This is a genomic window from Mesorhizobium sp. LCM 4577 (assembly GCF_001854795.2).
Classification (GTDB): Bacteria; Pseudomonadota; Alphaproteobacteria; order Rhizobiales; family Rhizobiaceae; genus Mesorhizobium; species Mesorhizobium plurifarium.
In genome coordinates, this window is record NZ_MDDU01000001.1 from 56340 (window position 1) to 170370 (window position 114031).

Here is a 114031-nt window from a genome sequence, read left to right on the forward strand (position 1 = left end):
TATAGCCGCCGCCGACGACCGCGAGCTTCTTCGGCACTTCGCCGAGCGCCAGCGCCTCGGTCGACGAGATCACCGGGCCGCCGAAAGGCAGGAACGGCAGCTCGACTGGCGCCGAGCCGGTGGCGATCACCACCGTTTCGGCACGGATCACTTGCGTGCCGGTCTCGGTTTCGACCTCGACCGTCTTGCCGTCCCGGAAGGTTGCCCAGCCCTGCACGGTCTTGACCTTGGCTTTTTTCAGCAGCCCGGCAACACCGCTGTTGAGCCGGCTAACGATACTGTCCTTCCAGGCGACGGTTTTCGCGAGTTCCAGGGTCGGCGCGGCGACCTTGATGCCGAGCGGATCCTTGCCACCGGCGATATGCGCGATCTTCTCGAATTCCTCCGCCGCATGGATCAGCGCCTTGGACGGAATGCAGCCGACATTGAGGCACGTGCCGCCCGGCTTTCCGGCCTCGACGATCACCGTGTCGACGCCGAGCTGTCCGGCACGGATGGCGCAGACATAACCACCCGGCCCGGCGCCGATGACGAGCAGCTTGCAGGAGATTTCTTTCATGACGTGACCCTTCGATCCGAGGAAACGTTCCGTCGAGATCCTTCGCGCCCCCCTCTGTCCTGCCGGACATCTCCCCCACGAGGGGGGAGATTAGAAGCTTCGGCGCCTCGCTCATTCCGGGAGCGCTGGTGATTGGCGAAAGCCGGCGTGACGGCCAATCTCCCCCCTTGTGGGGGAGATGCCTGGCAAGGCAGAGGGGGGCGCTGTCCCGCCGACATCTCCATCGTCACGCCCCCTCTAATCCACAAAGATCAGCGCCGGCGTCTCCAGCAGCGCCTTGATCCGCTGCACGAACACCGCCGCATCCCAGCCGTCGATGACGCGGTGGTCGAAGCTGGACGACAGGTTCATCATCTTGCGCGGGATGAACTGCGTGCCGTCCCACACCGGCCGCACCATGATCTTGTTGACGCCGACGATCGCCACTTCCGGATAGTTGATGACCGGCGTGGTCGCCACGCCGCCCATGGCGCCGAGCGAGGTGATGGTGATGGTCGAGCCGGAAAGCTCCTCGCGGCTCGCCGTGCCGGCCTTGGCGGCGTCGGCCAGCCGGTTGACTTCCACAGCACTATCCCACAGGTCGCGCGCCTCGGCATGTTTAACCACCGGCACCACCAGCCCGTTGGGCGTCTGCGCGGCGATACCGATATGGATGCCCTCATGCTGGTGGATGATGCYGGCCTCGTCATCGAACAGCGCGTTGAGGTTGGGCTGCTCGGCGATCGCCTTGACCATCGCCCGCATCAGGAAGGGCAGCAGCGTCAGCTTCGGGCGATCTCCACGCTTGTCCTTGTTCAGCGTCGCGCGCAATTCCTCCAATGAAGTGACGTCGATCTCCTCGACATAGGTGATGTGCGGAATGCGCGCCTTCGCCAACGACATCTTTTCGGCGATCTTGCGCCTGAGCCCCACGACCTTGATGTCCTCGACACCGTCCTTCCGGGCAAGCCCGGTGGCGCGGGTAAGCTGCGGTCCGCGCGCGACGAACGCGTCGATGTCCTCATGGCTGATGCGACCGGCCGGGCCGCTGCCCGGCACCTGGCGCAGGTCGATGCCGGCTTCCTTCGCCCGCAAGCGGACGGCGGGCGAGGCCAGCGGCTTCTCGCCTTCCGCGCGCGGCGCGCCGGAGACGGAGGCGGGGCGCGCGGCCTGCGGCGCGGCGGCTGGCGAAACCTTAGCCGGCGGATCGGCTGGCTTTGGTGCGGGCTTCGGCGTGCTCGGCTGAGCTTCCGCTTTCGGCCCGGCCGACTTGGCGGTAGCCTCGGCCTTCGGCGCGTCGCCGCCACCCGCTTTCACATTGCCTTCGCCGGCCACCTTCAGCCGCACGATCGGCGAGCCGATCGCCACCGTGTCGCCGATCTCGGCGCCGAGCCAAAGGATCTCGCCGTCGACCGGCGACGGGATCTCGACGGTCGCCTTGTCGGTCATGACGGCGGCGAGAACCGTGTCCTCGCGCACGAGGTCACCGACCTTGACATGCCATTCGACGAGCTCGGCCTCGGCGACGCCTTCGCCGACATCGGGAAGCTTGATGACGTGTTCGCCCATCTCAGGCCTCCCCCTCTAAGCTTCCAATGTCTCGATAAGCGCGCGCCCGACCCGCGCCGGGCCGGGGAAATAGTCCCACTCCTGCGCATGCGGGTAGGGCGTGTCCCAGCCGGCGACCCGTGCCACCGGCGCTTCCAGATGGTAGAAGCAGTTCTCCTGCACCAGCGAAACCAGCTCGGCGCCGAAGCCGGAGGTCAGCGTCGCCTCATGCACGACGACGCAGCGGCCGGTCTTCCTCACCGAGGCGACGATCGTGTCGAGGTCGAGCGGCAGAAGCGTCCTGAGATCGATCACCTCGGCGTCGATGCCGGTCTCCTCGGCCGCGGCCTGCGCCACATAGACCATCGTGCCGTAGGCGAGCACGGTGACCGCCGATCCCGGCCGGCGGATCGCCGCCTTGCCGACCGGGATCGTGTAATGGCCATCGGCGACCTCGCCGAGCTCATGCTTCGACCAAGGCGTCACCGGCTTGTCGTGGTGGCCGTCGAATGGGCCGTTATAGAGCCGCTTCGGCTCGAGGAAGATGACCGGGTCCGGATCCTCGATCGCCGCGATCAGCAGCCCCTTGGCGTCATACGGATTGGAGGGCACGATCACCTTCAGGCCGGAGACATGGGTGAACAGCGCTTCGGGGCTCTGGCTGTGCGTCTGGCCGCCGAAAATGCCGCCGCCGGTCGGCATGCGCACCACGATCGGGCAGGTGAAGTCGCCGTTCGAGCGGTAACGCAACCGCGCCGCCTCGGACACGATCTGGTCGTAGGCCGGATAAACATAGTCGGCAAACTGCACCTCGACACRGGGTTTCAACCCGTAGGCTGCCATGCCGATGGCCGAACCGACGATGCCGGATTCGCTGATCGGCGCATCGAAGCAGCGGCTCTTGCCGTATTTGGCCTGCAGGCCTTGCGTGGCGCGGAAGACGCCGCCGAAGAACCCGACATCCTCGCCATAGACGATGACGCGTTCGTCGCGCCCCATCGACACGTCCATGGCGTCGCGGATGGCCTCGATCATGGTACGCCTGGGCATGGTCAGACCCCCGCCTGCTGGCGCTGGCGCCTGAGATGCGGCGGCATCTCGGCATAGACACCCTCGAACATGTCGCGGGTCGACGGCTTGCCGCCGGCATGCAGCGTGCCGTGGCTCTCGGCCTCCTTCTGCGCGGCGATCACTGTCTCGAGGATCTCGGCCTCCGCCTGGGTGTGGCGATCCTCGGACCAGGCGCCTTTCTGGATAAGATGGTTCTTCAGCCGGATGACCGGATCGCCGAGCGGCCAGGCATCCGATTCGGCTTTCGGCCGGTAGGCGGACGGATCGTCGGACGTCGAATGCGCGCCGACGCGGTAGGTGACATATTCGACCAGCGTCGGCCCCAGATTCCGGCGCGCCCGCTCGACCGCCCATTTCGCCACCGCATGGACGGCGAGATAGTCGTTGCCGTCGACGCGCAGCGAGGGAATGCCGAAGCCGAGCCCGCGCGCGGCGAACGTGCCGGAGCCGCCGCGCGCGATGCCCTGGAAGGTCGAGATCGCCCACTGGTTGTTGACGACGTTGAGCACGACAGGCGCCTTGTAGGTCGAGGCGAAGACCAGCGCCGCATGAAAATCGGACTCCGCCGTCGAGCCGTCGCCGATCCAGGCCGCGGCGATACGCGAATCGTTGGAGATCGCCGAGGCCATGGCCCAGCCGACCGCCTGGATGTATTGCGTCGCCAGATTGCCCGAGATCGAGAAGAAGCCGTGCTCCTTCGAGGAATACATGACCGGCAGCTGCCGGCCCTTCAGCGGATCGGCCTCGTTGGAATAGATCTGGTTCATCATCGAGACCATGGGATAGCCGTCGGCGATCAGCAGACCTGCCTGTCGATAGGTCGGGAAGTTCATGTCGCCGGGCTTGAGCGCCTTGCGGAAAGCGCAGCTCACCGCCTCTTCGCCCAGATGCTGCATGTAGAAGGAGGTCTTGCCCTGGCGCTGCGCCATCTGCATGCGCGCGTCGAAGGTCCTGAGCGTCATCATGTGGCGCAGGCCTTCGAGCAGTTCCTGGTCGCTGAGCAGCCCCGCCCACGGCCCGACGGCTTCGCCGGCGCGGTTCAGCACGCGGATGATGGAGAAGGCCATGTCGCGGATGCCGCGCGGATCGACGTCGATCTCCGGCCGCGGCACCGAGCCGGCCTTGGGAATGGTCACATTGGAGAAGTCGGGCGTGCCGCCGGGCCGCACCTCGGGCTCGGGCACATGGAACCGCAACATTCCAGCATCGGCCATGAGCTCACATCCTCCAATGTTGCCGGTGCGATAGTGGCATATCCGCGCCGCCAGACCAGTGCGATTTCACCAGGCCTCGGCACGGCGTTCCTCCCCGGCCGCCGGCCTCGGCCAGCCGATGCGGCGCGCAGGCTCAAGATGCAGATATGGCGACGAAATTTCTTGTCGATGTTTTTGCCCGGCGCGCAATTTGGCGGAAGTTTGCGGGGCGGTTGGAGCCAGAAAAGTAATGGCGAGGTTGGGGGCCGGGCACGGCCTCTCCTTCTCCCCTTGACGCTGGCGCCGCTTCTCCGTTCACTCCGCCCCCAAGCCATGCTAACCCACCGCGCATGGCACAGAAGAAAGGATACGAGGTCGATTCGTGGCTGGCGAGGCCCGATCCCTCCATGGCGATCGTCCTGCTTTACGGCCCGGACCGCGGCCTTGTCGCCGAGCGGGCGAAAGCCTTCGCCGCGAAAACCGGGCTGCCGCTCGACGACCCCTTCTCGGTGGTCAAGCTCGACGGCGCCGAAGTCGACCGCGACGCGGGGCGGCTGCTCGACGAGGCGCGCACCGTGCCGATGTTTTCCGACCGGCGGCTGCTTTGGGTGCGCAACGCCAGCGGCCAGAAGGCGCTGGCCGACGACATCAAGGCGCTGACCGCCGAGCCTGCCCGCGACGCCATCATCCTCATCGAGGCGGGCGACCTGAAGAAAGGCACGGGCCTCAGAGCCATCGTCGAGGCCGCCGGCAACGCCGTCGCCTTGCCCTGCTATGCGGATGAAGCCCGCGACCTCGATACGGTGATCGACGACGAATTGCGCAAGGCCGGCATGTCGATGACGCTGGACGCCCGCCAGGCGCTGCGCCGCAATCTCGGCGGCGATCGTCTCGCCTCGCGCGGCGAGATCGAGAAGCTGGTGCTCTATGCGCATGGCAAGAAGGAAATCGACGTCGACGACGTCAACGCGCTGTCCGGCGATGTCTCCGGCGCTTCCTTCGACGCCGCGGTCGACGCCATGCTGGACGGCAGGGTCGGCGATTTCGACATCGCCTTCAACCGCCACTGCCAGTCCGGCGGTCATCCCTTCCTGGTGCTGTCCTCGGCGATGCGGCAATTGCAGGCGATCCAGGTGATGCGCGGCCAGATGGAGAGCGGCGGCCGCAACGCCGCCTCGGTCGTCGCTGGCGCCCGCCCGCCGGTCTTCTTCTCGCGCCGCAAGCTGGTGGAAAAGACGCTGGAGCGCTGGAACGTCGAGGCGCTTGGCCGCGCGCTCGGCCGGCTGCAGACGGCGGTGCTGCAAACGCGCAAGCGGCCGGACCTGTCGGAAGCGCTGGCACGGCAGGCGCTGCTCGGCATTGCGATCGAGAGCGCGAGGCTGGGGCAGCGCGGCTGATCTCCTTCGTGGGTAGGCTGCGCCCTATCCTCCCGCCCCAGAGCCGCCTTCCCGCTCAGTTCATCATCATCGCGTCCGTCGCCTGGAAGGTCGGCAGGGCTTGCGGAAAGACCAACACCGCTGCGCCGTAAAGAAGCAGGGCGACGCCCGACACCTTCGCGATCAGCTCTCCATAGGGAAAAGTCTTCTCCGCAAAGACCAGCAGCGTGACCGCCGCCATTGCGGCGATGTTCATGATCCCGAGCGGGAAAAGCGCCAGGAACAGAAGCCAGCAGCAGCCTAGGCAAAAGAGCCCATGCTGCAGGCCCATGCGCACCGCGCCCAACTGACCATCGCGCCATGAGGTCAGGATGAAGCCGATCGGCGTGCGGCATTTGGCGAGACACAGGTCTTTCAACGGCGAGAGCTGATAGGCGCCGGCTGCCATCAGCAGCGCGCCGCCGATGCGCGCGGCCGTCGCCGCGGACAGTCCCACATGCCCGGCAAGCATCTCCGCGCCCGCCGCGGCGGCAAAGGCTAGAACGCCCGTCGCCGTCCAAACCAGCATGTAGCCGGCCACGAACACCCAGGTCGAGACAAAGGCCTGGCCGCGGCCCCGTTTGCCGCTCTGGACCTGGTGAAAGGTCAGGATCATGGGCGCGGCCGCCGGAAACATCATGGCAATCATCATGATCAACCAGACGGCAAGAAACAGCGCGGCCGTCATGCCCATGGTGGGCGAGACCATGCGCATGYCGGCGTCCATGCCGGTCTGCTGCCGGACGAGCAAGGCCCACGCCGCCGCCGCCGCGGCGATCAGCAGCGCAAGGATGATGTTTCGCTGCAGCGTCAGCATCGGCAAGCCCGTTCCGACCAGAGCAATTCCAGGAAAAGTGTGAGCGGTTTTCCGTCAGGAATTGCGTCAAAACAAAGAGATAGAGCGGTTCGCCGTTTCCGTGAAACGGTGAAACGCTCTAGGCAGGGCAAGCGCTATTGCTGGCCGGACCAGTTGATCGGCGCGTAATGCCCGTTGCGGCGGGAATTGTCCCAACTCATGCCGTGATCACTGAAGGTGCTGCCTTGCGCCCCCATCGCCATACCCAACCAGTCGGGATTGACGGGATGTCCGGAGGCCACCCACATCTCGCCGTCCTCGCGCATGGTCGGCAGCGGTTCGACCGCCAGCCGCGCCACGCCCTCAATGGCCGCCGACCGCTTCTTGCCGTCGACCCGGTAGTCGATCGGCACCTTCTTCGCTCCGAGGTTGGTGCTGATCATCGGCGCGAAGGCAGCCATCGGACCACCCGCGGCGCCGGTGAAGATGGCGCCCAGCGCTTCCGTCTGGCGGTCATCGGCCCGTCCATCGATATAGGCGGCGGCCGTCCAATTGCCTTCCGCCATCGGCCCCGGCGTGTGGGCGACCATCGCGACGTTGAGCCCATCCAAGCGAACGTCGCCGAAATTGCCCTTGTCGATATGAAAGACCAGGCCGACGTCGCAAACGCCTTTGGTCGGCTTCGATGTCAGCTGCGCGTTGGTGGACAGCAGGCAAGGACACACGACATCGCAGCTACAATTTTCGAAATAGCTTCCGGACAATTGCCAGCTGACTGCCATTTACACCTCCCGTTGTATCAGGCGGGTCGGGCATATCGCTTTGGCGAGCGGTGCCGTTTCACGATGTCGGAACGGCCGATAGCCCTCATCGCGACGGATCGGCACGCCAGGGCATGATTTAAGTTCGAGCTAATATAGGGTACGCCGTTGCCTCGGACTGTCAAGCCGCAGGCGCCGGCGTCAAGGGATTGCTCGGGCCCAGATGGTGACGTCGGCGATTGGCGAATGCAGGGGTGCCGGCCGGCTGGCAAGCCAGAGGAGCGCTGTCCCGCCAGCCTCTGCCCTGCCGGGCATCTCCCCCCAAGGGGGAGATTGGCCGTCACTACCGCCTTCGCCAATCATCTCCGAAATGGAAAAGGGCCGGCGTACCGCCAGCCCTTCCTTGTCTATCACCGATATATCAGGCGTATCCAGCTTAAGCCAAAACCTCAGCTACAGCCAAATACAGTTACGCCGCAGCCGCCTACCGCTCGCCCTTCAGCCGCCGGCAGAGCTCGTCGAGCTGCTCGAGCGAGCGGTAGTCGACGCGGAGCGTGCCGCCCTTGGCCTTGTGCTCGATGCTGACGATCATGCCGAGCGTGTCGGTCATCAGCTTCTCCAGCGCCAGCGTGTCGGGGTCCTTCTCCGGCGCGCTCGCGGCGGACTTCGCCTTGGCCGGCGTCGGACCGGCGGGCGTCTGCGCCAGCGCTTCGGCCTGGCGCACCGAAAGCCCCTCCTTGACGATGCGCTTGGCAAGCCCGGCCGGATCCTCGGCGGTGACCAGCGTGCGGGCATGGCCGGCCGACAGGTCGCCATCGACCAGCATCGAATGGATGACGGGCGGCAGCTTCAGCAGGCGCAACGTGTTGGCGACATGGCTGCGGCTCTTGCCGATCACCTGGCCGAGATCGGCCTGGGTGTAGCCATGCTCGTCGATCAGCTGCTGGTATCCCTGCGCCTCCTCGACCGGATTGAGGTCGGCGCGCTGCACGTTCTCGATGATCGCCAGTTCCAGCGCGGTGCGGTCGTTGACGTCGCGCACGATCAGCGGGATCTCGGTAAGACCCGCGCGCTGCGCCGCCCGCCAACGCCGCTCGCCGGCGATGATCTCGTAGCGGCCCGGCTGCGAAGGCGAGGGGCGCGCCACGACCGGCTGCACCACGCCATGCTCGCGGATCGACTGGGCAAGGTCGGTGAGTTCGGCATCGCCGAAATGCCGGCGCGGGTTCTTCGGGTTCGGGCTGACGAATTCGATCGGCACCTTGCCGTCCGCCGCCACCACCGCGCTCGGCTTTTCCGGCGCCGCCGGACGGTCGATTTCGCCGATCAGCGCCGCGAGGCCACGGCCCAGTCTTTTTCTTGATTGGTCTTCGCTCATTATACTATCCAGATCGTTTCGGAATCGAATTGGCTGATTAACCAAAGCCGGCGGGTGCCGACGCTCAGGCGGCGCGCAGCTTGCGCTCGCGGCGGATCACCTCGGAGGCGAGCTGCAGATAGGCCTGGCTGCCCGAGCATTTCAGGTCATAGAGGATCGCCGGCTTGCCGTAGGACGGCGCCTCGGAAACCCGCACGTTGCGCGGGATGATCGTCTCGTAGACCTTGTCGCCCATATGGGTGCGCACATCCTGCACCACCTGATTGGCGAGGTTGTTGCGCCCGTCATACATGGTGAGCACGATGCCCTGGATGGTGAGGTCCGGATTGATCGTATGGCGCACCTGCTCGACCGTCTCCAGCAACTGGCTGAGGCCTTCCAGCGCGAAGAACTCGCATTGCAGCGGCACAAGAACGGAATCGGCTGCCGCCATTGAATTCAAAGTCAAAAGGTTGAGCGAGGGCGGGCAGTCGATCAGCACATAGCCGAACGGCGCTGACCGCTCGGCCGCGGCGCGCAGCGCATTGCGCAGCTTGAGCACACGGTCGGGCGCGGAAGCGATCTCCATCTCGATGCCAAGCAGGTCGAGCGTCGAGGGAATGATCGATAGGCCCGGCACCGCGGTCGGCACTGCGGCCGCCTCCAACTCCAATTCGCCTGTCAAGACATCGTATGACGAGGTGGTGCGGTCCTTGCGGTCGATGCCGAGCCCGGTGCTGGCATTGCCCTGCGGATCGAGATCGACGATCAGCACGCGCTCGCCGATCGCGGCCAGCGCCGTGGCCAGATTGATGGCCGTCGTCGTCTTGCCGACGCCGCCTTTCTGGTTGGCGACGGTGATGATACGCGGTGCTGTGCTCATGGGCCTATGCCAGTAATTCATTGCTGTTTCGCCGGGCGCAAATCGGTGATTTCAAGGATGACGCCATGTGGGTCGGTCATGCTCGAATATTCTACCAGATCGAAGGCCCAGCGGTGAGTGCTTTCTTCCACCTCGGCCCGGTAATCCCGGCCTTTGTGGAAAAGCGCGCGCGCCCCTTTGGTGAGCCAGGGCGCGGCCAGGTCAAGCAGGTCCGGCAGCGCCGCCAGCGCCCGCGCCGTGACGATTTCCGCTGTGGAAACAAGCGCATAACTGTCGTCTATGCGCTTGGCCAGAAYGCGCGCAGGCAGGTTGAATTGGCCGATCACCGACTGCAGGAATGACGCCTTCTTGCGGTTGCTTTCGACGAGGTCGATCGAGGCGCCGGAACGCTCGGCCAGCAGGAAGCCAAGCACCAGTCCGGGAAACCCGCCGCCCGAACCGAGGTCGACCCATCGTGTCGCGGCGGGCGCGAGCCGCGCGAGCTGGGCGCTGTCCAGGATATGGCGGCGCCAGACGTCGTCCAGCGTCGACGGCGCCGCCAGATTGATGCTGCGATTCCATTTCAGGAACAGCTGTTCGAAGGCTTGCAGGCGCTCGAATGTTTCACGTGAAACCGGACCCGCTGCTTTTTGCAGGTCCGCCCAGGCCTCGGCACTCACGCCACAGACCTTCGCGCGGCGAGCTCGGCATTGCGGACATGCGCGACGATGATCGCAAGCGCCGCCGGCGTCATGCCTTCCATCCGCTGCGCATCGGCGATCGAGCGCGGCTGGCGCGTCTTCATCTTCTGCTTCAGCTCGTTTGAAAGTCCCGGCACATCGGAGAAGTCGATTGTCTCCGGGATGAGCCGCGACTCCTCATGCCGGATCTGCGCGACGTCGGCCTGCTGGCGGTCAAGGTAAACCGAATATTTCGCTTCCGTTTCGAGACGCTCGGCCGTCTTGGCGTCGAGCGCGGCGAAGCGCGGCTCGACGCGAGTGAGCCAGGCCATGTCGACGCCCGGATGCGCCAAGAGCTCATAGGCCGAGCGCCGCACGCCGTCCCGGTTGATCTCCAGCCCGAAGCGCGCCGCCTCGTTCGGCGTCCAGGTGACCGACTTGGCCAAGGCGCGCGCCTCGTCGAGCTTCCGCGCCATCCCGCCAAAGCGCTGCAGCCGCTCCGACGACGCGATGCCGAGCTTGTCAGCCAGCGGCGTCAGCCGCTCGTCGGCATTGTCGGCGCGCAGCGAAAGCCTGAACTCGGCGCGCGAGGTGAACATGCGATAGGGCTCGGCGATGCCACGGCTGGTGAGGTCATCGACCATCACGCCGATATAGGCTGCGGTGCGGCTGAGCACGACCGGCTCGCCCGCTGAGGCTTTCCGCGCGGCGTTGATGCCGGCGAGCAGGCCTTGCGCTCCGGCCTCTTCATAGCCCGTCGTGCCGTTGATCTGCCCGGCCAGGAACAGGCCGGCGACACGCTTCGTCTCCAGCGTCGTCTTCAGCTCGCGCGGATCGACATGGTCGTATTCGATCGCGTAGCCCGGCTGCAGCATGGTCGCCTTTTCGAGCCCGGGAATGGTCTTCAGGATCTCGAGCTGCACATCCTCCGGCAGCGAGGTCGAGATGCCGTTCGGATAGACGGTGTCGTCATCGAGCCCTTCCGGCTCGAGGAAGATCTGGTGGCCCTCGCGGTCGCCGAACTTGACGATCTTGTCCTCGATCGACGGACAATAGCGCGGCCCGACCCCTTCGATCGAGCCGGAATACATGGCCGAACGGCCGAGATTGGCGCGGATGATCTCATGCGTCGCCGGCATGGTCCGCGTGATGCCGCAATGGATCTGCGGATTGGCGATTGCGTCGGTCATCAGCGAGAACGGCACCGGATCCTCGTCGGCCGCTTGAGCATCCAGCGAGACCCAATCGATGGTACGGCCGTCGAGGCGAGGGGGTGTTCCGGTCTTCAGGCGCCCAAGCTGAAAACCCGCGCGCCCCATCGTCGCCGACAGGCCCATGCTTGCCTGCTCGTTCATGCGGCCGGCGACGATCTTCTTTTCGCCGATATGAATCAGGCCCCGCAGGAAGGTGCCGGTGGTCAGCACCACGGCGCCACAGGCAAGACGACGATTGCCCGATATCTGAACGGCTGCGATCCGTCCGTCCGCGATTTCAAAGTCGAGAACCTCGCCTTCGATCACGTCGAGATTGTTCTGCTGCCGAATCGCTTCCTGCATGGCCAAGCGATAGAGCTTGCGGTCGGCCTGGGTGCGCGGGCCGCGCACGGCCGGACCCTTGCGGCGGTTGAGCAGGCGGAACTGGATACCGGCGGCGTCGGCGATGCGGCCCATCAGCCCGTCCATGGCATCGATCTCGCGCACGAGATGGCCCTTGCCGAGCCCGCCGATCGCCGGGTTGCAGGACATGACGCCGATCGTGTCGAAGCGCAACGTCACCAGCGCGGTCCTGGCGCCGGCGCGCGCGGCCGCACTTGCCGCCTCGCAGCCGGCATGGCCGCCGCCCACCACCACCACGTCATAGTGATCGGTCATTTTCCAAGAATCCACTTTCAGAGATGCGTTGACACATGTCCCCGACGGCGGCCCGTGTCAAGGAGAGGGTGGACCTCGTTTCACGTGAAACAATGAATGGCGGCCAGCCAACACATCTTTGAAGCGCTGGCGGGACAACGCCGCCGCGTTCGGATGAATCCAGTCAGCCGTTGTTTCACGTGAATCATCGGGCGCTCGCTACCGCCCGCATTGTTTCACGTGAATCACTTCCCAATGCAGAACTGCGAGAAGATGACGTCGAGCAGATCCTCGACATCGACCGCGCCGACGATGCGGCCAAGGCGCTCGGCGGCCAGCCGCAGCTCCTCGGCGCGCAACTCCTGGCCTTGCCCCGACAACGCCGCCCTCAGGAAATCCGTCGCCTCCCTGAGCAGCTCGACATGGCGCAGCCTGGACGGCAGGACATCGCCCGCACCGCCAACCGCAGCGGTTGCGCGGTCCCCGATCTCGGTCAGCAAGCGGTCCAGACCACTGCCGTCCTTGGATGAGATCACCAGGTCGTAACTGCCGGCGCCGGCATCGGCGATATCCGACTTCGTTCCGATTCTCAGCAGCGGAACCCCGCTTGGGACGCCACCGACCGAAACCGGGTCGGCCATATCTTCCAGCAGCAGGACCAGATCCGTCACCTCCGCTTTGGCGCGCGCCCGCTCGATCCCAATCGACTCCACCTTGCCCGCGGCGTCGCGCAGCCCGGCCGTATCGACAAGCCGCACCTTCAGCCCCTTGAGGTCCATGACGACCTCGAGCAGATCGCGCGTCGTGCCCGGCTCGTCGGTGACGATCGCCGCCTCGCGCCGCGCCAAGGCGTTGAACAGGCTGGACTTGCCCGCATTCGGCGCGCCGAGGATCACCACTTCGAAACCGTCCCGGATGATCTCCGCGGCCTTGAACCCTTCGATGTGCCGTTCGATCTCGCCGATCATCGCCGACACGTCCGACCAGACCGCCTCCGAAACGGAGCCCGGTACATCTTCTTCGTCGGCGAAGTCGATCTCCGCCTCGATCATGGCGCGGGCATGGATCAGCCGACGGCGCCAACTTGAGTAGAGTTCGCTCTGCGCGCCTTCGGCGTTGTGCACCGCGAAACGGCGCTGCGCCTCCGTCTCCGCATTGACCAGATCGGCCAGCGCTTCCGTCTCGACCAGATCCAGCCTGCCGTTGAGAAAGGCGCGCCGGGTGAATTCCCCGGGCTCGGCGTGCCTGACACCTTCAAAGCTGGTGATCGTCTCCAGCATCTTGGCAGCGACCGCGCGGCTGCCATGGACCTGGAACTCGGCGACGTCCTCGCCAGTGAAACTGCCGGGACCCGGAAAGAACAGCACAAGCCCGTGGTCGATGGTCGAGCCCTCCGCCGCCCTGAGCGCCCGCAAATTGGTAAACCGATCCTTAACCGGTCCGGCAATCGTTTCGACCACGAATCGAGTCATCGGACCGGAAACGCGGATGACCGCGATGCCGGCGGGCAGGCGGCCGCTGGAAAGCGCTGCGATCGAATCCTTCGAAGCCATTGGCGAAATCATTTGCCGGACCTGCCGAACCGCCTAGATTAGAAGATAGAGCATGTCGGCCGCTTCACATCTTTCGGCACCATGCTCCAGCCTTTGCCCCATCAAACCCGAATGCAGAGCCGCCCATCGTGACCTTGCCCGCGCGAAACCTGCTTGCCGAAGAGGCCAGCCCCTATCTGCGGCAGCACAGCGACAATCCAGTCCATTGGCGCGGCTGGTCGCCGGCAGCCCTTGCCGAAGCGAAGGAGCTGGGCCGGCCAATCCTGCTCTCCATCGGCTACGCCGCTTGTCACTGGTGCCATGTCATGGCGCATGAAAGCTTCGAGAACGACGCCGTGGCGGCCGTCATGAACCGGCTCTACGTGAATATCAAGGTCGATCGCGAGGAACGGCCGGACATCGACCAGATCTACATGGCCGCGCTCCACGCCATGGGCGAGCAGGGCGGCTGGCCGCTGACCATGTTCCTGACGCCCGACGGCAAGCCCTTCTGGGGCGGCACATACTTTCCAGGCGAGGCGCGTTACGGGCGGCCGGGCTTCATCCAGGTGCTGGAGGCTGTCGACAAGGCCTGGCGCGAAAAGCAGCAAAGCCTCGCCGAAAGCGCCGACGGGTTGACCGCCCATGTCGAACAGCGCCTGGCTGGCRCAAAAGGCAGGGCGGGGCTCGATCGTGACACGCTCGCCGATCTCGCCGGGCGCATCGACGGCATGATCGACCGCGACCTCGGCGGGCTGAAGGGCGCGCCGAAGTTCCCCAACGCGCCCTTCATGCATACGCTCTGGCTGTCCTGGCTGCGCGACGGCCAAGCCGCACATCGCGACGCGGTGCTCATCAGCCTCGAAAAAATGCTCGCCGGCGGCATTTACGATCACGTCGGCGGCGGCCTCAGCCGCTATTCGACCGATGCCGAATGGCTGGTGCCGCATTTCGAGAAGATGCTTTACGACAACGCCCAGCTCATCCGCCTGTGCAACTGGGCCTATGCCGCGACCGGCAACGACTTGTTCCGGGTGCGAATCGAAGAAACCGTGGACTGGCTGCTGCGCGAGATGCGGGTCGAAGGCGGCGCCTTCGCCGCCAGCCTCGACGCCGACAGCGACGGCGAGGAAGGGCTCTTTTACACGTGGAGCCGGGACGAGGTCGAAACCGCGCTCGGCGACGCCGCGTCGACTTTCTTCCGGTATTTCGAGCTGGCCGCCCCGCATGGCTGGGAAGGCAAGCCGATCATCCGCCAGAACGAGGCGCAGCAAAGCCAGGGCATTGCCGACTATGGTCAGCTCGCGCCACTGAAAGCGAAGCTGCTCGCTGTCCGCGAACAACGGGTGAGGCCCGGCCGCGACGGCAAGGCGCTCACCGACTGGAACGGCTTGATGATCGCGGCGCTCGCCGAAGCGGGCCGCTCCTTCGAGCGGCCCGACTGGATCGAGGCCGCGGCCAAGGCTTTCGGCCATATCGTCGAGGCGAGCCAGGATGGCCGCCTGCCGCATTCCATGCTCGGCCCGAAGAAACTCTTCCCGGCCTTGTCCAGCGACTATGCCGCCATGACCAACGCAGCGATCGCGCTGTTCGAAGCGACCGGCGATCCCGCCTATTCCGATCGCGCCAGGCACTTCATCGCCGAGCTCGACCGCTGGCACCTGGACGCGGACAAGACCGGCTACTGGCTGACGGCATCGGACAGCGGCGATGTGCCGATCCGCATCCGCGGCGACGTGGATGAGGCGATCCCCTCAGCCACCAGCCAGATCGTCGAGGCGCTGGTTCGGCTGTCCTCGCTCACCGGCGACCTCGATCTCTGGGACAAGGCGTGGACAACCGCCGAACATGCCATGGGCCGCGCCGCGCAACAGGCCTACGGCCAGGCCGGCATCGTCAACGCCTGCGCGCTAGCGCTCGAGCCGTTGAAGCTCGTCATCATAGACAAGCCAGAGTCCCCAAGTCTTGTTCCGGTTGCGAATCGGAATCCGGACCCGCGCCGGGTTGACATCGTCGTGCCGATCGGTACGGAAGCGAATCGACCTTTGTTGCCCGGCGGCGTGCTGCCGCCGACGGACAAGCCGGGCGCCTGGTTCTGCAGCGGACAGGTCTGTCTGCCGGTGGTGACGGATGCGGAGGCGTTGGAGAAGTTGCTGCGGCGATAGCGCCTTCCCTTCTCCCCTTGTGGGAGAAGGTGGATCGGCGCGAAGCGCCGAGACGGATGAGGGGTGTTCCAGCGGAGTGAGACGTCGGCTTTCCCTGGAGCACCCCTCATCCGTCGCCTTCGGCGACACCTTCTCCCACAAGGGGAGAAGGGGAAGCGCCCCTCCAATCACGTATTCATCGAATCGAAGAAGTCGGCGTTGGTCTTGGTCTGCTTGAGCTTGTCGATGAGGAACTCGATCGCATCGGTCGTGCCCATCGGCGCGAGGATGCGGCGCAGCACGAAGATCTTCTGCAGGTCCGCGCGCGGCACAAGCAGGTCCTCCTTGCGGGTGYCGGACTTGAGGATGTCCATCGCCGGGTAGATGCGCTTATCGGCCACCTTGCGGTCGAGCTGGATTTCGCAGTTGCCGGTGCCCTTGAACTCTTCGAAGATGACTTCGTCCATGYGGCTGCCGGTATCGATCAGCGCGGTCGCGATGATGGTCAACGAACCGCCTTCCTCGATGTTGCGGGCGGCGCCGAAGAAGCGCTTCGGGCGCTGCAGCGCGTTGGCGTCGACACCGCCCGTCAGCACCTTGCCCGATGACGGCACGACGGTGTTGTAGGCGCGGCCGAGACGGGTGATCGAATCCAGAAGGATGACCACGTCGCGGCCATGCTCGACCAGGCGCTTGGCCTTCTCGATCACCATTTCGGCGACCTGCACGTGGCGCGCCGCCGGCTCATCGAAGGTCGAGGAGATCACCTCGCCCTTCACCGAGCGCTGCATGTCGGTCACTTCCTCGGGACGCTCGTCGATCAGAAGCACGATCAGGTAGCATTCCGGATGGTTGGCGGTGATCGAATGGGCGATGTTCTGCATCAGCACCGTCTTGCCGGTGCGCGGCTGCGCGTTGATCAGCGCGCGCTGGCCCTTGCCGATCGGCGCGACCAGGTCGATTACGCGCGGCGAGATGTCCTTCGAGGTCGAATTGTCGACCTCCATCTTCAGCCGCTTGGTCGGGTAGAGCGGCGTCAGATTGTCGAAGTGGATCTTGTGCCTTATTTTTTCGGGATCGTCGAAATTGATGGTGTTGACCTTGAGCAGCGCGAAATAGCGCTCGCCCTCTTTCGGGCTGCGGATCGGTCCTTCAACCGTATCGCCGGTCTTGAGCGAAAAGCGCCTGATCTGCGACGGCGAGATATAGATGTCGTCGGGACCCGGCAGGTAGTTGGCGTTGGCCGAGCGCAGGAAACCGAAACCGTCCTGCAGCACCTCGACGACGCCGTCGCCGATGATCTCGATATCCTGGGCCGCGAGCTTCTTCAGGATCGCGAACATCAGCTCCTGCTTGCGCATCACGCTGGCGTTCTCGACCTCGAGCGATTCGGCATAGGCGATCAGCTCTGGGGGCTTCTTGTTCTTGAACTCTGCGAGTTTCATTTCTTGCATTAGATAGACTCTGGGTAGGCTTTGGGGAGAAAAATCGGCTGAATACGACAAATGCCGGGCGCGGCCGAAAGCGAGTAAAAGGGGCGGCGCATGACGGGAAGGAAGACCCGTCTTTTATCGTCGGTCGCCTGAAAGAGCAAGCCGCCTTTTGCGGATCCTGGCGGGTCGGGAGAAGCTGAAGCGCGGTCCCAAACCGGAGGTCAGCGAAAGCAAACGGAGACCGGTTCCCGGAGAAGACCACGCCCCCAGTCTAGAACGGCTTCACGATGACCAGGATGACGATGACGATCATCAACAATGTGGGGATCTCGTTGACGATCCGCCAGTGCCTCGCCGGTTTTTCGTTCTTGTCCTCGGCGAATTTCCTGACCGCGGCGGCGAGATAGCCGTGCAGGCCCGACAGGACGAGCACAAGCGCGATCTTGGCGTGCAGCCAGCCGCCCTCGAAATGGAAGATCTTCCAGGCCATCCAAAGCCCGAACACCCAGGTCACGATCATCGCCGGATTGATGATGCCCCTGAGCAGCCTTCGCTCCATCACCTTGAAGGTCTCGGACTGCACCGAGCCTTTCTCGGCATCGGCGTGATAGACGAAGAGCCTGGGCAGATAGAGCATGCCGGCCATCCAGGCGATAACCGCGATCACATGGATCGCCTTGGCCCAGGGATAAAAACCCTCGCCGGCGGCGAAATAGAGAAGCGCCGTCAGCACGACGAGCACGGCAATGCCGATCACCATGCGCTTCATCGCCTGGCCGGTGCTGTTTTCATTGCTCATCGATGGCTCCTCACCATTTTGACCATCGCCTCGACATGCGCCACCGGCGTTTCCGGCGTGATGCCGTGCCCGAGATTGAAGATCAGCGGCCCGCCACCCAAAGTCCTCAGGATCGCGTCGACGCCGTCGGCCAGCGCCTTGCCGCCGGCGACCAGGCGCAGCGGATCGAGATTGCCTTGCACCGCGCCGTCACGCTGCAAGTCCTTCGCCATCGACAGCGGCACGGTCCAGTCAAGACCGAGGCCGGCAATGCCGGTCTTTTTCCTGTAGTCACGATAGCGCTCGCCGGCGCCTTTCGGGAATCCGATCACCGGCACATTTGGGTGGACCGCCTTCACCTGCCGCACGATCTCGGCCACCGGCTCGACGCAGAAAGCCTCGAAAGACGGCTCGTCCAGCACACCCGACCAGGAATCGAAAATCTGCACCGCATCGGCGCCGGCCTCGATCTGGCGGATCAGATAGGCAGCCGAATGATCGGCCAGTGTCTTCAGAAGCCGTGCGAAGGCCTCGGGCTCGCGATAGGCGAAAAGCCGGGCAGGGCCCTGGTCGGGCGTGCCGTGTCCGGCGATCATATAGGTCGCCACCGTCCAGGGCGCGCCGCAGAAGCCGAGCAGCGTCGTCTCGCCGGGCAGTTTCACGCGCAACCGGCGCACGGTCTCGTAGACCGGTTCGAGATTCACGTGAAACATATCGCCGTTCAGCGCCGGAATCTCGGCCGCCGAAATCGGCTTCAGGACCGGTCCGCGGCCCTCTTCGAAACGGACATCCCGGCCAAGGGCATTGGGCACGACGAGAATGTCGGAAAACAGGATCGAGGCATCGAAGCCGAAGCGTTCGATCGGCTGCAGCGTCACCTCGACGGCAAGGTCCGGATCATAGCAGAGATCGAGGAAGGATCCCGCCCGCTTCCTTGTCTCGCGATATTCCGGAAGATAGCGGCCTGCCTGGCGCATCATCCAGAGCGGCGGCGGTGAAACCGTCTCGCCCTTGAGGACGTTGAGCACGATCCGTTTCCCAGCCATCCAGCGCTGCCCTCTCTACAGCGCCGCGCGTCCTTAGGCGCGCAAAGGACGCTGTAGCGCTTTCATTTAGCGCATGATCCTTTCCGAACCTCCGGTTCGGGGTCATGCGCGCCCTCTTAAATCAAATATCTATTTTAAAAGAGTCTTCTGATTCTAAGAGTCTGTTGGTTGTGATGATTGCGACCTGTCCAGCCTGCGGCCTAAAAAGGCCAGTCAGCATATTGTCGCGTACTCGCTTTCGCAATTTGGAGGGTTCTGGGGACGAAGCGGATTCAGGCTTTGGAGTCAAAAGCTTGGGCTTTCCGTTCCAAACGCCGTGTTGTGGATGAAACCGGCCAAGAAAAGTTGATCCCCGGTTTTGTCCCCAGCGCCGCGACAAAGCCTACAGCGGGTCGAATTGTGGACAAGCGGCCATCTGATACAGTCGCTTTCCTACCCAAGGCCGGACCATCCAGCCTTGTCCACAATTGCCCACAGCCTGGACCCATCCCCTGTGAACAAACCTCAGAGCTTCTTCCATTTGCATCTGATCTCGGATGCCACCGGTGAAACCCTGCTGGCGGCCGGCCGCGCGGCGTCCGCGCAATACAAGGACGCGCGCGCCATCGAGCATATCTATCCGCTGATCCGCACCGAGAAGCAGATCGCCAAGGTCTTCGAGGACATCGAGGAGGAGCCCGGCATCATCCTCTATACGGTCGTCGACCAGAAGCTGGCGCGCTCGATCGACGAGCGCTGCGCGGCCATGGGGCTGCCCTGCGTCTCGGTGCTGGAACCGGTGCTTGCCGTCTTCCAGTCCTATCTCGGCACGCCGGCCGGCCGCCGTGTCGGCGCCCAGCACGTGCTCGACGCCGAATATTTCCGCCGCATCGATGCGCTGAACTTCACCATGGAGCATGATGACGGCCAGCTGCCGGCCAATATGGACGATGCCGATATCGTGCTGATCGGCATCTCGCGCACTTCGAAGACGCCGACCTCGATCTATCTCGCCAATCGCGGCATCAAGACCGCCAACATCCCGATCGTGCTCGGCGTGCCGCTGCCCGAAAGCCTGATTGCCGCCAAGACGCCCTTGGTCGTCGGTCTCGTCGCCACGGCTGAGCGCATCTCGCATGTGAGGCAGAACCGCATCCTCGGCAACAGCGCCGCCTTCGTGCCGACCGACTATGTCGACCGCGCCGCCATCAACGAGGAACTCGCCTATGCCCGCCAGCTCTGCACGAAACACGGCTGGCCGATGATCGATGTCAGCCGCCGCTCCATCGAGGAAACGGCCGCGGCCATCGTTGCCCTGCGGGGAAAGACGCGCTAGGGGCAAGCGATAGAAGTGAGCACTCCGTCCAGCACCCCTCATCCGACCGAGCTTCGCTCGGCCACCTTCTCCACAAGGGGAGAAGGGAAGTCCTGCGCCGCCGCAGCAAATCGGCACCTGGTAGTATTTGCAGGACGCCGGCGCCACGCTCCACCTTCTCCCCTTGTGGGAGAAGGTGGAGCGGCGCGACAGCGCCGAGACGGATGAGGGGTGCTGGACGGATCGCAACCGTTGGATGAACCATCATGCCCGAAAAGATCATCCTCGCCTCCGGCAGCCCATTCCGAAAAACCATGCTCGTCAATGCCGGCCTCGACATCGAGGCGGTGCCGGCCGATGTCGACGAGCGCGCGCTCGAGGCTCCGCTGAAGGACAGCGGCGCCTCGCCGGAGGACGTCGCCTCGATCCTGGCCGAGGCCAAGGCGACCGAGGTCAGCGAGCGGAGGCCCGGCGCGCTGGTGCTCGGCTGCGACCAGACCCTGTCGCTGGGCGACGAGATCTTCCACAAGCCCGCCGACATGGAAAGCGCGCGGAGGCATCTCCTGGCTTTGTCCGGCAAGACGCATCAATTGAACAGCGCCGCCGTGCTCTGCCGCGACGGCGCGGTGCTGTGGCGCCATGTCGGCGTCGTGAGCCTCACCATGCGCAAGCTCGATCCCGCCTTCATCGGCCGGCATCTGGCCCGCGTCGGCGCCAAGGCGTTGGGGAGTGTCGGCGCCTATCAGATCGAGGGCGAAGGCATCCAGCTGTTCGAGAAGATCGAGGGCGATTATTTCACCATCGTCGGCCTGCCGCTCCTGGCGGTGCTGAAGGAGCTGCGCGACCTGGGAGCCATCGATGGCTGAGAAACGAGCCTTTGTGACCGGACATCCGATCGCCCATTCGCGCTCGCCGAAGATCCACGGCTATTGGCTCAAGCAATACGGCATCGATGGCAGCTATGAAGCGATCGACGTCGCGCCGGCGGATTTTGCCGCTTTCCTCAAATCTCTCGGGAAGGACGGCTATCGCGGCGGCAATGTCACCATCCCGCACAAGGAGGCGGCGTTCGCCGGCGTCGCCCGCCGCGATCGCGCGGCCGATGAAATCGGCGCCGTCAACACGCTGTGGTTCGAGGATGGTCTCCTCTGGGGCGGCAATACGGACGGTTACGGCTTCGCCGCCAATCTCGATCAATATGCGCCGGGCTGGGCGGTCAATGGCCCGGCCGTGGTTCTGGGCGCCGGCGGCGCCTCCCGCGCGGTCATCCACGCGCTCAAGGAGCGTGACGTCAAGGACATCCGCATCGTCAACCGGACGCTGTCGAGAGCCGAGGAGCTCAGCCGCCACTTCGGCCCCTGCGTTTCGGCGCATGGTGCGGGCGCGGTCGGCGAGCTGCTCGGCGATGCCGGCCTGCTTATCAACACCACGGCGCTCGGCATGCATGGCGATGCGACGCTGTCGGCCGATCCGGGAGGCTTGCCGGACCACGCCATCGTCACCGACATCGTCTATGTGCCGCTGGAGACCCCTTTGCTTGCCGCCGCCAGGGCGCGCGGCCTGAAGACGGTAGACGGTCTCGGCATGCTGCTGCATCAGGCGGTGCCAGGCTTCGAGCGCTGGTTCGGCCGCAAGCCTGATGTCACGCCCGAGCTGCGAAGCATCATCGTCGCCGACATCGAGGGCCATCGATGATCGTGCTCGGCCTCACCGGATCGATCGGCATGGGCAAATCGGCCACGGCGAAAATGTTCGCCGAGGCCGGCGTGCCGGTGCATGATTCGGACGAGACGGTGCATCGCCTTTATTCCGGCAAGGCGGCGCCACTGGTCGAGGCGGCTTTCCCGGGCACGACCGAGGCAGGCGTGGTCGACCGCGTGAAGCTGGCGGGCCAAGTGCTCGCCGATCCGGCCGCGCTGAAGAAGCTCGAGGCGATCATACATCCGCTGGTGCGCGCCGACGCCGATGCTTTTTTGGAAAAACACCGCGCCGCCGGCGCGCCGCTCGCCCTGCTCGACATCCCACTGCTGTTCGAGACCGGCGGCCGCAACCGCGTCGACAAGGTCGTGGTCGTCACCGCCTCGCCCGAAATCCAGCGCGAGCGTGTGCTGGCGAGGCCGGGCATGAGCGAGGAGAAGTTTTTATCGATCCTCGCCAAGCAGGTGCCCGACGCCGAAAAGCGCCGCCAGGCCGATTTCATCATCGACACCGGCCATGGCTTCGAGGCGGCGCGGAAAGCGGTTGGGGCCGTCATCGGCGAATTGACGGGGGATAAGTCCGGTCGGCATGGTTCCTGACGTTAGCTGGCAGCACTCCCCATTGCCATTTTGTTCTGGTTTGTGATTCTGCTCCCAGGAGCGGATTGATTCGAATGCGTGAGATCATCTTCGATACGGAAACCACCGGCCTCGATTTGCGCGAAGACCGCATCATCGAGCTCGGCGGCGTCGAACTGGTCAACCGCTTTCCGACCGGCCGCACCTTCCACAAATTTATCAATCCGCAAGGCCGCGCCATCCATGCCGAGGCGCAGGCCGTGCACGGCATCAGCGCCGCCGATCTGGTCGGCAAGCCGACCTTCGCCGAGATCGTCGATGAATGGCTGGACTTCACCGACGGCGCCAAGCTGATCGCGCACAACGCCACCTTCGACCTCGGCTTCCTCAATCTCGAATACAGCCGGCTCGGCCATCCATCCATCGATCCCGGCCGCATCATCGACACGCTGGCGCTGGCGCGCCGCAAGCACCCGATGGGCCCGAACTCGCTCGACGCGCTCTGCCGGCGCTACGGCATCGACAACACCCGTCGCACCAAGCACGGCGCGCTGCTCGACTCCGAATTGCTGGCCGAGGTCTATATCGAGCTCATCGGCGGCAAGCAGGCGGCGCTGGTTCTGGAAACCGTGGCGGTGCAGATGAATGGCGCAGGCGAGGTGGCCGATATCGACATTTCGATCGGCGCCCGGCCCATCGCCCTGCCGCCGCGCCTCACCGAGGCGGACCGCGCGGCGCATGCCGGGCTGGTTTCGACGCTGGGTGAGAAGGCGCTGTGGCTCAAGGTGGCGGTGGGGTGAGCGGCTAGCCGCGCAGGTAGCGATCCTTCGCGCCCCCCTCTGCCCTGCCGGGCATCTCCCCCACAAGGGGGGAGATCGATGTCACGCCGGCTTTCGTCAATCTCAAACGTTGCAGGATGGCCGGCGCGCCGAAGCTGCTAATCTCCCCCCTTGTGGGGGAGATGGCCGGCAGGCCAGAGGGGGGCGCTGTCCCGCCGGCATCTCCAACAAAAAAGCCCGGCGCGAAGCCGGGCCCTTGATGGCTGTGGCGATGGATCTCAGCTCACCTGAACCTTGCTCGCCGCGGCCTGGTCCTCGGCAATCCTCTGCTGGAACATCTGCGCGAAGTCGATCGGGTCGAGCATCAGCGGCGGGAAGCCGCCATTGCGGGTGGCGTCGGCGATGATCTGGCGGGCGAAGGGGAACAAGAGCCGCGGGCACTCGATGAAGAGCAGCGGCAGCATGTGCTCCTGCGGGAAGCCCGAGATGGCGAAGACGCCGCCATAGACGAGCTCGACATTGAACAGCACTTCCTGGTCGAAGGAAGCCTTGGCGTTCAGCGTCAGGTTGACGTCGAACTGCTTGTCCGAGAGCGGGTTGGCGTTGACGTTGACATTGATGGCGATGCCGGGCGCCTTGTCGCGGCCGCGCAGCGAATTCGGCGCGCCGGGGCTTTCGAAGGAAAGATCCTTCACATATTGCGCAAGCACATTGAGCGAGGGCTGGTTCTGGGTGCCGTTTCCGTTGGCGGCGCCGGTCGCGGCGTCATCGTTGCTGGCCATGAGCCTTGGTCCTTTTGCCTGGGCAGCATTGCTGACCGGATTGAAATCGCGGGTTCGCTACCATGGCCTGCCGGACAAAACAAGTTTGCCGCCTCTGTTCGGCGGCAGGCCTTGCTGCAAGTTTTTCCGTTCATTTGCGTGAATCAGCGCAAACGCCGGGGATTGGTTGAAGCCGCCCTCCCAACCTCGTCATTCTATGGCGGAGCAAGGAGCGAAGCGACGCGGCGCAGACCATAGAAGCCATGCCGTGACTTCGAAGAGTTGCTGCGGTGCAGAATTCTGCTCCGTTGCACGCCTTGGCGAAGGCAACGGCATGGATTCCAGGGTCTTCGCGACGGAGCTTCGCTCCTTGCTCCGCCCTGGAATGACGATCGCTATGGGCGCTTCGGCCAATCTCCAAGACATGCCGCCTGCCAACGCAAACAGAGCCGGCCGGTCAAAATCCTGGATCGGGACTAGTCGTTCTTCAGCCGCCGCCACGGTGAATTGTGGTCCGGCCGGTTCGGATAATCGTCGCGCGAATAGTCGCTGTCGTCGAGATCGATGACGGTGTCGCGCCGGCGGGCCGAAAAGCCGCTCGAGAAGCTGGTTGCCATGACGATGCGGTTCTTGAGCAGGCGCCAGGCGAAGTCGCGCACCGGCGGCAGCAACAGAAGAATGGCGAAGATGTCGGTGATGAAGCCCGGGATGATGAGCAGGATCGCCGCCAGCACGATCATCGCGCCATGCGCGAGCTGGCGGCTGGGATCGCGCCCGGCATCCATCTCCGTGCGCACCCGCGTCATGACGCCGAAACCCTGGTGCCGAAGCAGCAGGCTGCCGGCGACGCTGGACAGGAGCACCAGCCCGACCGTCGCCAAGGCGCCGATTTCGCGGCCGACCACGACGAAGCCGGCGATCTCCAGCAGCGGCAGCAGGAGCAGGAACAACGGGATGAAGGAAATGCGCAAAGTCTCGACCGATCGCTTTCTTCTTTTGCGGCGCCCGCGGACAATCGCCGCTGGCCTTGGCGCCTTTAGATAGGTATGGCTGCCTTTGATTTGAATGATAGCGCCTGCCGTTCTATATGCTTTAGGTGTTGAACGCTATGCGACCGCGGTCCCCGAGGGGTTACGCCGGTCCGGCAAGGACAGGGTTCGAGTTGGCGGAAAATATGGGTTTCTTCGACTTCGGCACGATTTTCTTTTTGATTGCGGCGGTTGTGATCTTTTTCCAGCTGCGCAACGTGCTCGGACGTCGCACCGGGAACGAGCGCCCGCCCTTCGATCCCTACTCCGCCAGCCGCGCGCGCGAGGCCGACGCGGCGCAGAAGCCCGAAAACGTCGTGTCGCTGCCGCGCAAGCGCGCGCCGGGCGAACCCGCGGCTGAGACCTATGCCGAGATCGACGCCTTCGCCAAGCCGGACACCGATCTGAACAAAGGCCTGCGCACGATCAAGGACAACGATGCGTCCTTCGATCCCAAGACCTTCGTCGACGGCGCCAAGATGGCCTATGAGATGATCGTCATGGCCTATGCCGACGGCGACCGCAAGACGCTGAAGAATCTCCTGTCGCGCGAAGTCTATGACGGCTTCGTCGCCGCGATCGGCGAACGCGAGGCGAAGTCGGAGAAGATCCAGTCCTCCTTCGTCGGCATCGACAAGGCCGACATCGTCGCCGCGGAGATGAAGGGCTCGGAAGCGCATATCACGCTGCGCGTCGTCTCCGAGCTGATCTCGGCGACTCGCGACAAGGCCGGCGCCGTCATCGACGGCGATCCGGAGACGGTGGCCGAGGTCAAGGATGTCTGGACCTTCGCCCGCGACACCCGCTCGCGCGACCCGAACTGGAAGCTCGTCGCCACCGAAGAAGAAGACTAGATCCAGGCGGCGGGGCCCCAGTCGTGCCGCTCTCTCCCATTTTCAGCGAAAAATCTTTTGATGACCTGCCGGGCTGGAGCGAGGATGACCATGCTGCGGCCTTTGCCGCGTTCCGCCGCTCCGCCTTCCACGCCCCGGTAAAGCCCTATCGCACCGGATCGCTCGGCGTCGACTTCAACGCCTTTGTCGAGGCCTATGCCGAGGCGCGCGCCGTTTCGGCGCCGAATCGGTCGCAAGCGCGGTCCTTCTTCGAACGGCATTTCGTGCCGATGCTGGTGAGGGGCGAAAACGGCTCGGGTCTCGTCACCGGCTTCTACGAGCCGGAGGTCGAGGCCTCGCCGGTCAGGACCGGGCGGTTCACCGTGCCGTTGCTGTCCCGCCCCGCCGACCTGATCGACATCGACGACGGCAACCGGCCGGCCGGCATGGATGCCTATCTGGCCTTCGCCCGCCGGACGGATGAGGGTCCGGTCGAATATTTCGACCGCGGCGAAATCGAGCGCGGCGCGCTTGCCGGCCAAAACCTCGAAATCGCCTGGCTCGCGGGGAAGGTCGACGCCTTCTTCGTCCATGTGCAGGGCGCGGCGCGTCTGAAGATGACCGACGGCAGGCTCGCCCGCGTCACCTATGCCGCGAAATCGGGCCAGCGCTTCACCGGTCCGGGCAAGATCCTGAGCGAGCTCGGCGAAATCCCGCTGGAAAAGGTGACGATGCAGTCGATCCGCGCCTGGTTCAAGGCGCATCCCGACCGGGTCGACGAGATCCTCTGGCAGAACCGCTCCTACATCTTCTTCCGCGAAGCCGCGGTCGACGATGCGGCGCTCGGGCCGATCGCCGCGGCCAAGGTGCCGCTGACGCCGGGCCGCTCGGTCGCGATCGACCGCCTGCTGCACACTTTCGGCACGCCCTTCTATATCGACGCGCCGACGCTCACCGCCTTCGACCAGAAACCGTTCCGGCGGCTGATGATCGCGCAGGACACCGGCTCGGCCATCACCGGACCGGCCCGCGGCGACCTTTTCGCCGGCTCCGGCGACGCTGCCGGCGAGATCGCCGGCGTGGTCCGCAACGCCGCCGATTTCTATGCGCTGGTGCCGCGCGCGCTTCTCAAAGGAGCGACCCGGTGAGCCGCCGCGACGACCATCTCAGCGACGATGACCGCATCCTGTGGAATCTGGTGGCGCGCTCGGCCCGGCCGCTGAAAGGCAAGACCGCCGTCGAGATTCCCGACATCGTCGAGCCGAAACCGGAGCCGTCGCGACCTGCCGCCAATGGCGTTCCGGCAGCTGCCGTTAAGCCGAAGACGCCGCATGTGGCGCATTCGCTCGACGACCAGACGCTGCACAAGCTGAAGAAAGGCCGCCTGCCGATCGAAGGCCGCGTCGACCTGCACGGCATGACGCAGGACGAGGCCTATTCGCTGCTGCTCACCTTCCTCAACCGCGCGCATGCCGGCGGCATCCGCTATGTGCTGATCATCACCGGCAAGGGGTCGTCCTCGGGCGGCGACGGCATCCTGCGCCGCGCCGTGCCGGCCTGGCTGTCGACGCCGGCCTTCCGCCATCTCGTCTCCAGCCACGATCACGCCGCGCGCAACCATGGCGGCTCGGGCGCGCTCTATGTCCGGCTGCGGCGGATACGCTCATGACACCGTTCGGCGAAAGGCTCAGGGCATTGCGCGCCGAACGCGGCGTCAGCCAGAAGGCGATGGCCGAGGCCATCGGCGTCAGCGCCGCCTATCTTTCGGCGCTCGAGCATGGCCGCCGCGGCGCGCCGACCTGGACGCTGATCCAGAAGATCATCGGCTATTTCAACATCATCTGGGACGATGCCGAGGATCTTGCCCGGCTCGCCGAAAGCTCGCATCCCAGGGTCAGGATCGACACGTCCGGTCTGTCGCCGGCGGCGACCGAGCTGGCCAACCTTCTGGCCGAAAGCATCGAGAAGCTGGACGAGGCGGAGTTGCGCCGCCTCAGCACGTCGATCCGCACGGCACTCGGCCGTCCTCTATAATCCCGGCCTCAGGCGCAAGCGGATCGCGATTGTCCGCAGGCTGGTTCGACTCCATCTGAACTCTTGAGATCAGGGCTTGCCGGCGCCTTTGGTGCTGCCGCCATTGGGGCTGCCCCGGCCGCCATTGTCGTGATCGCCGCCGCGACCGTGCCCGCCGATGCAACTCGCGTCGCCGGCGCCACAGCAATGGCCACTCCACAGATCATTGAGGTTTTTCTGGGCGCAGCTTTTGACGGTCTCGTCCGCCAGGGCCGATCCGGTCAGGGCCGACACCGCGACGGCGGCAAGTAGGATGTTGCGCAGGAAAGCAGTCATTGAGGTCTCCATGGTTGGGYTTGCCATTCACGGCTATGTGTCGCCGGCTGAACGGAATCGGTTCATGGAGCCGCCTGAAAATTTTCGGAGGCGGTTACGGGCTTTTTGTTGTCATCGGCCTTTGCAATGTGCGGCTACGACAGCTCGGTCGTCATTCCAGGGCGGAGCAAGGAGCGAAGCGACGCGCGCAGACCCTGGAATCCATGCCGCTACGCCAACGCTTTGCAACGGTTACAGAATTCTGCACCGTTGCACTCTACGGTAAGGGTCACGGCATGGATACTCGGGTCAAGCCCGAGTATGACGACGTCACGTAGGGATTCGGCCAATCTCCAAGGTTGGCGTCTTCAGCCACGGGGCCTTTTCGCCCCACGTCGAAACCGGCCCGGCATGCGCCGCGCGGTCCGCTTCGCCACCCACCGCGGAGGGAGGTAGAGCGCTCGTGAAGAAAGCAGGGCGCCCAGCTCCGCCTACTGCACCGATCCGACCAGCACCGCCTGGCCGTCGCGGATCGAGACCCAGCGTCCGGTGTTGTCGATCGCCTGGCGCTTGAGGAAGCGGTAGCCGGTCGCGTCCCAGGCTTTGACCTTGTCGGTCAAATTGTCGAGGACGTAGTCGCCCTTGTCGGTGCGCACCGTCAGCACCGAATGGCCTTCGCCATCGGGCTTGCGCACGACGGTGATCAGAAGATCGGCCAGCGACATGCCCAAGCGATAGAGCTGGCGCCGCTTCTCCAGCACGTAGTCCTCGCAATCGCCATAGCCGTCGTCCGGATAGGCCCAGACTTCATCCTTGCCATAGTGATCGAGATCGCTCATCGGCTTGACGGCGGCGTTGACCTTGGCGGTCACGGTGATCAGCCGGCGCCACAAACCATCCGTCATCTTGGCCGGCTCGAGATCGGCCGGATGTATGTTGCATTCGTTCGGACGCGATTTGCAGAAATCATAATGGCCGATCGGCTGCGACGTCAGGCCGCCCGTGGCCATCGCGCCCGCCGCCCAGGCCGGCACCGCCCAGTGCGCAGAGATCGCCAGTCCTGCGACTGCGCACAAACGCAGAATCCGCGTCATCGCTGAGGAAGTCATCGCCCCCGCCCTGTTCTTTATTAACGAAACGTTAAAGGCGATATACAGTCCGTGTCAATTAGAGACGACGGTTCGTTTGACGGCATGGTTACCTGGACGATCCCGTAGCGGCACTTTCGCAACAGAGGCACCGGCGCAACACCAGCGGCCGCCGTCTAGCGGCGGAACGGAAGTCCGCTCCGGCACGGTCCGCCGCAATCAGCTTTTTGCTGAACGGACCAGCTTCGGTTTTGTCGCCACCCGCTGCTGGCGGCCATAGCTGGAAATGAAGTCGACGATGCGCGGCACGATTTCCGAGCGGAAGCGCGAGCCGTTGAAGACGCCGTAATGGCCGACGGCCGGCTGCATGTAGTGCGCGTGTCTGTCGGCCGGGATGTTGACGCAAAGGTCATGCGCGGCCTGGGTCTGGCCGAGGCCGGAAATGTCGTCGTTCTCGCCCTCGATGGTCAGCAGCGCGACGTTGCGGATCGCTTTCGGCTCGACCGGCTCGCCGCGATGCGTCATCTCGCCCTTCGGCAGAGCGTGGCGCACGAACACGGTGTCGACCGTCTGCAGGTAGAACTCCGCCGTCAGGTCCATCACCGCCAGATACTCGTCATAGAAGTCGCGGTGCTTCTCGGCGCTGTCGCCGTCATGCTTCACAAGGTGCATGAAGAAATCCTTGTGGGCGATGATGTGGCGGTCGAGATTCATGCTCATGAAGCCCGAAAGCTGCAGGAAGCCCGGATAGACCTCGCGGCCGAAGCCCGGCACCGGCCACGGCGCCTGCATGATGACATTGTCGCGGAACCAGTCGATGCCCTTCTCCTCGGCCAGGAGATTGACAGCGGTCGGGTTGCGGCGGGTGTCGACCGGGCCGCCCATCAGCGTCATGGTCGAGGGCACGAAAGGATCGCCGCGCTTCTCCATCACCGCCACCGCCGCCAGCACCGGCACCGAAGGCTGGCACACGGCCATCACATGCGTGTCGGGGCCAAGCGTGTGGAACATCTCGATGACATAGTCGATATAGTCGTCGAGATCGAAGCTGCCTTGCGAGACCGGCACCATGCGGGCGTCGACCCAGTCGGTGATGTGCACGTCGGCATGCGGCAGCATCGCCTCGACCRTGCCGCGCAGCAGCGTCGCGTAATGGCCCGACATCGGCGCCACGATCAAAAGCTTCGGGTCGGGCTTGCGGCCGGTGGGCAGCGCGCGCTCGAAACGGATCAGATTGCAGAAGGGCTTCGACCAGACCGTCTTTTCCGTGACGGCGACGCTCTTCCAGTCGACCACGGTCTTGTCCAGGCCGAATTGCGGCTTGCCGTAGCGACGTGTGGTGCGCTCGAAGAGCTCGGCGGTCGCAGCCACCGAGYGGCCGAAGGGGGTGTGGGAAATCGGATTGAGCGGATTGGAGTAGAAGAGCCGCACCGCGTCGGCATAAAGGCGCGCGGGCTGCAGCGCCGCATGGTTCATTTCGTAGAGCTGGTAGAACATCGCGAACCCCGCTGCCGGCCGACGACCAAAGGGACGACGGACAGCGCCGAGCCTTGAATGTCTCCCGGCGAGGTTAACAAGATATTGTTGCGATGCAATACGTCATTTTGTCTGACGAATGCTTCTTTGGTTCAACCTGTTGGAAATCGGGCTTGAGCGGGCGAGCCGGCTCACTGTGCGCTGCCGAAATGTGAAGGATATGTGTCCGGCCCTCATGCCGGACACCGGCCACGATCCGGAACCCTGAGGCTCGCCTTGGATCGTGGTGCGACAAACAGAAGGCTTAGACGCGCGCCATGCAGACGGCGGTGTGGCCGGAACCGATGAAACCCAGCTGGCTGGCGGCGCCGCGGGAGAGATCCAGCATGCGTCCCCTCACGAACGGGCCGCGATCGTTGATGCGAACGACGACGCTGCGGCCGTTGTTCTTGTTGGTGACCCTGAGCTTGGTGCCGAAGGGCAAGGAGCGATGGGCGGCGGTCAGTGCCGAGGGGTTCATGCGTTCCCCTGAGGCGGTTCTGGAATGCAGCGCATACCAGGAAGCGCGGCCGCACTGCGCGGCGGCCGAGGAGGCGGACGATGCGCCTGCCATCAGGCCAGCCGCGATCGTTACCGCGACAAGCGCGGTCCGGTTGGTTTTCTTCATGCTTTGGGGGTGGCTCCGTTGATCGAGTAGCCCCGCCTAAGTGCCGAATGAGGCGGGAAATGCGGCAACCTTCTGGCGGTTCCATGGCGGTGGCACACGTTTGGAGTCGCCGCGAAACAGTTTGTCATGATATTTCTGGAGCCGGAGAGGCGTATTCTTGATGAATATCGGACCGGCATCCGGGACGTTCCGGGCAAGATCGGTCCTCAAGATTTGCAGTACAGGGGAACCGAACTATTTCGATTCCTCAGCGTCTTTTGTTGCGTCCCTGTCGCCGTTCAGGATCGACTTTTGGAGAGGGTCCAGCCGATGCGATTGATCAGGTTTGTGCTGGCGCTGATTATACTGGGGTTGGGCGCGCTGTGGTCGCTGCAGGGCCTTGGCCTTGTCGGCGGCAGCTTCATGACCGGCCAGACGCGATGGCTCTATATCGGCCTCCTCACCATGCTGGTCGGCGTGCTCGGGCTACGCTGGGCGAACCGCTCGCGCATCGGACCTTGCGCGTGTGATTTGGATTGCCGGCCGGCGCCGCGCTCAGCCGCGGCTGAACAGGCGGTCCAGGATGGCGCCTTCGATCTGGGCAAGCTCCGCCGAACCGTGCCGGCGGGGCCGGGCCACCGGCACGGCAAGATCGAGAGCGATCTTGCCGGCGCCGATCACCACGACGCGGTCGGCGAGCGCGACGGCTTCGCCGACATCATGCGTCACCAGCACGGCGGTGAACTTCTGGTCGAGCCATATGCGCTCCAGAAGCTGCTGCATCTCGATGCGGGTCAGCGCGTCCAGCGCGCCGAGCGGCTCGTCCAGCGCCAGGATCTGCGGCTGGCCGACCAGCGCGCGGGCAAGCGCCACGCGCTGCTTTTGACCGCCCGACAGCACCGATGGCCATTCGCCGGCGCGGTCGGCGAGCCCGACCTCGTCCAGCATGGCAAGCGCCCGCTGCCTGGCCTCGGCGCCGCTGGCAATGCCGGTCAGCCCGATCTCGACATTCTTCACCACGCTCATCCAGGGCAGCAAGCGTGGTTCCTGGAACATGAAGCGCGTGCGGCCGTGGCCTTCCTCGTCGGTGCCGAGGGTCAGCGAGCCGCTGCTCGGGCGGTCGAGCCCGGCCAGCAGCCGAAGCAGCGTGCTCTTGCCGCAGCCGCTCTTGCCGATGACGGCCAGGAATTGTCCGGCCCGCACGTCGAGGCTGATGCCGTCGAGCACGATCTTGTCGCCGAAACGTTTCCCCACCTCCTTGAACGCGAAGGCCCGGCGGCCCTCGACCGAGCCGATCGTGCGCGCATGCGCGGGCGTCGCGATGAGGGAACGTGCGGTGAGGGTAGCGGCCGGCATCTTGTTTTCATCCTTTCTGGAAGGCGGGATGCCAGCCGAGCGACAGGCGTTCGAGCAGGCGGGCCAGGCTGTCGGCGAGCTTGCCGAGCAGCGCGTAGATCAGGATCGACAGCACCACGACATCGATCAGAAGGAACTCGCGCGCCTGCATGGCCATGTAGCCGAGGCCGGAACTGGCCGAGATCGTCTCGGCGACGATCAGCGTCAGCCACATGATGCCGAGCGCATAGCGCAGGCCGACGAAGATCGAGGGCAGTGCGCCGGGCAGGATCACGCGGAAGAACAAGGCGCGCCGGTCCAGCCCATAGACCCGGCCCATCTCGACCAGCTGCGGATCGACGCCCTGGATGCCGAGCAGCGTGTTGACATAGATCGGGAAGAACACGCCGAGCGCCACCAGGAAGAGTTTTGCTTCCTCGTCGATGCCGAACCACAATATCACCAGCGGGATCAGCGCCAGATGCGGGATGTTGCGGATCATCTGCAGCGTCGTGTCGGTGAGGCCGCGGCTGAGCTGCGACAATCCGTTGGCGAGGCCGAGCGCGAAGCCGATCGAGCCGCCTATGGCGAAGCCCGACAATGCGCGCAAAGTGGAGACGCCGATGTTGCGGATCAGCTCGCCCGACAAGGTCAGCCGCCAGAAGGCTTCGGCCACCGCGCTCGGCGCCGGCAGCACGTTGGCGGGGATCAGGCCGGCGCGCGAGGCAGCTTCCCAGCCGGCGATGATTGCCGCCGGCAGCAGCCAGCCTGCCGCGCCGTTGCGGGCAAGGCGCACAGCCAGGCTCATGACGCCGCCTGCAGGCGGCCGGCGCCGTGGAAGCCGACCGTGAATTCGTTGGCGATGTCCTTGTGCGCCCGCTGCCGCTGCGTGCCGAGGCCGAGCCGCGGGAACAGGAGCTCGGCGACCCGGTAGGCTTCCTCGAGATGCGGGTAGCCGGAGCCGATGATGGTGTCGATGCCGATCGCCTGGTATTCGCCGATGCGCTCGACGATCTGCTCCGGCGTGCCGACCAGCGCCGTGCCGGCGCCGCCGCGCACCAGGCCGACGCCGGCCCAAAGGTTCGGCGAGACGACCAGCCGGTCGCGCCGGCCGCCATGYAGCTCGGCCATGCGCCGCTGCCCGACCGAATCCATCTCCTTGAGGAAACGCGCCTGCGCGTTCTCGATCTGCGCGTCGGTGACATGGCTGATCAGCCGCTCGGCGGCGCGCCAGGCCTCGTCCTCGGTCTCGCGCACGATGAAATGCAGCCTGATGCCGAAGCGCAGCTTGCGGCCGCGTCGCGCCGCCTTCTCACGTGCCGAGGCGATCTTTGCGGCGACCTGCGCCGGCGGCTCGCCCCAGGTGAGATACATGTCGACGAGGTCGGCGGCGAGCTCCTGGCCGGCGTCGGAGGAGCCGCCGAAATAGAGCGGCGGCCGCTCCTGCAGCGGCAACAGGTCGAGGCGGCCGTTCTCGACGCGGTAATATCTGCCGTCGAAATTCACCCGCTCGCCGGAGACCAGGCCGCGCCAGATGGCGAGGAATTCCTGCGCCTGCGCGTAGCGCTCGTCATGCGGCAGGAACACGCCGTCGCCGGCAAGCTCGGTCGGATTGCCGCCGACCACGACATTGAGCAGCAGGCGTCCGTTGCTCAGCCGGTCGAGCGCCGCGGTCTGCCGCGCCGCGAAGGTCGGCAGCGTCACGCCGGGTCTCAGCGCGACCAGGAATTTCAGCCTTTCGGTCAGCGTCGCGAGGCCCGTGGCGGTGATCCAGGAATCCTCGCAGTTCTGCCCGGTGGGCAACAGCACGCCGGGGAAACCCAGCCTGTCGACCGCCTGCGCGATCTCCTTGAAGTAGCCGAACTCGGGCGGACGCTGCTGCTTCTCGGTGCCGAGGTAGGAACCGTCGCCATGCGTGGGGATGAACCAGAAGAAATCGAGCGGGCTTGGTGATGCGGTCATGGCTGACACCCGGGCAAAGACAGTCGAAAACAAGGGCAGCGCCGGGACGTTCGCCGCCCGGCGCCGTGGAAGGAAATCAGTTGCCAGGCGCGGTCCAGACGGCGTCGGATATCCGCACCGCTTTCGGGATCAGCCCAAGCTTGAAGAAGCGGTCGGCCGTCGCCTGCTGGCCGGCGACGATCTCGTCGGTGATCGGATAGATGCCGAACTTGGTGCGGTTGGCGGCGATCGTCTGCGCGTCGAGAGGCACGCCGGTCACCTCATGCAGCGCCTCGGCCACCTTGTCGCGGTTCTGGTCGGCCCATTTGGCCGCGTCGCCGAGCGCGCCGATCGTCGTCGAGACGAAATCCGGATGCGCCTTGGCGAAATCCTTGTTGGCGAGGAAATAGGTGTTGACCTTGAGCACGTCGCTGGAGCGGGCAAGCACGCGCGGCTGATAGCGGGTCTCGGCGATGGCGAAGAACGGATCCCATACCGCCCAGGCGTCGATCTGGTCGCTGGCGAAGGCGGCGGCCGCGTCGGCCGGGCTGAGATAGACCGGCGTGACCTGGTCGAACGCGATGCCGGTTTTTTCCAGCGCCGCGACCAGCAGGTTATGCGCGCTGGTGCCCTTGCCGACGCCGATGCGCTTGCCCTTGAGATCGGCCAGCGACTGGATCGGCGAGGCCGGCTTGACGAAGATCGCCTCGCCGTCGCCATTCGACGGCAGCGCCGCCGCATAGACGATGTTGGCGCCGGCCGACTGGCCGAAGATCGGCGGCGCGTCGCCGGTCCAGCCGACATCGATGGCGCCGACATTCAAGGCTTCCACCAGCGGCGGGCCGGCGGTGAACTCGACCCATTTCACCGTGACGCCCTTGTCGGCCAGCGCCTTTTCGATGATCTGCTGCTGCCTGGCGATCACCGGCAGGCCGGTCTTCTGGTAGCCGATGTTGAAGGCCTTGAGCTCTTGCGCCGCGGCGCCCAAGGACGTCGTCCCAAAGGATGCGGCAAAGGCCGCCGCTGCCAGCAGGCCGYCGCCAAAAGCGCGTCTCGTCAGATTGAACATGACCCTCTCCTTCGATGGCCGGGGCTGCCGGGCCGTTGGGAATGAGGTCAGGCTAGGTAAATCTATAAAGTTAGTAGAGGAACGATCTTGCGAGTTCGGCAAGTTTGATGGAATTATTTTCTGCGCGCAGCCTCCTTTCATCATCCACGGTCGGAGCAAGGAGCGAAGCGACGCGCGTAGACCCGAGGATCCATGCCGTGACTTCGAGGCGCCGTGGCGGTGCAGGCATTTGCACTGCTGCGCCAGCGGTTGCATCTCTTTTTTGGACCGCAGCAATCTTCGGCGGGTGTAACGGAATGGATTCTAGGGTCTGCGCGCGATGACGACCCGCTCACTGCGACCAGTACTGCCAGGCCCAGTAGAAACTCTCGTCGCGCGGCGGCAGGCGATCGCGTTCGCCTGCAAACGACACTGGGGTCGGCGATTTCGCTTCGTCCTGCGGCGGCCGGTCGTCTCTTCGCTCCTTGTCGCTCGGCGGCAGACGCAACAGCCAAGCGCCGACATGCGCAAACAGCACCGCGGTGGAATGGGTCACAAGTCCTACTCCTTCGCTTTCGTTCATTCCCGCCCCGCCCAGGGAACCAGCACGCGCTCGATCCGGCGGATGATGAATTCGAGGGCAAAGGCGATGATCGCAATCACCAGGATGCCCATCACCACCACGTCGGTGACCAGGAACTGCGCCGCCGACTGGATCATGAAGCCGAGCCCACGCGTCGCCGCCACCAGCTCGGCCGCCACCAGCGTCGACCAGCCGGCGCCGAGCGCGATGCGCAGGCCGGTGAGGATCGACGGCAGCGCGCTGGGCAGGACCACATGACGGATGACTTGCGCGCGCGTTGCGCCGAGCGAGCGCGCCGCGTCGACGCGCTCGCGTGACACGCCGCGCACCCCGGCGGCCGTCGACAGCGCCACCGGCGCCAGCATGGCGATGGCGATCACCAGGATCTTCGACGGCTCGCCTATGCCGAACCAGATGATGATCAGCGGCAGATAGGCGAGCGGCGGGATCGGCCGCAGGAACTCGAGCAGCGGATCGAACACGCCGCGCCCGATCCGGCTGATGCCGATGGCGAGGCCGACCGGGACGCCGACGAGGATGGCCGCGATCAGCGCGGCGAACACGCGCCAGAGCGACGCGAGGATGTGCTGGAGCAGCGTCGCGTCGACGAACCCATCGCGGGCGACGACGACGAACTTGGCCCAGACCGCGGCGGGCGAGGGCAGGAAGACCGGCGATACCAGCTGCAGCGAAGCCGCCACCGTCCAGGCGGCCAGCAGCACGAGGATGGTGATCGCGCTGATCAGCCGGGCCGAAACCGCCCGCCTCGGCTTTGGCCGCGGCCGCGACCATGGCACGGAGAAACCGTCTTTCTCGCCAGATTTCGCAGCTGGACGTTCGCTATAGGCGCTGACGCTCATGCCGCCTCTCCTTCGAAGATCGCGTCGGTCAGCTCCGCGCGGGCCGCGGCGAAGGCGGGATCCGCCTTGATCGCGCGGATCGGCTCGCCGGCCGCGTAACGGCGGCCGAAATGCGTTTCGAATGTCCGCACCACATGGCCGGGCCCCGGCGCCAGCACGACGATGCGGGTGGCGAGCACCAGCGCTTCCTCGATGCCGTGCGTCACCATCAGCACGCCGACATGGGCGGCGGCCCACAGATCGAGCAGCGTCGTCTGCATGCGCTCGCGCGTCAGCGCGTCGAGCGCGCCGAGCGGCTCGTCGAGCAGAAGGAATTCGGGTTCGGCGGCGAGCGCCCGGGCAAGGCCGACGCGCTGGCGCATGCCGCCGGAAAGCTCCCAGATATGCTTGTCGCCGGCGTCTCCGAGCTTGACCAGCGACAGCAATTCGTCGGCGCGCCGCGCCCTTTTGTCGGCCGGCACGCCGCGCAGCCTGAGCGCGAAGGCGACGTTTTCCCGCGCCGTCAGCCAAGGGAACAAAGCATCGTTCTGGAACACCACGGCGCGGTCGGATCCGGGTCCGGTGATCGGCCGGCCACCCACCGCGGCCAGGCCGCCTACGGGCTCGACCAGGCCGGCGGCGACGTTGAGCAGCGAGGTCTTGCCGCAGCCGGACCGGCCGACCAGCACGACGAAATCGCCTTTCGCAATGTCGAGCGAGACACGCTCGATCGCCGGCGCCGGCTGGCCGTCATAATGGACACTGACCTTGTCGAGGGTGAGATGCGTCATTCGGGCCTCTACTGGATCAGGGCGTTGTATCCTGGGGCCCGCCCCGAAGCCGCGCCTCGTAAGCGGCTTCGGGACAGGCAAGCGCAAGGCCAAGGGAAGAAGGCGCCGCGCTTCCGAACAATCCCCGGAAAGGCGGTCATCCTTCCGGGAATTGCATGGAGAAAGCTCAGTTCGAGGCGAGCGCCTCGCTGGCGTATTTGGCCGTCACATATTTCGAATAGTCGGGCAGCACCGCGTCGACCTTGCCCTGCTCCTTGAGGAAGGCGGATGTCGCCGCGACGGCCTTGACGGTGGCGCCGCCGAGGAACTTGTCCGAGGCCTGCTCCTCGAGCGACGGGAAGACATAGCCCTTGAGCAGCTCCGGCACCTCTTCCAGCTTGGCGCCGGTGAGCTTGGCGATCTTGCCCGCTTCCGGCGAGGACACCGACCAGGCCTCCGGCTTGGCGAGGAACTGCGCATAGGCCTCGCCGGTCACCTTGACGAAGTCGCGGACGGCCTCGGGATGCTTTTCGGCAAAATCGGTGCGCACGATCCAGGCGTCGAAGGTCGGCGCGCCCCAGGCGGCCACCTGCGAGGAGTCCAGCACCACCTTGCCGGTGGTCTTGACTTGGCCGAGCGCCGGATCCCAGACATAGGCCGCGTCGATGTCGCCGCGCGCGAAGGCGGYGGCGATCTCCGGCGGCCTGAGGTTGAGGATCTCGACCGACTTCGGGTCGACGCCTTCATGCTTCAGCGCCGCGAGCAGGCTGTAATGCGTGGTCGAGACGAACGGCACGGCGACCTTCTTGCCGGCGAGGTCGGCGACCTTCTCGATGCCGGCGCCGTTGCGGGCGACCAGCGCTTCCGACGGACCGATCAGGCCGACGACGAAGATGGTCTCAATCGGCAATTCGCGGCTGGCGGCCGCGGCCAGCGGGCTCGAGCCGACATAGCCGATATCGACCGAGCCGGAAGCGATCGCGGCGATGACGTCGGCGCCCGAATCGAACTTGCGCCAGTCGATCGCCGCCTTGGTCGCCTTTTCATAGGCGCCGTCGGCCTGCGGCACTTTCGAGGGCTCGACCACCGTCTGGTAGCCGATGGTGATCTTGAGGTCCTCGGCGCTGGCCGGGCCGAGCAGGGCGGCGGCCGTAAGCGCCGCCGACGAGAAAAGCAGAACGCGTCGTGAAAGGATTGACATTGAAAGGCTCCATAAACCCCGAAAAACTGGGCTGCCTTTCTATCGTCCGTTAATTCTATCGGGTTTGTAGAGTTAAATCCTTCCAACGAAGCGCGCTTTGTTGGAAAAGTGTCGCCGGGTACCGGCGGCGGAAGCGCAAAAGGACGGTCGCGGAGAGGGTTTGGTGTGCCGCGCCTTCGTCATCCTAGGGCGAAGCGAAGCGGAGACCCTAGGATCCATGCCATTACATCCATGATAGGTAGCACGGTGCAGAATAAAGACCGGGCACAACAGCAGATAGTTTTGCGCCGTGGCATCGCCTGGATGTCACGGCATGGATTCCAGGGTCTGCGCGCGTCGCTTCGCTCCTTGCTCCGCCCTGGAATGACGACCGAAAGGGATGGCGTAGCCAATCGCCAAGGGTGATCGGTCCAGCGAACGAAAATTCTCCTGTCACCCCGTCTCGGCAAATCCATGCTTCAAAGGGCAGGTGAATTGAAAAGCCGGTTTCGTGCCTGGCTCGCTTAGTATAGTAATCTTATCAACATTGGGAGTGAGAGAACGATGCGCGACCTTCTGAAGACCGTTCCGGCGATCGTTCGTGGCTTGCGGCCGGGGCCGCCCGCGGCGCTGGTCGCGCGCTGACCGCTCCGTTACGTTTCGGCTCGCAAATCATGGTTGGACGCGCCAATTCCATCATCATTGTCGGCGGCGGCGCCAGCGGCGTCGTGCTGGCCGCGCATCTGCTCAAATCACCCAATCCGGACCTGCGCGTCACGCTCATCGAGAAGCGGCCGCATTTCGGCCAGGGCATGGCCTATTCGACGCTGCTTTCGGCGCATGTGCTCAACGTCAACGCCTCCGGCATGAGCGCCTATGCCGACGACCCCACCCATTTCGCGCGCTGGGTGCTGGAGCGCGGCTTCGCCAAGCCGGACCAGGGACCGTTCTACGCGCCGCGCAGCCTCTATGCGCGCTACCTGAAGGAGCTGCTCGACGATCTGGTGGAACGAGAGCGCGAGACCGGCCGGTTGCGGCTGATTGCCGAGGAGAGCCTGTCGATCTCGCCGACGCCGGCCGGCGTCGAGGTGGCGCTTGCCAACGGCACCAGCGTCGTGGCGCATCTCGCCGTTCTGGCCACCGGCCATGACGAGCAGCCCGGCGCCTTCCAGGGCCATGCGATCCGCATGGGAACGGAGGCCGACACCGCGCTCGATCCTGAGGCCGCCGTCCTGCTGCTCGGCACGGGCCTGAGCATGGTCGACGCCTTCCTGTCGCTGGAACAGCGCGGCCATCGCGGCGCCATCGTCGCGGTCTCGCGGCGCGGCCTGCTGCCGTCGCCGCACCGCAAGGGCAATCCGATCAAGCTCGATATCGCCGATATTCCGCTCGGCACTGAGCTTTCCTACTTCGTCGCCTGGTTCCGCAACCTGATCCGCGAGACCCAGAAGGCCGGCGGCGACTGGCGCGACGTCGTCGACGGTTTGCGACCCTTCAACCAGACGATCTGGCAGAACTGGCCGTCCTCGGCCAAGCGCCGCTTCGTCGAGCATACCAAGGCCTGGTGGGACATCCACCGCCACCGCATGGCGCCGGAAGTCTACGCGCGCGTCACCGAAGCGGTCAGGTCGGGCCGCATCCGCCTCGTCGCCGGCAGGGTTGTGAATATCGCGGCGAACGGCAGCTTCGTCGTAAAAATCCAGCCGCGCGGCACGCAGGATATCGAGACCCTGGAGGTCGCCCGCCTCTATGATTGCATGGGCATTGCCCGCGACATTTCGAGGACCTCGAACGGCGTCGTGCGTTCGCTGATCGAACGCGGCCTGGCGCGGCCCGATCCGCTGCGTCTCGGCCTCGACGTCACGGCGAAATGCGAGCTGATCGCCGCCGACGGCACGGTGTCGTCGAAGCTGCTCGCCGTCGGGCCGCTGACGCGCGGCACCTTCTTCGAGATCGACGCCATCCCGGATATACGCGTGCAAAGCGCGAAGCTGAGCAGGCAGCTGCTGGGGTGAAATTTCTGCCGAGGTAGGCGCTCTACGGCGCCCCCCTCTGGCCTGCCGGCCATCTCCCCCACAAGTGGGGAGATTGGCTGTCGCCGCGGCTTTCGCCAATCGCCAATATTGCAGAAAAGGCGCTACGGGCGGAGCTGCTGATCTCCCCCCAAGTGGGGGAGATGTCCGGCAGGACAGAGGGGGGCGCTGTCCCGCCGGCCTTCAAACGGGAGAGGCGATAGAGCCCTCTCCGCGAAATTCCATTCCTCGACTCGCCGCTGGATTGGCACGATCTATCTTCTTTCCGAAGGCAAAGGGCTGGAAAAGACACCTCGCGCGAACCGCGAAGCCGGAATGGATTCCGGCGGCTCGATGCGCAAGATTGCAATCATCCGCATCGAACTGCTTCCATGGAGCACCTGAGATGAGCGAGCAGACAAAAGCAGCGCCCGGCGGCGCGGACACCAATCTGTCGAGACTTCGCCCGCCTTACGCCTCGGTGCTCGACCTGATCGGCCAGACGCCGGTCGTCGAGCTGACCAGGTTCGACACCGGCAAATGCCGCCTGTTCATCAAGCTCGAAAGCCAGAATCCTGGCGGCTCGATCAAGGACCGTATCGCGCTGTCGATGATCGCGGCGGCGGAAAAGTCGGGCGCGCTGAAGCGCGGCGGCACCATCGTCGAGGCGACCGCCGGCAACACCGGCCTCGGCCTCGCCCAGGTCGGCATCCCGAAAGGCTACCGCATCATCCTGGTCGTGCCCGACAAGATGTCGCGCGAGAAGATCCAGCACCTGCGCGCCTTGGGCGCCGAGGTGCGCATGACCCGCTCCGATGTCGGCAAGGGCCATCCCGAATATTACCAGGACATGGCGCAGAAGATCGCCGCTGAATTGCCCGGCGCCTTCTATGCCAACCAGTTCGCCAACCCCGCCAACCCGCTGGCGCATGAGACGACGACCGGCCCGGAAATCTTCTCGCAGCTCGAGGGCGATGTCGACGCGGTGGTGGTCGGCGTCGGCTCCGGCGGCACGCTCACCGGCCTMGGCCGCTTTTTCGCAAAGCATTCGCCCAAGACCGAGATGGTGCTGGCCGATCCGGTCGGCTCGGTGCTGGCGCCGCTGATCAAGACCGGCAAGATGGAGGAGGCCGGCAGCTGGACGGTGGAGGGCATCGGCGAGGATTTCGTGCCGCCCAATGCCGATCTCTCGCTGGTGAAGAAGGCCTATTCCATCCCCGACAAGCAGAGCATGCTGGCGGTGCGCGATCTCTTGTCCAAGGAAGGCATCCTGGCCGGCTCGTCCTCCGGAACGCTGTTGTCGGCGGCGCTTCGCTATTGCCGCGAGCAGACGGCGCCCAAGCGCGTCGTGACCTTCGTCTGCGACAGCGGCAACAAATACCTGTCGAAAGTCTTCGACGATTTCTGGCTGGCCGAGCAGGGGCTTGCCGAGCAGGAGCAGCATGGCGATTTGCGCGACCTCGTCATGCGCTCGCACCGCACCGGCGACACCGTCTGGGTCGGGCCGGAGGAAAGCCTGCTCAACGCCTATGGCCGCATGCGCCGTTCCGATGTCTCGCAGCTGCCGGTGCTGGATGAAGGCAGGCTGGTCGGCATCGTCGACGAAAGCGACATCCTGGCCAAGGTCGACGGCCCCTATGACGGCCGCTGGGACCGCTTCAACGCGCCGGTGCGCACGGCCATGACGTCCAACCTGCATACGCTGCAGGCCGATCAGACGCTCGATGCGCTGCTGCCTGTCTTCGACCGCAACGAGGTCGCCATCGTCTTCGATGGCGATGAGTTCATCGGCCTGATAACCCGTATCGACCTGATCAACCATCTGAGGCGCCGCGCAAAATGACTTCAAACGGCAAGAACCGCCTGGCCTTTTCCACCCGCACCATCCATGGCGGCCAGAGCCACGACCCGCTCACCGGCGCGGTGATGGTGCCGATCTACGCCACCTCCACCTACGGCCAGCAGTCGCCCGGCGTGCACAAGGGCTTTGAATATGCCCGCAGCCAGAACCCGACGCGCTTCGCCTTCGAGCGCGCCGTCGCCGACCTCGAAAGCGGCTCGGCCGCCTTCGCCTTCGCCTCCGGCCTGGCGGCGATCGGCACGGTGCTCGAGCTCCTCGATTCCGGCGCCCATATCGTCGCCACCGACGACATCTATGGCGGTTCGTTCCGGTTGATGGAGCGCGTGCGCAAGCGCTCCGCCGGCCTTGAGGTGAGCTTTGCCGACTTCACCGACCTTGCCGCGGTCGAGGCGGCGATCCGGCCCGAAACGAAACTGCTCTGGGTCGAGACGCCGACCAACCCGCTGCTGCGCGTCGTCGATCTCGAAGCGGTCGCGGCGCTCGCTAAACGCAAGGGCCTGCTCACCGTCGCCGACAACACTTTTTGCAGCCCCTATATCCAGCGCCCGCTCGAGCTCGGCATCGACATCGTCGTCCATTCGGTGACGAAATATCTCAACGGCCATTCCGATATGGTCGGCGGCGTCGCCGTGGTCGGCGACAACAAGGATCTCGCCGCCCAATTGAAATTCCTGCAGAACGCCATCGGCGGCATTTCCGGCCCGTTCGACAGCTTTCTCGCCCTGCGCGGCATCAAGACCCTGGCGCTGAGGATGGAACGCCATTCGGCCAACGGCCTGAAAATAGCGCAATGGCTGGAAACGCGGAAAGACGTCCGCCGGGTCATCTATCCCGGCCTCGCCAGCCACCCGCAGCATTCCATCGCCGTCCAGCAGATGCACGCCTTCGGCGGCATGATCTCGGTCGACCTCGACCGCGACCTTGCCGGCACGAAGCGCTTCCTCGAACGCACCCAGCTCTTCACTTTGGCCGAAAGCCTGGGCGGCGTCGAAAGCCTGATCGAGCATCCCGCGCTGATGACGCACGGCTCGATCCCGGCGGAAAAACGCGCCGCCATCGGCATATCGGATTCGCTGGTGCGGCTGTCCTGCKGGATCGAGGATGGGGATGATCTGGTCGCGGATCTGGAGCAGGCGCTGCGAGAATAACACCTAGCCGGCAGCGTTATCCCGCGCACGCAACAATTCAACGTGGCTGCACCTAACGCCAGGAGCTTCTATGCGAATTTTTTCTTGAGTTTCGCCGGTGCACCTTTAATCACGGGCGAAGCTGAGACGCAGTGCTGAACAAAGGCGCTCTGGATATCGATCTCTGACCCAATAAAGAATTCTCCGCCAACGGAATCGAACTTCGTCGCGAATACATTCTTCAACAATGTCTCTGAATTGTGAGCTGATTGGCCGTCTTTATAGGGGTGAGTTGAGACCAGCTGCCAGCTAACGACTGACGATTTCGGAAACCCCGAGTTTAGCTCGGAAAGCCGGCGCCTGGGATCATTGCTTCGTCCTACCTTGAATAGCTTTTTTCCATAATCTGAATGGCTTTTACCAAGCAAGATTTCGACTGCGCCAGAGAACTTCATAAGATAAATTTTGTTTTCACCGTCCTCAGTGATAACCGTCTTTATGCCGAAGCTCGGTGGAGGCCCTTTGGACGGCTCGAAGATAGTTGCAGCTTGAGCCGTATCCAAAACGGCGGTGGCGGGTATCGGAGACTCACCAAAAACGTTAACTTCATATATCGGATAGCTAAGCGCCCGCTCCTGTTCCTTCGCATTGAGAAGGATGCCACGCGTAGTTCGTTCGAAACGATGCAAGTTTGCATACGCCTCGACCGCAATGTGCTTAATATGGACGTTGTTGTGAAGCCGCCAAGCGCGCGTGACCCTCAGCCCGAAATTCCATCTATGCGAAAATTTTCCTTTCTCCCGTCGATCAATCGCCTGTTGGGACATACGGTCGACGTCAAAACAGAACTCTTCAGATAGCTCCAAAAATCCTAGCGCTTGGCGCTTTTCGTTGTCAGCCGTATGATGACTGATCGCTCCATAAATAAGCACCCAGTCTCCCGCTTTAGCGTTTTTAGCAAACGCTATGCGATCTCCCTCGTGTGTGAAGCCGTAGTAACCCTCGTTTTCTGGATCAAACCCCCAAAATGCGCGAAGCCATACCTGCTTTGACTCAACCATTATTTTGCCGTCCCCTCGGAGCATTCCGCAGCAGGTGTACTAGATACACCTCCCGTTTGTCTTCGCCTTTGGCGCTTGACGACAAGCGGACAGCGGTTCAAAATCGGAGTCGGCCTTGCGCACAGGCCGGTGTGCCCATCATGCGAAGCTAATGGCAGTGCGACATTTCAGATTGTGTTGATGCCGTTCCCGATTGGGCGGATTCGACTTGCAGTGGGCACCTTGTCGAGTCCGTTTGAGATCAGGAATGGATCATGGCTACGACAGAAAATCTCGACATCATCAAAACGCTTGCGAAGAGGCTGGCGCGCGCCCAGCGGACCAAGCACATTGACGCTCTTGAGCTAATCGCGCGTGAGCTGGGCTTCCCTCACTGGAATGCACTCATGAGTGACTTCAAGAAAGGATGGCGCCCATCGTCGACAGACTTAGAGGCTGCGGAAAATCTGTTGGGCGCCGTGAACCCTCTAAGGTCAAAGGACATTGGAGGGGCAGCTTTGAGCCCATTTTCTCAAGTCGTGGGGCTAACGATAACCAGCTCCACGTCACAAACTAATTACGATCCCTTTTCGGCAGATGAGATCACTGGAGAATTGGACGGACATCAATTCCGACTCATGGTCCTGTTAGACGATGTGATCATGGAGGGACGGGGGTGGCGAATTCTGATCCCCGAAGCTCCGACAGCCAAACCTGAAGTTCACCTTACGGATCGGCGGCTCAAACTAAATCCGATTTCGGACGAAAATTTCTTAGCCAAAGCGATGGCTGCAGCCAATATGCGGGCCGCACAGGTACATGCACGGATCGCCTCGGATTGGCCGCGCCGGTCAACAATCCCAGATGCCGAAGGCAATGCTCAGCACCCTCTTTTTGGTGGCGTTAGTTCCGAGTGGTTTTGTCTCCACTGCGATGGGGAATTCAGCGGGACGCAACTAGCTAAGAACTTTTGGCATTGCCCAGCTTGCAGCGCGACGCCGATAGATATTCATGAATCCAGATGGTGGTGTGATCAGCCGTCCTAAGCACCAAGAGTGTAATCGCCGTGGACTATTCGTCCGGGCTTTGCAATTCCGGATTACACTTTACAGTGAGCCAACTTGCGATCCCCGGAGGCGCCATGCGCGTGATCGTGTTGGGTGGCGGCGTGGTCGGCGTCACCACGGCCTATCAGCTGCAGAAGGACGGGCACGAGGTTGTCATCCTCGAGBGGCAGCAACAAGTCGCCGCCGAGACCAGCTGGGGCAATGCCGGCATGATCGCGCCGGGGCATTCCTTCGTCTGGTCCTCGCCCAGGGCGCCGATGATCCTGTTGAAATCGCTGGTGCTGAAAGACCAGGCGCTGCGCTTCAAACTCTCGGCCGATCCGAGGCTCTACGGCTGGTCGTGGCTGTTCCTGATGGAATGCACGGCCGAGAAGGCGAGGCGCAACACGCTGCTCAAGCATCGTCTCGCCGTCTACTCGCAATCGGTCCTGCAAGAGGTCATCGCCGACGAGGCGATCGAATACGACCGCAACGATCGCGGCATCCTCTATTTCTATCGCAGCCAGCAGGCGCTCGACAAAGGCGTCGAGCATATGCGGCTGCTCGAATCCGACGGACAGCTGATCAAGGTGCTCGACCGCGACGCCATCGTCGCGCTCGACCCGTCACTGGCTTCGGCAAAAGAAAAAATCGCCGGCGGCATCCATTGCCCGACCGACGAGACCGGCGACCCGGCGAAATTCACCCGCGCGCTCGCCGCCAAGGTTGTCGAGCGCGGCGGCGAGATCCGAACCGGCACGACCATTATCCGTATCGAGACATCAGGCGACGGCGTCGCCCAGGTGCTGACCGACAAGGGCGCGGTCAAGGGCGACGCCTATGTGCTGGCGCTCGGCTCCTACAGCCCGCTGGTCGCCAAGACGGTCGGCATCAGCCTGCCGATCTACCCGATCAAGGGCTATTCGCTGACCATTCCTGTCGGCAACCGCCCGGCGCCGCCGACAGTTGCTTCGGTCGATGAGCACAATCTGGTCGCCATCTCGCGCTTCGGCGACCGTGTCCGCGTCACCGCCACGGCGGAGTTCGCCGGCTACGACACCAGCCACAAGCCGGCCGATTTTGCCTTCATGAAGGGCGTGACCGAGGAGCTCTATCCCGAAGGCGCCGATTATGACCGCACCGAGATGTGGGCGGGTCTGCGGCCCATGACTCCCAACAATCTCCCCGAGTTCGGCCAGCGGCGTTTGCGCAATCTCTACCTCAACACCGGGCACGGCCATATCGGCTGGACCATGTCGCATGGTTCCGCCCGCATCACCGCCGACCTCATCGCCGGCCGCAAGCCGGCGATCTCGATGGACGGTCTTTTGAACTGAGAGCATGATCCCGGAGGGGATCGACCCATGAAATCGACCATGAAAGGGAATGCCATGTCTGTCAGCGCGGCTGCCACCCGCCCTCAATCTTCGGGACCGGTTGACCCCAAGCCTGTCGACTTGGGCGTGCTGCCATCCGAGATCGACGGCGGCCTCGCCTCGCGCGCGGCGATCGGGCTTGCCATCCTTGCCACCGACCAGACGCTGGAGCATGAATTCCGGGCGCTGGTGCGCATTCCGGGCGTCGCCTTCTACGAGGCGCGTCTGTTCAACGACARCGACATCACGCCGGAGACGCTACGCGCCATGGGGCCGCGCATCGCGCCCACCGTCGATCTCATCCTGCCCTCGATCCCGCTAGACGTCGTCGGCTTCGGCTGCACCTCGGCCACCATGACGCTCGGCGAGGAGGCTGTGTTCGCCGAGATCAGGAAGGCGCGGCCGGGCGTCGCCTGCACCACGCCGGTCACCGGCGCCCTGGCCGCCTTCAAGGCATTGGGCGCCAAAGGCATCGGCCTGCTCACGCCCTATGCGCCGGAGATCAACCAGGGCCTGGTCCGCTATTTTAGCGGCCGTGGCCTCGACATCGCCGCCGTCGCCACCTTCGACCGGCGCGACGACCGCGAGGCGGCCCGCATCTCGCTCGCTTCGATCGAGGCGGCGGCGGAGCGCATGGCGCAAGTGCCAGGCGTGGAAGCGATCTTCATCTCCTGCACCAGCCTGCGCGTTGCCGAAGCGGTAGCGGAGCTGGAGCGGCGCATCGGCATTCCCGTCACCTCCTCCAACCACGCCATGGCCTGGCACTGCCTGCGCCTCGCCGGCATCGACGACGTCGTGCCGGCCGGTGGGAGGCTGTTCGCGCTGCCGGCTGTTTGATCGGCGGGGGCGGACTTTCAGGGGGATAGGAAGCGCATCCAGCGGTTAATCGCAAAGGCCGCTCCCCTCTCCGTCTCGGCTTCGCCGAGCCACCTCTCCCCGCCCCTGGCGGGGCGAGGAACCCAGGCTTGCGAAGGGCGCGCCGTCGACGATTAGCGTTTCCTCGCCCCCACAAAGTGGGGAGAGGTGTCCGCGAAGCGGACGGAGAGGGGGCTGCGCTGCCCTATGCGATTACAGCAGATCGTCCCTCGTTAACCGAATCGGAAGGAGATGTTTAACGCTTCGTCTCTATGTCCCCTCGCCGGGAGGCACCACAGAGCGAAGCATGATGAACGACGAAAAGCGAAACGAATGGCGTGCCATCTTCTACGTGCAGGCGCGCGTTGCCATCCTGTTTGTGCCGGTCGTGCTCAGCCTGCTGCTCATCGGCATCTTCGCCGGCAATGAGCGCAAATCCGTGCCCGACGCCGTCGATCCGACCGTGACGAGTTCGGTGAAATAGCGGGACGGCTGACAGGCGACCTCATCCGATAGGCGCTTTCAAAAGCGGGATCGTGCGAACATCAGGGTCGACGCTGGACCCGCGTCGTCGAACCGTTAAGCTGTGCTGGGAGGTCGCTTCCATCGCCTTTGCGGCTCGGTTGGCGGACGCCGGCGCCGAACTCGGGCTGGTGACGGTGAAAGCCTTCAGGGGGCGGGGCCTTGCCGCCAGCGCGACCGCCGGATGGTCCCGGTTGCCGGAGCTCCGTTCCCGCACGCTGTTCTACAGCACGGACCGAGGCAATTTCGGATCGCAACGCGTTGCGTTCCGCCTCGGTCTCCCGCTTCGGGGAGCCAGCTTGCGGATCAGCGAAGACAACCAGGGGGAAGGCGCATAGCCAACCGATCGCCAAAAAGGTCGGCGAACACAATGAATCGAGAAGGCTTATCTTATCGATCCCGTTGGCAGTCGGGATGAGATGGTGCCCAGAAGAGGACTCGAACCTCCACTCCTTGCGGAACACGGACCTGAACCGTGCGCGTCTACCAATTCCGCCATCTGGGCTGGTGGGCGCTCTAGTAAGCGGGCAAACGATATGTGTCAACGCGCTTTTTTTGTCGACCTTGGCGCTGCCCGTCATTGCTCTTCCTGCGACGCCAGCGATTGGCGAAACCGGCGGCGGGAGCTTCCCTCTCCCCGTCACTATACGGGGAGAGGATGCCGGCAGGCAGGTGAGGGGCGGCGCCGACGCTGATCGGGTGGGGTTCCGGCTCTCGCTTGGAGCACGGAGGAGTTAGTCGCCGAAGCCGGAGTTGCCCCTCATCCGCCCTTCGGGCACCTTCTCCCCGTATAGTGACGGGGAGAAGGAAGCTGCTCCTCACCCCTCCAACACCTCTTTCGACGCCACTGTCGAATCGGCGTTGAGCTTGTAGACGATCGGCACGCCGGTGCCGAGCTCGAGCTTGACGATCTCCTCGCCGCTCTTGCCGTCCAGCGCCATGATCAGCGCGCGCAGCGAATTGCCGTGCGCGGCGACCAGCACCGTCTCTCCGCGCAGCACATGCGGCTGCACGTCATGCAGGTAATAGGGCCACACGCGCGCGCCGGTGTCCTTCAGGCTTTCGCCGCCGGGCGGCGCGATGTCGTAGGAGCGGCGCCAGATATGCACCTGCTCCTCGCCCCATTTCTTGCGCGCGTCGTCCTTGTTGAGGCCGGAGAGGTCGCCATAGTCGCGCTCGTTGAGCGCCTGGTCGCGGATCGTCTTGAGATCGCTCTGGCCGACGACGTCGAGGATCAGCTGGCAGGTCTTCTGCGCCCGCTGCAGGGCCGAGGTGTAGGCGATGTCGAATTTCAGGCCGCGCGCCTTGAGCTTTTCGCCGGCCGCGAGCGCTTCCGCCGTGCCCTGCTCGGTCAGGCCGACGTCGCGCCAGCCGGTGAACAGGTTCTTCAGGTTCCATTCGCTCTGGCCGTGGCGCACGAGCACGAGAGTTCCCGACATGTCAGCTCCTTTGGGGTTTGGGCAATTCCAACGATTTCAGTCCGGAACTGCGTAAGAACGAAATGCTTCAGGCTTGTGTCAGGAGAGTCCGAGCACATCCCGCATGGAATAAAGGCCCGGTTTCTTGCCGCGTGCCCAGAGCGCGGCCTTCACCGCGCCGCGCGCGAAGATCGCCCGGTCCTCGGCATGATGGGACAGCGTGATGCGCTCGCCGGTGCCGGCAAGGATCACGCTGTGGTCACCGACGACGGAGCCGCCGCGCAGCGTGGCGAAGCCGATGGAGCCCGCCTTGCGCACGCCGGTATGGCCGTCGCGCACCTTGACGCTGTTGTCGGCAAGATCGATGCCGCGGCCCTTGGCCGCCGCCTCGCCGAGCAGCAGCGCCGTGCCGGACGGCGCGTCGACCTTGTGGCGGTGGTGCATTTCCAGGATCTCGATGTCGAAATCCTCCGGGTCGAGCGCCTTCGCCGCCTGCTCGACCAGCACCGCCAAGAGGTTGACGCCGAGGCTCATATTGCCGGATTTGACGATGGTCGCATGGCGCGCGGCGGCGGCGATCTTCGCATCGTCCTCGGCCGAGCAGCCGGTGGTGCCGATGACATGGACGATGCGCGCCTGCGCGGCATAGCCGGCGAATTCGACGCTTGCCGCCGGCGCGGTGAAATCGAGCACGCCATCGGCCTTGGCGAAGGCCGGCAGCGGGTCGTCGACGATCGGCACGTTGATGGTGCCGATGCCGGCGAGCTCGCCGGCATCCTTGCCGAGATGCGGGGAGTCCGGCCGTTCGATCGCGGCGGCGACGCGCGCGCCGGGCATGGTGTGGATGGCGCGGATCAGCGTCTGGCCCATGCGGCCTGCGGCGCCCACCACCACCAGGCCCATATCGYCTGATACACTCATGCGCTTCTCCTGACGGTCTTCTTGGCGCGGCTGCGCGGCGCCGGAGTTTGGGCCGAAGTCTGGCTTGCCTTGACGTCGTCGACAAGCCCCAGCCCCTTCTTGCCCTGAATGCGGTGGAAGCGGGCATAGAGGCTGTGCGGGTCGGCCATCAGCGTCGCATGCGTGCCTTCCTCGACCAGCCGCCCCTCTTCCAGCACGATGATGTGGTCGGCATTGACCACCGTCGAGAGCCGGTGCGCGATCACGATCGTCGTGCGCCCTTCCATCACATGGCTCAGCGCTTCCTGCACACGCGCTTCCGCCTCGTTGTCGAGCGCCGAGGTCGCCTCGTCGAGCAGGAGGATCGGCGCCTGGCGAACGATGGCGCGCGCGATCGACACGCGCTGGCGCTGGCCGCCGGAAAGGGTCGAGCCGCCTTCGCCGACCGGCGTGTCGTAGCCTTCCGGCTGCTGGCGGATGAACTCGTCGGCCGCCGCCTGTTTCGCCGCCTGCTCGATCTCGGCGTCGGTGGCCGAGAGCCGGCCGTAGCGGATGTTGTCGCGGATCGTGCCTTCGAACAGATAGGGCGCCTGCGCCACATAGGCGATCGATTGGCGCAGCGAATGCTTGGTCACCTTGGCGATATCCTGGCCATCGACCTCGATCGAGCCCTTGTCGACGTCGTAAAAGCGCTGCAGCAGCGCCACCATCGTCGACTTGCCGGCGCCCGAAGCTCCGACGACGGCCGTGACCTTGCCGGCCGCGGCGGTAAAGCTCAGATCCCTCAGCACCGGCGTGTCGGCGTTGTAGCCGAAGGTCACATTGTTGAAGCGCACCTCGCCGGTGGTGACCTTCGCCTCGACCGCGTCTGGGGCGTCGCCCTGCTTCGGCTCGAGGTCGAGCAGCTCGTAGATCATACGCGCGTTGACCAGGGCGCGCTCCATGCCGACCTGGGTGCGCGCCAGGCGCCGCGCCGGGTCGTAGGCCAGGATCAGCGCGGTGATGAAGGAAAACACCGCGCCCGGCGGCTGCCCAAGCACCAGCGCCCGGTAGCCGGAATAGGCGAGCACGGCGGTGATGGCGAGGCCGCCCAGGATCTCGGAAATCGGCGACAGCCGCTCCGCGACGCGGGCGATCTTGTTGTTACGCTGCTCGGCCGTGTCGGCCATGATGCCGATGCGGCGCGCCAGCTCGTCCTCCAGGGTGAAGGCCTTGACGATGGCGATGCCTTGCGTGGCCTCCTGCACCGACCCGTTCAGCCGCGAGTTGATCAGCACGGATTCCCGGTTGATCTTGCGCAGGCGGYGAGTGATGTAGACGACGGCCCAGATCAGCGGCGGCCCGATCAGCAGCGAGCTGAGCGACAGCACCGGATCCTGGTAGATCATCACGCCGACGAGGGCGACGAGCGAGACCGCATCACGGCTGATGGAGGTCAGCGTCAGCGACAGCAGGTCGCGGATGCCGCCGACATTCTCGTTCACCTGAGCCGCCAGCCGGCCGGAACGGGTCTCGTTGAAGAAATCGACGCCGAGCTTCATCAGATGGTCGAAGCTGCGCTTCTGATAGCGGGCGACCAGATTGTTGCCGATCCTGGCCAACGACACCGCCTGGCCGTAGCCGGCGAAGCCGCGCAGCAGCGAGGCGCCCATGAAACCGGCGCAGATCCAGACGATCATGTCGCTGCGCCGTTCGTAGAAGATCTGGTTGATCATCGGCGCCATGATCCACGCCGTGAAGGCGGTGGTGCCCGAAACGATCAGCAGGCAGGCGACGGCAACGACATAGGTCCAGCGGTATTCCTTGCCGTTTTCCGCCAGGATACGGCGGAGCACCGCGCTGACCTCGGTGGGCTGGACTTTCAGTTTGAGTGAAGTTTGAACGGTCAAATCAGGGGCGCTTCGTGGGTTTTCGTCGGACAGGGCTGCCTCTCGGCACCCCTCTTAGCGCCCCGGCTACGGCTTGCCTATGGCGAAACTTCGTCGCGCCGGCCGATCGCCAGCCCGAATCCGGGCGGGATCAGGTCCGCCAGTGCCGCCCCGCCGTGTTGACGCCGAACAGCGACGGTGTCCTGGCATAGGCGGCGAGCCCGAGCAGCGCCGCCAGCGGATGGGTGATGACATAGACCGGCATTTCGCGCATCAGCGCGCTGTGCGGCGCCTTGTCCTCGAAGGCGGCGCGGAAATTGCCCTCCTTCAGCGCCGGCACGATCTTTTGCGCGATGCCGCCGGTGAGGAACACGCCGCCGCGGCCCATGAACACCAGCGCGAGGTCGCCCGCGGTGCGGCCGAGGCAGGTGACGAACAGCGCCAACGCCTCTTCGGCCACCGCGTCGGTTTTGGCGAGCGCAGCGCCGGTGATCTCGGCCGGCGTCGCGAAGGGCGCCGGCTTGCCGTCGGCCCTCGCCACGGCGCGATAGACATTGACCAGTCCGCGCCCGCACAGGATCTGCTCGCCGGAGATGCGCCCTTCGAGCTTGTCGATATGCGGGAAGACTTCGAAGTCGCGCGGCGTGCGCGGGCCGATATCCATATGCCCGCCCTCGCCCGGCACCGGGATCCAGTGGTTGAGCGCATAGATCAGCCCGGCGACGCCAAGACCCGTGCCGGGGCCGAGCACGACGCGGCTCGCATTGGGTTCCGGCGTGCCGCCGCCGATCTTTTCCATATGCTCTTCGCCGAGCGCCACCACGGCAAGCGCCTGCGCCTCGAAATCGTTGAGCACGACGACCTCGCTCAGGCCCAGATTAGCGAACATCTGCCGGGGCTTCACCACCCAGGGGCAGTTGGTGAGCGGGATCTCGTCGCCGTCGACCGGCCCGGCAATCGCCAGCACCGCAGAATTCGGCTGGATCGACGAGCGGTCGAGCACCGCCGCCTGGATCGCCTCGTCGATGGTCTTGAAATTCGCGGTCTGGACGATATGCGGCTCGGTCGCCTCCGAATTGGCGTCGAGCACGATCGAGAAGCGCGCATTGGTGCCGCCAATGTCGCCGATCAGGACCGGAAACCGCAGCCCCTTCTCGTCTTCGCCTGCCATGCTCTTGATCGTCCTCGTTGCGGCGCCAATCGCGCCGTTTCAATCGATTGACTAGCGCATGACCCCACAAAGGGGAAGCCCGCTTGGCGTCAGTTCCCCGGTCTCGGCCTTGGCAGCGGGATGCCGATCTTGGGCGTCGGCGCGAAGGCGCTCGCCGCCGCCGGCATGGCGGCGTTGCCGCTGGAGATGGTTTGTGCCGGCTCGCTCGGCTCAGGTTCGGCCACGGCCACAGCGGCGGCGCTTCCGCCATGATAGGTCACCGCCTCCAGCGACGGCGCGTCCGGCGCATCGAGCACGTCCTGGCACTGCTTGGGCAGATTGGCCATCGTCATCAGGTCGCGCGCCTTGGGGGCGTCCGGGTTCTTGTTCGGCCGCCACGGCTCCTCGGTGAACCACCAGGCCAGCGGCTTGCCGCAGCCGTCATCCGGGGGCGTCGCCTCCTGCCCCTTGCAACCGGGCGAGCCCGGCTGGCAGCCGATGCGCATGTGGAAATGATAGTCATGGCCCCAGAACGGCCGGACCTTGCGCAGCCAGGAGCGGTCGCCGGTGACGGTGTCGCAGAGCTTCTTCTTGATGCCGGGATTGACCAGGATGCGCTCGACCTCCGGATAGCTCGCCGCGCGCTTGAGCAACCTGGTGTGCGCCGGCGTCCACAGAGCGTCCTTCACCAGATGCGTCTTCTCATTGACCATTAGCGTCGCGCTCATGGTCTCGCGCTGCGCCATGGTCAGCGGCCGCTTCGGCATCGGCGTCAGCCAGATGTCGGCGTCGAGCCCGATCTGGTGCGAGGCGTGGCCGGTCATCATCGGTCCGCCGCGCGGTTGCGAGACATCGCCGACCAGAAGCCCCGGCCAGCCATCCGCCTGGGCGTCGCGCGACAACTTTTCGATGAGCGCGATCATCGCCGGATGGCCCCAGCGGCGGTTGCGCGACGGGCGCATCACTTCCCAGGTCGGCCCGTCCATCGGCAGCGCCACGCCTCCGGTGAAGCAGCCTTTCGAGTAGAAGCCGAAGGATTGCGCGGGCGCGACCGCCGGCAGTTTTCGGGCGCCGAACAGCTCCTTCGCGCGGGGTTCGGCCGAAATGGCGGCCGCCGCCAGCCCGGCGAGCGCGACCAGCGCCAGCGCGGCGGTGAGGAACGGCTTGCGGTCAGGCAGCGATCGCAAATTCATCAGGCTGGGTCCCTCTCCAGTCTTTGCCGCATGGTCAGGCGAACCCGATAGGGAACGAATCATACCACGCCGCGTATCCCGCATCGATCATCAGCGCTAGATCAAGAAGGATGATATCGTCCGAAAACCGCTTCACACTTTTCGGCATCATCCTCGCATCGGGCTGCGCGGCTCTCCGTCCCGCCAGTTGCCCTCGGCCCACATCCGCTCCAGCGCCACCCGGTAGTTGGGAAACCGAAAGCTGTAGCCGGCCGCCTTGATCGCCTGATTCGCGACGCGCTTGTTCTCGCCATAGAAAGACCGCGCCATGGGCGAAAGTTGGGCGGTCTCGAAGGGAATTTCAGGCGGCGGCTCGACACCCATCAGCCCAGCGGCATAGGCGACGACATCCTGTGGCGGCGCTGGCTCGTCGTCGGTGACGTTGAAGATCCCGCCGAGATTGTTGTCGGCGAGATGCCAGAGCGCCCCGGCGATGTCGTCGCAATGGATGCGGTTGAACACCTGCCCCGGCTTGACCAGCCGCCTTGCGGTGCCGTCCGCGAGATTGACCAGCGCGTTGCGGCCGGGCCCGTATATGCCGGACAGACGCAGGGTCGCGACGGGCTTGCCGATCTCGCGGCCAAGCGCCAGCCATTGCTGCTCGGCCGCCACCCGCATCACCGAGCGCTTCGAAACCGGCCGGCAGTCGCCGGTCTCGTCCACCCAGGCGCCGCCATGGTCGCCATAGACGCCGACGGTGGAGAGGTAGCCGATCCACTCGAGCGCCGGCATGTTTGCCCGGATCGTTGCGCCGGCGGCGTTGAGCACCGGATCGCCAGCGTCGTCGGGAGCGACCGAGACGATGAGATGCGTGGTCCTGGCGAGCGCGTCGCCGAGCGCGGGCGACAACTCGCGGTCGAATTGCAGCGGCTCGATGCCGGCCGATCGCAGAGCCTCGAACTTTTCCGGCGCCCGGGTCGTGCCGGAGACCGGCGTATGTTGGGCGTTGGCCCGCGCGAAAGCCTTGGCCGAGTAGCCGGCGCCGAAGATGAAGAAGCGTCTTTCGCTCATCGATGAACCCCCATCAATCGGCCTTCGCCGGATTTGCCGCCGCCGCCAGCCATTCGTCCAGGACCATGGCATCCTTTTCGGTCTTCGACGTCTTGGCGGCAAGGTCGCCAAATTCGCGGCCGGAGAGCAGTCGCGACAGGGCCCAGATTGCCGCACCCCTGACCAGCGGCGAGCCGTCTCCGAGCAGTCCGCGCACCGCCGGCGTCAGCGAAGCATCGCCCGAATTGCCGGCGGCAATCAGCACGTTACGGATGAAACGGTCGCGGCCGATGCGCTTGACCGGCGAGCCCGAGAAGAAGGCGCGGAATGCCGCGTCGTCGAGCGCCAGCAGCTCCGACAGTGGCGGCTCGCGCAATTCGGCGCGCGCGGCAAGCTTCGCCTCGGATGCCGCGGTGGCGAACTTGTTCCAGGGACACGCCGCCAGGCAATCGTCGCAGCCATAGATGCGGTTGCCGATCTTTTCGCGGAATTCGCGCGGGATCGGCCCCTTGTTCTCGATGGTGAGATAGGAGATGCAGCGCCGCGCATCGAGCCGGTAAGGCGCCGGGAAAGCATTCGTCGGGCAGGCGTCGAGGCAGGCGCGGCAGGAACCGCAATGGTCGATCTCGGCCTGGTCCGGCTCCAGCTCGGCCGTGGTGAAGATCGTGCCGAGGAACAGCCACGAGCCATGCGCGCGGCTGACCAGGTTGGTGTGCTTGCCCTGCCAGCCGAGCCCGGCGGCTTCCGCCAGCGGCTTTTCCATCACCGGCGCGGTGTCGACGAACACTTTTACGTCGCCGCCCGCCTTCGCCACGATCTTGCCGGCGATCTCCTTCAGCCGGCCCTTCATCACGTCGTGATAGTCGCGGTTCTGCGCATAGACCGAGATCGCGCCGCGGTCGGACTTTGCGAGGATATCGCGCGGATCGCGGTCCGGGCCGTAATTCATCGCCAGCACGACGATCGAGCGCACCTCCGGCCACAGCGTCGAGGGCTCGGCCCGGCGCTGAACCGTCTCGGCTATCCACGCCATCGAGCCGTGGAAACCGTCGGCGACGAATTCGGCCAAGCGAGCGGGCGCCAGCGGGATCGCATCCGGGCKGGTCACGGCGACCGCCTCGAAGCCGGCGCGGCGCGCCTCGGCGTCGATCAGCGCGCGCAGGTTTTCAGAAGTCGAGGTCCGCATAATGCGATACCGGCGACAGGCCGCGCACCCGGTCGGAGAGCAGCGGCCGGAACGACGGCCGTGATTTCACCCGCGTGTACCATTCGCGCGCGGCGCCGTGTTCGCGCCAATCGATCTCGCCGAGATAATCGAGCACCGAAAGCGTCGCCGCCGCGGCGAGGTCGGCATAGGTCACCTTGTTGCCGGCCAGCCAATGGCGCGTGCCTGCAAGCCAGTTGGTGTATTTCATGTGCTGGCGGATGTTGGCGCGCGCGGCGCGGATCGCCGCCGAATCGGGCGAGCCGCCGCCGGCGGTTTCCGGCATCAACGGCTTCAGCACGCGCTCGCGCACGAGGTGGCGGGTCACCTCGCTTTCGGCCTTCGCCAGATACCAGTCGGTCAGCCGGCGGATTTCGGCGCGCTGCATCGGGTCCTCGGCGAACAGCCTCTTGTCGCGCTTCAGCACCCCGCGCGTCTCGTCGAGATATTCGGCGATCACCATGGCGCCGACGATCGGCACGTCGCCTTCGGCGAGCAGGATCGGCAGGGTGCCGGCCGGGTTCAGCGCCAGGAACTCCTTGCGCCGGGTCCACGGCTTTTCCTCGATCAGCGCCAGCTCCTCGCCATACTCGCCGAAGGCGAGGCGCACGAACCGGCAGGTGGCGAACATGGGATGATGGAAAAGCGTCAGCATGGTTCCGCGATGATAGGGCGCACTAGTGTGGTGGATTTGAAGTTCCTGTACCCTCAATGGCATCAGCGTCCAGGAACTTCAAATCCAAAACCACACTAGAACTTGAAGTTGACGGTGTGGCTCAGAATCCGGAATTCGCACATTGCGCTGCTCCGAGGCACGGCGAATTCCGGATTGCCACACTGGCGAATCGTTAACGGCGCCGGTAAGTCTTGGCCGCCCGATTCCAGGGACTGTCATGGTGTTGCGACCTATAGGGGCACTTCCGCCCCATGACAAGCAAGCCCTTCCCTTAGCCGTCACCCAAAAGCAGAGGTTGCCATGGAAAGCCAGACCATCGTCGAAGCACTGCTGCTTGGGCTTTTGGAGGGGTTGACCGAGTTCATCCCGGTGTCCTCGACCGGCCACATCCTGCTTGCCGGCCATTTCCTTGGCTTCCGCTCCACCGGCAAGGCCTTCGAGATCCTGATCCAGCTCGGCGCGATCCTGGCCATTTTGAGTGTCTATTTCGGCAAGCTCTGGCAGATGCTGATCAAGCTGCCCAGCGACCCGCAGACCAGGCATTTCGTCATCGGCATCCTGATCGCCTTCCTGCCGGCGGCGGTCATCGGCGCGGTGGGTCATGACTTCATCAAAAACTATCTGTTCGAATCGCCAAAACTGATCTGCAGCATGCTGATCGTCGGCGGCGTGGTGCTGCTCGTCGTCGACCGCATCAACTTCAAGCCGGTGCATCACGACGTCGAGCGCTTCCCGTTGAGCGTTTATCTCAGGATCGGCCTGTTCCAGTGCCTGTCGCTGATCCCCGGCACCTCGCGCTCCGGCTCGACAATCGTCGGCGCGCTGCTGATGGGCGTCGACAAGCGCGCGGCGGCCGAGTTCTCCTTTTTCCTCGCCATGCCCACCATGGTCGGCGCCTTCGCCTTCGATCTCTTCAAGAACCGCAACGTGCTGACCTCGGCCGACCTGCCGATCATTTCCGTCGGCTTCATCGCCGCCTTCGTCGCCGCGCTGATCGTCGTGCGCTTCCTGCTCGATTACGTTTCGCGCAAAGGCTACGCGCTGTTCGGCTGGTGGCGCCTGGTGGTGGGGATTGTGGGGCTGGCGGGGCTGATGGTTTGGGGGTGAACCTTACCCTCCCCCTCGTGGGGAGGGTCGATCCGCAAAGCGGATCGGGGTGGGGGCCGCGCCGTACCCCCGCCCCGGTTCGCCACCGACGCTTCGCGTCGCTTGCTCACCGACCCTCCCCACAAGGGGGAGGGTAAGCCCGCTCAATTCCTTCCATAAAACGCGTTCTTGACATGCACCGGCCAGCGCCAGGGCAGCACCGCCACCATGTCGAAACGCATCGAGAGCTTCCCGTAATCCGGCTGGCGCGACAGCCACAGATCGGCGGCGCCCTCGATGCGGCGTTCCGATTCACGGCCGATCGCCTCCATCGCCTCGATAAGCGTGCGCCGCGCCTTGACCTCGACGAACAGCACGAGGTCGCCGCGCCGGGCGATCAGGTCGATCTCGCCGAGCCTCGTTCGATGGCGGCGGGCAAGGATGCGGTAACCCTTCAGCATCAGCGCCAGCGCCGCCAGCCACTCGCCGCGATGGCCGCGCCGATAGGCCTTTCGGCGATGGCCGATCGAACGCTCAGCCATCGCCATCTGCCTTGAGCTCGATCAGCCGCCGGTAAAGCGCCTGTTTCTGCCCACCGATCATTTTCGCGGCTTCCGCCGCCGCCTTCGAAGCCGGCATCTCTGCCGCGAGCGACAAAAGCAGCCGGTCGATGTCGGCCGGCTCATCCTTTCCCGCCTCTGGCGGGCCGACGCAGATGACGATCTCGCCCTTCGGCGTGTCGGCCGCGGCGTAATGGTCGGCCAACTTGGCCAACGTTCCGGTGCGCATCTCCTCGAAGGCCTTGGTCAGCTCGCGCCCGATCGCGGCTTTCCGGGCGCCGCCCAGCGCCTCGACCATGGCGGCAAGCGTCTCGGCCAGCCGTCTGGGCGATTCGAAGAAGATCAGCGTCGCCGGCACCGCCTTGAACGTCTCCAGCTTGGCCAGCCGCTGCCCGGTCTTCACCGGCAGGAAGCCCGCGAACAGGAAGGCGTCGGAGGGCAGGCCTGAAGCGGTCAGTGCCGCCAGCGCCGCCGACGGTCCGGGGATCGGCACGACACGGATGCCCTGCTCCAGCGCCTCGCCGACCAGCCGGTAGCCGGGGTCGGAAACCAGCGGCGTGCCGGCGTCCGAGATCAGCGCCACGCTCTGCCCGGCCGTCAGCGCCTCGATCAGTTTCGGCCCGGCTTCTTGGGCATTGTGCTCGTGATAGGCGGTGGTGCGCCGTCGGATGCCATAGCGCTCGAGCAGCACGCGCGACACGCGGGTGTCCTCGCAGGCGACGATGTCGGCGGCGGCCAGCGTCTCCAGCGCGCGCAAGGTGATGTCGGCCAGATTGCCGATCGGCGTCGCCACCAGATAGAGAGCCGGCGCGAGCGGCCGCGTCGCGATCTCGGTCTGTCCGATCAGATAGCTGCGTCTGTCGCCGGTCACCGGTTGCCCCCCTTGTGGTCCATCCTGTTTCGCATGGCTGACGCCCCGTTGCAAAACGTGAGGCCGGACTGAGGAAATCGCCTTGCCTTCGCCACAGTGCGGAACGAAACCGGCAACGGCGAATTTAACCCCTGATTCCCCGGGAGGAGGCAGGACCGAACGATGCCCAATCGCTTCGATATTTTCATCGGCCGACTTGAAAGCAAGACCGCCCGCGAGGGCATCCCTCCACACCCGATTGCCGACCAGAACGGCGCCCGCCGCGACAAGGCCGACCAGAAGCAGGTCCGCGACGGCGAGGCTCATGGCGAAAAGCAGCGCAGCAAGCACCGTCAGAAGCACGACGCTTAGAGTGTCGCACATGAGCGCTGACGGCTCTCGCTTCGTCATCCTAGGGCGAAGCAAGGAGCGAAGCGACGCAGCGTAGACCCTAGGATCCATGCCGTTACATTGAAACGTCGCTCACGGTGCAGAATTCTGCTCCGCTGCACCGTACGGCCGAAGTCACGGCATGGATTCTCGAGTCGAGCCCGAGAATGACGAACGCGCGAGTTACCTTGCCAGATCCGCGACCACCGCATCGAGCACGATCATCCCTGCCGTCGTGGCGCGCAGCCTTGCATTGCCGACCGGCGCCACCAGCCCCTCCTCCTGCAGCACCGAAAGCCGCGCGCTCGAAAGGCCGCGCCCCGACAGCGCCTCGTAGCGCTGCAGGTCGATGCCTTCGGCGAGCCGCAAGCCCATCAGCAGGAACTCGTCGGCTTCTTCGGCGCGGGTCAGCACCTCGCCGCCGGTGACGCCATGGCCCTTGGCCTCGACCAGGTTGGCCCAGGTCTCCGGCATCCTTTCCGCTATTGTCACCGTGCGGCGGCCGTTCTCGACGAAACGGCCATGCGCGCCGGGCCCGACCCCGATATATTCGCCGTAGCGCCAATAGGTGAGGTTGTGCCGGCTCTCGGCGCCCGGCCGCGCGTGGTTGGAAATCTCATAGGCCGGCAGGCCGTGCGCCGCCGTCACCTCCTGCGTCAGCGCGTAAAGATCGGCGGCATGGTCGTTGTCGGGCAGCGTGAATTTCCTCGCCGCGTAAAGCGCGTGGAAGGGCGTGCCCTCCTCGATGGTGAGCTGGTAGAGCGACAGGTGGTCGACGGCATAGCCGATCGCCTGCTCCAGCTCCGCGCCCCACGCCTCCGGCGTCTGGCCGGGCCGCGCGTAGATCAGGTCGAAGGAAAGGCGCGGAAAAATCTCGCGCGCGAGGCCGATGGCGTGCAGCGCCTCCTCGACATTGTGCAGCCGGCCGAGGAAGCGCAGGTCCTTGTCGTTCAGCGCCTGCACGCCGAGCGAGACACGGTTGACGCCGGCGGCGCGATAACCGCGGAAGCGCTCGGCCTCGACCGAGGACGGATTGGCCTCCAGCGTCACCTCGATGCCGGCCGGCACCGTCCAGTTCCTCGCCACCGCGTCCAGCACGGCGCCGACGGTTTCAGGCTTCATCAGCGACGGCGTGCCGCCGCCGAGGAAGATGCTGGTCGCCTCGCGCGGCCCGGTGCGGTCGCGCATGGTTTTGAGCTCGGTCTCGAAGGCGCGGGCAAAACGCTCCTGGTCGACCGGCTGGTGGCGGACATGGCTGTTGAAGTCGCAGTAAGGACACTTGGCCGCGCAGAACGGCCAATGAATATAGACGCCGAAGCCGGGGCTGCGGTCGAGCGGTATCGTCACCGCGCTCATGCCGATCCTAGTCTGGCCAAGTCGAGGCGTGCCTCGGCGAATTTCTGGAAGGCGCGGGCGCGGTGCGAAAGCGCCGTCGCCTGGCCGGGCTTCCAGCCATGCTTTTCTTCCGCGCTCATCTCGCCAAAAGTCTTGTCGAAGCCGTTGGGCAAAAAGACCGGATCGTAGCCGAAGCCGAGCGTGCCGCGCGGTGGCCACACCAGCCTGCCTTCGGCCTCGCCGCGATAATATTCCGCCTCGCCATCCGGAAATGCCAGGCAGATGACGGCGACGAACCGGCCGGTGCGCTGTAAAGGCTCGGTCGCGCCAGCTTCCCGCAGCGCGGTCTCCGTCTTTTGCATGGCCATGCCGAAATCGCGTGACCCGTCCGGCTTTTCGGCCCAGTTGGCGGTGTAGACGCCCGGCGCGCCGTCGAGCGCGTCGACGCAGAGTCCGGAATCGTCCGACAGCGCCGGCAGGCCGGTCGCCTTGGCGGCGGCATAGGCCTTGATATAGGCGTTCTCCTCGAAGGTCGTGCCGGTCTCGTCCGGCTCGGGCAGGCCGTATTCCTTGGCCGATTTCGCCTCGAAGCCGAACGGCGCCATCAGGTCGGCGAATTCGCGCAGCTTGCCCGCGTTGTGGCTCGCGACGACGATCTTTTTTCCGTTCAAAGAATGCATCAGAAACCCCAGATCCTCGGCTCGGCGAACTCGATCGAATTGCCCGACGGGTCGCGGATATAGATCGAGTGCCCGCCCTGCGGCCATTCGAAATCGCTTTCGATGGCGACGTTGTTCGCTGCGAGATGCTTGCGCCACGCAGCGATCTCTTCGGCGGTTGCCGCAAAGCAAAGATGCCCCTCGCCGGCCGTGCCGTGCGGCGGCACTTTCAGCCTGGCGTCAGGCGCCGGCGGGATTTTGGTCGCCTCGGCATTGAAGAGGAGCAATACGCCGTCGCCGCAGCGGAAGAAGACGTGGCGGCCTTCGACCTTGCCGAGCGCCTGGAGGCCGATGATGTCGCGGTAGAAGGCTTCGGCGGCGGCGAGATCGGTGACGTAGAGGGCGGATTCGAGGATTGCGGAGGGAGTCACGAGGCCCCCCTCTCTGCCCTGCCGGGCATCTCCCCCTCAAGGGGGGAGATTGGCTGCGGCAACGCCGGCACCTCTCCTGCAACCTTGGCGATTGGCGAAAGTCGTCGTGACATCCGATCTCCCCCCTTGAGGGGGAGATGGCCGGCAGGCCAGAGAGGGGGGCCCAGGCTCGGCATCCGAAACCCTACGCCACCGCCATCTGCTGCAGGCTCACCAGCCGCGAAATGCCCTTCTTCGCCAGCCCCATCAGCGCCGCGAACTGCTCCTCGGAGAAGGGCTCGCCCTCGGCGGTGCCCTGGATCTCGACGATGCCGCCCTTGCCGGTCATGACGAAATTGGCGTCGGTGCCGGCCGAGGAATCCTCGAGGTAATCGAGGTCGATGACCGGCTGGCCGTCATGGATGCCGCAGGAGATCGCCGCGACATGGTCCTTCAGCACCTTGGCGACGCTGACCATCTGGCGCGCCTCCATCCAGCGCAGGCAGTCGTACAGCGCCACCCAGCCGCCGGTGATCGAGGCGGTGCGGGTGCCACCATCGGCCTGGATGACGTCGCAGTCGACGGTGATCTGCTGTTCRCCCAGTGCCTGCAGGTCGACCACGGCGCGCAAGCTCCGGCCGATCAGCCGCTGGATCTCCAGCGTGCGGCCGCCCTGCTTGCCAGCGGAAGCCTCGCGCCGCATGCGCTCGCCGGTCGAGCGCGGCAGCATGCCGTATTCGGCCGTCACCCAGCCCTTGCCGGAATTGCGCATCCAGGCCGGCACTTTTTCCTCAAGGCTCGCGGTGCAAAGCACATGCGTGTCGCCGAACTTCACCAGGCACGAGCCTTCGGCATGCTTGGACACGCCGCGCTCGAAGGAGATGGCGCGCATTTCGTCGGCTTGGCGTTTGGAGGGGCGCATCGAGGCTCTTTCTGTTCTTTCCCGGATTCGTCGGCGGCTTGTAGACGCATGCGGGGCAAGTCGCAAAGGAAAACGGCCGGGTAACCGCAAACACGGGACCCTGATCGCAAAAGCGGCACTGGGTTGCGCCGCTGTGGCTTAAGTCTATATCTTTTCGGCAGGAGGTTTCTCGCCGGAATGAACAAGCCAGTCGATCCGACGTCCCAAGGTCCCGGGCTTCAGTCGCCCGTACTTCAGTCACTCGACATGCGCTCGCGCGATATCTTCCGGCGGATCGTCGATTCCTATTTGCGCGACGGCGAGCCGGTCGGCTCGCGCAGCCTGTCGCGCATCCTGCCCTCCTCGCTGTCGCCGGCCACCATCCGCAACGTGATGAGCGACCTCGAGCATCTGGGGCTGATCTACGCGCCGCATGTTTCCGCCGGGCGGCTGCCGACCCAGACCGGGCTGCGTTTCTTCGTCGACGCCTTCATGGAGCTCGGCGATCTATCCGACGACGAGCGCCGCGCCATCGAGGCGCAGGTGCGCGCCTCCGGCTCGGGCGCGACGCTGGAGCATATGCTGACGGAGGCCAGCCAGATGCTGTCCGGCATGTCGCGCGGCGCCGGCCTCGTGCTTGCCTCCAAGAACGAGGTGGCGCTGAAGCACATCGAATTCATCCAGCTCGAGCCCACCAAGGCGCTTGCCGTGCTGGTGTCGCAGAACGGCGACGTCGAGAACCGCGTGATCGACCTGCCGGCCGGCATCACCGTGTCGCAACTGCACGAAGCCTCCAATTTCCTCAACGCCCATATCCGCGGCCGCACCTTGGCCGAGGCGCGCGTCGAGATCGCCCGAATCAAGGAGGAGACCCGCGCGGCGCTCGACACCTTGTCGCAGGATCTGGTCGAGAAGGGCCTCGCGGTCTGGGCCGGCGCCGAAAGCGGCCTGCCGGCGCGCCTCATCGTGCGCGGCCGCGCCAACCTGCTCGAAAACGTCACCGCCCAGGCCGATCTCGAATTGCTGCGCCATCTGTTCGAGGATCTCGAAACCCAGGACGGCCTGCTGCAGCTCCTCGACCTCGCCGAGGAAGGGCCGGGCGTGCGCATCTTCATCGGCTCGGAGAACAAGCTGTTTTCGCTGTCCGGCTCGTCGCTGGTCGTCGCCCCCTATCGCGACAAGGACGCCCGCGTCGTCGGCGCGCTCGGCGTCATCGGCCCGACGCGCCTGAATTACGCCCGCATCGTGCCGATGGTCGACTATACGGCGCAGCTGATTTCGCGCATGCTCCGCTAGGTATCGAGATTCAGGTGAGGCCGGCCTCACTGAATCTCGACACACCTAAGGTGGCTGCGGAGGAGAAAAAATGGCGCTGGAAGCAATCAAGGCCCAGATCGACCTCCTGCTTCAGGAAATGATCAACCAGCCCGAGGACGAGCACGAGATCCAGGAGCAGCTGCGCGAGAAATTGCGGGAGCTGCGCGCCATGGGCCTGCCCTTGCCGGCGGACCTCGTCGAGCTGGAAAAGCGCCTCGACGACGACCTGGATGCCGAGGAGGCCTGAGCGGCGCTCGGACAAATCCGCGCGCGCAAGCTTCTCTTTTCGAGCGCTTGCCCAATATGTCCTGTCTCTGGCGCCTGATTGAGTGGGGCGCGTTAGCAGACGACGGAGAACAGCATGATGCGGATCGCCGGCCTTGCGGGCCTCGCGCTGGTTTTTGCCACCGGCGCCTTTGCACAGCAGGCCGATCAGCCTCTGCTCAGCGGTGAAAAGGCCTTCGGCGACTGGAAGGCCGACCGCCCGGGCGTGCGCCGGCTGCTGAAGCCGCAAGATCAGCCGAAACCCGATGCGACGGAGTCCGCCTCCAATGGCGGCGGCGTCACCGACCGCCCCGAGGATGCGAAGCCAAAGCTTCCGCCCGGCTTCTCCGCCGAGCTGATCGCTTCCGGCATCGAAAATCCCCGCGTCGTGCGCGTGGCGCCGAATGGCGACCTCTTCGTCGCCGACAGCCGGGCGAACCAGGTCCGCGTCTATCGCCTCGCGGAAGGCAGCGCGAAGCCTGCGAAGGAATCGATCTTCGCCAAGGGCCTGACCCGGCCTTACGGCATCGCCTTCTACCCGCCGGGCGACAAGCCGCAATGGGTCTATGTCGCCAACAGCAACAGCGTCGTGCGCTTCCCCTATAGCGACGGCGACCTGGAAGCGTCCGCCAAGCCGGAAACCATCGTGGCCAAGGTCCCCGCCAGCCACCACTGGACGCGCGACATCGCCTTCTCGCCCGACGGCAAGACGCTCTATCTGTCGGTCGGCTCCGGCTCCAACATCGCCGAGGATATGGGCGCCAGGCCGAAGGGCGGTGTCGAGGAATGGGCTAAATCGCAGCCGCTGGGCGAGGCCTGGGGCGCGGAACAGGGCCGCGCCGACGTGCTGGCCTTCGATCCCGACGGCAAGAACCGCCGGACGGTCGCCACCGGCCTGCGCAACTGCTCCGGCATGACCGTGCAGCCGGCTACAGGGGCGCTCTGGTGCGTCGTCAACGAGCGCGACGAGCTTGGCGACAACACCCCCTTCGAATACGCGACCGCGGTGAAGGACGGCGCCTTCTATGGCTGGCCCTGGTATTACATCGGCGACAACGAGGACCCGCGCCACGAGGGCGCGCGCCCCGACCTCGCCGGCAAGGTCACGGTTCCGGATGTGCTGATGCAGGCGCATTCGGCGCCGCTCAACATCGCCTTCTACGAAGGCGGCAATTTTCCGGCTGATTATAGGGGCGACGCCTTCGTCGCGCTGCACGGTTCGTGGAACCGCAATGTCCGCACCGGCTACAAGGTGGTGCGGCTGAAATTCAAGGACGGCAAGCCGACCGGCGAATATGAGGATTTCGCCACCGGCTTCGTCATGTCGGACGACGAGGTCTGGGGCCGGCCGGTCGGCGTCGCCGTCGCCAAGGACGGCGCGCTGATCCTGACCGAGGACGGCAACGGCACGATCTGGCGCGTGACATATGGAGGGTAGTCCGTGGGCAGGCGTTCGATCCTGCGCGCAGGTCCCCCTCACCCGGATTGCCAACCGAATTGCGAAGGGCAATTCGGGGCAATCCGACCTCTCCCCAAGGGGAGAGGAGCAGGCCAGCGCCGGCGCCAACCTCTTCTCCCCTTGGGAGAAGGTGGCCGCGTAGCGGCCGGATGAGGGGGCTGGCGCAAACGAATCCGACCTTAGCGAATTCATTCCCGTTCGATTTCGTGCGACAAGCGCGTCCCTATCTCAGGGCTGCAACCATGACACTCACCGGCTTCCTCGCTTACAGCGCAGCCCTCGGCGTCGCCGCCGCCATTCCGGGCCCCGGCGTCACGGCGCTGGTCGCCCGCGCGCTCGGCTCCGGCTTCCGCTCCTCGCTTGCCATGTCGTTCGGCCTGATGCTCGGCGACCTCACCTATCTCACCGCCGTCGTGCTTGGGCTCGCCTTTGTCGCCMAGACCTTCGGCATGGTCTTCCTTGCCATCAAATGGGCCGGCGTCGCCTATCTCGCCTTCCTCGCCTGGCGCTTCTGGACCAGCGGCATCACGCCCGAAACCGTCGAGGCGCGGAAGGCCAAGGGCGGGCTGGTGTCGAGCTTCATCGCCGGGCTGACGGTGACGCTTGGCAATCCGAAGACGATGATCTTCTATCTCGCCATCACGCCGACCATCGTCGACCTGAAGACGATCACGCTTGCCGATTACGCCATCCTCGCGATGCTCACCGTGGTGGTGCTGTTCGTGGTGCTGGTGCCCTACCTGGCGCTGGCGGCCAAGGCGCGCTGGTTCCTGAAATCGCCGCGCGCGCTGAAGCTTCTCAACCGCACCGCCGCCGGCTTCATGATGGGGGCGGCGGCCGCCATCGCGGCCCGCCAATAAGGTATTGATATTCAGGTGAGGCCGGCCTGACCTGAATCTCAACACACCTTGGTGCGTGATCGCTTTGATTTCAGCCAAACCATTCCTGAAACCCGCTGCGGCGGGAAATGCATTTCCGGTCGCGGGTGCTTTTGAGCAACCGCCCCACTCGGATATTTTCCAGCCTCGGCCTATCTTGCGCGGCTGAAAGCCTTATTCTGTCAGCCTGTACCATTGCCCTGGGAGCGAAACCAATGAACAAGCCCGTCACCTCCGCGCGCGTGCCCGGCCGCGGCCGCGTCTACAATTCGATCACGGAGACGATTGGCGACACGCCGCTTGTCAGGCTGGACAAGTTCGCCAGGGAAAAGGGCATTGTCGCCAACCTCCTGGCCAAGCTCGAATTCTTCAACCCCATCGCCTCGGTCAAGGACCGTATCGGCGTCGCCATGATCGAGGCGCTGGAGGAAGCCGGCAAGATCGCGCCCGGCAAGACCACGCTGATCGAGCCGACCTCCGGCAACACCGGCATCGCGCTCGCCTTCGCCGCCGCTGCCAAGGGCTACAAGCTCATCCTCACCATGCCGGAGACCATGTCGGTCGAGCGCCGCAAGATGCTGGCGCTRCTCGGCGCCGAGCTGGTGCTGACCGAAGGCCCGAAAGGCATGAAGGGCGCCATCGCCAAGGCCGACGAGCTCGCCGCGACGCTGCCCAACGCCATCATCCCGCAGCAGTTCGAGAATCCGGCCAATCCCGAAATCCACCGCCGCACCACGGCCGAGGAGATCTGGAACGATACCAATGGCGAGGTCGACATCTTCGTTTCCGCCATCGGCACCGGCGGCACCATCACCGGCGTCGGCCAGGTGCTGAAGAAGCGCAAGCCTTCGCTGCAGGTCGTGGCGGTCGAGCCGGAGGCCTCGCCGGTGCTGTCGGGCGGCCAGCCCGGCCCGCACAAGATCCAGGGCATCGGCGCCGGCTTCGCGCCGAAAATCCTCGACACCTCGATCTATGACGAGGTCGTCAGGGTGTCGAACGAGGATTCGGTCGCCAATGCCCGCCTCGTCGCCCGCCTCGAAGGCGTGCCGGTCGGCATCTCCTCGGGCGCGGCGCTCCAGGCGGCCATCGTCGTCGGCTCGCGGCCGGAGAACAAGGGCAAGAACCTCGTCGTCGTCATCCCCTCCTTCGCCGAGCGCTATCTCTCCACCATCCTGTTCGACGGGCTGGGGGCTTAGGCGCGCATACCTCGGAGGGTGGCTTCAGCGGCCCCTCGCGGTCGTCATCCCTGGGCAGAGCAGCCGCGAAGCGGCGTCGCGGAGACCCTGGGATCCATTCCGTGACCTTGATCGAAGGGTGCAGCGGGGCAGAATTCTGCACCCTTGCTGCGCTTCGACGTCACGGAATGGATCCTCGGGTCTGCGCGTGTCGCTTCGCTCCTTGCTCCGCCCGTGGATGACGAAGGCGGGAACGCCTCGGCTAATCTCTAGAGTTTGCGGACCAGCGGTACTTCCGGAGCGGCTGGACTGTTCAAAAAGCGCCTGTGGCAGGCCCCGCCTGGCTTGAGCCAAGCGCCGCTTCCGGCTGATATCACCGCCGGCCCAATCGGCCGGCGGGAGGACTTCATGTACAAGCTCTACACGCGCCCGGGCAGCGGCGGCTTCGTCGTCGAGGCGGCGCTTGCCATGGCCGGCGTGCCCTTCGAGCAGATCGATGTGCCCAAGAAAGATCCGCCCGATCCGGCCTTTCTCGCCATCAGCCCGCTGAACCAGGTGCCGGCGCTGATGCTGCCCAACGGCCATTCGCTGACCGAATCCGCTGCAATCTGCATCCTGCTCGCCGAACGTCATCCACAGGCCGGCCTCGCGCCGGAGGCGGGCTCGCCCGGCCGCGCCGATTTCCTGCGCTGGATGGCCTTCATGTCGTCGGTGCTCTACCCGGCGGTGCTGCGGCTCTATTACGCTCACCGCTACACCGCCGATGGCGAAGGCCTGCGGCCGGTGAAGCAGGCGGCGCTCGCCGAGATGGATCGCGGTTTTGCCATTCTCGACCGGGCTCTGGCCGGCCGCGACTGGTTGGCCGGCGAGACGCTGTCACTCGCCGACATCTACCTCGTGATGCTTGTGGCCTGGCATCCCGAAGTGGAGAAAGCGCGGGCCGCTTGGCCGAACATCGAGCGCCTGTGGGCGAGGCTGCGCGAGAATGAGCTGATGCAAAAGCTGAACGCATCGCATGAGATGTGGGCTTAGAGTGCGCGGCGGTTGGGCTGGGCGGCACGCCTAGGAGATTGGGCGGAACGCCCATCACGTCGTCATCCACGGGCGGAGCAAGGAGCGAAGCGACGCGCGCAGACCCGAGGATCTATTCCGTGACTTATGAGCGCTGCTGCGGTCCAGAATTCTGCTCCGCTGCACTCTTCGATCAAGGTCACGGAATGGATTCCAGGGTCTCCGCGACGCCGCTTCGCGGCTGCTTCGCCCAGGAATGACGAAGTTGGGAGGCTTCCGCCAATCTCCAACGTTTGCGCCGATCCTGCATAAAAGATGATGAAGTTTGCCCGCCGAGTAACGGACAACCCCTTCTCTAAGTCCTTACGAGCTTCGCCTTCTCGCCCTGCAGGAAACGCCGCAGCGCCGGGTCGCGCTCGAGGCCGATCGCGCGGTCGTAGGATTCGATCGCCTGCCTGATGTTGCCGAGCCTTGCCAACAGCCCGGCGCGGGCGGCCCAATAGGGCTGGTAGTCCTGCAGCCTTCTGTCCTCGCCCAGCACGTAAAGCGCCGCCAGTCCGGCCGGGGCGCCCTCGGTTTCGGCGATCGCCACCGCGCGGTTGATCGCCACCACCGGCGATCCGGCCACGGCCTGCAGCGCGTCGTAAAGCTGGCGGATCGCCGCCCAGTCGGTGCCGCTGCCCCGCCGGCGCGCCGTATGGGCGGACTGCACGGCGGCCTCCAGCTGGTAGCGGCCGATGATGCCCTTTTGCGCGGCGCGCACCAGCAAGGCTTCCGCCTCGTCGATCAGCCTGTCGTCCCAGAGCGCGATATCCTGCTCGGCCAAAGGCACGAAATCCCCTTGCGCGCCGCGCCTTGCCGAGCGGCGCGCCTCGGCGAACAGCATCAGCGCCAGCAGTCCGAGCGCCTCCGGCTCGTCCGGCATCAGCGAGGCGACCAGCCGTCCGAGCCAGATGCCTTCGCCGGCGAGGTTGCGTCGCCTGGTATCGGTGCCGGTCGGGTCCGACCAGCCTTCGGCGAAAGTGGCGTAAATTGCTTCCAGCACGGCGCCCAGCCGCTCGCCGAGCTCCGCCTGCTCCGGCACGCGGAACGGGATCCCCGTCTCGCGGATGCGCGCCTTGGCCCGCACCAGCCGCTGTCCCATCGCCGCCGGCGAGACCAGGAAGGCCGAGGCGATGGTCGCGGCGTCGAAGCCGAGGATGGTCTGCAGGATCAGCGGCGCGCGCACGCTGGCTTCGATCGCCGGGTGGGCACAGGCGAACATCAGCCGCAACCGGTCGTCGGGCAGCTCCTCGCCGTTCATGCGCGCCTCCATTTCCTCGGCGATCAGCTGCAGATGGTCGCGCGCCGCCTCGCCGGTCAGCCGCCGCCGCACCGCGTCGACGTCGCGCCGGCGCGCCACCGACAGCAGCCAGGCTTCCGGCTGCTCCGGCACGCCGGTCTGCGGCCAGCGCTCCAGCGCGGTGGCGAAGGCATCGGCCAGCGCGTCCTCGGCGCCGGCGACATCGCGCGTGCGCGCCGCGAGCCACGCGACCAGCTTGCCGTAGCTGCGCCGGGCGGCCGCTTCCGCCGCCGCCCGCGCGATCCCCGAGCGATCATCCATCGCGGGTCACTCCGCGGCGGCGACGTACTCTGCCATTTCCCAGATCGGCCGCACCTCGACCGTGCCGCTGGAGGACGCGGGACAGCGCGCGCCCCATTCGATGGCCGTGTCGATGTCGGCCGCCTCGATCATGTAGAAACCCGCCAATTGCTCCTTGGTGTCGGCATAGGGGCCGTCGAGCACATTGGTCTTGCCGCTGGCGAGCCGCACCGAGGTGGCCGCCTGGGTCGGGCGCAGCCGCTCGCCGGCGATATAAGCGCCGGATTTCTTGAGCGCCTCGGTATAGGCGCCATAGGCCGCGAGGGTCTGTTGGGTCTGCTCTTTCGGGGCGTTCGCCATCGCGGCTTCGTCATTATAGATCAAAAGCATGTATCGCATGGTCTTCTCCCGTTTTCTGAAGGCCGCATCGTCGCGTGCCGACCTATGTCGCGCGGCGTCGGCCGATTTCGACAGGCGTCGGAAAAATCTTTCGTCCCCAAAGCAATCGAGCGCAAGCCAGCGCTTTTCGCCGCCACTCAACCGTTCGTCTAATCCGTTGATTTGCGGGTTGGCATTTGGCTCCTCCCGTCTAAACTCACGAGCTTCGCGTTGGGGAGGCGACGCGATCGTTTTAGGAGGAGAACCATATGCTCGATTTCAGGACGAAATTTGTTGCCGCCGGCGCTTTGGCGCTGTCGCTCGGCCTCGGCATCGCGACGGCCGGGGCGCAGGAATTCATCAATGTGCTCACCGGCGGCACGTCGGGCGTCTATTATCCGCTTGGCGTCGCGCTGTCGGAGATCTATGGCAAGGGCATCGCCGGCTCGCGCACGCAGGTTCAGGCGACCAAGGCCTCGGTCGAGAACCTGAACCTGTTGCAGCAGGGCAAGGGCGAGATCGCCTTCGCGCTCGGCGATTCCGTCAAGATGGCCGCCGAGGGCAACACCGAGGCCGGCTTCCCGGGCAAGCTCGACAAATTGCGCGGCATTGCCGCGATCTATCCCAATTACATCCAGATCGTCGCCAGTCAGGACTCCGGCATCAAGACGCTCGCCGACCTCAAGGGCAAGAGCCTGTCCGTCGGTGCGCCCGCCTCCGGCACCGAGCTCAACGCGCGCGCCATCTTCGCCGCCGCCGGTCTCAAATATGAGGATCTCGGACGGGTCGAATACCTGCCCTTCGCCGAGTCGGTCGAGCTGATCAAGAACCGCCAGCTCGATGCCACCTTGCAGTCGGCCGGCCTCGGCGTCGCCTCCATCCGCGATCTGGCGACTTCCGTGCCGATCAACGTCGTCGCCGTGCCGGCCGAGGACGTCGCCAAGATCGGGGCGCCCTATCTCTCCGTGGTCATTCCGAAAGGCACCTATGAAGGCCAGGCGGAAGACGTCGCCACCGCCGCGGTCGGCAATTTCCTGATCACCCGCGCCGACGTCTCCGACGACACCGCCTACCAGATGACCAAGCTGTTGTTCGAGCATCTCGACCAGCTCACCGCCGCCCATGCCGCCGCCAAGGCGATCGATCCGGCCAGGGCGCTGGACGGCATGCCCGTGGCGCTGCACCCCGGCGCGGAGAAATATTACAGGGAAAAAGGGCTGCTGAAGTAAGAGGGGCGCGGCTGATGGAGATGTCTTCGCCAGGCACCCCCCTCTGCCATTCACTCATCCTGGAGCCCGTCGGATGAGCGAAGCAAAGCCTGGAACGACAAGCGACGGCAAATCGGCCACGTTCCATCTCCCCGTTGCCGAAGAACAGGTCGAAGGTCTGCCGCCCGGCTTCGGCGAAGGCCTCGCCGGCAAGGCGGCCTTCCTCATCGCGGTCGCTTTCTCCGTCTTCCAGATCTACATCGCCGCCTATGGCAGCCTGCCCAGCCAGGTGGTGCGTGCCATGCATGTCGGCTTCCTGCTGCTGCTCGGTTTCGCCCTGATCGCCAATTTGCGCGCCACCGGCATGGCCGCGAAGGCCGCATTCTGGACGCTCGGCGTGCTGGGCTTCGGCACCGGCCTCTACAACTGGGTCTTCTACGCCGACCTCATCCGCCGCTCCGGCTTCCTGACCACGCCGGACCTGATCGTCGGCACGTTGCTGGTGGTGCTGGTCTTCGAGGCGGCGCGGCGGCTGATGGGCCTGCCGCTCGCGGTCATCGCCTTCATCTTCCTCGCCTATTGCTTCGTCGGCAATCATCTGCCGCCGCCGTTCATCCATCGCGGTTATGATTTCGCGCAGCTGGTCGACACCTTCGCCTACGGCACGGAAGGCATATACGGCACGCCGGTCTATGTCTCGGCCGCCTATATCTTCATCTTCGTCGTCTTTGCCGCCTTCCTCGAACGTGCCGGCATGATCGCGCTGTTCAACGATTTCGCGCTCGGCCTCGTCGGCTCGTGGCGCGGCGGCCCGGCCCAGGTCTGCGTGCTGTCCTCGGCGCTGATGGGCACCATCTCCGGTTCGGGCGTCGCCAATGTCGTCGCCAGCGGCCAGTTCACCATCCCGCTGATGAAGCGCTTCGGCTTCCGCTCCGCCTTCGCCGGCGCGGTCGAGGCGACCTCCTCGATGGGCGGCCAGATCATGCCGCCGGTGATGGGCGCCGTCGCCTTCATCATGGCCGAGACGCTGAACATCCCTTATGCCGAGGTCGTCAAGGCGGCGATCATTCCGGCGTTGCTTTATTTCGGCGCCTGCTTCTGGCAGGTGCATCTGGAGGCCGGCAAGGCCGGCCTGCACGGCATGGCCAAGGCGGAGCTTCCCAATCCCTGGGCGGCGGTGCGAAAMCACTGGCCGCTCGTGCTGCCGCTCGCCGTGCTGGTCTACCTGCTGTTTGCCGGCTACACGCCGATCTTCGCCGGCACGATGGGCCTCGCGCTGACCATCGTGCTCATCCTCGGGACGCCGCTGGCGGCCCTGATCGGACCGCTCGCCTTCCGTTTCGTCTTCTGGCTGGCGCTCGGGCTCGTCGCCGCCTCCTTCATGCGCTTCGGCGTCAACGTGCTGAGCCTCGTCATCGCGGCGCTCGTCATAGCCTGCCTCGCCTTCAAGGGCGGGCGCGAGACGCTGCGCATCTGTGTCGACTCGCTTGCCGAAGGGGCGAAGAACGCGCTTCCCGTCGGCATCGCCTGCGCCATCGTCGGCATCGTCATCGGCACGCTGACGCTCACCGGCATCGCCTCGACCTTCATCGGCTGGATCATCTCCATCGGCGAGAACAATCTGTTCCTGTCGCTGGTGCTCACCATGCTCACCTGCCTGGTTCTCGGCATGGGCATTCCGACGATCCCGAACTACATCATCACCTCCTCGCTTGCCGGGCCGGCGCTGCTGTCGCTCGGCGTGCCGCTGGTGGTGAGCCACATGTTCGTCTTCTATTTCGGCATCATGGCGGACCTGACCCCGCCGGTGGCGCTCGCCGCCTTCGCCGCCGCGCCGATGGCGAAGGAAAGCGGATTGAAGATCGGCATCCAGGCCACCAAGCTCGCCATTGCCGGCTTCGTCGTGCCGTTCATGGCCGTCTACACGCCGGCCCTCATGCTGCAGGACGCGGGCCCGATCGCCGCCTCGTTCGGCTATCCCGTCGAGGTCGCCTATATCGTCGTCAAGGCCTGCATGGGCATCGTGCTGTGGGGCGCCGCAGCCGTTGGCTTCCTCGCCCGCCGCATGGCCTTGTGGGAGCGTCTCGTCGCCTTCTGCGCCGGCCTGCTGCTGGTGGCCGCATTGCCGCTCACCGACGAGACCGGCTGGGTGCTGGCGCTGGCCTGGATCGCCTGGCACTGCTGGCGCGCCCGCCGGCTGTCCACGGCCGGCGCCGCATGAGCCTGTGCGTCCTCGCCGCCGGCAAGACGGTGACGCTCGCCGCCGCCGCCTTCACGCTGTCGTGGACGCATTCGGTGGAACGGACGCGCTGGCAGGAGGATTGGAAAGTGTCGCCGGCCGGACTGCAGGTGGTGCGGGCGCGGGTCAAGGGCTCCGGCGCCGGCATGGAGCCGCCCGAGGGCTCGGTGCTGCGGGACGGCTGGTGGGTCTATGCGCCGCGGATCGCACCCCAGCCGCGTCTCGTGCTCGCGGCGTCCGGCGCCACCGGTCAAGGCTGGACGCTGTGCACGGCCTCGGGCTGCCGGGAACTGGGTAGGACGGCCGGCGAACCCACCGTGCTCGAACCCTGCGCCGGCACGAGCCAGCCGCGGTAGCGCACGATCAGCCCGGCCGCCGGGTGCGATATCTCGACATCGAAGCGGAAGCGGCCGTCCTCGACGGTTTCGCAGGCGTTCGAGCGCGGGCAAAGCCACGTCGGCAATGGCAGGCCGAGAAAGCTCCAGCGGCGCAGCACGAGCCGAAGCCGGTTGCCGTCGACGGTCAGCGCCATGGCGAAGGTGAGCGGGCCGAAGCACTCGCAAAGCAGCCGCTCCGATCGGCCGCTTCCGGCGAACTGCCGGCTCGAGAAGCTGTGCGCGCCGAATGCGCGGATCCAGGTCTCGCCTTGCTCGTCGGCAACGAAGCGCACCTTGACGGGGACATCGGCCGCGCCAGGCGGGAAGCCGGCCATGCGCGCCGCAAGCCGGCTAAGCAGGCCGCTGCCGCGTTCGACGCTGGCGCGTCCGTACGCCATTGCCGCTYCCTCATGCATGGCGCGGATTTCGGCCGGAAGGCTTTGCCACGCATCGCCGAGCAGATCGGGATAGAGCGCCTTCCGCTCGCCGGTGTCGTCCCTGAAGCCGGTGTGGATCGTCTTTCCGGCGAACAGCGCTTCATAATCCTCCAGCTCGACGTCGCGCGTCGCCGCCCGCGCGCCTGGTGCGGGCATGCGGCCGTCGAGCGCCTTGCGGAGGATCGCCTCGACCGCCATGGACGGGATCAGCGGCCCGTCGTCGCCTTCGGCCAGAAGGTGCCAGGACCGCCTGATCGGTCTGCCGGCCTCGTCCGTGCCCTCGACCGCGACGAACATGCCGCCGCGATGCTCGCCCCATGACAGCCGGTTGGTCGCCCAATGCATCAGCGGCGCCAGCGGCGACAGCGAGCGGATGAGGCCGGTACGCACCAGCAAGGCCAGGCCGATCAGCGCCCGGTGCAGCACCTCGGGCACCGGCCCGGCGCCCATCCAGGTCGTGCTCGCTTCCGGCCACAGCGCCTGCAGCGCGCGCAGGTCCGGCACATCGACCAGCGAGAACAGCGTGTTCCGCACCGGCACGCGCCCGGGTGGCGCGATCGTATAGCGCATCTGCTCGGTGAGCGGATAACCCTTGGCCGGTCTGCCGCCCCGCATCAGCCGCACCGGCCGGCCGGCATAGCTCGCGATGGCGCGGATGACGTTTTCGCCGACACCGGCGAAGGGCGACGGCGCGATGCCGCCACGGATCGTGCCGACGCGCGCCATGCCGGCCGAAAGACGCCGCACCACCGCCGCCGTCAGCACCGGGAAGCTCGACACACCAGAGAGCGCCATCACGCCGGCCGCCTTGGCCGCGGCATCGAAGCCGGCAACGCCGGCGACGAAGTCCGAGCCGTCGGCAAGGTCGAGATAGTGGATGCGCGCGCCGATACAGGCTTCGATCAGCCGGTAGAGTCCCTCGCCATAGGCCTGGAACGGACCGCTGGCGTCGACAACGATGTCGGGCAGCAAGGCGGCGAGCTGCGCGCCGAGATCGCCGTCGCGGTCGAACGTCGCCGGCATGAGCCTGGCCTTGGTCGTGCCCCGCTCTTTGCAGCAGGCCTCGGCCTTGGCGAGCGACCGGCCGGCGATGATGAGCTCGAGGCGCGGTTCGTTCTCCAGGAGCTGGACGATGCGTCCGCCGAAGGTGCCGTAGCCGCCGACGATGAGAAGCTTCATACCTTACCCCCAGCCGGTCTTGCCGGAATCGTCGTTAGCCGATCAGCCGCTCCCGCAACTCGGCTGAAGGTATCTCGCAACTGTCCTTGCGGCCGAACAGCGCGTAGCGGTTCTTGGCGACGCGGTCGTAGAGCCAGTCGCGCAGCGGCCGCGGCAGGATGAGCAGCGCCTTCGCCGCGCGCCATGGCCAGCCGAGCGCGGCCATGACGGCGACGAAACTGTCGAGCTTGGTGAAGGCCGCGCCGTCGATGATGGCGAGGTTGCTGTCGTAATCGTCGGTCGGCAGGCTATGCAGGCGAAACAGCGCCTGGCCCAGCGGCGACTGCGCCGTGGCGAAGCGGAAGCGCTTTTCCCGGTCGAGCCTGAGGATGAGCTGGACGAAGCCCGAGCAGAACACGCAGACGCCGTCGAAGACGATCAACGGCTGGCGGGCGTTATAGGCCTGGCGCGGGAAATCAGGACTTTCGGGCAGGTCGGTCATCGCGGCCCCGGCTGCTTGTGCCCCTAAAGCAATTCCAGGAAAAGTGTGAGCGGTTTTCCGTCCGGAATTGCGTCAAACTAGGGAGACACTAAGCCAGCCGGCGGCGGCGTCAAAGTCGCGGCGTTGTCGCACGCCAGTTGGCGGCAAGCGTCAGGCGCTCGGCGCGATAGGTGGTGGCGCGCTGGTCGGCGGCCGGCCGGCAGATGCGGCTGTGGTGGGCGCGTAGGCGGGTCATCTCAGTTCGCGCTGACGCCGAGCGAATTGCCGCGACGCGCGCAGGCCGGACCCGGGCCGCGCATGTAATAACGCTCCGGCCGGTAGGTCGGCGCGACGAATTCGCGAATGGCGGCGGCGTAGCCGGCGATGTGATTCCAGAAGTGCATTTTACTTGGTCCCTGTCCCGCTTTCGGATGTCCCGTCCGAATTGTTCGAGAGCATAGCGTCGAGGCGTGAATAGTCGGTGAACGTGATGTTAATTTCTGGTCCGAAACTCGTTGCATCATGGCCGGATTGCGGCTGATTCGCGGTCTTTCGGTGCCTTTCGCCGCCTTTCCGGCTCGTGTGACTTTTGCATCACATATGTTTCGTTCCGATGTCGCTTGGCCGCGCTTCTGTTTCACCTTCGCCCAGCGGCAGGAAATTTCCTTTTGCGCGGCCGGACGGACAGGAACCTGTCGCAGAAGGCAACGTTGACCCGTAAGGCCGGGCAGCCCGGCCGTGTTGACGGCCGTCCGCCGCGCAACTTCCCGGCAATGCGAAACATGGAAAGGCAAACCGCCATGGGCTTCTTTTCGAAAGACATCAAGACGCTGGACGATCTCTTCATCCACACGCTGCGCGACATCTACTATGCCGAGAAGCAGATCGAGAAATCGCTGCCGAAGATGATCGACAAGGCGACCGATCCGCAATTGAAAGCCGGCTTCGAGAAGCATCTCACCCAGACCAAGGGTCATATCGAACGGGTCGAGCAGGTGTTCGAGCTGCACGGCGTGAAGGCCAAGACCGTCAACTGCCCTGCCATCGACGGCATCCTCGAAGAGGCCGATGAAGYCAGCGGCGATGTTGAGGACAAGGAGGTCCTCGATGCGGCGCTGATCGCCTCCGCGCAGGCCGTCGAGCATTATGAGATAACGCGCTACGGYACGCTGATCGCCTGGGCCAAGCAGCTCGGCCGCAGCGACTGCGCCAATGTGCTGGCCAAGAACCTCAAGGAAGAAGAGGCGACCGACCGCAAGCTCACTGAGATCGCCGAAAGCAAGGTCAACCTGCAGGCCGCCGAATAGCCTGACGATAGGGTCGGCGCATGGCGTCGGCCTTCCCGTCTCCGGGGAACCGAAGCGGCGTTCCGGCCGTTTCGGTTTGTCCGATGTTGCCCCGATGCTGCAAGGAGTGTTCGTCATGGCGCCGCGACCCGCCTGGAGCGGTTATCTGAAGCTTTCGCTGGTCACCTGCGCTATCCAACTGAGCAACGTCGTCACCCACGCCGAGAAGGTGTCCTTCCACATCCTCAACCGCAAGACCGGCAACAGGGTCCGGCGTGTCTATGTCGACCAGAAAAGCGGCAAGCCGCTGGAAGAGGATGAGGAGGTCAGGGGCTTCGAGGTCGGCAAGGACGAATTCATCCGCATCGAGGACGAGGATATCGAGGCGGTCCAGATAGAGTCCTCGCACACGCTCGATCTCGACGGCTTCGTCGACAAGGCTTCGATCGATCAGGTCTATCTCGACACGCCCTATTACGTCTCGCCGGCAGACAAGGTTTCGGAGGAGGCCTTCGCCGTCATCCGCGATGCGCTTGCGGAGAAGAAAATGGCCGGCTTGGCCCGCATCGTGCTTTATCAGCGGGAGCGCCCGGCGATGATCGAGCCGTTCGGCAAAGGCATGCTGCTGACGACGCTGCGCTACGGAGACACGGTGCGCGACGCGTCCGGCATCTTCGCCGACATCCAGTCCGCGAAGCTGGACGGCGAGATGGTCGGGTTGGCCGAGACTATCATCGACAAGAAGAAGGCGAAGTTCGACCCTGCAAAGTTCAGGGATCGCTATGAGGAATCGCTGCTCGAGCTGGTTCGCTCCAGGAAGGCCGGGAGAAAGGCGCCGAAGGCCAAGGCATCGCCGAAACCGTCCAATGTCGTTAACCTGTTCGACGCGCTGAAGAAGAGCCTCAACGCCGACGACGGCAAAGCCGGCAAGGCATCGTCCAAAGCGCCGGCCAAACGAGCGAAGGCCAAGGCCGCGCCGAAGCGCAAGTCCGCATAGGAGCCCGCGATGGCGAGCCTCGAACAATATCAAGCCAAGCGCGATTTCAAGAAAACCGCCGAGCCGGCCGGCAAGGTGAAGCGCGGCAAGCAGGGCGGCGGCATCTTCGTCGTCCAGAAGCATGCCGCGACCCGGCTTCACTATGATTTCCGCCTGGAACACGACGGCGTGTTGTGGAGCTGGGCGGTGACGCGAGGCCCGAGCCTCGACCCGCATGAGAAGCGGCTGGCCGTGCATGTCGAGGATCACCCGATCGACTACGCCTCCTTCGAAGGCACAATTCCGAAGGGCCAATATGGCGGCGGTTCGGTCCTGGTCTGGGACGAAGGCAGATGGACGCCCGACGGCGATCCGGCCAAGGGCATGAAGAAGGGCCATATCGACTTCGAGCTCGATGGCCACAAGCTCAACGGCCGCTGGCATCTGGTCAGGCTGAAGCCCCGCCCCGGCGAGAAGCGCGACAACTGGCTGCTGATCAAGTCCAGCGATGCCGCCGCCCGGCCGGGCGAGGACATTCTCCAGCAGGAACCGAAATCGGTGAAGTCCGGCCTGACCATCGAGGAGATCGGCGAAGGCAAGGCTGCCAGGGGGCAGACACCGAAGGTCTGGCAATCGAACAAGCCGGCTGTCCGCAAGGCCAAGGCCGGGCAGGCCAGGCGGCTGGAATTCATCGAGCCGCAATTGGCGACGCTGGAGAAGGAAGCACCGGGCGGCGATGATTGGCTGCACGAAGTGAAATTCGACGGCTACCGCATGCAAGCGCAAATCGAAGGCAGCGAGGTCAGGCTGTTCACCCGCGCCGGCCTCGACTGGACGGAGAAGTTCGAGGGGCCGATCACCGCCGAGCTGGCCAAATTGAAATGCCGCGACGCCATCATCGACGGCGAGGTCGTGGTGCTGGCCGACAATGGTGTGTCGTCCTTCCCGCTGCTGCAGGCGGATCTGTCGGCCCGCCGCGCCGACCGCATGATCTATTATGTCTTCGACCTGATGCGGCTCGACGGCGAGGATTTGCGCCGCGAATCGCTGGTCGAGCGCAAGCAGGCGCTGGCCGAGCTGCTCGGCGAGCAGCCCCAGGATTCGGCGCTGCGCTTCAGCGACCATTTCCACGAGCCCGGCAAGGTCATGCTGCAGCATGTCTGCCGCATGGGCCTGGAAGGCGTGGTGTCGAAGCGCGCCGACGCGCCTTACCGCAGCGGACGGGGCCTCAGCTGGATCAAGTCGAAATGCACGCTCAGGCAGGAATTCGTCATCGGCGGCTATCTGCCCTCCGACAAAACAGGCCGGGGCGTGCGCTCGCTGCTCGTCGGCTTCAATGAAGGCGGCAAGCTGCGTTACGCCGGCCGCGTCGGCACCGGCTTTTCCGGCAAGGTGCTGACGGATTTGAAAAAGAAGCTCGACGCGCGCGAGGCGAAGGCCTCGCCCTTCTCGGCCGCTGTGCCGAAGGGCAAGGGCCTCACTTTCGTCAAGCCGGAACTTGTCGGCGAGGTGGAGTTCCGCAGCTGGACATCCGACCGTATAATCCGCCACGCCTCGTTCCAGGGACTGCGCGAGGACAAGCCGGCGGAGGAAGTCGTGCAGGAAAAGCCGAAGCAAGCCGGCAAGGCCGAGAGCGAAGCGAAGACGGCCAGCGGCAAGACCGCGCCGGGAAAATCGGCCGGAACGGCGAAGACCTCGATAAAGCTCTCGCATCCCGACAAGCTGCTGTGGCCCGACGAGAAGGTTTCGAAACAGGACCTGCTCGATCATTACGCGCTGGTCTGGCCGCGCATGGAGCAATTCGTCGTCAACCGGCCGCTGAGCCTGGTGCGGGCGCCGGACGGCATCCACGGCCAGCGCTTCTTCCAGAAACACGCCTCGCCCGGCATGAGCGACAAGATCGCCAGGATGAAGGACCCGACCGATGGCGAGGAGATCCTCTACATCAAGGATTTCGACGGGCTGGCGGCGCTTGTCCAGTACGGCGTGGTCGAGGTGYATATCTGGGGCTCGACGATCGATGCGCTGGAACAGCCGGACCAGATCATCTTCGACCTCGATCCGGACGAAGGCGTCGATGTCGGCAAAGTGCGCGAGGCGGCGCTCGACATCCACAGGCAGCTCGATGAGCTGTCGCTGCCCAATTTGGTCAAGACCTCCGGTGGCAAAGGCTATCACGTGCTGGTGCCGCTGAAACCCTCGGCGGAGTGGGACGAGGTCAAGGATTTCGCCCATGATTTCGCCCGCGCGCTGGAGCAGGCGGCACCCGACCGTTACACGGCGACGCTGTCGAAGAAGGCGCGCACGGGCAAGATCTTCGTCGACTATCTGCGCAACGGCCGCGGCGCGACCACGGTCGCGCCCTATTCCTCGCGCGCCAAGAAGGGCGCCACGATATCGATGCCAGCAACCTGGCCGGACATCAAGAAGGGCTTGGCGCCGAATGCATTCCCGCTGGGGGATGAAACCACGCTGGCGCAGCTGAAGAAGGCTGATCCGTGGAAGGATTTCTTCAAGCTGGGGAAGGCGCTGAAGCGGGGGTGAATCGCGCCGACATTGCGAGGCTGTCATTTCCTGCGCAGCCCTACGCCAGAAACACCCTCTCGAACGCCTGCCTGCCCGTCGGCGAGAACACCACGGCGCGACTGTCCTTCTCGCGCCGCGCCCATTTCTCGGCGATGATCTTGTCGAGGATGGCGGCGCCCAGCGTGCCGGCCAGATGCGACCGCCGCACGCTCCAGTCGAGGCAGGCGCGGCATACCGGCCGCCGCGCCTTGGCGTGGATCTCGATGCCCAGCGCGGAAAAATGCGAGGCGCCGGCCGGCGTGAGCCTGATCTGGTCGTCGTCGCGCAGCAAAAGCTTCCTGTCGAAGAGCCGGTCGAGCATCGCCACCGCCTGCTCGCCGGCGAGGTGGTCGTAGCAGACGCGCGCCACGCGCATGGCCGCATCGCGCGGGCCGGGCCGCACGCGCTTTGGGCCGACCGCTTCGGCGACGCCGATGATCGCCTCGATCATGCCGGCCACCTGCGCGCTGGCGAGCCCGTAATAGCGGTGGCGGCCTTGGCTCGCCAAGGTGAGCAGCCCGCCCTCCATCAGCTTCGACAGATGCGAGGAAGCCGTGGGTAGCGACACGCCGGCTTCCAGCGCCAGTTCCGACGCCGTCAGCGCCGTGCCGCCCATCAACGCGTTCAGCATGTTGGCGCGGGCCGGGTCGCCGACCAGGCTGGCGATGCGGGCGATGTCCGGTCCTTCGCGCATGGTTCGATCCTCATCGAAGCATTCTTGTCAGGGAAGCATTATTCTGGGGCCATCTCAAGCAGCCCGGGCAAACACTCCTGACAGGAGAATGCCTAGCACATTCGCGCCAGTGATGCTTCGATCGCGGTCGAAGCATCGATGTGCGGAAGACAAGGAGACCCGACATGACCATCACCTGCTTCATCCGCTACGAGATCGACCCGTTCGGCAAGGCGGCCTTCGAGCAATATGCGCGCGCCTGGGGCCAGGCCATTCCGCGCTGCGGCGCCGACCTGATCGGCTATTACGCCCCGCATGAAGGCTCGGCCACCACGGCCTATGCCGCCTACAACATCGAGAGCCTCGCGGCCTATGAAGCCTATCGCGCGCGGCTTGCCGAAGACCCGGCCGGCAAGGCAAACTACGAATTCGCGCGGCGCGAGAAGTTCATCTTGAAGGAAGATCGCGTCTTCCTGAGGCTGGTGTCCGGCCCGCATGGCCCAAGGCAGGTCTTTCGGACCTAGAGCAATTCCAGGAAAAGTGCATAGCGGTTTTCCGTCCGGAATTGCGCGGAACAAATAGTCGACGGTCAAGGAAGGGATAGAGGCATGATCGCTGTCATCTTCGAGGTCGAGCCGGCGGAAGGAAAGCGCGATGCCTATCTCGGCATCGCCGCCGACCTCAAGCCGCTGCTCGAGCGCATCGACGGTTTCATCTCGGTCGAGCGTTTCCAGAGCCTGACCGACCCGAAGCGCGTGCTGTCGCTGTCCTTCTGGCGCGACGAGGAAGCGGTGAAGGCCTGGCGCACCACCGAGGAGCACCGCCAGGCGCAGCAGGCCGGCCGCGGCGGCATCTTTGCCGGCTATCGTCTGCGCATCGCCCATGTGGTGCGCGACTACGGGCTGACGGAAAGGGCGGAAGCGCCGGCGGATAGCAGGACCGTGAACGGGTAGGCGCGGCTYCCCCTTCTCCCCTTGTGGGAGAAGGTGTCGCCGAAGGCGACGGATGAGGGGTGCTCCAGCTTGGCGTCGCCGGAGGAGACGGCGAGTTTGCCGACGTCTCACTCCRCTGGAACACCCCTCATCCGTCTCGGCGCTAACGCGCCGATCCACCTTCTCCCACAAGGGGAGAAGGGGAGCTGGCGCTATGCATTCCCTATCAGCACGCCGGCGCCGAACACCAGCGCGCCGCCCAGCACCACCTGGAAGGCGGCGCGCCAGAAGGGTGTCTGCATGTAACGGTTCTGGATGAAGGCGATCGCCCAGAGCTCGAAGAACACCACCACCGCCGCGACGATCGTCGCCGTCCAGAAATAGGGGATGAGATAGGGCAGTGCGTGGCCGAGCCCTCCCAGCGTCGTCATGATGCCGACGGTGAGGCCGCGCTTGATCGGCGAACCGCGTCCCGACAGCTTGCCGTCGTCGGAGGCGACCTCGGTGAAGCCCATCGAGATGCCGGCGCCGATCGAGGCGGCGAGGCCGACGAGGAAAGTCTGGAATGTCGCATGCGTGGCGAAGGCGGCGGCGAAGATCGGCGCCAGCGTCGACACCGATCCGTCCATCAATCCGGCCAGCCCGGGCTGCACATAGGTGAGGATGAACTGGCGCTGCTCCGCGCTCGCTTCCTCCTCCTTGACTGCACCCGGCACGTGCTCCTGCTCCAGGTCGTGCGCCGAGCTCTCGTGGCCTTGCTCGGCCAAGGCGAGATCGTCGAGCAGCTTTCGCGTCGAGGCGTCGGTGGTCCGCTTGGCCGCCTCGACATAGAAGCGGTAGGCCTGCCGCTCCATATCCTCGGCCTGCCGGCGCACATGCTCGATGCCGAGCGGCCGCACCAGCCAGTCCGGCTTGCGCTCGTAATAACCCCTCACATGCTCGCGCCGGATCAGGGGAATGCGATCGCCGAAGCGCTTGCGGTGAAGCTCGATGAGGGAATCGCGGTGGCCGTCCTCCTCCTCGGCCATCGCCTCGAACACCTTGGCCGATTGCGGAAAGTCCTGCGCCAGGCCGTCGGCATAGGCGCGGTAGATGCGCCCGTCATCCTCCTCGGAAGAGATCGCCAGCGCCAGGATCTCCTGCTCCGACAGCGAATCGAAGGAACGGCGGCCGAAGCCGAATACACGGGAAAGCATGATGAAACCACTCTAGTTTAGAATGATTCTAAACTAGGATCTTGGCTGACCAACGTCAATTGCGAACGGCACGGCTGCACGCGCGAAACAGTGATCCCGCGTTACCCGGCCGACCCTTCATTATCACCGAATGTTAGCCTATATGGCTGACGACAACCGAAATTGAAGGAAGCCCGGCATGACGGACAAGAAGCCATCGCACGCATTTGACGCCAAACCGGTTCTCGATCTCATCGCCAGCATCGAGGCCGACCTGCAGCGCCTGAAGGGCCTTGTCGAGGAACAGCTCGAGAAATTCGACCCCGCCAACCCGCACAACAAGACACCGGACGGCAAGCTGACCGAGGAAGGTGCGGAGTGCTGCTACCGCATGTTCGACGAGGGCAAGTCGCGCTACACCGTCGCCCAGCAGATGAAGATCTCCTTCGCCGCCGCCACCCATCGCTTCAACACATGGCGCAAGCTGGGCGGCAGCAAAAGGACGAAGACGCTCCTGGGGTGAGGGGGCGGTTCGCTTAGAGCAATTCCAGGAAAAGTGTGAGCGGCTTTTCGTCCGGAATTGCGTAAAAACAAAGAGATAGAGCGGTTCGCCGTTTCCGTAAAACGGTGAAACGCTCTAGTGATGGGAGGGCGGCTGAGGACGGCTCCGCCCGGCATCCAGTCCTACTGCTCTTCCGTCGTCGCCATGCCTTCGAATTCCGGAAGCCAGCGCAGGGCCGACCGGTGCCATTTCTGTTGTCTCGGAACGAGGTCCTGACGCTGCCGGGCGGTCCCGACCCTGATGCCATAGACCTTCGGGCCGTCGCCAACGGACGTTGCGTAGAGGTGCGAGCCGCAGTCGGCGCAAAAAGCCTGGGCGCGCCTAGCGCCGCTCGCCACGACCTTGATGTAGATTTTTGGCGCGCCCTTGGTGATCCTGTAGTCGCTTTCCGGCGCCGGAACAGTGACGCGAAAGGCCGTTCCGGTCAGCTGCTGGCAGTCCGTGCAGTGGCAGATCGAGGTCTTCTCAGGATCGACTTCCGCCTCATAGGTGATCGCGCCGCAATGGCATCCGCCGTCGATCTTCATCGGCATTCCTCCTTACAAACTTCGCTGTGTTCAAGCTAACTCTCGTCCGACGCCTCGACCATGGCCTCGCGCCGCCGCTCCCATGTGCCAGTCGCCTGCGGTTTTACAAAGAGCCTGGAGATTTGCGGCATTTCCTTCTTGAGCCTTGCCTCCAGGCGCTCGACGCAGGCTTCGATCTCGGGCGCGGTGAGATGATCCTCGAATTCAATGCTCAGGCCCGCGACGATCTCCTCGGGGCCGATATGGACGCTCAATATGCCGTTAGCCCGCTGCACCGCCGGATCCTCTTKGGCGATCGCCAGGACCTGCTTCTGCACCTCTGGCGAGGCGGGCTCGCCCATGAGCAGTCCCTTGCTTTCGCGCGCTAGGAAAACCGCGGTCGCCCCGAGGATGATTGAAATGCCGATCGAGCCGACACCGTCGAGCTCCGGGATCTCCAGGAGCTCGGCGGACAGGATGCCGGCGAACGCGACGATGAGGCCGAGCAGCGCGGCGCTGTCCTCGAACAGCACCGTGTAGACGCTGGGGTCCTTGCTGCGGCGCACCGCCTGGAACCAGCCCTGCCTGCCCTTCTGCTGCCGGAACTCCTTCAGCGCGACCAGCCATGAGCTGCCCTCGAACAGGAAGGAAAGACCGAGCACGGTATAGTTGACCTTGGCGTTGACGACCGGCTCGGGCGCCATGATGTGGATGACGCCCTCGTAGAAGGACACGCCGGCGCCGAGCGCGAACACCAGAAGCGCGACGATGAAGCTCCAGAAATAGAGCTCGCGTCCGTGGCCGAGCGGGTGGGTGCGGTCGGGCGGCCGCGCGGCGCGGCGCATGCCGTAGAGGAGCAGCGCCCCGTTGCCGGTGTCGACCAGCGAATGCACCCCTTCCGACAGCATGGCGGACGAACCGGTGAAGGCCGCCGCCGCGAATTTGGTGAGCGCGATCGCCAGGTTGCCGGCAAGCGCAGCGTAGATCACCCGTCTCGATCCGCTATGTCCTGCCATCCGATCTCCCGACGCGCCCCAGCCTGGAGGGACACTGAAACTCCACAGACAATGCGCCAGGCAATCGGAAGTTCAAGCCACCGCAGCGCGCTGAATGGGCATAGCGACGGGAAATCGGTTGACATCCAGCCGGACGGCCCAGTCGGCGATATGCAGCCTCTTGCAGTCCGGCATTTCTCTTGTTTCACTTGGATTGCCCACAAACCGGAGGAGCGAATCATGGCAAAAGGTGCGATGAAGGCGGGCAAGGAACCCCGCAAGCCGAAGAAGGATGCCAAGAAGCCCGCCGCGGCCCCGGCTCCTAAGGCGCCGCCGGTCAAGGCGATGCGCATCAAGGAAAAGTAAGCGGCCGAATCCGGTCGCCCACGGCTCAAATGCAGCTTGGTACCGGCGGCATGACAATGCTGCCGGTGTTTTGTTGATTGGGGAACTGAGCACCCTATATAATGGAGGCGAGGACGACCTCGCTTCCCGAAAAACCGGCCGGGACGACCCGCCACACCGAGCATCGCAACCGATGCCGGAACGACGGAGCGTTTTCGATGTCCTGGATTTTTCTGTTCTTCGCCGGCCTGTTCGAGATCGGCTGGGCGATCGGCCTCAAATACACCGACGGCTTCTCGAAACCGCTGCCGACCCTTCTCACCATTGCCTCGATGATCGTCAGCCTCGGTCTGCTCGGCCTGGCGTTGAAGACGCTGCCCGTCGGCACGGCCTATGCGGTGTGGACCGGCATCGGCACCGTTGGCACGGCACTGCTTGGCATCTGGCTGCTCGGCGAGCCCGCGACCGCTGTCCGGCTCGCCTGTATCGGCCTGATTGTCTGCGGCATCGTCGGCCTGAAGCTGGTAGCCTGAGCATTTTTAGAGCGGTTCACCGTTTCACGGAAAACGGCTAACCGCTCTATCTCTTTGTTTTTACGCAATTCCGGACGGAAAACCGCTCACACTTTTCCTGGAATTGCTCTAGGCACAAACGCCTTCGGGGCCGCTTTCGGCGACCCTGATTCATTTTCATCGAACCCGAACTTAGCGGGCGGAGAAGCCCGGAGGCGTCCTGCCGACGCGCGCCTTGCGGGCGGCGTAGCGTGCGTCACGCTTGGCCTTGCGCGCGGCTTCATCGGCGAGCTCGATCGCGATACGTTCGGCTTCCTCGGCTTCGCGGCGCCTGGCCTCTTCGGCCGCCGCCGCTTCCGCCGCAAGACGTGCCGCTTCCGCAATCGCCTCGCGCTCGGCCTTCTCGGCCGCTTCACGCGCCAGCTTTTCCTGCTTCAGTCTTGCCTTTTCGGCCTCGCGGATGGCGCGGGCCTCAAGGATCGCCTTGCGTTCGGCCTGGCGCGCGAGCACAGCCGGATCATCCGCCGCCGGTCTTGCCTTGAAGCGCTCGAGCAGCGCCTTCTTTGCCTCGTTCGCGGCGTTGCGCCGCTCGAAAATGTCTTTTTCCCTGTAGATAGCCAAGTGCACTTCCCTGCAGTCTATTTGCGACGCTTACATACGCGTGAAAGCGGCGAGTTCAAGCGCCAAATCGGTATGCCAGCCATGAAAAATCCGGGCTTGTTGCCGCAGGGATACGGCGCGGCGATGCATGATGCACTGTTCACAGATCGCGCCTCTGGCGGGCGACGGGGCAGATCGTTACCTCTRGCGCCAACTAGCAACATCCACATGAACGCCCTTAGGACGCAACCAGATGGAACTCGGTCTTTACACTTTCGCCGACGTCAGCCCGGAACCGGGTCCCGGCGCCATCGGCCCGCATGAGCGGCTGCGCAATCTCATCGAGGAAATCGAGCTGGCCGACCAGGTCGGTCTCGACGTGTTCGGCCTGGGCGAGCACCACCGCCCCGATTATGCCGCCTCGGCCCCGGTCGTGGCGCTGGCCGCGGCGGCAGAGCGCACGAAGCGCATCAAGCTCACCAGCGCGGTCACCGTGCTCTCCTCGGACGACCCGGTGCGCGTCTTCCAGCAATTCGCGACGCTCGACCTTCTGTCCGACGGCCGTGCTGAGATCATGGCCGGGCGCGGCTCCTTCATCGAATCCTTCCCGCTGTTCGGCTACAATCTCGAGGACTATGACGAGCTCTTCGCCGAAAAGCTCGACCTGTTGCTTGCTATCCGCGACCAGGTGAAGGTGACATGGCAGGGCAAGCTGCGCGCGCCGATCAACGGCCGCGGCGTCTACCCGCGTCCGTTCCAGGAAAAGCTGCCGATCTGGATCGCCATCGGCGGCACGCCGCAATCGGCTGCCCGCGCCGGCGTGCTCGGTCTGCCGCTGGCTTTGGCCATCATTGGCGGCGAGCCGGCGCGTTTCGCTCCCCTGTTCGATATCTATCGCGAGGCGGCGCGCCGCGCCGGCACCGATCCGGCAACGCTTGCCACCAGCATCAACGTGCATGGCTTCATCGCCGAGACGACCGAGCAGGCGGCCGACGACTTCTACGGGCCGCAGGCCGAGGTGATGAACCGCATCGGCCGCGAGCGCGGCTGGGGCCCGACCTCGCGCGCGCATTTCGATCAGGCGCGCGGACCGAATGGCGCGCTGTTTGTCGGCAACCCCGAAGCCGTAGCGGAAAAGATCGTCGCCCAGCACAAGATCTTCAACAACGACCGCTTCCTGCTGCAGATGGCGATCGGCACCATGCCTCACGCCAGGATCATGAAGGCGATCGAGCTTTATGGCACCAAGGTGGCGCCGATCGTGCGCAAGGAGACGGCAAAGGCGGCATCCGCCGCGCCGGTGCCGGCCGCCTGAGCTGTCGCTGCCCAAGCGCTTCCATGATCGCCGGCTAACGGAACCTTGACCCGGCGAGCACGTTTCCCCTCGATTGCACCGTTTTGCGGTGTTGAGGGAACCGATGAAAGCCGAACCGACCGCTTCGGGCGCGAGCGCTGCCGAAAGCCCTGACATGCGCGCCGAGGCGCGGGCAGACATGCGTCTGATGCGGTCGCTGGTGATCGGGATCTTCATTCTGATGACGGCGGCGGCGCTCTATTTCGCCCGTGCCTTCTTCATGCCCGTGATGCTTGCCTTCCTGCTAACGCTGACGCTGACGCCGATCGTGCGTTTCCTGCGCAAGCGCGGCATCCCGGAAGTCGTTTCGGCGACGCTGCTGGTGCTGCTGTCGATCTTCATTTTCGCCGTCGCGGGCTATCTGCTCAGCGGACCCGTCATCGACCTCATCAACAATTCCTATTCGATCGGCCAGCAGCTGACGGAGCGGCTGGCGCCGTTCAGGTGGCCGCTCGAACGGGTGACGGATGTCGCGCATCAGCTGGAAGCGCTGACCGAGACCTCGCAGGAGCCGGGAGTGCAGCGGGTCGCGGTGGCGCCTTCCGGCATCCTGTCCACGGCGGCCAGCAACATCCTCGAAGCCGGCACCTCGATCACCATCGTCTTCGTGCTGTCGCTGTTCCTGCTCGCCTCCGGCACGCTGTTCTACGAGAAGATCGTCCAATCCTTCACCAGCATGACCCAGAAGAAGCGGGCGCTGCGCATCGTCTATGACGTCGAGCGCGAGATCTCGCACTATCTGCTCACGGTCTCCGTCATCAATGTCAGTCTCGGCACGGTGATCGGGCTGGGCCTGTGGGGGCTCGGCATGCCCAATCCGCTGGTCTGGGGGGCGACGGCGGCGTTGCTCAATTTCCTGCCCTATGTCGGCGCGCTGATGACCATCCTGCTGGTCACGGTCATAGCGCTGATCAGCTTCGACACAATCGCCTATGCGCTGCTGGCGCCGGCCTTCGTGGTGTTGTGCGACGTCGTCGAAGGCCAGTTCGTGACGCCGATGGTGGTCGGGCGGCGCCTGGAGATCAATGCGGTGGCGATCTTCATCGCCATCGCCTTCTGGTCGTGGCTGTGGGGTTTCGTCGGCGCGCTGATGGCGGTGCCGCTGCTGGTCGTCATCAAGGTTTTCTGCGACCATTTCGAAAGCCTGAGCCCGGCCGGCAATTTCCTGGCCGCGCAGCATTCCATGGCGATCGAGGAAGAGCCCGCCGAAAACAACCACAACCAAGCGGCCTGAGGCTGGCCCAATCTCAAACCCCGGCCCTTGTTTGCGACACCGGTGGCCAGTGCCTATATCGGACCGGTCAAGCCGGACCTGCCCTGAATGAGCGACTTCGATCTCGATGGCTATTTTGCCCGCATCGGTTATGGCGGGCCGACCGACGCTTCGCTCGCCACGCTGCAGGCGCTGCACGCCGCGCACCCGCGGGCGATCCCGTTCGAGAACATCGACGCCTTGATGGGCGTTTCGGTCGGCCTCGACGTCGCTTCGCTGCAGGACAAGATTTTTGGCCAAGGCCGCGGCGGCTATTGCTTCGAGCACAATTTGATCTTCATGCACGCGCTTGACGCGCTGGGCTTCACCGTCGGCGGGCTTGCCGCCCGCGTGCTCTGGGGCCAGCCGGACGACGCCGTCACCGCGCGCAGCCATATGCTGCTGCGCATCGAGCTTGGCGGCCGCACCTACATTGCCGATGTCGGCTTCGGCGGCCTGACGCTGACGGCGCCGTTGCTTCTGGAGCCCGGGCTGGAGCAGCGGACGCCGCATGAGGCCTTCCGCCTGATCGGAACAGATGACCAATTCCGCCTGCAGGCCGATATCGGTAGTGATTGGCGCACGCTCTATCGCTTCGACATGAGCCGGGCCTATGAGGTCGACTACCGGGTCGCCAGCCATTTCCTGTCGACGCATCCAAGCTCGCATTTCCTGTCGACACTGGTCGCCGCGCTCGCCTTGCCCGACCGGCGCTATGCGCTGCGCAACAACCGGCTGTCGACGCATCATGCCGGCGGCCGCAGCGAGCAGCGCGAGATCGCGACGGCCACTGAGCTCGCCGACGTGCTGGAGAACCAGCTCGCCATCGTCATTCCCGACCGCGCCGCCTTCGAAGCGAGGCTGCGGGAAAAACGCATCGTGGAGACCTGATCAATGACGGACCTTTCGGTTCTCGACCTGTCGCCGATCACGCAAGGCAGCACCGCCTCGCAATCGCTTGCCAATTCGCTCGACCTCGCCCGCCATGCCGAGCGCCTGGGCTACAAGCGTTACTGGCTGGCTGAGCACCACAACATGCCGGGCATTGCAAGTGCGGCGACATCCGTCGTGATCGCGCATGTCGCCGGCGGCACCAGGACGATCCGCGTCGGCGCCGGCGGCATCATGCTGCCCAACCATGCGCCGCTGGTGATCGCCGAGCAGTTCGGCACGCTCGCCGCGCTTTTTCCCGGCCGTATCGACCTCGGCCTCGGCCGCGCGCCGGGCACCGACATGATGACCGCGCGTGCGCTGCGCCGAAACCTCGAAAGCACCGACAATTTTCCGCAGGACGTGGTCGAGCTGATGGGCTATTTCCAGCCGGCCGAGGAAGGCCAGCGCATCCGCGCCGTGCCGGGCGAAGGCCAGACGGTGCCGGTCTGGATCCTCGGCTCCAGCCTCTATGGCGCGCAGCTCGCCGCGCTTCTCGGCCTGCCCTATGCGTTTGCCTCCCATTTCGCGCCGGCCGAGCTCGACCACGCGCTGGAGGTCTACCGCACGCGCTTCCAGCCGTCCGCGCAGCTCGACAAGCCCTATGTGATGCTCGGCCTCAATGTCTCCGCCGCGCCGACGGATGCCGAGGCGAAGCTGTTGTTCAGCTCGCTGCAGCAGGCGTTCGTCAATCTGCGCAGCGGCCGCCCCGGGCAATTGCCGCCGCCGGTCGAGGATTACGACCGCGATCTCGACCCCATGGCGAAGAGCATGCTTGCCCAGGCGCTGTCCTGCGCCGTCGTCGGCTCGCCGGAGACGGTGCGCCAGGGCATCGACGCCTTCATACGCCGCACCGGCGCCGACGAATTGATGGTGACGGCGCAGATCTTCGATCACGCGGCGCGCGTGCGCTCCTACGAGATTCTCGCCGACGTGCACAAATCGATGTCGAAGGCCGCCTGACCGCCACGGCTTTTGCCCGACACACTCGTCTGCTAAGGGCAGGCATCCCTCCTGTGTTTTGACGCAATTCCCGCGGAAAACCGCTTCACACTTTTCCTGGAATTGCTCCAGCGCGAGCCTGCCCGTGACCCATGATCTCGATGACCGCATGCATTTTGCCATCGACCTGGCGCGGCGCGCCGGCGAGCTGGGACTGAAGTATTTTCGCGACCTCGACAACCTGGCCGTCGAGAGCAAGGGCCACCAGGACCTGGTCTCCCAAGCCGACCGCGAGGTTGAGCTGTTCATCCGCGCGGCGATCGCCGAGGCCTATCCGCAAGACGGCATCGTCGGCGAGGAGCATGCGGCGGTGACCGGAACAACCGGTCATGTCTGGGTGATCGACCCGATCGACGGCACCGCCAATTTCGTGCACGGCATTCCCGCCTGGTGCGTGGTGATCGCCTGCGCCACGAACGGCGAGACGGTGGTCGGCGTCATCCATGAGCCTTCGACCGACGAGACCTTCTACGGCCGCCTGGGCGGCGGCGCCTTCCTCAACGGCAAGCCGATCAAGACCAGCAACGCGGCGTCGCTTTCGGAGGGCGCGGTCGGCACCGGGCTTTCCAACCGCGCCGCGACCAAGAACGTCGTCACTCTCATCGGCCTGATCATGGCCGAGGGCGGCGTCTTCTACCGCAATGCTTCCGGAGCGCTGATGCTTGCCTATGCGGCGTCAGGCCGGCTGCTCGGCTATATCGAAGAGCACATGAACGCCTGGGATTGCCTGGCCGGCATGCTGCTGGTCGAAGAGGCCGGCGGCACGGTGCTGAAAGCGGACCACAAGACGGTGATCGACAAAGGCACCCGGGTGGTCGCCGGCGGCAAGCGCATCTTCTCCAGGTTGCGGCTACTCGGAGAGAGCTCCTTCGGATTTACGCGCTGACGCTCTGCGCGACCGCGCCGAGCGGCCGGCAGGAATTGCGGATCATCAGCCGGCCCTTGAGCACGAGCTTGCGCGGCGGGGCGTCGCGGTTGCCGGCCAGCCGGTCGAGCAGGAGGTTCGCCGCCTGCTCGCCGATCGCCTGCACCGGCTGCGCCACGGTGGTCAGCTGCGGCACGAACACGTCCGACCAGGGAAAATCGTCGAAACAGGCGACCGAGATGTCTTCGGGGCAGGAAAGGCCGATGTCGCGGATCGCCTTCATGGTGCCGATCACCATCGGGTTGTTGGCCGAGAAGATCGCGCTTGGCCGGTCGTGCAGCGACAAGAGTTGCATGGTCGCGTTGTAGCCGTCGATCTCGTGGAAATTGCCGGAGCGTATGAGCTCCTCCGCCACAGGCAGGCCGGCGGCCTGCAGCGCCTCGCGGTAGCCGATCATGCGGTCATGCATGGGGGAGATGTCGGAGGTGCCGGTGATGTAGCCGATGCGGCGATGGCCAAGATGGATCAGATAGGTGACGGCGTCGAACACGGCGCGCTGGTTGTCCAGCACCACCGCGTCGGTGTCGACCCCCTCGCAGAGACGGTCGAGCAGCACCACCGGCACATTGGCGTCCTCGACGATGCTCTTCAGAATGCCGCCGTCGCCGACGCGCRCCACGATCAGCCCGTCGACCATGCGGTCGAGCAACAGACGTATCTGCTCGTCCTGCGTGTTCAGATCCTCGTCGGTGCAGCACAGCATGACGGCATAGCCGGCGCGGTCGAACGCCTGCTGGATGACCGAGACGACATCGGTGAAGAACGGATTGGTGATGTGYGGCACGGTGAGGCCGATGGTGCGCGTGGTGCCCATCTTCAGGCTGCGGGCGATGGCGTTGCGCTTGTAGCCGATGTCGCGGATCGCCTGCTCGATGCGTTGCGTAAGCTCGGGACTGACGGTGGCGGTACCGTTCAGCAATGCCGACACGGTGGCCACCGACACGCGCGCCGCCTCGGCTACGTGCAGCATGGTCGGCGCCGTGGATTTCCGCTGTTTTTTCCGCCCTGACGCCGTCATTTTCGAAACGTTTAGCCGCCCCTGTTTAGCCAAACCTACGTAAAGCCGGCATTTTTCGCAAGAATTGAAATGCTTCAATCCTCAGAAGCCAGATAGGCGCTTGACACATTCGAAACGTTTAGATTAGCGTTCGGGCAATCGAAGACGACGGAGGGAGGCCGTCCTTTGCCATGCAGCGCGCTGGCCCCATCATGACGGAAAACCTGGCGGCCGACGGTCCAACCGTCGTCCTGGGCGCGACCGGCATTTCCAAGCGGTTTGGCGGCATCGCCGCGCTGTCCGATGTCGGCCTGGACCTCAGGCCGGGCGAAGTGCACGCGCTGATGGGCGAGAACGGCGCCGGCAAGTCGACGCTGATGAAGATACTCTCGGGCGTCTATACGGATTACGAAGGCACTGTTGCCGTCGACGGCCAGGCGGTTCGTTTCACCGGGGTCCGCGACGCCGAAGACGCCGGCATTGCCATCATCCACCAGGAGCTCAACCTCGTYCCCGAGCTCAGCGTCGCCGACAACATCTTCCTCGGCCGCGAAAAGCTGATCGCCGGGCTGGTCGTCGACCGCAAGGCGAGCAGCCGCGCGGCAAAAGTGCTGCTGCAGCGTCTCGGCATCGAGCTCGACCCGGAAGCGCGCGTCGGCACGCTCAGGGTCGGCGAGCAGCAGCTGGTGGAGATCGCCAAGGCGCTGTCGAAATCAGCGCGCATCCTGATCATGGACGAGCCGACCTCGGCACTCTCGCCGGCCGAATGCGAGCGACTGTTCCGCATCATCCGCCAGCTCGCGGCAAGCGGCGTCGCCATCGTCTACATCTCGCACCGCATCGACGAGGTCATGCACTTGGCGAGCCGGGTGACGGTGCTGCGCGACGGGCGTCATGTGTTGACGCAGGATATGGCGGCGCTGGATGAAGACGCCATCATCTCGGCCATGGTCGGGCGCGACCTTCTGGCGTCCTCCGATCACGAGCGCGGCCCCGGCGGCAGGATAGCGCTCTCGGTCAGGGAGCTGTCGCTGTCCAAGCCCGACCGGCATGGCTGGCGCACGGTGATCGAGGGCGTGAGCTTCGATCTTTCGGCTGGCGAAATCCTCGGCATAGGCGGGCTGCTGGGTTCCGGCCGCACCGAAATCCTGGAGGCGATCTTCGGCTCCAGCGATGGCCGCACCGGCGGCGAGATCAGGCTCGACGGCGTGCCGGTCGAGATCGGCTCRCCGCGCGAGGCGCGCCGGCTGGGCATCGCCCTGGTCACCGAGGACCGCAAGACGCAAGGCCTGCATCTCACGGCCTCGATCACCGACAATGTCGCGCTGCCCCTGGTCGGCGCGCTGGCGCGCTTCGGCCTGCGCTCGCGTTCGGGCGAGCAGGGCCTGGCGCGCGAGGCGGTGAGCGCGCTCGGCATACGCTGCGGAAGCATCGAGCAGGCCGCCGGCACGCTGTCGGGCGGCAACCAGCAGAAGGTGGTGATCGGCAAGTGGCTGGCGACGCGGCCGAGCGTGCTTCTGCTCGACGAGCCGACACGCGGCATCGATGTCGGCGCCAAGCGCGAAATCTACGACCTCATCTTCAAGCTGGCGGGCGACGGGCTGGCGATTGTCGTGATCAGCTCGGAACTGCCCGAGCTTCTGCATCTGGCCGACCGCATCCTGGTCATGGCGGAGGGCCGCCAGCGCGGAATCCTGTCCCGCGCCGAGGCCAGCGAGGAAGCGATCATGCGGCTTGCCGCGCCGCGACGTACTACGAGACCTGCCGCATGAGCCTCATCAGCCTTCTCTCCCGCACCAAGCTCTACTGGGGGCTGATCGCCATCTTCCTGATCGGCGTGTTCGGCTCGCCGATCAGCTCCAAGGGCAACAACATCTTCCTGTCCTACGGCAACCTGCTCGACGTGCTGCGCCAGGTGTCGACCACCGGCCTTATCGCCACCGGCATGACGGCGGTGATCCTGACCGGCGGCATCGATCTTTCCGTCGGCTCGCTGATGGCGATCTGCTCGGTGGTCTGCGCCATGCTGCTCACCGTGCCCGGCGTCACGCCGTCGGCGGCGCTCGGCGTGCCGACGACCGCGCTGGTGGCGCTCTGCCTCGGCGCGCTCATCACCCGCTTCATCCTGCTTAACATCGAGAAGTCCCGCGCCGGCGCGGACGTCAGCCGCGAGGTGCGGCTGGGCAAGGCGCGCGGACTGGTCGTCCCGGGCGTCGTCGGCGTGGTGCTGTGCTGCCTTTCGCTGTGGTACCTGCTGCCGCAGGTCGAAACCAAGTTCGGCGTGCTCGGCGTRCTGCTGGTGGCGCCTTGCGTCGGCCTTCTGTTCGGCACCATCAACGGCTTCATCATCGTCGCCGGCCGCCTGCAGCCCTTCATCGTCACGCTGGCGATGATGGTGACGGCGCTCGGCATCGCCCGGCTGACCGCCGGCCAGAACAATGCGGTGCTGCCGGTTTATACCGGCTCCAACGCCACCGAAGAGTTCGAGATCCTGCGCTCGCTGGTGTTCGGCGTCGTGCCGATGCCCGGCCTGTTCTTCCTCGGCGCGGTGGTGATCTACGGCGCGGTGCTGCGCTTCACGCCATTCGGCCGCTATGTCTACGCCATCGGCGGCAACGAGGAGGCGGCACGGCTCTCCGGCATCGCCGCCGGGCGCGTCAAGATCGCCACCTATGCGATGTCCGGCCTGCTCGCCGGCATCGCGGCGGTGCTCTACGTGGCGCAATATCGGCAAGGCAAGCCGGATGCCGGCGCCGGGCTGGAGCTCGACGCCATCGCCGCCGTGGTCATCGGCGGCACCAGCCTGATGGGCGGGCGCGGCAGCCTGATCGGCACCTTTTGCGGCGTGCTGATCTTCGGCCTGCTGTCCAACATCCTGCAGTTGCACAACATCAATTCGAACCTTCAGCTGGTGCTGAAGGGAGCGATCATCATCGGGACCGTGCTCGTGCAGGAGCGCAATGCCGGCGACATCTTAAGCTATCTGCGCCTGCCCAACGGGCGGACGGCGCAAAAGGAAACGGCCGCGGCCAAGCGGCCGTCACAGGAGACCTCGTCTCTATAATCCGGAGGAAACAGAACCATGACACGACGTGATATGCTGAAGCTCGCCACCTTCGCGGCGGCACTTCTGACGACGACCGCTCTCTTTTCCAGCAACCACGCCCTTGCCCAGGACAAGAAGTGGAAGATCGGCTTCTCGCAGGTGACGACCATCGAGCCCTGGCGTGCCCAGTTCAACAAGGACATCATCGCCGAAGCCGCCAAGCATCCGGAAGTCGAGCTGATCATCACCGATGGCGAGGACAAGACCGAAAAGCAGGTCGCCGATGTCGAGAACCTGATCCGCCAGGAGGTCGACGCGCTGCTGGTGTCGCCGAAGGAATCGGCAGGCCTCACCGGCGTGGTGCAGCAGGCGATCGACGCCAAGATCCCGGTCTTCGTGCTCGACCGCAATGTCGACACCAAGGACTATACGCAGTTCGTCGGCGGCGACAACAAGCTGATCGGCCGCGCGGCGGGCGAATATGCCGTCGAGCTTCTCGGCGGCAAGGGCAAGGCAGCCGGCAACGTCGTCGAGATCTGGGGCGGCATGGGCACGCAGCCGGCGCATGACCGCCATGACGGCTTCCATGAATTCACCGACAAGGAGCCGGGCATCAAGTACCTGCTCGACCAGCAGTCGGGCGACTGGAAGCAGGACCAGGCCTACAACATCATGGCCAACGCGCTGAAGACCAACGAGAAGATCGACCTCGTCTACGGCCACAACGATCCGATGGCCTATGGCGCCTATCTCGCGGCCAAGGACGTCGGGCGCGAGAAGGACATCAAGTTCATCGGCATCGACGGCCTGCCCAACGAAGGCGTGCAGATGGTGAACAAGGGCGAGCTGACGGCGACCTTCACCTATGTCACGCCGGGCGCCGAGGGCCTGCGCCAGGCGATCAAGTTCCTGAACGGCGAGAAGGTCGAAAAGACCATCACGCTGCCGACGGAAAAGGTCACCAAGGAGAACGCCGCCAAGATACTCAAGGACAACGGGCTCTAGGTTTGTTTGACGCAATTCCGAACGGAAAACCGCTACGCACTTTTCCTGGAATTGCTTGAAGCCTGAAATCCCCCTGCCGGGCCACGCGCCCGGCAGGGCTTTGCCCAAGCGCGAGGCGCTCCGATAGCTTGCCGCCGGATGCGGCAGGCGTCGCCGCAATGCCGATTTTCCGCTCTTTCGCGACCGAAAGTCACGCCCGAAACGGCAAGTCCCGACCCTGCCTGTCGGCAGCTCCGCGCGGCCTAAGCGGCACCGCTTCAAAAAAACCAAGCTGGAACAGCAGGATAGACCGATCCCAGAGCGGCTCTGGCGCAAAGCGCGGCGGGTTTCTTCCCGGTCGCTGCCAAGACGACGGACAGCTTGCGCAGAATGCTTGCGCCTTGTGTCGCCTGTTCTTATATACGCGCCAGCCGTCCGGGCCCGAAAAGCGGGACCATGACGGGATTTCTTGTGAACAGGGGCTTTCGTCGGAACGCCTTTTGAAGGGTCCTGAGAGCCTGCTTAGAGGAGAGACTAGAACAATGGCAAAAGTTATCGGTATCGATCTCGGCACCACCAATTCCTGTATCGCCATCATGGATGGCAAGGACCCGAAGGTTATCGAGAACGCTGAAGGCGCGCGCACGACGCCTTCCATCGTCGCCATCTCGAGCGACGGCGAACGTCTCGTCGGCCAGCCGGCCAAGCGCCAGGCGGTCACCAATCCGGAAAACACCATCTTCGCGGTCAAGCGCCTGATCGGCCGCCGCTATGACGACCCGGTGACGGAGAAGGACAAGAAGCTTGTCCCCTACAAGATCGTCAAGGGCGACAATGGCGACGCCTGGGTCGAGGCCGGCGGCAAGAAGCAGTCGCCCAGCCAGATCTCGGCCATGATCCTGCAGAAGATGAAGGAGACGGCGGAGGCCTATCTCGGCGAGAAGGTCGAGAAGGCGGTCATCACCGTTCCGGCCTATTTCAACGACGCCCAGCGCCAAGCGACCAAGGACGCCGGCCGAATCGCCGGTCTCGAGGTGCTGCGCATCATCAACGAGCCGACGGCCGCAGCACTTGCCTACGGCCTGGAAAAGAAGGACGGCAAGACCATCGCCGTCTATGACCTTGGCGGCGGCACCTTCGATATTTCGGTGCTCGAAATCGGCGACGGCGTGTTCGAGGTGAAGTCGACCAATGGCGACACCTTCCTCGGCGGCGAGGACTTCGACATGCGGCTCGTCGAATATCTGGCGGCCGAGTTCAAGAAGGAACAGGGCATCGACCTCAAGGCCGACAAGCTCGCGCTGCAGCGCCTGAAGGAAGCGGCCGAGAAGGCCAAGATCGAGCTGTCGTCGACGACGCAGACCGAGATCAACCTGCCCTTCATCACCGCCGACGCCAGCGGCCCGAAGCACCTGACGATGAAGCTCACCCGGGCGAAGTTCGAAAGCCTGGTCGAGGACCTCGTGCAGCGCACCATCGAGCCCTGCAAGGCGGCGCTCAAGGATGCCGGCCTGAAGGCTGGCGAGATCGACGAAGTGGTTCTGGTCGGCGGCATGACCCGCATGCCCAAGATCCAGGAGATCGTGAAGCAGTTCTTCGGCAAGGAGCCGCACAAGGGCGTCAACCCGGATGAGGTCGTCGCGCTCGGCGCCGCCATCCAGGCCGGCGTGCTGCAGGGCGACGTCAAGGACGTGCTGCTGCTCGACGTGACGCCGCTGTCGCTGGGCATCGAGACGCTGGGCGGCGTGTTCACCCGGCTGATCGAGCGCAACACGACGATCCCGACCAAGAAGAGCCAGACCTTCTCGACCGCCGAGGATTCGCAGTCGGCTGTGACGATCCGCGTCTTCCAGGGCGAGCGTGAAATGGCGGCCGACAACAAGCTGCTCGGCCAGTTCGACCTGGTCGGCATCCCGCCGGCTCCGCGTGGCGTGCCGCAGATCGAGGTCACCTTCGACATCGACGCCAACGGCATCGTCAACGTCTCGGCCAAGGACAAGGGCACCGGCAAGGAGCACCAGATCCGCATCCAGGCTTCGGGCGGTCTGTCCGACGCCGACATCGAGAAGATGGTGAAGGATGCCGAGGCCAATGCCGAGGCGGACAAGAAGCGCCGTGCTCTCGTCGAGGCCCGCAATCAGGCCGAGGCGCTGGTGCATTCGTCCGAGAAGTCGCTCAAGGACTATGGCGACAAGGTCTCGGAGGCCGACCGCGCCGCGATCTCGGATGCGATTGCCGCGCTGAAGACCGCCGCCGAAGGCGACGACCCGGCCGACATCGAGGCCAAGTCGCAGGCGCTCGCCGAAGCCTCGATGAAGCTCGGCCAGGCCATGTATGAGGCCTCGCAGAAGGAAGCGGCCGAAGCCGACGCCAAGGCGGATGCCGCCAAGGATTCGGACGTGGTCGACGCCGACTTCGAGGAAATCAACGAAGACGACGACAAGAAGAAGTCGGCCTGAGCCGGCTGACGGCGAATAAGTGCAAAAGCCCGGCGCAAGGCCGGGCTTTTTTGCAACCCTGACCGAAAAAATGACGAAAAACCCGGAGCTGCCCCGGCTTGGTACTAGCATCCGGGAAACATCGCTCCTAAATCCAAGACCATGCCGGCAAAGATTGYCAACAATGCTTGAAGACATTGAGCATCCGGACAGCGGGAAAAAATGAAAGCTGATTTCTACGAAACGCTGGGCGTGCAAAGGGGCGCCGACGACAAGGAGCTAAAGAGCGCTTTTCGTAAGCTCGCCATGCAGTTCCACCCCGACCGCAACCCCGGCGACCATGCCTGCGAGCACAAGTTCAAGGAAATCAACGAAGCCTACGAGACGCTGAAGGACCCGCAGAAGCGCGCCGCCTATGACCGCTTCGGCCACGCTGCCTTCGAGGGCGGCATGAACGGCGCGGCGCACGGCTTCGGCGCCGGCGGCTTCGCCGACATCTTCGAGGACATTTTCGGCGACATGATGGGCGGTCGCCAGCGCCGCTCGTCGGGCGGCCGCGAGCGCGGCGCCGACCTGCGCTACAACATGGAAATCACGCTGGAAGAAGCTTTCTCCGGCAAGACCGCGCAGATCCATGTGCCGGCCTCCATCTCCTGTTCGGAATGCTCCGGCAGCGGCGCCAAGCCCGGCACGCAGCCGGTGACCTGCTCGATGTGCCATGGCCATGGCAAGGTGCGCGCCACGCAAGGCTTCTTCTCTATCGAGCGGACCTGCCCGCAATGCCAGGGCCGCGGCCAGACGATCAAGGATCCCTGCCCGAAATGCGCCGGCCAGGGCCGCGTCACCGAGGAGCGCTCGCTGTCGGTCAACATCCCGGCCGGCATCGAGGACGGCACCCGCATCCGGCTTGCCAATGAGGGCGAGGCGGGCCTGCGCGGCGGACCGTCCGGCGACCTCTACATCTTCCTCGCGGTCAAGCCGCACGAATTCTTCCAGCGCGACGGCGCCGATCTCTATTGCAAGGTGCCGATCTCGATGACGACGGCCGCCCTTGGCGGTTCCTTCGAGGTCACCACGCTCGACGGCACGCAAACCAAGGTGAAGGTGCCGGAAGGCACCCAGAATGGCCGCCAGTTCCGCTTGAAGGGCAAGGGCATGCCGGTGCTGCGCCAGCCCAATGTCGGCGACCTCTATATCCAGACGGCGGTCGAGACGCCGCAGAACCTGACGCGCCGCCAGCGCGAATTGCTGGAAGAGTTCGAGCAGCTCTCCTCGAAGGAAAATTCGCCCCAGTCGAGCGGCTTCTTCGCGCGCATGAAGGACTTCTTCGAATCGTTCGGCGAGAGCTGATCGCCGCAGCCCCGCATTTCGCACGGCATGGGAGGGCGCGATCGGCTTCCCAAGCGTCATCAACACCTTATGCCAGCTTGACGCCTTGCCTTGTCCCACCCACCTGCTAAGTAGCGGATCGGGGGCGGAGCATTGAGGAGAGCTCGTGATGGCACGTAGTCCCGGGTTGCGCAAAGCGCTGGCCGAAAAATTCGACGACGAGCTGAAGTTCTTCAAAGGCTGGATCGACAAGCCGAAGACGGTCGGCTCGATCGTTCCCACCAGTTCCATCACCGCCCGCAAGATGGCGTCGATCGTCAATCCGAGATCCGGCCTGCCTGTGCTCGAGGTCGGCCCCGGCACCGGCGTCATCACCCGCGCCATCCTCGCCCAGGGCGTGAAGCCCGAAAACCTCTACGCGGTCGAATATTCGACCGACTTCGTGCGCCATCTGCGCGGGCTCTATCCCGGAGTCAACGTGATCGAGGGAGACGCCTTCAATCTCAATGCCACGCTCGGCGACAAGCGCGACATGGTGTTCGATTCGGTCGTCTCTGGCGTGCCGCTGCTCAATTTCCCGGTCGCCCAGCGCATCGCCTATGTCGAAAGCCTGCTCGACCGCATTCCCGCCGGACGGCCTATCGTGCAGCTCACCTACGGCCCGTTGTCGCCGATCCCGGCCGGGCGCGGCGACTACACGGTCGAGCATTTCGATTTCATCTTCCGCAACATCCCGCCGACGCAGCTGTGGATCTACCGGCGCGCAGCGCATTAGACGAGAAGGCAGTAGGGAATAGGCAGTAGGGAAAAGTCTGGAAATCGAACCGCCCATTCCCCTACTGCCTAATGCCTATTCCCTCATCCGGCCGTTGATTTGAATGCTCCTTGGCTGTACCTGTCCCCGAACAAGGGTGGCCAATGGCAGTGATCCCACGAATCCTCGTCTTCGCCGGCTCGGTCCGCACCGGCGCCTATAGCGGCCGGACGGCCGATGTGGCGCAGAAGGAGCTCGCCATGCAGGGCGCGGAGGTGACGCGCATCTCGCTCCGCGACTATCCACTGCCGATCATGGACGAGGACCTGGAAAAGGAAAAAGGCATCCCCGAGAACGCGATCAAGCTTGGCCGCCAGATCGCCGCGCATGACGGGTTGCTGATCGCGACGCCCGAATATAACGGCTCGATCCCGCCCTTGCTCAAGAACGCGATCGACTGGGTGAGCCGGATACGGCGCGAGGGCAGCCGTTCGTTCAGGCCGCTCTACGGCAAGCCCGTCGCTCTCTGCTCATCCTCGGAAGGCAAGTTCGCCGGCATACGCTGCATCAACCATCTGCGCGCGGTGCTGGTGCGTTGCCAGATGGAGGTGATCACGCCCGAATGCTCGGTTTCCGAGGCCGGCGAAGCCTTCGCCGAGGACGGACGATTCAGGGACGCCAGACTACACCAATCGATGGAGCGCCTATGCCGTACACTGATCGAAACCTCGCGCATGCTGTCCACCCGGATCGAGGCGTGATCAATTTCGCGGAGGCCGACACGATGCGGGACAGGTTGATCGTCGGGCTCGACGTGYCGACGCTGAAGGAAGCCGAGAAGGCGGTGCGCGAGCTCGAAGGCGCCATCTYGTTCTACAAGATCGGCTACCAGCTCGCCTTCGCCGGCGGGCTCGACTTCGCGCGGGAGCTCGCCAGCGGCGGCACCAAAGTGTTCCTCGACATGAAGCTGCTCGACATCGACAATACGGTCGCCAAGGGCGTCGAGAACATCGTCAAGATGGGCGTGACGATGCTGACGCTGCATGCCTATCCCAAAACCATGAGAGCGGCTGTCGAGGCGGCCAGGGGCAGCGAGCTTTGCCTGCTCGGCGTGACGGTGCTGACCTCGATGGACGAGCAGGACGTGATCGACGCCGGTTATGAATACGACCCGCACACGCTGGTGCTCAGGCGCTCCGAACAGACGCTGCATGCCGGCATGGGCGGCGTCGTCTGCTCGGCCGAGGAGGCCGAAGCGGTGCGCCGCATCGTCGGCCCCGACCTGGCGGTGGTGACGCCGGGCATCCGGCCGTCGGGCAGCGACCATGGCGATCAGAAGCGCGTGGTGAGCCCGGCGCAGGCGATCCGCAACGGCTCCAGCCACCTGGTCGTCGGCCGGCCGATCGTCGCCGCGCCGGACCGGCGCGCGGCGGCCGAGGCGATCCTCGCAGAGATGCTGTCGGCCTGAGGACCAGTCCTCGTTCGGACAACGCAAACAGGAGAAGAAGAATGCCCAAGGGATATTGGATCGCCCGTGTCGATGTGCGCGACGCCGAGGGCTACAAGGACTATGTCGCGGCCGCGAAGCTCGCCTTCGACCGCTTCGGCGCGAAGTTCCTGGCGCGCGGCGGCGAGCACGAAAAGGCCGAGGGTCCGGGGCGCGCCCGCAACGTCATCATCGAGTTCGAATCGCTGGCGGCGGCGCATGACTGCTACCACTCGCCGGAATACCAGCGCGCCGTCGCCATCCGCCAGAAAGTGGCCGACGGCGAGATCGTGCTGGTCGAGGGCATCTAGAGCAATTCCAGGAAAAGTGTGAGCGGTTTTCCGTCAGGAATTGCGTAACGCACTAAAGCTCTCGCCCCTCCGTCAGTGCAGCGTGTGCCGCTCGTCCATGGCGAGCGATTCCGCCTGGTGGCGATGACCATGGATTTCGTAGCCGACGACGGTGACCGCCGGCGCCAGCGTCAGGATGATCAGGCACACCGCCATGTCCACGCCTGCAATGGCGGCGACGACGGCGAGTGCGGTGACCGCCGCCGTGGCCAGCAGCAGCCAGATGTGGAACGGGTCGAAGYGCTGCACGAGGTAATAGTAGAGCGCATAGATCCCGCCGAGGAAAATGGTCAGCGGAATCGCGGTCGAGAGCAGTGTCGCCAGCGGCCCGGTCTGGGTCTTGTGCTCGATGAAATAGGCCGCGACATGCAGGCCGGCGCCGGTGGCGACGATCGCGGCCACGATGACCATCTGGCCGTAACCCCAGACGAATGAGCGGTCGCGGTGCGCATGCAGCACCGGCGCCGAGGGCAGCATGTAGTAGCACCACCACATGCCGAAGGTGAGACCGGTGCCGGCGACGCCGACAAGGGCGGCATCGAGGTTCCAACCCTGCTCCTCGACCACGGCCGACAGCGAGGCCAGCGTGCCGACGACCCCTTCGCCGAGCGCGATGATGGCGAACAGGCTATAGCGTTCGGCCATGTGATGCGCGTGCCAGGGCGTGCCGCCGTTTCTGCGCTCGGCGAGCACGGGCCCGGCGAGCTCTACCAGCAGCAGGACGACGGCGAGCACGGCGCTGGTCTCGATCGAGAAATCGACCAGGATCTGCACCACCCAGCCGATCTGGGCGATGGCGATAGCCGTGACATAGGTGAGGCAGATGTCGCGACGCGCCGGATCCTGCCTTGCCGCGCGCAGCCACTGGAAGATCATGGCGACGCGCATGATGACGTAGCCCAGCACCATGATGGAATTGTCGAGATGCTCGCCATGCTCGATCGAGGCGAACATGCGCGGCAGGCCGATGGCCAGCACCAGCACGCCGATCATCTGCACCATGGTGATGAGGCGGAAAAGCCAGTCGTCGGTGTCATAGGCCGAGGCGAACCAAGAGAAATTGATCCAGGCCCAGCAGATGGCGAAGCCGGCGAAGCCGAAGCCGAGCAGGCCGACCGCGTAATGGCCCTCTGCCAGGGCGTGCGCCAGCTGCGAGGCGGCAAGGCCGAAAGCGGTGACGAAGGTCAGGTCGAAGAGCAGCTCGAGCGGCGTGGCGACGCGATGCGTCTCATGCGGGTCGCGCCCGCCCATGCGCCTTAGATGATGGTGGAGACTTTGAACGCTGACGGGCGTTGTGTTCATTGCGCGGCTCTCGTTGACAGAGCCGCGACAGTAGAGGCGAAGAACCATGCGTCAAGGCGCGGGTGTTGCAATGCGGGCCTGTGCGAGCGGCGGAGACAGCAAGGCGCCCACGGTTCATTGGAGATTCGCCGGAACGTCCATCATTTCGTCATCCACGGGTGGAGCAAGGAGCGTAGCGACGCAGCGCAGACCCTGGAATGACGAAGTCGTTAGGTCTCAGCCAATCATGAGTGTCACGACCGCAACCGGCTCGCTGCCGTCTCGGCCATCGCATCGGCAAGGCTCATGCCCCACTCCCTGCGGCAATAGTCGCGGAAATCGAAGCAGGGCAGGCCGGGGCAGACTTCGAACTCGATGAGGTGCACGGTGTCGTCGGCCTCGACCCTGAAATCGATGGAAAAGACATCCCGCAAGCCAAGGCCGCCGATCAGCCTCTGCGCGACGGCGCGGATTTTCCGATCCGCCTCCGGCTGACTGGCGCCGACCGCCTCAAGCTCCGGCTCGACATAGGTGCCCGCATCCTTCGCCGCCTGGCCGGTATCGCCATAAAGCGCCATCGAGTCGGCCATGGTCTGGAAATCGCCGCCGGAATCGACGAAGAAGATGCCCAAGGCCTCGACGCCGGTTTCGGGCTTCAACCCCAGGAAGCTCGCCCGCACATTGCGGCCGGCGACATAGGGCTGGACGACGACGTCGTCGCGATAGTGGGAAAAGACACGCCGGCTAAGCTCCAGCGCGTGGCCGAGATAGCCGATGCGCGAATCCGGCCAGATGCCGATCTTGGCGCCCAGTCGGTTGGGCTTCACGAACCAGCCTTTCGGCGAGGCCGGCGGTTCGACCAGCCACTCGCCGTTGCGGGCAAGGCCGGCCTGCGGCGCCGGCAGGCCGAGCGCGCCGAGCACGGCGCCGGAGCGGAGCTTGTCCTGGCAGAGCGCGAACAGCGAATCGTCGGCGCCGATGGTGCGCAGGCCGTTGAGGCGGGCCATTGCGGGTGCTGCCCCGCCGCGGAAATAGGCTATGCCGTCGGTCAACGTCCAGACCAGCGTGCTCGCGGGATCGGCCTTCGCCAGAACCGGCGCCGCATTGTCGAGCTCGACAGGCTTGAAAGCGATCCCCCGCTTCCCGCAAGCTGCCGCGAGCAGGTCGAACTCCGGTGCGAGGTCGGTCGACTGCGCCAGATAAGAGGAGATCTCGATGGCGCGCTCCGTTGGATAGCCGGCGGCGACGAGCCGGTCGAAACAGGGCCTTTCCGGTTCGTAGACAAGGATCAGCGTCGGCTGCGGCATCGAATGCTCCGGGCGAAATCAGGCGCTACCATCGCATGGCCGCAGCGGCCGGCTTGCGGGAAACCGACCGGGCCAAGGCGATTGCCTGATAGTGCTGACCTGCCTTAGGCGATCAGCACCCGCGGCTCGAAGCGGCCGTTGACCGGGATATCGAGCAGGAAGGTCATCCCGGCCTGCGGATCGAGAGCGCGCTGTTTTTCGTCCTTGCCGCTCCAGGCCGAGGTCACGGCGAGGCGATCGGCTTTCGCGCCGACAAAGGCGGGGCAGGAAGCCTGCGTCACCGGCATCGCGATCTCGCGCAGCAGCGTGCCGTCCGGCGCATAGGCCTTCACCGCCTTGCCGCCCCAGACGGCGTTCCACAGCACGCCGTCGCGATCGACGACCGAACCGTCGATATAGCCTTTCGAGGAGCGGTGATCGACGAACACTTTCACTTCGCCGGCCGGCAGACCGGTCGCCGGATCGCAGGCGACGCGCATCAGCAGCCCGGTCGCTGTGTCGGTGTAGTAGGCGATTTTGCCGTCCTCCGAGAAGCAGATGGAATTCGAGACGGTGATGCCCGAAAACAGCCGGCGCAATTCGCCCTTGAAGAACCAGTAGATCGAGCCGGCGCCCTTCTCCTCGCCCTTGCCCATCGTGCCGGTCCACAGCGCGCCGCAGGGATGGACGCGCGAATCGTTGGAGCGCGTCAGCGGGTTGTCGGCCTCGATCGGCGTGTGCATCGTCAGCCTGCCGGTTTTCACGTCGCGGACCTGCAGGCCGGTCTCTGTGGCGATGAGCTGGCGCTCGTCGTCGATGACGGCGATGGCGCTGGCCATGACGCCGAGATCATGGATTTTCAGCGCGCCGGCGAGCGGCTTTTCCAGGAGTTTGCCATTGACGATGTCGAACCAGAACAAAGTGTCGGTGGCGGGATCGTAGCTCGGGCCTTCGCCAAGTTCGCAGATATGATCGGAAAAAACCGAAACGCCGTCCATCGTCATCCTCCGAAGGCTTCGTCCCAGGCGGCGACCGCGGCGCGGGCGCGCAGCGCGACGTCCTCGACCGACGCGCCCGGCTTGTAGAGGCTGGACCCGAGGCCAAAGACGCTGACGCCGACCGCCTTGTAGCCGGCAAAGTCCTTGTCCGAGACGCCGCCGACGGCGCCGACCAGCGTCGTTGCCGGCAGCACCGCGCGCACCGCCGCGATGCCGCTCGATCCAAGCACGCTCGCCGGGAAGAATTTCAGCGCCGAGGCTCCTAACCGGATCGCCTGGAAGGCCTCGGTGGGCGTGAACACGCCCGGCATCGTCACCATGCCATGATGCATGGCGCGGCCCATGACCTCGGCATCGATGTTCGGACTGACCAGCAACTTGCCGCCGGCCTTGTGCAGGCCGTCGACATCGGCGGCGGTCAGCACCGTGCCGGCGCCAATCAGCGCTGTTTGCGGCAGCGTCTTGACCAGATCGGCGATGGAGACGAACGGCTCCGGCGAATTGAGCGGCACCTCGATCGCCTCGATACCGGCGTCATGGATCGCCCGGCCGATCGCCACGGCCTCGGACGGCTTGAGACCGCGCAAGATGGCGACCAGGCCGCGCTTGAGCTTCGGGAAGGGTGCGGTCTGGCTCATGAAGCGCCTCCAATCATGCCGTTCTCGCGCGCGGCCTCGGCGAGGCCGGCGCGCACCGCTTCATCGGCGTCGACCGTGCGAAAAGCAAGGCCGGCAAGGCCGAGCGCCGCGCCATAAAGCGTCGCCAGCGCGCCTGAGGCGACCAGCACGACCGGCGCCTCGCTTGCGCCGTAGCGTCGCTTGGCCGAGGCGATCTCGCCGCCGATCAGAAGCCCGGACAGGCATGCCGCCGCATCGGTGGACTGCAAGTCCTGCAGAAGCCCGGCGGCGCGGATGGCAAACAGTTTCGAGGTGACGTCGCCGCCCTCGCCCAAGGCCCGTTCGCACCATTGCCGGAAGAATGGGCTGTCCGCCGCGACCGGAGCGGGATGCTCGCCGAGCGAATGTTTCAGGATCGAGTGCGCGGCCAATACGGAAAACAATTCGCCGGTCGGCCAGGTGCCGAAGCCTTCGACGGCGTCGTCCGCGACAGCGACCCATTTCGAATGCGTGCCCGGCATGCAGACGAGGTGCTGCCCCTTTGCCGGCAAACCGGCGCCGGCAAGCTGGGTTTCCTCGCCGCGCATGACGTCCGGCGCCTCAGTCAGGCGCTGCGCGAGGCCGGGCACGATGCGGATGTCGCGGCTCAGGCCCTCGATGCGGGCCGCACCCGCAAGGATGGCGCCGATCGGCGCCGGCACGGTGACGTAGGGCGCCTCGATCCAGCCCTGCCGGGAACCGGCCATGCCGCAGATGATGACCGGCAGCGTGTCCGGCGCGCCCATGGCGTCCAGATGGCCTTCCAACACCCTGGCAAAACCTTTTTCGCGGGCGGTGATCAGCCCGTCGTCTCCGCGCCGCTCGGCAAGCACCTTGCCTGAGCCGTCGAGCAGCCAGGCCCTGAGCCTGGTCGTGCCCCAGTCGAGCGCGGCGACCGCGGGCGCCGGACTCACAGGAAGCCTCCGTCGACGATCAGCATCTGGGCGGTGAGCATGCGTGAGGCATCCGAGGCCAGGAACAGCACCGTGCCGACCATGTCGTCAGGTTGCATGACGTCCTTGATGCATTGCTTGGCGACATGGGCGGCCAGCCCTTCATCCGTGACCCAAAGCTCGCGCTGGCGTTCAGTGATGACCCATCCGGGCGCCACCGCGTTGACCCGGATGCGGTTCTGCCCGAGCTTGCCGGCGAGGCCTTTTGTCAGGCCGAGTATGCCTGCCTTAGCCGCGGTATAAGCCGGCATATCGGGATGGTTGATCAGATAGGAGGTGGAGGTGAAGTTGATGATCGAGCCGCCGCCGGCGCGCTTCATGCCCGGCGCCACGGCCTGCGCGGTGAAGAAATGCGGCCGCAGGTTGATGGCGAGATTGTTGTCCCAGAACTCGACCGTGACATCCTCCACGGCATGGCGGTCGTCGAGCGCGGCGTTGTTGACCAGCACCGTCACGTCGCCATGCGCCTCGGCAGCTTTCGCCGCGGCGGCGCGCAGCGCCCCGATGTCGCGCAAATCGGCCTTGAGATAGAGCGGGCGGCGGCCGAGCTCCTTCTCCAGCCGGTCGGCAAGGGCCGCGCTCGGCTTGTCGGCGATGTCGATGAAGGCGACTTTCGCGTTCTGCCGCATGAAACCTTCGGTCAGCGCCGCGCCGATGCCGGAGCCACCGCCCGTGATCAGCACCGAGGCGCCGTCGAGGTCGGCGAAAAGCGCCGATGGCATCATGATCTTTTCTCCCTTTGGCCGGCGCGCATCCTAGCCACGCCGGGCCGGGGGGCAAGGGTGAAAAGGCGGATTCGGCAGCTTATGTCCGACAAATGAGGCACTCCCCCTCACCCTGCCTCCGCTTCGTTCGGCTGACCATTCCGGGGCGAGCCACGGGTCTCGCCCGTCCTTCGGACCCCGAGGGGGAGGAGATTGCCGGCGTCGGCGCTAGCCTCTTCTCCCCAGCGGGAGAAGGTCGCCGCGAAGCGGCCGGATAAGGGGGCCGGCGCCGCCCTATGCGATTCCCAAAAGCCCGGTCAAATCGCCTTGGCGTGCAGCGCGCCGCGATAGGAATCGCGCAGATAGCCGAGCGTGGCGTCGGCATCGGCCGGCTTGCCGAACAGGTAGCCCTGGCCGCCGGCGCAACCGAACTGGACGAGGCGATCGGCCTGAGCCTCGTCCTCGATGCCTTCGGCCACGACATCCATGCCGAGCCCTTCGCACATGGCGAGGATGGYGCGGATGATATGCTCGGACGGGCGGTCGTCGAGGATGGAGGAGACGAAGGCGCGATCGATCTTGAGCTTGTCGAAATGGAATTCGCGCAGGCGTCCGAGCGACGACTGTCCAGTGCCGAAATCGTCGAGCGAGACGCGGATGYCGACGCGCCGCAGATCCTCGACGATCTTCTCGGCCGAGGCCGGGTCGTTCATCAGGCCGGTCTCGGTGATCTCGATCTCCAGCCGGCGCGGATCGAAGCCGGTGCGCTCGAGGATCGCCAGGATATGCAGGCCGGTGTTCTGGTCGACGAGCTGCGAGGGCGACAGGTTGAAGGACAGGAACAGCTCTTTCGGCCAGCTGCGCGCCGCCTCGGTCGCCTTGCGCAGCACCAACTGCGACAGCGGGCCGATGATGCCGCGTTCCTCGGCGATCGGGATGAAGACCGATGGCGGCACGACGCCGAGATCGCGGTCGGTCCAGCGCGCCAGCGTCTCGAAGCCGATGGTGCGGCGGCTGTTCAGGTCGACGATCGGCTGGAAATGCGGCTCGACCTCGCCGGCCGAGACGGCGCGTCGCAGCGCCTGCTCGATGCGGGTGACGCGCTTGGCCGCCTCCTCCATCTCGCGGGTGTAGACGACGACGCGGCCGCGGCCCGAACGCTTGGCGTGATAGAGCGCGGTCTCGGCCTTGTTGATCAGAATCTCGGTGGTCTCGTCGCCGGAATAGAACAGCGAGCAGCCGACCGAGGCCGAGAGCCTGGCGGTGCGCTCGCCGACATCGTAGGGCGCCGACAGGATCTCGATCAGCATGCGCGACTTCTCGGCCGCCTGCTCCTCCGAGAACACCATCGGGTAGAGATAGGCGAACTCGTCGGCGCCGATGCGGCATACGGTGGAATAGCCATCCATCGAGGCGCGCAGCCGCATCGCCACCTGGACCAGGATGTCGTCGCCGGCCTTGTGGCCGAACAGGTCGTTGATCGGCTTGAAGCCGTCGAGGTCGAGAATGCCGACGGTGAAGGGCGCGGGATCGTCGGC

Annotated in this window: 113 protein-coding genes and 1 tRNA gene (2 of these 114 only partly in view); 51 read left to right on the forward strand and 63 right to left on the reverse strand. The window is 65.1% G+C overall.

The window, feature by feature from the left end; genetic code table 11:
* From lpdA to LCM4577_RS00295, 4 genes are all read right to left on the reverse strand, one after another.
* Positions 1-559, reverse strand: the 5' portion of a protein-coding gene (gene lpdA, locus LCM4577_RS00280) for a dihydrolipoyl dehydrogenase (protein WP_071068934.1). Its footprint begins 854 nt before the window's first position; 559 of the gene's 1413 nt are visible here — the first part of the coding sequence; its start codon is at positions 557-559; its stop codon lies beyond the left edge, outside the window.
* 237 nt (positions 560-796) lie between these two features.
* Complete coding sequence (locus LCM4577_RS00285) at positions 797-2107, reverse strand: dihydrolipoamide acetyltransferase family protein (RefSeq protein ID WP_071068935.1); 1311 nt, start codon at positions 2105-2107, stop codon at positions 797-799.
* A gap of 15 nt (positions 2108-2122) precedes the next feature.
* Complete coding sequence (locus LCM4577_RS00290; RefSeq protein ID WP_071068937.1) at positions 2123-3136, reverse strand: alpha-ketoacid dehydrogenase subunit beta; 1014 nt, start codon at positions 3134-3136, stop codon at positions 2123-2125.
* 2 nt (positions 3137-3138) lie between these two features.
* Positions 3139-4371 (reverse strand): 3-methyl-2-oxobutanoate dehydrogenase (2-methylpropanoyl-transferring) subunit alpha, encoded by a 1233-nt coding sequence (locus LCM4577_RS00295; protein WP_071068938.1) that lies wholly within the window; start codon positions 4369-4371, stop codon positions 3139-3141.
* A 329-nt stretch (positions 4372-4700) separates the two neighbouring features.
* Here LCM4577_RS00295 and holA point away from each other — a divergent pair, with 329 nt between their 5' ends.
* Positions 4701-5747, forward strand: a complete 1047-nt coding sequence (holA, locus tag LCM4577_RS00300) for a DNA polymerase III subunit delta (protein ID WP_071068940.1) — start codon at positions 4701-4703, stop codon at positions 5745-5747.
* Positions 5748-5802: 55 nt separating this feature from the next.
* Here holA and LCM4577_RS00305 read toward each other — a convergent pair whose 3' ends face one another.
* From LCM4577_RS00305 to mnmE, 7 genes are all read right to left on the reverse strand, one after another.
* On the reverse strand, positions 5803-6582 hold the full coding sequence (locus LCM4577_RS00305) for a DUF2182 domain-containing protein (protein WP_071068942.1): 780 nt from the start codon (positions 6580-6582) through the stop codon (positions 5803-5805).
* A gap of 134 nt (positions 6583-6716) precedes the next feature.
* Positions 6717-7343 (reverse strand): DUF1326 domain-containing protein, encoded by a 627-nt coding sequence (locus LCM4577_RS00310; RefSeq protein ID WP_071068945.1) that lies wholly within the window; start codon positions 7341-7343, stop codon positions 6717-6719.
* A 463-nt stretch (positions 7344-7806) separates the two neighbouring features.
* On the reverse strand, positions 7807-8700 hold the full coding sequence (locus LCM4577_RS00315) for a ParB/RepB/Spo0J family partition protein (RefSeq protein WP_071068947.1): 894 nt from the start codon (positions 8698-8700) through the stop codon (positions 7807-7809).
* Positions 8701-8764: 64 nt separating this feature from the next.
* Positions 8765-9562, reverse strand: a complete 798-nt coding sequence (locus LCM4577_RS00320; RefSeq protein ID WP_040986497.1) for a ParA family protein — start codon at positions 9560-9562, stop codon at positions 8765-8767.
* A gap of 17 nt (positions 9563-9579) precedes the next feature.
* Positions 9580-10221 carry a 16S rRNA (guanine(527)-N(7))-methyltransferase RsmG gene (rsmG, locus tag LCM4577_RS00325; RefSeq protein WP_071068949.1) on the reverse strand — a complete coding sequence of 214 codons (642 nt, stop codon included), beginning with the start codon at positions 10219-10221 and terminating at the stop codon, positions 9580-9582.
* Positions 10218-12092: a tRNA uridine-5-carboxymethylaminomethyl(34) synthesis enzyme MnmG gene (gene mnmG / locus LCM4577_RS00330; RefSeq protein WP_071068951.1), complete on the reverse strand. Its 1875-nt coding sequence runs from the start codon at positions 12090-12092 to the stop codon at positions 10218-10220. The genes rsmG and mnmG overlap by 4 nt, the downstream gene beginning before the upstream one ends.
* A gap of 224 nt (positions 12093-12316) precedes the next feature.
* Positions 12317-13624 (reverse strand): tRNA uridine-5-carboxymethylaminomethyl(34) synthesis GTPase MnmE, encoded by a 1308-nt coding sequence (gene mnmE / locus LCM4577_RS00335; protein WP_071068953.1) that lies wholly within the window; start codon positions 13622-13624, stop codon positions 12317-12319.
* Positions 13625-13752: 128 nt separating this feature from the next.
* On the opposite strand from mnmE, the gene LCM4577_RS00340 reads away from it, so the two are divergent.
* Positions 13753-15768, forward strand: a complete 2016-nt coding sequence (locus tag LCM4577_RS00340; protein ID WP_071068955.1) for a thioredoxin domain-containing protein — start codon at positions 13753-13755, stop codon at positions 15766-15768.
* 167 nt (positions 15769-15935) lie between these two features.
* On the opposite strand, the gene rho is transcribed toward LCM4577_RS00340, so the two are convergent.
* From rho to hemE, 3 genes are all read right to left on the reverse strand, one after another.
* On the reverse strand, positions 15936-17201 hold the full coding sequence (gene rho, locus LCM4577_RS00345; RefSeq protein ID WP_116389943.1) for a transcription termination factor Rho: 1266 nt from the start codon (positions 17199-17201) through the stop codon (positions 15936-15938).
* 250 nt (positions 17202-17451) lie between these two features.
* Positions 17452-17979, reverse strand: a complete 528-nt coding sequence (hemJ, locus tag LCM4577_RS00350) for a protoporphyrinogen oxidase HemJ (protein WP_071068959.1) — start codon at positions 17977-17979, stop codon at positions 17452-17454.
* On the reverse strand, positions 17976-19004 hold the full coding sequence (gene hemE, locus LCM4577_RS00355; protein ID WP_071068961.1) for a uroporphyrinogen decarboxylase: 1029 nt from the start codon (positions 19002-19004) through the stop codon (positions 17976-17978). Before hemE ends, hemJ begins: the two co-directional genes overlap by 4 nt.
* Positions 19005-19497: 493 nt before the next feature.
* On the opposite strand from hemE, the gene LCM4577_RS00360 reads away from it, so the two are divergent.
* The 5 genes from LCM4577_RS00360 (at position 19498) to dnaQ (ending at position 23374) form a co-directional block, all read left to right on the forward strand.
* The gene (locus LCM4577_RS00360; protein WP_071068963.1) at positions 19498-20319 is read left to right on the forward strand and encodes a pyruvate, water dikinase regulatory protein; all 822 of its coding nucleotides are present in this window, start codon (positions 19498-19500) and stop codon (positions 20317-20319) included.
* 245 nt (positions 20320-20564) lie between these two features.
* Positions 20565-21164, forward strand: coding sequence for a Maf-like protein (locus LCM4577_RS00365; protein ID WP_071068966.1), 600 nt, complete (start codon positions 20565-20567; stop codon positions 21162-21164).
* The gene (locus LCM4577_RS00370; RefSeq protein ID WP_071068968.1) at positions 21157-21993 is read left to right on the forward strand and encodes a shikimate dehydrogenase; all 837 of its coding nucleotides are present in this window, start codon (positions 21157-21159) and stop codon (positions 21991-21993) included. Before LCM4577_RS00365 ends, LCM4577_RS00370 begins: the two co-directional genes overlap by 8 nt.
* On the forward strand, positions 21990-22595 hold the full coding sequence (coaE, locus tag LCM4577_RS00375) for a dephospho-CoA kinase (RefSeq protein ID WP_071068970.1): 606 nt from the start codon (positions 21990-21992) through the stop codon (positions 22593-22595). Before LCM4577_RS00370 ends, coaE begins: the two co-directional genes overlap by 4 nt.
* Positions 22596-22669: 74 nt before the next feature.
* Positions 22670-23374 (forward strand): DNA polymerase III subunit epsilon, encoded by a 705-nt coding sequence (gene dnaQ, locus LCM4577_RS00380; protein WP_071068972.1) that lies wholly within the window; start codon positions 22670-22672, stop codon positions 23372-23374.
* Between the two features lie 257 nt (positions 23375-23631).
* Here the strand turns inward: dnaQ and secB are convergent, their stop codons facing one another.
* Together secB and LCM4577_RS00390 are read right to left on the reverse strand one after the other, a co-directional pair.
* Positions 23632-24135, reverse strand: coding sequence for a protein-export chaperone SecB (gene secB / locus LCM4577_RS00385; protein ID WP_040986315.1), 504 nt, complete (start codon positions 24133-24135; stop codon positions 23632-23634).
* A gap of 455 nt (positions 24136-24590) precedes the next feature.
* Positions 24591-25085, reverse strand: a complete 495-nt coding sequence (locus tag LCM4577_RS00390; RefSeq protein WP_071068974.1) for an FxsA family protein — start codon at positions 25083-25085, stop codon at positions 24591-24593.
* Positions 25086-25288: 203 nt separating this feature from the next.
* Between LCM4577_RS00390 and LCM4577_RS00395 the strand changes: the two genes are divergently transcribed.
* From LCM4577_RS00395 to LCM4577_RS00410, 4 genes are read left to right on the forward strand one after another with little or no spacing between them, the layout of a single operon-like run.
* Positions 25289-25996 carry a Tim44/TimA family putative adaptor protein gene (locus LCM4577_RS00395; protein WP_071068976.1) on the forward strand — a complete coding sequence of 236 codons (708 nt, stop codon included), beginning with the start codon at positions 25289-25291 and terminating at the stop codon, positions 25994-25996.
* 23 nt (positions 25997-26019) lie between these two features.
* Entirely contained in the window at positions 26020-27123 is a 1104-nt protein-coding gene (locus tag LCM4577_RS00400; RefSeq protein ID WP_071068978.1) for a murein transglycosylase A, read from the forward strand.
* Positions 27120-27644, forward strand: a complete 525-nt coding sequence (locus tag LCM4577_RS00405) for a Smr/MutS family protein (protein ID WP_041010011.1) — start codon at positions 27120-27122, stop codon at positions 27642-27644. The genes LCM4577_RS00400 and LCM4577_RS00405 overlap by 4 nt, the downstream gene beginning before the upstream one ends.
* Positions 27641-28009, forward strand: coding sequence for a helix-turn-helix domain-containing protein (locus tag LCM4577_RS00410; protein ID WP_041010012.1), 369 nt, complete (start codon positions 27641-27643; stop codon positions 28007-28009). Before LCM4577_RS00405 ends, LCM4577_RS00410 begins: the two co-directional genes overlap by 4 nt.
* A gap of 69 nt (positions 28010-28078) precedes the next feature.
* Here the strand turns inward: LCM4577_RS00410 and LCM4577_RS00415 are convergent, their stop codons facing one another.
* The 12 genes from LCM4577_RS00415 to tauA all read right to left on the reverse strand — a co-directional run bounded on the left by LCM4577_RS00415 (position 28079) and on the right by tauA (position 39230).
* Positions 28079-28324, reverse strand: a complete 246-nt coding sequence (locus LCM4577_RS00415) for a hypothetical protein (RefSeq protein WP_041010129.1) — start codon at positions 28322-28324, stop codon at positions 28079-28081.
* Positions 28325-28794: 470 nt separating this feature from the next.
* Positions 28795-29412 (reverse strand): transglutaminase-like cysteine peptidase, encoded by a 618-nt coding sequence (locus LCM4577_RS00420; protein ID WP_071068981.1) that lies wholly within the window; start codon positions 29410-29412, stop codon positions 28795-28797.
* Between the two features lie 198 nt (positions 29413-29610).
* Positions 29611-30888, reverse strand: a complete 1278-nt coding sequence (locus LCM4577_RS00425) for a polyhydroxyalkanoate depolymerase (RefSeq protein WP_071068983.1) — start codon at positions 30886-30888, stop codon at positions 29611-29613.
* A gap of 283 nt (positions 30889-31171) precedes the next feature.
* The gene (locus LCM4577_RS00430; protein WP_040986334.1) at positions 31172-31534 is read right to left on the reverse strand and encodes a septal ring lytic transglycosylase RlpA family protein; all 363 of its coding nucleotides are present in this window, start codon (positions 31532-31534) and stop codon (positions 31172-31174) included.
* Between the two features lie 534 nt (positions 31535-32068).
* Positions 32069-32869, reverse strand: a complete 801-nt coding sequence (locus tag LCM4577_RS00435) for an ATP-binding cassette domain-containing protein (protein WP_041012358.1) — start codon at positions 32867-32869, stop codon at positions 32069-32071.
* Between the two features lie 7 nt (positions 32870-32876).
* The gene (locus LCM4577_RS00440) at positions 32877-33656 is read right to left on the reverse strand and encodes an ABC transporter permease subunit (protein WP_071068985.1); all 780 of its coding nucleotides are present in this window, start codon (positions 33654-33656) and stop codon (positions 32877-32879) included.
* Positions 33653-34810 (reverse strand): FMNH2-dependent alkanesulfonate monooxygenase, encoded by a 1158-nt coding sequence (ssuD, locus tag LCM4577_RS00445; protein WP_041012356.1) that lies wholly within the window; start codon positions 34808-34810, stop codon positions 33653-33655. The genes LCM4577_RS00440 and ssuD overlap by 4 nt, the downstream gene beginning before the upstream one ends.
* A 76-nt stretch (positions 34811-34886) precedes the next feature.
* Positions 34887-35858 carry a sulfonate ABC transporter substrate-binding protein gene (locus tag LCM4577_RS00450; RefSeq protein WP_071068987.1) on the reverse strand — a complete coding sequence of 324 codons (972 nt, stop codon included), beginning with the start codon at positions 35856-35858 and terminating at the stop codon, positions 34887-34889.
* A gap of 331 nt (positions 35859-36189) precedes the next feature.
* Positions 36190-36393 carry a hypothetical protein gene (locus tag LCM4577_RS00455; protein WP_041012523.1) on the reverse strand — a complete coding sequence of 68 codons (204 nt, stop codon included), beginning with the start codon at positions 36391-36393 and terminating at the stop codon, positions 36190-36192.
* Between the two features lie 23 nt (positions 36394-36416).
* On the reverse strand, positions 36417-37280 hold the full coding sequence (locus LCM4577_RS00460) for an ABC transporter permease subunit (protein WP_071068989.1): 864 nt from the start codon (positions 37278-37280) through the stop codon (positions 36417-36419).
* The gene (locus LCM4577_RS00465) at positions 37277-38050 is read right to left on the reverse strand and encodes a taurine ABC transporter ATP-binding protein (protein WP_071068990.1); all 774 of its coding nucleotides are present in this window, start codon (positions 38048-38050) and stop codon (positions 37277-37279) included. Before LCM4577_RS00465 ends, LCM4577_RS00460 begins: the two co-directional genes overlap by 4 nt.
* Positions 38051-38216: 166 nt before the next feature.
* Positions 38217-39230 (reverse strand): taurine ABC transporter substrate-binding protein, encoded by a 1014-nt coding sequence (tauA, locus tag LCM4577_RS00470; protein WP_071068992.1) that lies wholly within the window; start codon positions 39228-39230, stop codon positions 38217-38219.
* Between the two features lie 653 nt (positions 39231-39883).
* Here tauA and LCM4577_RS00475 point away from each other — a divergent pair.
* The 3 genes from LCM4577_RS00475 (at position 39884) to LCM4577_RS00485 (ending at position 44230) form a co-directional block, all read left to right on the forward strand.
* Positions 39884-41224 (forward strand): FAD/NAD(P)-binding protein, encoded by a 1341-nt coding sequence (locus LCM4577_RS00475; protein WP_071068994.1) that lies wholly within the window; start codon positions 39884-39886, stop codon positions 41222-41224.
* Positions 41225-41627: 403 nt separating this feature from the next.
* A complete protein-coding gene (locus LCM4577_RS00480; RefSeq protein WP_071068996.1) occupies positions 41628-43064 on the forward strand; it encodes a pyridoxal-phosphate dependent enzyme in 1437 nt (478 codons plus the stop codon).
* On the forward strand, positions 43061-44230 hold the full coding sequence (locus LCM4577_RS00485) for a PLP-dependent aspartate aminotransferase family protein (RefSeq protein WP_071068998.1): 1170 nt from the start codon (positions 43061-43063) through the stop codon (positions 44228-44230). Before LCM4577_RS00480 ends, LCM4577_RS00485 begins: the two co-directional genes overlap by 4 nt.
* Before the next feature lie 68 nt (positions 44231-44298).
* On the opposite strand, the gene LCM4577_RS00490 is transcribed toward LCM4577_RS00485, so the two are convergent.
* Entirely contained in the window at positions 44299-45270 is a 972-nt protein-coding gene (locus LCM4577_RS00490; protein WP_071069000.1) for a GIY-YIG nuclease family protein, read from the reverse strand.
* A gap of 254 nt (positions 45271-45524) precedes the next feature.
* On the opposite strand from LCM4577_RS00490, the gene LCM4577_RS00495 reads away from it, so the two are divergent.
* From LCM4577_RS00495 to LCM4577_RS00510, 4 genes are all read left to right on the forward strand, one after another.
* On the forward strand, positions 45525-46295 hold the full coding sequence (locus LCM4577_RS00495) for a hypothetical protein (RefSeq protein ID WP_131803395.1): 771 nt from the start codon (positions 45525-45527) through the stop codon (positions 46293-46295).
* A 95-nt stretch (positions 46296-46390) separates the two neighbouring features.
* Positions 46391-47632 (forward strand): D-amino acid dehydrogenase, encoded by a 1242-nt coding sequence (locus tag LCM4577_RS00500; protein WP_071069002.1) that lies wholly within the window; start codon positions 46391-46393, stop codon positions 47630-47632.
* Positions 47633-47659: 27 nt separating this feature from the next.
* Complete coding sequence (locus LCM4577_RS00505; RefSeq protein WP_244508186.1) at positions 47660-48508, forward strand: aspartate/glutamate racemase family protein; 849 nt, start codon at positions 47660-47662, stop codon at positions 48506-48508.
* Between the two features lie 325 nt (positions 48509-48833).
* A complete protein-coding gene (locus LCM4577_RS00510) occupies positions 48834-49010 on the forward strand; it encodes a hypothetical protein (protein WP_116389944.1) in 177 nt (58 codons plus the stop codon).
* A 458-nt stretch (positions 49011-49468) separates the two neighbouring features.
* Here LCM4577_RS00510 and LCM4577_RS00515 read toward each other — a convergent pair.
* The 9 genes from LCM4577_RS00515 to LCM4577_RS00555 all read right to left on the reverse strand — a co-directional run bounded on the left by LCM4577_RS00515 (position 49469) and on the right by LCM4577_RS00555 (position 58465).
* Positions 49469-49553: transfer RNA gene (locus tag LCM4577_RS00515), tRNA-Leu, on the reverse strand.
* A gap of 313 nt (positions 49554-49866) precedes the next feature.
* The gene (locus LCM4577_RS00520; protein WP_041012346.1) at positions 49867-50487 is read right to left on the reverse strand and encodes a 2,3-bisphosphoglycerate-dependent phosphoglycerate mutase; all 621 of its coding nucleotides are present in this window, start codon (positions 50485-50487) and stop codon (positions 49867-49869) included.
* A 78-nt stretch (positions 50488-50565) separates the two neighbouring features.
* Positions 50566-51387: a 4-hydroxy-tetrahydrodipicolinate reductase gene (gene dapB / locus LCM4577_RS00525; RefSeq protein ID WP_071069004.1), complete on the reverse strand. Its 822-nt coding sequence runs from the start codon at positions 51385-51387 to the stop codon at positions 50566-50568.
* Positions 51384-53255 (reverse strand): ABC transporter ATP-binding protein, encoded by a 1872-nt coding sequence (locus tag LCM4577_RS00530; RefSeq protein ID WP_071069006.1) that lies wholly within the window; start codon positions 53253-53255, stop codon positions 51384-51386. The genes dapB and LCM4577_RS00530 overlap by 4 nt, the downstream gene beginning before the upstream one ends.
* Before the next feature lie 130 nt (positions 53256-53385).
* Positions 53386-54405: a glucokinase gene (locus LCM4577_RS00535; RefSeq protein WP_071069008.1), complete on the reverse strand. Its 1020-nt coding sequence runs from the start codon at positions 54403-54405 to the stop codon at positions 53386-53388.
* An 89-nt stretch (positions 54406-54494) separates the two neighbouring features.
* Entirely contained in the window at positions 54495-55577 is a 1083-nt protein-coding gene (mepA, locus tag LCM4577_RS00540; protein WP_071069010.1) for a penicillin-insensitive murein endopeptidase, read from the reverse strand.
* Between the two features lie 147 nt (positions 55578-55724).
* Positions 55725-56627 (reverse strand): SDR family oxidoreductase, encoded by a 903-nt coding sequence (locus LCM4577_RS00545; RefSeq protein WP_041010043.1) that lies wholly within the window; start codon positions 56625-56627, stop codon positions 55725-55727.
* 13 nt (positions 56628-56640) lie between these two features.
* Positions 56641-57792: a tRNA epoxyqueuosine(34) reductase QueG gene (gene queG, locus LCM4577_RS00550; protein ID WP_071069011.1), complete on the reverse strand. Its 1152-nt coding sequence runs from the start codon at positions 57790-57792 to the stop codon at positions 56641-56643.
* Entirely contained in the window at positions 57773-58465 is a 693-nt protein-coding gene (locus tag LCM4577_RS00555) for a glutathione S-transferase family protein (protein ID WP_071069013.1), read from the reverse strand. The genes queG and LCM4577_RS00555 overlap by 20 nt, the downstream gene beginning before the upstream one ends.
* A gap of 321 nt (positions 58466-58786) precedes the next feature.
* On the opposite strand from LCM4577_RS00555, the gene LCM4577_RS00560 reads away from it, so the two are divergent.
* Entirely contained in the window at positions 58787-59593 is an 807-nt protein-coding gene (locus LCM4577_RS00560) for an undecaprenyl-diphosphate phosphatase (RefSeq protein WP_071069015.1), read from the forward strand.
* Between the two features lie 143 nt (positions 59594-59736).
* Here LCM4577_RS00560 and LCM4577_RS00565 read toward each other — a convergent pair whose 3' ends face one another.
* Together LCM4577_RS00565 and rsmI are read right to left on the reverse strand one after the other, a co-directional pair.
* Entirely contained in the window at positions 59737-60114 is a 378-nt protein-coding gene (locus LCM4577_RS00565) for a YraN family protein (RefSeq protein ID WP_071032476.1), read from the reverse strand.
* Positions 60107-61003 carry a 16S rRNA (cytidine(1402)-2'-O)-methyltransferase gene (rsmI, locus tag LCM4577_RS00570; protein ID WP_071069017.1) on the reverse strand — a complete coding sequence of 299 codons (897 nt, stop codon included), beginning with the start codon at positions 61001-61003 and terminating at the stop codon, positions 60107-60109. The genes LCM4577_RS00565 and rsmI overlap by 8 nt, the downstream gene beginning before the upstream one ends.
* A gap of 162 nt (positions 61004-61165) precedes the next feature.
* Between rsmI and LCM4577_RS00575 the strand changes: the two genes are divergently transcribed.
* Positions 61166-61354: a hypothetical protein gene (locus tag LCM4577_RS00575; protein WP_071032441.1), complete on the forward strand. Its 189-nt coding sequence runs from the start codon at positions 61166-61168 to the stop codon at positions 61352-61354.
* A 201-nt stretch (positions 61355-61555) separates the two neighbouring features.
* Here LCM4577_RS00575 and hemW read toward each other — a convergent pair whose 3' ends face one another.
* The 4 genes from hemW to rph form a co-directional block, all read right to left on the reverse strand.
* Positions 61556-62728, reverse strand: a complete 1173-nt coding sequence (gene hemW, locus LCM4577_RS00580; protein WP_071069019.1) for a radical SAM family heme chaperone HemW — start codon at positions 62726-62728, stop codon at positions 61556-61558.
* A complete protein-coding gene (gene rdgB, locus LCM4577_RS00585; protein ID WP_071069021.1) occupies positions 62725-63387 on the reverse strand; it encodes an RdgB/HAM1 family non-canonical purine NTP pyrophosphatase in 663 nt (220 codons plus the stop codon). Before rdgB ends, hemW begins: the two co-directional genes overlap by 4 nt.
* Positions 63387-63797 (reverse strand): VOC family protein, encoded by a 411-nt coding sequence (locus LCM4577_RS00590; RefSeq protein ID WP_040986388.1) that lies wholly within the window; start codon positions 63795-63797, stop codon positions 63387-63389. The genes rdgB and LCM4577_RS00590 overlap by 1 nt, the downstream gene beginning before the upstream one ends.
* A gap of 184 nt (positions 63798-63981) precedes the next feature.
* Positions 63982-64698, reverse strand: a complete 717-nt coding sequence (gene rph / locus LCM4577_RS00595) for a ribonuclease PH (RefSeq protein WP_027169620.1) — start codon at positions 64696-64698, stop codon at positions 63982-63984.
* Positions 64699-64875: 177 nt separating this feature from the next.
* Here rph and hrcA point away from each other — a divergent pair, with 177 nt between their 5' ends.
* The 6 genes from hrcA to LCM4577_RS00625 all read left to right on the forward strand — a co-directional run bounded on the left by hrcA (position 64876) and on the right by LCM4577_RS00625 (position 70802).
* A complete protein-coding gene (gene hrcA / locus LCM4577_RS00600) occupies positions 64876-65973 on the forward strand; it encodes a heat-inducible transcriptional repressor HrcA (protein WP_040986392.1) in 1098 nt (365 codons plus the stop codon).
* A 70-nt stretch (positions 65974-66043) separates the two neighbouring features.
* A complete protein-coding gene (locus LCM4577_RS00605; protein WP_040986394.1) occupies positions 66044-66241 on the forward strand; it encodes a hypothetical protein in 198 nt (65 codons plus the stop codon).
* A gap of 114 nt (positions 66242-66355) precedes the next feature.
* Entirely contained in the window at positions 66356-67696 is a 1341-nt protein-coding gene (locus tag LCM4577_RS00610; RefSeq protein WP_071069023.1) for a sorbosone dehydrogenase family protein, read from the forward strand.
* Positions 67697-67959: 263 nt separating this feature from the next.
* Entirely contained in the window at positions 67960-68577 is a 618-nt protein-coding gene (locus LCM4577_RS00615) for a LysE family translocator (protein ID WP_071069828.1), read from the forward strand.
* Between the two features lie 233 nt (positions 68578-68810).
* The gene (gene cysK / locus LCM4577_RS00620) at positions 68811-69791 is read left to right on the forward strand and encodes a cysteine synthase A (protein ID WP_071069025.1); all 981 of its coding nucleotides are present in this window, start codon (positions 68811-68813) and stop codon (positions 69789-69791) included.
* Between the two features lie 387 nt (positions 69792-70178).
* Positions 70179-70802, forward strand: a complete 624-nt coding sequence (locus tag LCM4577_RS00625; RefSeq protein WP_071069027.1) for a glutathione S-transferase family protein — start codon at positions 70179-70181, stop codon at positions 70800-70802.
* Positions 70803-71136: 334 nt separating this feature from the next.
* Here the strand turns inward: LCM4577_RS00625 and LCM4577_RS00630 are convergent, their stop codons facing one another.
* On the reverse strand, positions 71137-72384 hold the full coding sequence (locus LCM4577_RS00630) for an RNA polymerase sigma factor (protein ID WP_071069029.1): 1248 nt from the start codon (positions 72382-72384) through the stop codon (positions 71137-71139).
* Between the two features lie 6 nt (positions 72385-72390).
* On the reverse strand, positions 72391-72762 hold the full coding sequence (locus LCM4577_RS00635) for a YciI family protein (protein ID WP_071032477.1): 372 nt from the start codon (positions 72760-72762) through the stop codon (positions 72391-72393).
* A 248-nt stretch (positions 72763-73010) separates the two neighbouring features.
* Between LCM4577_RS00635 and LCM4577_RS00640 the strand changes: the two genes are divergently transcribed.
* The 3 genes from LCM4577_RS00640 to LCM4577_RS00650 all read left to right on the forward strand — a co-directional run bounded on the left by LCM4577_RS00640 (position 73011) and on the right by LCM4577_RS00650 (position 76544).
* Positions 73011-73970, forward strand: a complete 960-nt coding sequence (locus LCM4577_RS00640; protein WP_071069031.1) for a TAXI family TRAP transporter solute-binding subunit — start codon at positions 73011-73013, stop codon at positions 73968-73970.
* A 73-nt stretch (positions 73971-74043) separates the two neighbouring features.
* Positions 74044-76170 (forward strand): TRAP transporter permease, encoded by a 2127-nt coding sequence (locus LCM4577_RS00645; RefSeq protein WP_071069033.1) that lies wholly within the window; start codon positions 74044-74046, stop codon positions 76168-76170.
* Entirely contained in the window at positions 76167-76544 is a 378-nt protein-coding gene (locus LCM4577_RS00650) for a DUF1850 domain-containing protein (RefSeq protein WP_040986408.1), read from the forward strand. Before LCM4577_RS00645 ends, LCM4577_RS00650 begins: the two co-directional genes overlap by 4 nt.
* Here the strand turns inward: LCM4577_RS00650 and LCM4577_RS00655 are convergent.
* The 4 genes from LCM4577_RS00655 to LCM4577_RS00670 form a co-directional block, all read right to left on the reverse strand.
* Entirely contained in the window at positions 76439-78181 is a 1743-nt protein-coding gene (locus LCM4577_RS00655; RefSeq protein ID WP_071069035.1) for an SDR family oxidoreductase, read from the reverse strand. The genes LCM4577_RS00650 and LCM4577_RS00655 overlap by 106 nt on opposite strands.
* Positions 78182-78215: 34 nt before the next feature.
* The gene (locus tag LCM4577_RS00660) at positions 78216-78662 is read right to left on the reverse strand and encodes a thiol-disulfide oxidoreductase DCC family protein (protein WP_040986410.1); all 447 of its coding nucleotides are present in this window, start codon (positions 78660-78662) and stop codon (positions 78216-78218) included.
* 109 nt (positions 78663-78771) lie between these two features.
* The gene (locus tag LCM4577_RS00665; RefSeq protein WP_274534963.1) at positions 78772-78897 is read right to left on the reverse strand and encodes a hypothetical protein; all 126 of its coding nucleotides are present in this window, start codon (positions 78895-78897) and stop codon (positions 78772-78774) included.
* Between the two features lies 1 nt (position 78898).
* Positions 78899-79045, reverse strand: a complete 147-nt coding sequence (locus LCM4577_RS00670; RefSeq protein WP_116389945.1) for a hypothetical protein — start codon at positions 79043-79045, stop codon at positions 78899-78901.
* 396 nt (positions 79046-79441) lie between these two features.
* On the opposite strand from LCM4577_RS00670, the gene LCM4577_RS00675 reads away from it, so the two are divergent.
* From LCM4577_RS00675 to ligD, 3 genes are all read left to right on the forward strand, one after another.
* The gene (locus LCM4577_RS00675; protein ID WP_071069037.1) at positions 79442-79948 is read left to right on the forward strand and encodes a ferritin-like domain-containing protein; all 507 of its coding nucleotides are present in this window, start codon (positions 79442-79444) and stop codon (positions 79946-79948) included.
* Positions 79949-80063: 115 nt separating this feature from the next.
* Positions 80064-80924 (forward strand): Ku protein, encoded by an 861-nt coding sequence (locus tag LCM4577_RS00680; RefSeq protein ID WP_040986520.1) that lies wholly within the window; start codon positions 80064-80066, stop codon positions 80922-80924.
* 9 nt (positions 80925-80933) lie between these two features.
* A complete protein-coding gene (gene ligD, locus LCM4577_RS00685; protein WP_071069039.1) occupies positions 80934-83447 on the forward strand; it encodes a DNA ligase D in 2514 nt (837 codons plus the stop codon).
* Positions 83448-83487: 40 nt separating this feature from the next.
* Here the strand turns inward: ligD and LCM4577_RS00690 are convergent, their stop codons facing one another.
* Positions 83488-84162, reverse strand: a complete 675-nt coding sequence (locus LCM4577_RS00690) for a helix-turn-helix transcriptional regulator (protein ID WP_040986414.1) — start codon at positions 84160-84162, stop codon at positions 83488-83490.
* Between the two features lie 164 nt (positions 84163-84326).
* On the opposite strand from LCM4577_RS00690, the gene LCM4577_RS00695 reads away from it, so the two are divergent.
* Complete coding sequence (locus tag LCM4577_RS00695; RefSeq protein WP_041010076.1) at positions 84327-84665, forward strand: NIPSNAP family protein; 339 nt, start codon at positions 84327-84329, stop codon at positions 84663-84665.
* Positions 84666-84749: 84 nt separating this feature from the next.
* Complete coding sequence (locus LCM4577_RS00700; RefSeq protein ID WP_040986416.1) at positions 84750-85094, forward strand: antibiotic biosynthesis monooxygenase; 345 nt, start codon at positions 84750-84752, stop codon at positions 85092-85094.
* Positions 85095-85285: 191 nt separating this feature from the next.
* Here the strand turns inward: LCM4577_RS00700 and mbfA are convergent, their stop codons facing one another.
* Entirely contained in the window at positions 85286-86269 is a 984-nt protein-coding gene (gene mbfA / locus LCM4577_RS00705; RefSeq protein ID WP_040986418.1) for an iron exporter MbfA, read from the reverse strand.
* Positions 86270-86447: 178 nt separating this feature from the next.
* Between mbfA and LCM4577_RS00710 the strand changes: the two genes are divergently transcribed.
* On the forward strand, positions 86448-86771 hold the full coding sequence (locus LCM4577_RS00710) for a hypothetical protein (RefSeq protein ID WP_040986419.1): 324 nt from the start codon (positions 86448-86450) through the stop codon (positions 86769-86771).
* 161 nt (positions 86772-86932) lie between these two features.
* On the opposite strand, the gene LCM4577_RS00715 is transcribed toward LCM4577_RS00710, so the two are convergent.
* Positions 86933-87337 carry a GFA family protein gene (locus tag LCM4577_RS00715; RefSeq protein ID WP_041010137.1) on the reverse strand — a complete coding sequence of 135 codons (405 nt, stop codon included), beginning with the start codon at positions 87335-87337 and terminating at the stop codon, positions 86933-86935.
* 35 nt (positions 87338-87372) lie between these two features.
* Positions 87373-88332 (reverse strand): cation diffusion facilitator family transporter, encoded by a 960-nt coding sequence (locus LCM4577_RS00720; RefSeq protein ID WP_071069041.1) that lies wholly within the window; start codon positions 88330-88332, stop codon positions 87373-87375.
* Positions 88333-88551: 219 nt separating this feature from the next.
* Between LCM4577_RS00720 and LCM4577_RS00725 the strand changes: the two genes are divergently transcribed.
* The gene (locus LCM4577_RS00725) at positions 88552-88677 is read left to right on the forward strand and encodes a hypothetical protein (RefSeq protein WP_082953831.1); all 126 of its coding nucleotides are present in this window, start codon (positions 88552-88554) and stop codon (positions 88675-88677) included.
* A gap of 197 nt (positions 88678-88874) precedes the next feature.
* Complete coding sequence (gene sugE / locus LCM4577_RS00730; protein ID WP_040986423.1) at positions 88875-89189, forward strand: quaternary ammonium compound efflux SMR transporter SugE; 315 nt, start codon at positions 88875-88877, stop codon at positions 89187-89189.
* 171 nt (positions 89190-89360) lie between these two features.
* On the opposite strand, the gene LCM4577_RS00735 is transcribed toward sugE, so the two are convergent.
* Positions 89361-89789: a DUF6481 family protein gene (locus tag LCM4577_RS00735; RefSeq protein WP_040986426.1), complete on the reverse strand. Its 429-nt coding sequence runs from the start codon at positions 89787-89789 to the stop codon at positions 89361-89363.
* Between the two features lie 232 nt (positions 89790-90021).
* Between LCM4577_RS00735 and LCM4577_RS00740 the strand changes: the two genes are divergently transcribed.
* The 5 genes from LCM4577_RS00740 (at position 90022) to LCM4577_RS00760 (ending at position 95192) form a co-directional block, all read left to right on the forward strand.
* Positions 90022-91083, forward strand: a complete 1062-nt coding sequence (locus LCM4577_RS00740; RefSeq protein ID WP_071069043.1) for an LLM class flavin-dependent oxidoreductase — start codon at positions 90022-90024, stop codon at positions 91081-91083.
* A 103-nt stretch (positions 91084-91186) separates the two neighbouring features.
* Entirely contained in the window at positions 91187-92356 is a 1170-nt protein-coding gene (locus LCM4577_RS00745) for an AI-2E family transporter (RefSeq protein ID WP_041010081.1), read from the forward strand.
* Between the two features lie 87 nt (positions 92357-92443).
* Positions 92444-93265 (forward strand): arylamine N-acetyltransferase, encoded by an 822-nt coding sequence (locus LCM4577_RS00750; protein ID WP_071069045.1) that lies wholly within the window; start codon positions 92444-92446, stop codon positions 93263-93265.
* Positions 93266-93268: 3 nt separating this feature from the next.
* Positions 93269-94267: an LLM class flavin-dependent oxidoreductase gene (locus tag LCM4577_RS00755; protein WP_040986432.1), complete on the forward strand. Its 999-nt coding sequence runs from the start codon at positions 93269-93271 to the stop codon at positions 94265-94267.
* 124 nt (positions 94268-94391) lie between these two features.
* Positions 94392-95192, forward strand: a complete 801-nt coding sequence (locus LCM4577_RS00760) for an inositol monophosphatase family protein (protein ID WP_071032466.1) — start codon at positions 94392-94394, stop codon at positions 95190-95192.
* Here LCM4577_RS00760 and LCM4577_RS00765 read toward each other — a convergent pair.
* Positions 95182-96201, reverse strand: coding sequence for a LacI family DNA-binding transcriptional regulator (locus tag LCM4577_RS00765; protein ID WP_071069047.1), 1020 nt, complete (start codon positions 96199-96201; stop codon positions 95182-95184). The two genes, LCM4577_RS00760 and LCM4577_RS00765, sit on opposite strands and share 11 nt — an antisense overlap.
* A 218-nt stretch (positions 96202-96419) precedes the next feature.
* Between LCM4577_RS00765 and LCM4577_RS00770 the strand changes: the two genes are divergently transcribed.
* The 9 genes from LCM4577_RS00770 (at position 96420) to LCM4577_RS00810 (ending at position 106576) form a co-directional block, all read left to right on the forward strand.
* Entirely contained in the window at positions 96420-98000 is a 1581-nt protein-coding gene (locus tag LCM4577_RS00770) for a sugar ABC transporter ATP-binding protein (protein WP_071069049.1), read from the forward strand.
* Positions 97997-99292, forward strand: a complete 1296-nt coding sequence (locus LCM4577_RS00775) for an ABC transporter permease (protein ID WP_071069051.1) — start codon at positions 97997-97999, stop codon at positions 99290-99292. The genes LCM4577_RS00770 and LCM4577_RS00775 overlap by 4 nt, the downstream gene beginning before the upstream one ends.
* Positions 99293-99310: 18 nt before the next feature.
* Entirely contained in the window at positions 99311-100279 is a 969-nt protein-coding gene (locus tag LCM4577_RS00780; RefSeq protein WP_071032470.1) for a substrate-binding domain-containing protein, read from the forward strand.
* A gap of 521 nt (positions 100280-100800) precedes the next feature.
* Positions 100801-102717, forward strand: a complete 1917-nt coding sequence (gene dnaK / locus LCM4577_RS00785) for a molecular chaperone DnaK (RefSeq protein WP_071069053.1) — start codon at positions 100801-100803, stop codon at positions 102715-102717.
* Between the two features lie 201 nt (positions 102718-102918).
* A complete protein-coding gene (gene dnaJ, locus LCM4577_RS00790; RefSeq protein ID WP_071032472.1) occupies positions 102919-104046 on the forward strand; it encodes a molecular chaperone DnaJ in 1128 nt (375 codons plus the stop codon).
* Between the two features lie 148 nt (positions 104047-104194).
* The gene (gene pmtA / locus LCM4577_RS00795; RefSeq protein WP_040986447.1) at positions 104195-104800 is read left to right on the forward strand and encodes a phospholipid N-methyltransferase PmtA; all 606 of its coding nucleotides are present in this window, start codon (positions 104195-104197) and stop codon (positions 104798-104800) included.
* 143 nt (positions 104801-104943) lie between these two features.
* Positions 104944-105540 carry an NADPH-dependent FMN reductase gene (locus LCM4577_RS00800; protein ID WP_041010095.1) on the forward strand — a complete coding sequence of 199 codons (597 nt, stop codon included), beginning with the start codon at positions 104944-104946 and terminating at the stop codon, positions 105538-105540.
* Positions 105541-105563: 23 nt separating this feature from the next.
* Positions 105564-106247, forward strand: a complete 684-nt coding sequence (gene pyrF / locus LCM4577_RS00805; RefSeq protein ID WP_071069830.1) for an orotidine-5'-phosphate decarboxylase — start codon at positions 105564-105566, stop codon at positions 106245-106247.
* Between the two features lie 41 nt (positions 106248-106288).
* Positions 106289-106576, forward strand: a complete 288-nt coding sequence (locus LCM4577_RS00810; protein WP_040986451.1) for a DUF1330 domain-containing protein — start codon at positions 106289-106291, stop codon at positions 106574-106576.
* A gap of 72 nt (positions 106577-106648) precedes the next feature.
* Here the strand turns inward: LCM4577_RS00810 and LCM4577_RS00815 are convergent, their stop codons facing one another.
* From LCM4577_RS00815 to LCM4577_RS00845, 7 genes are all read right to left on the reverse strand, one after another.
* On the reverse strand, positions 106649-107917 hold the full coding sequence (locus LCM4577_RS00815) for a low temperature requirement protein A (RefSeq protein WP_198541011.1): 1269 nt from the start codon (positions 107915-107917) through the stop codon (positions 106649-106651).
* Positions 107918-108150: 233 nt separating this feature from the next.
* The gene (locus LCM4577_RS00820) at positions 108151-109203 is read right to left on the reverse strand and encodes a D-alanine:D-lactate ligase-like protein (RefSeq protein WP_040986455.1); all 1053 of its coding nucleotides are present in this window, start codon (positions 109201-109203) and stop codon (positions 108151-108153) included.
* Between the two features lie 104 nt (positions 109204-109307).
* The gene (locus LCM4577_RS00825; RefSeq protein WP_371410017.1) at positions 109308-110180 is read right to left on the reverse strand and encodes an SMP-30/gluconolactonase/LRE family protein; all 873 of its coding nucleotides are present in this window, start codon (positions 110178-110180) and stop codon (positions 109308-109310) included.
* Positions 110181-110182: 2 nt separating this feature from the next.
* Entirely contained in the window at positions 110183-110818 is a 636-nt protein-coding gene (locus tag LCM4577_RS00830) for a 2-dehydro-3-deoxy-6-phosphogalactonate aldolase (protein WP_071031757.1), read from the reverse strand.
* The gene (locus tag LCM4577_RS00835; RefSeq protein WP_040986461.1) at positions 110815-111750 is read right to left on the reverse strand and encodes a 2-dehydro-3-deoxygalactonokinase; all 936 of its coding nucleotides are present in this window, start codon (positions 111748-111750) and stop codon (positions 110815-110817) included. Before LCM4577_RS00835 ends, LCM4577_RS00830 begins: the two co-directional genes overlap by 4 nt.
* Positions 111747-112514, reverse strand: coding sequence for an SDR family NAD(P)-dependent oxidoreductase (locus LCM4577_RS00840; RefSeq protein ID WP_071069057.1), 768 nt, complete (start codon positions 112512-112514; stop codon positions 111747-111749). The genes LCM4577_RS00835 and LCM4577_RS00840 overlap by 4 nt, the downstream gene beginning before the upstream one ends.
* A 296-nt stretch (positions 112515-112810) precedes the next feature.
* Positions 112811-114031, reverse strand: partial view of a bifunctional diguanylate cyclase/phosphodiesterase gene (locus tag LCM4577_RS00845; RefSeq protein WP_071069832.1) — the 3' portion only. Its footprint extends 129 nt past the window's final position; 1221 of the gene's 1350 nt are visible here — the last part of the coding sequence; its start codon lies beyond the right edge, outside the window; the stop codon is at positions 112811-112813.

Bases quoted from the DNA above. Each gene is read 5' to 3' on its own strand.
- LCM4577_RS00295 (WP_071068938.1), bottom strand. From the start codon at position 4,371: ATGGCCGATGCTGGAATGTTGCGGTTCCATGTGCCCGAGCCCGAGGTG.
- holA (WP_071068940.1), top strand. From the start codon at position 4,701: ATGGCACAGAAGAAAGGATACGAGGTCGATTCGTGGCTGGCGAGGCCC.
- LCM4577_RS00310 (WP_071068945.1), bottom strand. From the start codon at position 7,343: ATGGCAGTCAGCTGGCAATTGTCCGGAAGCTATTTCGAAAATTGTAGC.
- LCM4577_RS00315 (WP_071068947.1), bottom strand. From the start codon at position 8,700: ATGAGCGAAGACCAATCAAGAAAAAGACTGGGCCGTGGCCTCGCGGCG.
- LCM4577_RS00320 (WP_040986497.1), bottom strand. From the start codon at position 9,562: ATGAGCACAGCACCGCGTATCATCACCGTCGCCAACCAGAAAGGCGGC.
- mnmG (WP_071068951.1), bottom strand. From the start codon at position 12,092: ATGACCGATCACTATGACGTGGTGGTGGTGGGCGGCGGCCATGCCGGC.
- mnmE (WP_071068953.1), bottom strand. From the start codon at position 13,624: ATGGCTTCGAAGGATTCGATCGCAGCGCTTTCCAGCGGCCGCCTGCCC.
- hemJ (WP_071068959.1), bottom strand. From the start codon at position 17,979: ATGAGCAATGAAAACAGCACCGGCCAGGCGATGAAGCGCATGGTGATC.
- hemE (WP_071068961.1), bottom strand. From the start codon at position 19,004: ATGGCTGGGAAACGGATCGTGCTCAACGTCCTCAAGGGCGAGACGGTT.
- LCM4577_RS00365 (WP_071068966.1), top strand. From the start codon at position 20,565: ATGCCCGAAAAGATCATCCTCGCCTCCGGCAGCCCATTCCGAAAAACC.
- LCM4577_RS00370 (WP_071068968.1), top strand. From the start codon at position 21,157: ATGGCTGAGAAACGAGCCTTTGTGACCGGACATCCGATCGCCCATTCG.
- coaE (WP_071068970.1), top strand. From the start codon at position 21,990: ATGATCGTGCTCGGCCTCACCGGATCGATCGGCATGGGCAAATCGGCC.
- dnaQ (WP_071068972.1), top strand. From the start codon at position 22,670: ATGCGTGAGATCATCTTCGATACGGAAACCACCGGCCTCGATTTGCGC.
- secB (WP_040986315.1), bottom strand. From the start codon at position 24,135: ATGGCCAGCAACGATGACGCCGCGACCGGCGCCGCCAACGGAAACGGC.
- LCM4577_RS00395 (WP_071068976.1), top strand. From the start codon at position 25,289: ATGGGTTTCTTCGACTTCGGCACGATTTTCTTTTTGATTGCGGCGGTT.
- LCM4577_RS00410 (WP_041010012.1), top strand. From the start codon at position 27,641: ATGACACCGTTCGGCGAAAGGCTCAGGGCATTGCGCGCCGAACGCGGC.
- LCM4577_RS00415 (WP_041010129.1), bottom strand. From the start codon at position 28,324: ATGACTGCTTTCCTGCGCAACATCCTACTTGCCGCCGTCGCGGTGTCG.
- LCM4577_RS00420 (WP_071068981.1), bottom strand. From the start codon at position 29,412: ATGACTTCCTCAGCGATGACGCGGATTCTGCGTTTGTGCGCAGTCGCA.
- LCM4577_RS00430 (WP_040986334.1), bottom strand. From the start codon at position 31,534: ATGAAGAAAACCAACCGGACCGCGCTTGTCGCGGTAACGATCGCGGCT.
- LCM4577_RS00435 (WP_041012358.1), bottom strand. From the start codon at position 32,869: ATGCCGGCCGCTACCCTCACCGCACGTTCCCTCATCGCGACGCCCGCG.
- LCM4577_RS00440 (WP_071068985.1), bottom strand. From the start codon at position 33,656: ATGAGCCTGGCTGTGCGCCTTGCCCGCAACGGCGCGGCAGGCTGGCTG.
- LCM4577_RS00460 (WP_071068989.1), bottom strand. From the start codon at position 37,280: ATGAGCGTCAGCGCCTATAGCGAACGTCCAGCTGCGAAATCTGGCGAG.
- LCM4577_RS00465 (WP_071068990.1), bottom strand. From the start codon at position 38,050: ATGACGCATCTCACCCTCGACAAGGTCAGTGTCCATTATGACGGCCAG.
- LCM4577_RS00475 (WP_071068994.1), top strand. From the start codon at position 39,884: ATGGTTGGACGCGCCAATTCCATCATCATTGTCGGCGGCGGCGCCAGC.
- LCM4577_RS00490 (WP_071069000.1), bottom strand. From the start codon at position 45,270: ATGGTTGAGTCAAAGCAGGTATGGCTTCGCGCATTTTGGGGGTTTGAT.
- LCM4577_RS00495 (WP_131803395.1), top strand. From the start codon at position 45,525: ATGGCTACGACAGAAAATCTCGACATCATCAAAACGCTTGCGAAGAGG.
- LCM4577_RS00510 (WP_116389944.1), top strand. From the start codon at position 48,834: ATGATGAACGACGAAAAGCGAAACGAATGGCGTGCCATCTTCTACGTG.
- LCM4577_RS00520 (WP_041012346.1), bottom strand. From the start codon at position 50,487: ATGTCGGGAACTCTCGTGCTCGTGCGCCACGGCCAGAGCGAATGGAAC.
- LCM4577_RS00535 (WP_071069008.1), bottom strand. From the start codon at position 54,405: ATGGCAGGCGAAGACGAGAAGGGGCTGCGGTTTCCGGTCCTGATCGGC.
- mepA (WP_071069010.1), bottom strand. From the start codon at position 55,577: ATGAATTTGCGATCGCTGCCTGACCGCAAGCCGTTCCTCACCGCCGCG.
- LCM4577_RS00545 (WP_041010043.1), bottom strand. From the start codon at position 56,627: ATGAGCGAAAGACGCTTCTTCATCTTCGGCGCCGGCTACTCGGCCAAG.
- LCM4577_RS00555 (WP_071069013.1), bottom strand. From the start codon at position 58,465: ATGCTGACGCTTTTCCATCATCCCATGTTCGCCACCTGCCGGTTCGTG.
- LCM4577_RS00560 (WP_071069015.1), top strand. From the start codon at position 58,787: ATGGAAAGCCAGACCATCGTCGAAGCACTGCTGCTTGGGCTTTTGGAG.
- LCM4577_RS00565 (WP_071032476.1), bottom strand. From the start codon at position 60,114: ATGGCTGAGCGTTCGATCGGCCATCGCCGAAAGGCCTATCGGCGCGGC.
- LCM4577_RS00575 (WP_071032441.1), top strand. From the start codon at position 61,166: ATGCCCAATCGCTTCGATATTTTCATCGGCCGACTTGAAAGCAAGACC.
- hemW (WP_071069019.1), bottom strand. From the start codon at position 62,728: ATGAGCGCGGTGACGATACCGCTCGACCGCAGCCCCGGCTTCGGCGTC.
- rdgB (WP_071069021.1), bottom strand. From the start codon at position 63,387: ATGCATTCTTTGAACGGAAAAAAGATCGTCGTCGCGAGCCACAACGCG.
- hrcA (WP_040986392.1), top strand. From the start codon at position 64,876: ATGAACAAGCCAGTCGATCCGACGTCCCAAGGTCCCGGGCTTCAGTCG.
- LCM4577_RS00605 (WP_040986394.1), top strand. From the start codon at position 66,044: ATGGCGCTGGAAGCAATCAAGGCCCAGATCGACCTCCTGCTTCAGGAA.
- LCM4577_RS00610 (WP_071069023.1), top strand. From the start codon at position 66,356: ATGATGCGGATCGCCGGCCTTGCGGGCCTCGCGCTGGTTTTTGCCACC.
- LCM4577_RS00625 (WP_071069027.1), top strand. From the start codon at position 70,179: ATGTACAAGCTCTACACGCGCCCGGGCAGCGGCGGCTTCGTCGTCGAG.
- LCM4577_RS00630 (WP_071069029.1), bottom strand. From the start codon at position 72,384: ATGGATGATCGCTCGGGGATCGCGCGGGCGGCGGCGGAAGCGGCCGCC.
- LCM4577_RS00635 (WP_071032477.1), bottom strand. From the start codon at position 72,762: ATGCGATACATGCTTTTGATCTATAATGACGAAGCCGCGATGGCGAAC.
- LCM4577_RS00640 (WP_071069031.1), top strand. From the start codon at position 73,011: ATGCTCGATTTCAGGACGAAATTTGTTGCCGCCGGCGCTTTGGCGCTG.
- LCM4577_RS00650 (WP_040986408.1), top strand. From the start codon at position 76,167: ATGAGCCTGTGCGTCCTCGCCGCCGGCAAGACGGTGACGCTCGCCGCC.
- LCM4577_RS00660 (WP_040986410.1), bottom strand. From the start codon at position 78,662: ATGACCGACCTGCCCGAAAGTCCTGATTTCCCGCGCCAGGCCTATAAC.
- LCM4577_RS00665 (WP_274534963.1), bottom strand. From the start codon at position 78,897: ATGACCCGCCTACGCGCCCACCACAGCCGCATCTGCCGGCCGGCCGCC.
- LCM4577_RS00670 (WP_116389945.1), bottom strand. From the start codon at position 79,045: ATGCACTTCTGGAATCACATCGCCGGCTACGCCGCCGCCATTCGCGAA.
- LCM4577_RS00680 (WP_040986520.1), top strand. From the start codon at position 80,064: ATGGCGCCGCGACCCGCCTGGAGCGGTTATCTGAAGCTTTCGCTGGTC.
- LCM4577_RS00690 (WP_040986414.1), bottom strand. From the start codon at position 84,162: ATGCGCGAAGGACCGGACATCGCCCGCATCGCCAGCCTGGTCGGCGAC.
- LCM4577_RS00695 (WP_041010076.1), top strand. From the start codon at position 84,327: ATGACCATCACCTGCTTCATCCGCTACGAGATCGACCCGTTCGGCAAG.
- LCM4577_RS00700 (WP_040986416.1), top strand. From the start codon at position 84,750: ATGATCGCTGTCATCTTCGAGGTCGAGCCGGCGGAAGGAAAGCGCGAT.
- mbfA (WP_040986418.1), bottom strand. From the start codon at position 86,269: ATGCTTTCCCGTGTATTCGGCTTCGGCCGCCGTTCCTTCGATTCGCTG.
- LCM4577_RS00710 (WP_040986419.1), top strand. From the start codon at position 86,448: ATGACGGACAAGAAGCCATCGCACGCATTTGACGCCAAACCGGTTCTC.
- LCM4577_RS00715 (WP_041010137.1), bottom strand. From the start codon at position 87,337: ATGAAGATCGACGGCGGATGCCATTGCGGCGCGATCACCTATGAGGCG.
- LCM4577_RS00725 (WP_082953831.1), top strand. From the start codon at position 88,552: ATGGCAAAAGGTGCGATGAAGGCGGGCAAGGAACCCCGCAAGCCGAAG.
- sugE (WP_040986423.1), top strand. From the start codon at position 88,875: ATGTCCTGGATTTTTCTGTTCTTCGCCGGCCTGTTCGAGATCGGCTGG.
- LCM4577_RS00740 (WP_071069043.1), top strand. From the start codon at position 90,022: ATGGAACTCGGTCTTTACACTTTCGCCGACGTCAGCCCGGAACCGGGT.
- LCM4577_RS00745 (WP_041010081.1), top strand. From the start codon at position 91,187: ATGAAAGCCGAACCGACCGCTTCGGGCGCGAGCGCTGCCGAAAGCCCT.
- LCM4577_RS00750 (WP_071069045.1), top strand. From the start codon at position 92,444: ATGAGCGACTTCGATCTCGATGGCTATTTTGCCCGCATCGGTTATGGC.
- LCM4577_RS00755 (WP_040986432.1), top strand. From the start codon at position 93,269: ATGACGGACCTTTCGGTTCTCGACCTGTCGCCGATCACGCAAGGCAGC.
- LCM4577_RS00780 (WP_071032470.1), top strand. From the start codon at position 99,311: ATGACACGACGTGATATGCTGAAGCTCGCCACCTTCGCGGCGGCACTT.
- dnaK (WP_071069053.1), top strand. From the start codon at position 100,801: ATGGCAAAAGTTATCGGTATCGATCTCGGCACCACCAATTCCTGTATC.
- dnaJ (WP_071032472.1), top strand. From the start codon at position 102,919: ATGAAAGCTGATTTCTACGAAACGCTGGGCGTGCAAAGGGGCGCCGAC.
- pmtA (WP_040986447.1), top strand. From the start codon at position 104,195: ATGGCACGTAGTCCCGGGTTGCGCAAAGCGCTGGCCGAAAAATTCGAC.
- LCM4577_RS00800 (WP_041010095.1), top strand. From the start codon at position 104,944: ATGGCAGTGATCCCACGAATCCTCGTCTTCGCCGGCTCGGTCCGCACC.
- LCM4577_RS00810 (WP_040986451.1), top strand. From the start codon at position 106,289: ATGCCCAAGGGATATTGGATCGCCCGTGTCGATGTGCGCGACGCCGAG.
- LCM4577_RS00820 (WP_040986455.1), bottom strand. From the start codon at position 109,203: ATGCCGCAGCCGACGCTGATCCTTGTCTACGAACCGGAAAGGCCCTGT.
- LCM4577_RS00825 (WP_371410017.1), bottom strand. From the start codon at position 110,180: ATGGACGGCGTTTCGGTTTTTTCCGATCATATCTGCGAACTTGGCGAA.
- LCM4577_RS00830 (WP_071031757.1), bottom strand. From the start codon at position 110,818: ATGAGCCAGACCGCACCCTTCCCGAAGCTCAAGCGCGGCCTGGTCGCC.
- LCM4577_RS00840 (WP_071069057.1), bottom strand. From the start codon at position 112,514: ATGATGCCATCGGCGCTTTTCGCCGACCTCGACGGCGCCTCGGTGCTG.